Here is a 104,307-nt window from a genome sequence, read left to right on the forward strand (position 1 = left end):
GGGTGACCCGGGGGTCGCCGAGGACCTGCCGGACGTCGTGGTAGCGGGTGATCAGCCACGCGGGGGTGCCGTCCGGGAGGGTGGTGGGGTGGGGCGGCTGGGCGGGGGTGGTGGGGAGCCGGTGGAGTGGGGGGAGGGTGGTCCCGGTGTCGGCTGCGGCGGAGTCCATGGGTCCCTTCGCGGGGTTCGGAGGTCCGGCTGGTCGAGGGGAGTCAGAGCATCCAATTGTCATATGTTCATGAGGAATTGGGCGCTTGCGGAGCTTCTCCCCTTACGTCCCGATGGTATGCCCTCGGTGCCCCCAGCCGGGTGCCGGATCGACGGGCAGCAGCGGCCGGAGCGCGCCCAGCACGGCGCCGATGCAGGCGTCCCGCAGCTCGGTGCGGGAGCAGCTCTCCTCGGTCAGCCAGTCGATGACCAGCACCCGGACGAACACCAGCCAGCTGCGCAGGACCTGCGACACCGCCAGTCGCGCCCGCTCGTCCGCGAGTGGGAGGACGCCGAGCAGCCGGCCGCGCAGGGCGTCGAGCTCCTCGGTGATGATGGTCTGGATCACCTGGTCCCCGGCCAGCACGCGGTTGGCCGCGAGCACGGCGTGCCGGTTGGCGATGAAGTAGTCGAGGTGGGCGTCCATGCCCTCGACCAGCTGCTCGACCAGGGTGTCGCCCGGGTCGAACCGGCTCCTGGCGAGCAGGTCGGCGGAGGCCTCCCGGTAGACGGCGGCGAAGAGTTCGTGCTTGCTCGCGAAGTGCCGGTAGAGCAGGGCGCGGGAGACCCCGGCCCGCTCGGCGACCTCCTCCATCAGCACCCCCTCGTACGGCCGTTCGGCGAACAGCCGGGCACCGACGGAGAGCAGCTGGGCGCGTCGCTCGGCGGGGGAGAGTCGGCGGCGCCGTTCGTGGACTGGCATGCGGGCCAGGCTACTTGACACGTGTCTACTTGCCGGCGCTAGCGTGGTGGGCAACGTAGTAGACACGTGTCAACCAGACCTCTGTGAGGGGTGGACGGGCCATGGCCAAGGCGTTGCGGGTGCTCGCGTGGACGATGGGGATCGCCTGCGTGGCGATCGGCTTCCTCCACATCCTGCTGGGGAACTCCGCGATGCCCGGGATCGCGGACGCCGGCCCGACGGTCGGCAGCTTCGGCCGCTTCATGGGCGCGGTCTTCGCCGGGTACGGGGCGGCCTGGATCCACGCCGCCCGGCAGACGCCGGTGCCCGCCCGGCCGGTGCGGTGGCTGGCCGCGGTCCTCCTGCTGGGCGGCCTCGCGCGGGTGCTGTCGCTCGTCGTCGACGGCCGTCCGCACTGGTTCCAGCTGGTGCTGATGGGGATCGAACTCGGGCTCGCACCCGTGTACTTGTGGCTCGCCGACGCGGACGAGCGGGTGCACGCGGACCGGTCGACGCACGCGGAGCGGCGGTCCTGAGCTCCCCCGGTTCCGTCATCGGGGGGCCGGTCGTCAGCGGCGGCTATGCTGCTCCTGCGATCGAACGTACGTCCGCGAGGAGGGTCCGGAGTATGAGCGGCACCGTGGTGGCGGTCAGCAGCAACGCCGAGTACTCGTTCACCAAGCCGAACCGGGACGGCATCACCCTGCTCGCCGGCCTGGGCGTCGAAGGGGATGTGCACGCCGGGGTGACGGTCCGGCACCGGTCCCGGGTCGCCCAGGACCCGACCCAGCCCAACCTGCGCCAGGTCCACCTGATCCACCACGAACTGCTCACCGAACTCGGCGAGTCGGGCTTCGACGTCACGCCGGGCGCCCTCGGCGAGAACATCACCACCGAGGGCGTCGACCTGCTCGGCCTGCCGGTCGGCGCGGTGCTGCGGATCGGCCCGGAGGCCGAGGTGGAGATCACCGGCCTGCGCAACCCGTGCACCCAGATCGACGCCTACCGGCCCGGCCTGCTCAAGCAGGTCGTCGGCCGCGCCGAGGACGGCACGATCGTGCGCCGCGCCGGCATCATGGGCGTCGTCCGCACCGGCGGCCCGGTCCGGCCCGGCGACGCCGTCGCGGTCGAGCTGCCGGACGGCCCGCACCGCCCGCTCGACCGGGTCTGACCCCGCGGGCCTCAGGACGCGTCGCCGTCCCCGTTTCCATCGACGCGGCGCAGGTCGTAGAGGTACGACCGGCCGGCCTTCCAGCTGCGCCACGGCCCGGTCGGCGGGAGCTCCCGGTGCCGGTCCTCGCCCAGCAGCGGACCGGAGTTGGGCACGCCCTCGGCGTCGACGACGCACCAGCCCCGCTCCGGCGTCCACCGGCACCACAGGTCCAGGTCCCGCCGCTTGTAGGACGGGCGGCCGTTGGCGGTGCCGTTCAGGTCGAAGCGGTAGACCAGGCCGTCCAGGCGGCGGACGAACTCGATCGCGGACACGGTTGATCCCCTCCTGGAACGCCCCGGGGAGATACCCCCACCCCGTAAAGGTGACGGCTCCCGGGGGCCGTCGGAGGAGCCGTCACCGCTGGAACGGGGTCAGGACCTGACCAGGCGGGCGATGGCCTGGTTGGCCTCGCGGATCTTGGTGCCCGCCTCCTGGCCGCCCTCGGCGATGGCGTCCCGGACACAGCATTCGATGTGCTCGTCGAGGAGTTGGAGGGCGAAGGACTGGAGGGCGCGGCTGGCGGCGGACACCTGGGTGAGGACGTCGATGCAGTAGGTGTCCTCCTCGACCATGCGCTGGAGGCCACGGATCTGGCCCTCGATGCGGCGGAGCCGCTTGCGGAAGTCGTCCTTGTGCGAGCTGTAGCCGGCCATGGCCGTCTCCGGTTCCTGTGCGGTGAGGCGTGCGCTCACTCTACCGGGGGCGTGCCGAGGGGGAGTCGGCCCGGACGGGCGGGGTGGCGCCCTCCCGTCCGGGCCGATGTCGGAGGCTCAGGCCTCGACGCGGCCGACCAGCTCGTAGCCGGCCTCGTCGACGGCGGCGGCCACGTCGGAGTCGGCGAGCGGCAGGGTGCTGCCGACGGTGACCCGGCCGGTGGCGAGGTCCACGGCGACCTCCTCGACGCCGTCGAGCTTCTTCAACTCGGCGGTCACCGAGGAGACGCAGTGGCCGCAGGTCATGCCCTTCACCTGGAAGACCGAGGTCCGGCCGGACTCGGCGGCCGGGGCCGCGCCGGCGCCGGTGCCGCACGAGCCGCAGCAGGAGGTGGCCTCGGCGGCGGCGGACTCGACGGTGACGGTGGTCTCGCTCATGGGTGTGCTCCTGTCGTGGTGCCCGGCGCCGGCCGGACTGCCCGGGCGGCTGCTTCCTTTCGAACATACCATACCCCCCTAGGGTAATTGCTAGAGCTGCTGGAGCACCTTCCGCCGCCCGGACGGGGCCGTCAACGACCCGCTGTGACAGTCCTGTTGCGGGTGCCGGGGCAGGGTGGAGGAGCTCCCCCGCATCCCCGGACGACCGACCCCACCACCTGAGGTGAACCCATGGACCACACCACCCGGCGCACCCCGCGCGGCCTGCGCGACATCCTCGCGGCCGGCGAACGGACCTACTCCTTCGAGTTCTTCCCCGCCAAGGACGAGGCCGGCGAACGCGCCCTGTGGGCGGCGATCCGGCGGGTGGAGGCGGTCGCGCCGACCTTCGTCTCGGTCACCTACGGCGCCGGCGGCTCCTCGCGCGACCGCACCATCGGCACCACCGAACTGATCGCCGCCCAGACCACCTTGCGCCCGGTGGCCCACCTCACCGCCGTCGGCCACTCCACCGCCGAACTCCAGGCCGTCCTACGGCGCTACGCCGACGTCGGCATCCGCGACGTCCTCGCCCTGCGCGGCGACCCGCCGGGCAACCCCAACGGCCGCTGGGAGCCCCACCCGCAGGGCCTGCGCTACGCGGCCGAACTCGTCCGACTCGTCAAGGAGTGCGGCGCGTTCACCGTCGGCGTCGCCGCCTTCCCCGAGCGCCACCCGCGCTCGGCGGACTGGGACGACGACATCCGGCACTTCGTCGCCAAGTGCCGGGCCGGCGCCGACTACGCCGTCACCCAGATGTTCTTCGACGTCGAGCACTACCTGCGGCTGCGCGACCGGCTGGCCGCGGCCGGCTGCGCGACCCCGGTCATCCCCGAGATCATGCCCGCCACCGACGTACGCCAGATCAGCCGCTTCGCCGAACTCAGCGGCGCCTCCTTCCCCGCCGGACTGGCCCGACAACTGGAGGCGGCCCGCGGCGACCGGGCGACCGCCCACCGCATCGGCGTCGACCACGCCACCAGGATGGCCGAACGCCTCCTCCACGAGGGCGCGCCCGGCCTCCACTACATCACCCTGAACCGCTCCACCGCCGCCCTGGAGATCCACCGCAACCTCGCCCTCACCACCCCGACCCCCCGCCCCCTGACCCCCACCGCGGCCTGACCCCTGCGGTGAACGGCGAAGCCGAACCAGTCCGCCGCCGGCCTCCTCGGGTGAGGAGGCCGACGCCGGACAGGCCCGTCGGTGGCCGCGCCTACAGGAGCAGGGTGTTGAAGGACCGGCCCGGCCGGTCGAGGCTGTGGCCCCAGTGGCGGCCGGCGGTGTCGAGGATCCTGAGCAGGGTGGCGCGGTCCTCTGGGTGCTCCCGCAGCATCAGCGCCGACCGCTCGATGACGAGCAGGTAGTGGTCGGCGGGCGCCCAGGCCAGGTCGCGCAGGCAGTCCGCGAGGGCGTCCCAGTTCCAGCCGAAGTAGGCCGGGAGGCGGAGGTGGATGCTCAGCTGCTCGAAGAGCCGCTGCTCGTCGACGAGTTCGGCGCCGTCGAGGCGGGCGACGAAGGTGGTGCCGGAGGGCGGCAGGAGGCTGGGTCCGGAGGGCCGGGTGTCCGCTCCGAGGTGGTGGACCCAGGGGGCCTCGCCGGTCCAGTACACGGTCATGTCCGTCCGATTCGGCAGCAGGTTCAGCGGGTGAGCGGGACAGGGCGACGGTAGGGCTTCAGTGCTTGGAGTGCAGGACAGCTTCGGCGAGTTCCCGTACGCGGTCCATGGTGATGCCCGTGCGTTGTTCGACCGCGAGCGGGTGGTCGGTCGGCTCCAGTTCGATGAAGGGGCGCTCGCCCACGGGACGCGTGTGGACCATGGTCTTCAGGTTGATCGTCGACGGAGAGTACGGGAGCAGGTCGGTCGACAACCAGCCGAAGTACGCGGGCTCCGACTCGCGGCCGGGGGTCTCCCACAGCTCGCTCGCCCGCTCGAAGTTCTTCTCGCTGAGCGAGACCCACACGCCCCAGGAGAAGACGTCGTCCCGGCCGATGACGGGCAGCTCGATCAGTCCTCGCACGAAGAAGGCTTCGCCCTGGATCACGCACTGGTCGGACGAGAGGAGGCAGTCCCGCACCTGTTCCATGTCCGGCTGCCAGTAGGCGGGCGCAGGACTGGAGAAGTTCATGGGTGTCTCTGCGTGACGTTCGCCGCAGCAGGTGCAGGTGAATCCAAGATCGGCCGACATGCGGCAGAGACTACAGATCCGCTCCCACGCGGTGGTGGCCGGACCCGGGAGTGGTCCGACCACCAACGAGGCGTGTGCGATCAGGCCCGTGCGAGCCGGTGCCGACCTACGGTTCCCGGCAGGCGGTCAGGCGTCGGCTGTGGGCCGGGGTCAGTGTCCTGTTGCACGGAACCTCGGCAGTCTCACCGAAGCCCGAGCACTGGCTGTGCCACAGGCCGGAGGGCGCCTCGCTACGAACGGAGTCCATCATTCGCGCGTTCCGTAGCAGCCGCCGACTCGGCGAGTGCACGGACGACGAGCAATGCCGTCCCCTCGTCGTGGATCCCTGTCGATTCCCTCTGCTCCACGATCATTTCCGCTGCCATGTGCGCCGTGGCATGCGCCAGCGAGTACTCGCCCAGGACCAGATCCCGCCCGATGATCCCGATGACAGCGTCGAGAGCGGGGACGACGTCGTACAGGTTCTTTCCATCCGCCCACACGGCTTCTCGGGCCCTCGGATCCTCACTCATGAACGAGATCTTCTCAAGGACCACGGGGCCGACCGACTGTGGGCCGGCAGGCGCGCGAACCCTGTCCTCCACCGACTCCACCGTGGCCAGAGGCGTGAGCGAACCGGCTCGGCCGGGATCCCGGCCGAGCCGATCTCGGATCCGGTAGGCACAACAGGGCCCTGCTCTGCCTGCTTGACCTTCGATGAGACACGGTGTGATCCGTCAGGCCTCGGTGAGGATCGCTCAGGGTTCGTCGCAACGGGACGGTCAGCGGGTGCGGTAGGCCTCGGTGATGGTCTGGTCGAGGGTGTTGCCGTCGGTGTCGGTCAGTTCGGCGCGCAGGGAGACGGCGGTGCCGGCCGGGGGGTTGTGGACGGTGACGGCGCCGGCGTCGAGGGGGAGGCGGGTCCAGGAGGCGCCGCCGTCGGTGGAGGACGAGACGGTGAGCGAGCGGACGCGGCCGTCCGCGGCGGCGCCCTGCACGGTGACCGGGACGCGCAGCGCGCTGCCGGCCGTCGCGGTGCCGGATGGGTCGAGCTCGGGGGCGAACCGTACGACGCTGACGGGGAGTGCGGTCGGGGCGGCGGTGGTGGCGGAGGCGAAGGTCCAGGACGCGGTCACCCGGGTGGTCGCGCCGGCCGCGGCCTTGCGGGTCACGGTGGTGGCCAGGCGGTAGCCCGCCATGCCCGGGGTGACGGTGAACTCGCCGCGCCCGGCCGCGTCGGAGGCGGCGCCGACCAGCACCCCGTCGCGGTACAGCGAGGTGTAGGCGGTGTCGAACGACGGGGTCCACGGCACGTGGCCGTCGCCGTCGGCGAGCAGCGGGACGTCCGCGGTGATCCGGTCGCCGTCGCGGGAGACGGCGGGGCGGTCGGTGAGCGCGGGGCCGAAGACGGGGCCGTCGAAGGTCCGGGTGGTCGTGGCCCCGGCCCGTACGGCGACGCGGTCTTCGGTGTAGTAGGTCGGCCGGCTGCCGTCGGCGCGGGGGACGGTGACGCCGATGTCCCAGGTGCCGCGTTCGGGTGCGACGTGGAAGGTGGCGGTGCCGGGTGTGGTGACGCTCCGGGATTCGCCGATGCTCGCTCCGTCGCTGGGCTGGAGGCTGACGAGCGCGGTCCCGGCGCCGCCCGGTCCGGCGGCGCCGCGGATGTTCACGGTGGCCAGCTCCTGCGCGGAGTAGTGCTTGCTGAGCCCGGTCAGCGCGCGGGTGCCGGTGGAGGTCCGGCCGAGCAGGTAGCCGCCGCTGTCGGTGTCCCAGTTGACGTCGAACCACTGCTTGACCGCCCCGGCCTCGGTCTGCGGCCCGAGGTGGGCGACGCGCAGGTTCGGCGACCCGTTGGCGACGTTGACGGTCCTGGTGGCACCCTCGTGTGTGACCTCGACGAACATCCCGCTGTGCCGGAAGCGCGCGGACCCGTCCGGGGGCCGGACGTCGACGAGGGCGGTGGTCCGCGCGTCGACGGTGACGGTGGTGTCGTGGTCGAGGTCGAGGCGCGGCTGGACGATCCAGTCCGTCCAGATCGTCCCGCCCGGCTCCAGGCCCGAGGCCAGGTTGCTGTCCAGCACGTACCGGCCCTTGGGCAGCCGCACGGTGGTGACGCCGGAGGGGGCGTCCAGCCGGACCGAGGTGTCGGCGCCGGGGCCGGAGATCCCGGTGACGCTGGTCCGGTACGGCGCGGTCGGGTGGCCGGCGCGGTCCAGGTGCCGGACGGTGAGGGTGTACGTCTCCGGCTCGGCGGCGAAGGCCGGGCCGCCGAGGGCGGGAGTCGAGGCGCCGACCAGGGCGCCGGCGACGGCCAGGGCCCGGAGGGCGTTCCGGCGGGGAACGGAACGGGGAGCGGAAGCGGTGGTCATGTCCTGTACTGCTCGGAGGGGCACCGGAGTTCCTGTGAGCCGGGCCACATCGACGGTGGGTCGGGGCCTGTGACGCACGTCACCGGAACCCGGGTGCCGGACCGGGCAGGGCAGAGTGTGGAAGCACTCATGAGAACGCGTCTGCGCCGCGGCGACCCCGACGTCCTGGGCGAGCTCTACGACGAGCACGCCCAGGTGCTGTACCGCTACGCCCTGCGCGTGACGGGCGACTGGGCGGAGGCCGAGGACGTCGTCTCGACGACCTTCCTGGAGGCGTGGCGGGGCCGGGAGCGGCTGCACCCCGACGGCGACGGCCTGCGCCCGTGGCTGCTGGGGATCGCGACCAACGTCATGCGCCGCAACGCCCGCGCCCGGCGGCGCCGCGACCTCGCGCTCGCCCGGATCCCGGAGCGCGGCGCCGTCCCGGACTTCTCCGACGACCTGGTCGCGCACCTCGCGGACGTCGAGGAGCTGCGGGCCGCGCGCCGGGCGCTCGCCCGGCTCCGGCGGCGCGACCGGGAGGTCTTCACGCTGGTGGTGTGGGCCGGACTGGACTACGCGAGCGCGGCCGAGGCGCTCGGCACGCCGGTCGGGACCGTCCGCTCGCGGCTGTCCCGGGCGCGGGCCCGGCTGCGCGAACTCACCGAGGCCGAGGCCAGGGCGGAGGCGAAAGTGAAGGCGAAGGTGAAGGCGAAGGCCGAAGCCAGGGCCCGCGCCGCCGTCCCCGCTCCCGCTCCCGTCCCTGTCCGCGTCGCCGCTGCCGCCGCCCCCGCCCTGCCCGTACCGGGCCGCCTCCCCGCGCTCCGGCCGTCGACCCAGGAGAGCCACGGATGAACGCCACCCCACGGCGCGCCGCGCAGCGCCCGGTGTCCGAGGAGTCGGAGCGCCGTGAACTCGCCGGGCTGCTGCCCCCGCCGGCGGTGCCCGGCCTGGACGCGGACCGCCGACTGCTCTTGAGGGAAGCGCTGTTGCGCAAGGCCGCCGAGCCGCAGGGCCGCCCCGCTCCGCGAGCCCCGCTCCGGCGTCGGGCCGGGCGCCCGGTCCGGCGCCCGGCCAGGCGTTCGGCCCGGTTCCGGATCGCGGTGCCTGCGCTCGCCTGCGCCCTGGCGGTGGTCGGCGTCGTGGCGTCGGACCTCGGGGGCGCGGGGACGGCCGGGCGCGACCACGCGGCGGTGGCGGGAGGCGGTGCGACCGGCGGCTCCGAAGCCGTACGGCTGCTCGACCGCATCGCCCTCGCCGCCGCCGGATCGGAGCAACCGGCGGTCCGCGCAGACCAGTTCGTCTACATCGAGAGCAGGGTCGCCTACGCGGCGCAGAGCGCGGGCGGCGGCCCCGTGACCATGGCGCCCGCGCACACCCGGCAGGTGTGGCTGTCCGCCGACGGCAGCCGCCCCGGCCTGCTGCGCGAGGAGGGCGGGCCGGACAGCCGGCTCGGCGAGGACGGGCCGGTCCTCCACCTCGACCAGCCGGGGGCGACGGCCCGGCCCGAGGCGTTCGGCGGGGGAGGCGGTCCGTCGGTCGGCGAACCGACCCACGCCTTCGTCGCCGCGCTGCCCACCGACCCGGACGCCCTGCTGCGGCTGGTCAGGGAGCAGACCCGGGGCCAGGGCCAGGACCCGGACCAGCGGGCGTTCACGGCGATCGGCGACCTGCTGGCCGAGACCTGGGCGCCGCCGCAGGTCGGCGCCGCGCTCTACCGGGCGGCCGAGCGGATCCCCGGGGTCACGGTGGTCGGCTCGGCCGTCGACGCCGCCGGACGCGAGGGCGTCGCCGTGGCCCGTACGGCGGACGGGCGGCAGACGCAGTGGGTCTTCGACCGGAGCACGTACGGGTTCCTCGGCGAGCGCACGGTCCTCGCCGAGGACGGCGAGGCGGGCCCGGCCGGGACGGTGGTCGGCATCTCCGCGGTCCTCGCCCGGGCCGCCGCCGACCGTGTCGGCGAACTCCCGCCGCCAGCCCGGTAGTCCGGTGCCGGCCCACCCCCGCCGGGTTCCTCCACGAGGGCCCCCGGTGCGGTGGGCGCGGCCCGGCCGAGGGTCGCTCGCGGGTGAGGCGGCCGAGGGCGGCGGTCAGAACGTCACGACGATCTTCCCGGCCAGGCCGCCCTCGCGGAACCGCTCGTGCGCGGCCCGGATCTCCTGGAGCCCGTACGTGGCGTGCACCCGCGGCCGCAGGGCGCCGGCGTCGACGAGCCGGGCCAACTCGGCCAGCCCGGCGCCGTCCTCGCGCACCTGGTGGACGGTGGTGCGCACGCCCCGGGCGGAGAGGTCCGGGACGGGGCCGGCCTGGGTGGCGATCGAGGCGTAGCGGCCGCCGTCCGCGACCGCGTCGGTGACGAAGGCCCCGAAGGTGTCGAAGACCGCGTCGTAGCCGCCGCCCCGGAAGGCGGCGGGGTCGGTGGAGACGAGCCCCGCGCCGTGCTCGCGGGCGAAGCCGGCCTGTGCGTCTCGGGAGACCAGGGCGTCGACCTCGACGCCCCGCGCCCGGGCTATCTGCAGGGCGAGTCCGCCGACCGCGCCGGCGGCACCGGCGATCAGCAGCCGCTCGCCGGCGGACACCGCCAGCCAGTCCAGCGTCTGCAGGGCCGTCAGCCCGGGCAGCGGCAGCGTGGCGGCCTCGACCAGGCTGACCGCCCGCGGCGCGACGGCCACCGCCGCCGCGGGGAGGACGACCAGGTCGGCCCAGGTGCCGCGGGTGGTGCCGAGTTGGTGGGACATGGCGATGACCCGTTCCCCCACCTCCAGCGGGCTGTCGCCGCCGTCGACCACGACGCCGGCCAGGTCCCAGCCGAGCGTCGTCGGCAGCGGGGGAGTGCCCTCGCCGATGGCCCCCTCCCGGGTCTTGTCGTCGACGGGGTTGATGCCGCTCGCGACGGTCCGGACCAGCACCTCCCCGGGGCCGGGCGCGGGCCGGGGGGTCTCGACGAGGTCGAGGACCTCGGGGGTGCCGAAACGGTCGATCTGGATGGCGCGCACGGAGGGCCCTTCACGAGGCGGGTGCTGACGCCTGGTGAAACCCCGCCGGTGGACGCCGGATTCCCCGCCTTCGCGGGCTGCCTCCCGCCGCCGGGCCCCGTTCCCCGCCGCCCCGGCTCCGTTGACTAAACCCTACCCCCCTAGGGTATGTTCTCGGTCGTCCTCACCGGGGTCGTCGACCGGCACATCCACCGTGCCCGTCCTGCGAGTTGGCGATCCTCGGCGATCGCCGCGAGGCACCGCCCCCGGCCGATACCCCTCACAGACAGGGAGTAAGAGATGGCAACCGACAGCACCGGGCCCGACCCCCGGAGGTGGCGCGCACTGGCGCTGATCGCCGCCGCGCAGTTCGTGGTGATCATGGACACCTCGATCATCGGGGTGGCCCTGCCCAGGATGAAGGACGCCCTCGGCTTCGGCCAGGAGGACCTGTCCTGGGTGTTCAACGCGTACGTGGTCGCCTTCGGCGGCCTGCTCCTGCTCGGCGGACGGCTCTCCGACCTGCTCGGCGCCCGCCGCCTGTTCAGCGCCGGCTGGGCGGTCCTCGGCGCGGGCTCACTGCTCGCCGGCCTCGCCGGGAACGTGCCCACCGAGCTGGCCGGCCGCGGCGTCCAGGGCCTCGGCGCCGCCCTCATCGCCCCCTCGGCGCTCACCCTGCTGATGACGCTCTTCGGCGGGAACCCGAAGGAACTGACCAAGGCCTTCGCCCTGTACGGCGCGGCGGCCCCGGCCGGCGGCACCGCGGGCGTCTTCCTCGGCGGCCTGATCACCCAGTACGTCAGCTGGCCCTGGGTGTTCTACATCAACATCCCGGTGGCCGTGGTCGCGCTGCTCGCCACTCCCGCGCTGATGCCCTCCGCGCCCCGGCGCCGCGGCGGCATCGACCTCGTCGGCGCGCTCACCGTCACCGCCGGACTGGCCGCCGCCGTGTACGCCGTCGTCCGTGCCCCGGAGGCGGGTTGGGCCTCCGCGTCGACCCTGCTGACCCTGGCCGGCGCGGCCGTGCTGCTGGCCGCCTTCCTGGTCGTCCAGGGCAGGCGCCGCGAGCCGCTGATGCGGCTGGGCATCTTCCGGGTTCCGAACCTCGGCGCCGCCAACCTCGCCCAGTTCCTGCTGGCCGCGGCCTGGGTGCCGATGTGGTTCTTCCTGAACCTCTACCTCCAGCAGGTCCTCCACCTCGGCGCCTTCGCCAGCGGCGCGGCCCTGCTGCCGATGACCGTCGCCATCATGGGCATCATGATCACCCTGGCGCCCCGGCTGATCGCCCGCTTCGGCCCCAAGGCGCTGGTCGTCACCGGCATGCTCGCCCTCGGCGCCGGCCTGGCCGGGCTCTCGCTGGCCCGCCCGGACGGCAACTTCTGGACCGACGTGCTGCCCGCCTCCCTGCTCGCCGCGACCGGCATGGCGCTCGCCTTCATCCCCTCCCTCGGCACCGCGATCTCCAGCGCGCCCCCGGAGGACGGCGGCCTCGCCTCCGGCATCGTCAACACCGGCTACCAGGTGGGCTCGGCGCTCGGCCTGGCCGCGATGACCGCACTGGCCGGCGCCCGGACCCCGGACGCCACCGTCCAGGGTCTGACCTCGGGCTTCTCCGCTGCCTTCCTCGGCGCCGCGGCGATCGCGGTGGCCGGGGGCCTGCTCGCGGCGGCCACCCTGCGCACCCCGCGCCCCGGGCGCGCGGACGCCGCCGGGACGAAGTCCGCGACGGCCGCGTGAGGCCGCCCACCACCCCGCCCGCCCCGCCGGGGGCCGCGTCCACCGACGCGGCCCCCGACGGCCGTACCCCCACGCGAAGGAGCCCCCGATGACACACCACCCGGCCCCCGCCACACGCCCGCCCGCCCTGCTGCGCGCCGTACGCCACCCCGTCACCCGCTGCCTGATCGCCTGCCTGGCCGGCACCGTCGCGGCGGCCGTCACCGCCGACCCGACCCGTGGCACCCCCGCCCCCTGCCGCCCGGGCCGCTGACCACCCGCGCCCGCACTCGATTCTCCCCGCCTCACGTACGCTCCTCAGTCGTGGACTTCACCCCCGAAGCACTCGCCGAGCTCGCGCGGGCCGGAGACGCCGCCGCACTGCGGCAGGCTCTGCCCGTAGCCCTGCCCTGGTGCACCGTCCTGCCCGACGGGGACCTCGACACCCTGATCACCGAACTGGTCGACACGGCGCGCGGCGCGGTGGCCCCGGACGACCTCGCCCCGGTGGAGCTCCTGCTCACCCAGTGGCAGCACAGCGCCGAGGTGTACGCGGACCCGGCCCTGCTCGCCGTCCTCACCCGCGGGCCCGAGGCCGACCTCGGGCCCGTCCCGCCGCCCGGGGCGGACCGACGAGCCTCGGACTGACCTGCGGACTGACGCTCGCGGGGCTCAACGGCCGTCCTGTGGCCCGCCGTTCGCCTCCGCCACCGCTGCCGCGCGCAGCGCCGCCGCCAGGCGGCGGACCGGGTCGGTGGGCGGCTGCGGGAGGCGGGCCAGCAGCAGGCGCCGCACCTCCTGCGGGCCGCCGCGTACCGGCAGGACGCGTACGCCGGGCGGTGCGGCGGCGGCCATGGCGGGGGAGACGGTGGTCAGCCCGCCGCCGGCCGCCACCAGGTGCAGCTTGGCGAGCCAGTCGCGGGCGGTGTGGGCGATCTCGGGCCGTTCGTCCAGCCCCGGCCACACCCCCATCAGCCGGTCGGCCCCGGCGGACGGCCCGGCGATCCACCGCTGCCCGCGCAGGTCGGCCACGTCGACGTACTCCCCGCGGGCCAGCGGGTGCGCGGCGGGCACGGCCAGGCACAGGGCGCGCTCGGTGAGGGTCTGCAGCACCAGGGGCGGCGACTCGGTGTCCGGGGCGCGGAACGGCGGGGCCGAGGAGAGCAGGGCGAGGTCGATGCCGCCCGCCCGCAGCGCCCGCGCCAGCGTCGCCGTGCCGCCCTCGCGGCTGGTCACCCGCACCCCCGGGGCGCTGCGCCGCAGCGCGGCGAGGGCCTGCGGGACGAGCGTGGTGCCGGCGGTCGGCACCCAGCCGAGCCGGACCGTCCCGCCCTCCTCGGGCCTACCAGACAGTTCGCGGGCCGCCGCGTCGATCTCCTCCAGCACGACGGTCGCGTGCCGCATCACCACCCGCCCGGCGGCCGTCAGCCGGACGCCCTCGCGGCGCCGTTCCAGCAGCTCCGCGCCCGCGGCCCGTTCGATCGAGGCGATCTGCCGGGACACCGCCGACTGGGTGTACCCCAGCGCCTGCGCGGCCGCCGTGAAGGTGCCCTGCTCGGCCACGGCCCGGAACACCCGCAGCGCGGTCAGCGAGACGTCCGTGAAGTCCATGACGTCTACGCATAGCAGAGGTGCGAGAGTTTCGTTGGACTCATGGAGGCGCCGGTTCCTACCGTGGTCGGTATGAGCGATCCCCGCACCGCCCTCGTCACGGGGGCCAACCAGGGCCTCGGCCGGGCCCTCGCCGAGGGGCTGGCGGCCCGCCTGCGGCCGGCCGACCTGGTCCTGCTCACCGGCCGCAGCGAGCAGCGCGTCACCGAGGCCGCCCACCAGGTCGCCCGGTCGGCCGGCACCTGTGGCCGCGTCGAAGGACGGGTCCTGGACGTCACCGACACCGAGGCCCTCGCCCGCCTCGCCGACGAACTCCGGCAGCGGCACGGCGGCGTCGACATCGTCCTGTCCAACGCCGTCGCCCGGCTGCTCCCCGGCGAGTCGCAGTCCGAGCGCGCCGACGAGTTCATCGACGTCTCCAACACCGCCACCCACGCCGTGCTGCGCGACTTCGCCCCGGTGCTGCGCCCCGGCGGCCGACTGCTCGTGGTGGCCAGCAGCCTGGGCACCCTCGGCCACCTGGACCCCCGGCTGCGGCACCTGTTCGACGGCGCGACCCTCGACCAGGTGGAGTACGCCGTCGAGTCCTGGCGCACCGCGATCCACCACGGCACCGCCGAGGAGGCGGGCTGGCCGCGCTGGCTGAACGTGCCCTCGAAGGTGGCCCAGGTGGCCGCCGTCCGGGCGGTCGCCGCCGAGCGGCGCGAGCGCGACCTCGCCGCCGGCATCCTGATCGCCTCCGTCTGCCCGGGCATGGTCGACACCGCGACCTCGCGCCCCTGGTTCGGCGACTACCGCGAGGCGCGCCCGCCCGCGGTGGCGGCCGCGGACATCCTGGACCTGGTGTTCGCCGAGCCCGTCGACCCGGCCCTGTACGGCGAACTCGTCCGCGCGGGCCGCCCGCTCGACTGGTACGGCGGCACGCCGCCGACCGAGCAGGACCGCCTGCTCGTACCGTGAGGGCGTCGACAACACCCGTCCCCCGAAGAGGAGTTCACCGATGAACGCGATCAGCACGCCGTACGGCTTCGCGACCACCGCCGCCGAGGTCGCGCAGGGCGTCGACCTCACCGGCCGCCGCGCCGTGGTGACCGGCGCCGCCTCCGGCCTCGGCACGGAGACCGCCCGGGTGCTGGCCGGCACCGGCGCCGCCGTCACCCTGGCCGTCCGCGACGTGGCGGCCGGGCGGCGGGTCGCCGAGGAGATCACCGCGGCCACCGGCAACCGGGAGGTGCACGTCGGCCGGCTGGACCTCACCGACCTGGCCTCCGTCGCCGCGTTCGCGGAGGCCTGGCAGGGCCCGCTGCACATCCTGGTGAACAACGCCGGCGTGATGGCCTGCCCGGAGCGGTACACCGAGCAGGGCTGGGAGTGGCAGTTCGCCACCAACCACCTGGGGCACTTCGCCCTCGCCACCGGCCTGCACCGCGCGCTCGCCGCCGACGGCGCCGCCCGGATCGTCTCGGTCAGCTCCAGCGCCCACCAGCGGTCGCCGATCGTCTGGGACGACGTCCACTTCGCCTTCCGCCCGTACGACCCGTGGCTCGCCTACGCCCAGTCCAAGACCGCCAACGTCCTGTTCGCGGTCGAGGCGAGCCGCCGCTGGGCCGGCGACGGCATCACCGCCAACGCCCTGATGCCCGGCGCGATCCTCACCAACCTCCAGCGCCACACCGACGGCCAGGGCAGCGGGACCATCCCGCCCGAGCTGATGAAGACGGTCGCCCAGGGAGCGGCGACCTCCGTCCTGCTCGCCGTCTCACCCCTCTTGGACGGCGTCGGCGGCCGCTACTTCGCCGACTGCGACGAGGCCGAGGTGCTCGACCGCCGAGGCGTCCCGCTGCAAGGCGTCGCACGCTACGCGCTGGACGGCGAGAACGCCCGGAGGCTCTGGGACCTGTCGGAGGAGTCGGTGAAGTCCTCCGGCTGACCGCCGCTCGGACCGGACCGGACCGGGTCCGCTGTGAGCCCATCATGCCCGCGAGGGTATGGCGCGATAACGGGATTGGTCTTGGAAAAGGCCGGCTCGCGGGTCATAGCGTCGAGGGAGTTCGCGCACGAGTTCACAGCGAAGGGGGAGCCTCCATGGGCACCAACGGAAGCAGCAGCAGGTACCTGACGGCCAGGAGGTTTGTCGCCGCCGCGCTGGCCACGGCCGCGATCGGATTCGCCGCGGTGGGCACCGCGGACGCTGACAGCCTGCGGAAGGGGCGCGTCGAGGTGCTCGAACTCAAGGTCCAGAACGACCAGTACGAGGTGCTGGACCTCGGCGCGGCCGGGCCGAGCCTGGGCGACATGGACGTCTACTCCGGCGCCACCGTCCAGGGCGGCCACAGCGTCGGACGCGGGGGCGGATCGTGCCAGGTCGTCCAGCTCCACGGTGGGGAGGTGACGAAGCAGTGCCTCATCACCATGGAGGTCGAGGGCGGCTCCCTGACCATGCAGTCGCTCTGGACGAAGGGATCGAGTGCCCCGCTCGACATGGCCGTCACCGGCGGTACGGGCGCCTACGCCGGCGCGCACGGAATCGTCCGCTTCTGGGACATCGGCACGCCGGACGAGCGGGCGCGGGCCGAGATCCGGCGCTGACTGCCCCTGAGGGCCGGACGGGAGTGGATCGGAGGTTCCGGCCCGTCAAAGGGCAGGTGGTGTGAGGCGGGAAGGTTTGCGCGAGAAGTCGGCCTGGCCGACTTCTCGCGCAGCTGCTTTCAGGTGTTGGTGGTTGCGGACGGGTGTGAGGCCCCCGACCCGCACGAGGTCCTGAACCGGTGTTCCGCTCCTCCTCACCCTCACCGGGCCGCGGGACAAGCCCGATCCGGGCTGTGCGGCGGAGCCGCTCAGCCCTGGTGGGGGATGCCCAGTGCTCGGACGAGCTGGGCCAGTTCCTCGCGGAAGAGCTTGTCCGGGCTGGCCATCTGAGTGTGGAGGTGGCCGTAGATCTCCAGTGACACCAGGCCGTGAAGGTGTCCCCAGATGCGCAGGGCGAGTGCGACGGCGGCGGGGGGCAGCTCCGGGAAGGCCTCGCGCACCTTGTCGCGGAGCCCGGGGTCGAAGTCGGGCCACTCGAACGTGCTGTCTCGGTAGAGGTGTTCGGTGTGGGGCCAGGCAGCCGCCGCGAGTGCGGCGAGTCCTGTGCACACCCGGCGCGCGGCGTCCGGGGCGGCGCCGCCCTCCGGGGCGTGGTAGCCGGGGACAGGGTCACCGTAGACGAGGCGGAAGCCCTCGGGGTTGGCGACGGCCCAGTTCCGGAAGGCGGTGGCCCATGCCTGGATCCGGACCGCCGGGTCCTTGGCGGGGGCGGCCTCCCAGGCCGCGTCCACGGCGTCGGCCAGCGCGGTGTACACGTCGTTGATGAGCGTGGTGACCAGATCGTCGCGGGTGGCGAAGTAGCCGTAGATGGCGTTGGCGGTCATGCCCATCTCTCGGGCGATGGCCCGCAGCGTGATGGCGTCGGGGCCGCCTGAGGCCATCAGCGCCAATGCCACGCTCTTGATTTCGGCCGTCGTCTCGGCGCGCAGCCGCTCGCGTCGTCCTGTGGTCCCGGTAGCCGCCATGCGGACACTCTACAGTGTCACCAGATTGGTTGGCGTATCGAAACTTCACGCCGTATAGTTTTCGCCGCGGCGACCGACGGTCCGTCATGTCACCGTATTCGCAGGCAGGTTGAGGAGAGAACCATGCACATCGGAGTCATCGGCGCCACTGGCGGCATCGGCAGCCGGGTCGTCACCGAGGCGCTTCAGCGCGGACACCTGGTCTCGGCCTTCGGTCGGGACACTTCACAGATCAAGGAGACCCGCGAGAACATCACCTGGGCCGACGTCGACGTCCTCGACGCGGCGAGCATCGCGGCCGTGCTGCCCGGCCTGGACGTGCTGATCAGCGGATTCCAGCCGGGCAACGCCGCCAAGGACTTCGCCGACACCGTCCGTCGCTCCATCGCCGACCCCACGGTCTACGCGACTGCCGCCCGCGCGCTGCTGACGGCACTGGAGAGCCACCCCAGGACGCGCCTGATCGTGATCGGCGGTGCCGGAAGCCTGGAGGTCGAACCGGGCGTGGTGCGCGCCGACCATGACGAGCTGATCCATGAGAGCCTCGACGCGCTCGGACTGCCCCGGGAGTACGCGGCCGCCGTGCGCGGCCACCGGGACGCCCTGACCGTCCTGCGAACCTCGAATCGGCTGTGGACCTACTTCAGCCCGGCCGAGGACATCGCTCCCGGCGAGCGTACCGGCCGTTTCCGGACCGGTGGCGACCAATCCGTCCTGGACGCGGACGGACGCAGTCGCATATCGGTGGAGGACGCCGCGGTCGCCCTGGTCGACGAGGCGGAGCTGCCGCGCTTCGTCCAGCGCCGCTTCACGGTCGGGTACTGAAAGGTCGTAGTCGAGATCCACCCGGGAACCTCTCTCCTCGCCGTGCTCCGGCAAGCCGCTCCGCACTCGATCGGGTGAACAGCAGAAGGTGCCGGGCGATCCCTCCGTGGGATCGCCCGGCACCTCTCGTGCGGGCCCGCTCAGTGCTGGTGGCCGGCCGGGGCGGCGGCGCCGTCCGTCGTCACGGTGAAGGCCGCCGTGTGGACGGTGTCCTGGTGCTTGAAGTCCAGGAAGAGGCGGTAGCCGCCGGTGCTCGGGGCGGTGGTGGTGAAGCCGATCTCCGGGCCCGGGGTGCCGGTGTCCGGGTGGACGTGCAGGTAGGCGAGGTCGCCGGCGCGCAGGGCGACGAGGTGGCCGTACGCGCCGAGGTAGGGCTGGAGGTCGGTGACCGGCCGGCCGTCCTTGCTGACGCCGAGGGTGAGCGTGCCGCTGCGCCCGGGCGTGAGGTCGCCGCCGAGGGTGACGGTGTAGCCGTCGACGGTGACGGTCCGTCCGGTCTCCGGCAGCGGGGCGGGCCGCAGGTCGCCCGCGGCGTGCAGGTCGGCGCCGAGGGTGAGTCCCTCGCTGGCCCCGGCCGGGGTGAAGTCCGCGAAGACCCGGTACTCCCCGGCGGCGGGGACGGCGGTCTGGGCGCTCCAGGTGCCGTCGGCGGCGAGGGTCGGGTGCAGGTGCTGGAAGGTCGACAGGTCGCGCGGGGCGACGATCAGGTGCAGGTCCTTCTCGTGCTGCTGCTGGTAGGCGGTGACGGGCTTGCCGTCCGTGCCGAGGATGCGGAAGCGCAGGTCGGTGGGGGAGCCGGCGGTCACGAACGGGTTCTCGACGCTGAGCGTGTAGCCGCGTTCGGAGACCTGCAGTCCGCCGGGCAGGTGCTCGGCGCCGCCGTCCGCCGGTTCCGCGCCGTGCCCGGCGTGCCCGCCGTGCGCGGTGGTGGCGGGCTTGGGGGAGGGGCCGTTGCCGGTGGCGTGGCCGACGCCGAGGGCGAGGCCGAAGGAGGCGGCGAGCCCGGCGGTGAAGGCGGTGATGCGCAGCGGGGTGTTCATGGCGGCGTTTCTCCTCGTGATGCGGGACGGCGGGACGGCAGGACGGCAGGACGGAAGGGGGACGGGCCGGGCGCTCAGGCCCGCATGAGCCGGGCGATGGCCTGGGTGGCCTCGGCGACCTTGGCGTCCGCCTCGGCCCCGCCGCCCGCGATGGCGTCGTGGACGCAGTGGGCGAGGTGGGAGTCGAGCAGCTGCAGCGCCACGGACTGGAGGGCCTTGGTGGCGGCGGAGACCTGGGTAAGCGTGTCGATGCAGTAGGTGTCGGTGTCGACCATGCGCTGGAGGCCGCGGATCTGGCCCTCGACGCGGCGCAGGCGGCGCAGGAGCTGGTCCTTGTCGTTGTGGTAGCCGGCCATGGGGTCCTCCTCGGGTTCCGGCGGGGGCTCGGTGCGACGTGATGCGACTCGACGCGGCTCGACGCCGCTCGATGCCCACGAGTGAATACCCCATGGGGGTATCAAGTCAAGCAGTCTCCGCCCCTCCAAAAATACGGGCAGGGGGTATCCGTCAGGGCTTGCGGCGGATACCCCTCAGGGGTATAAATGAACCCGGCACCGCCCGATACCCCCCATGGGTACGAGGGCCCGGCCGCCGAACGTACCGCACGACGACGTCACGAGGAGCGACGATGACTACGCAGGCACCCGCCTCAGCGGAGGTGGAACTCTCGATCGGCGGCATGACGTGCGCCTCCTGCGCGGCCCGGATCGAGAAGAAGCTCAACCGGATGGACGGGGTCACGGCCAGCGTCAACTACGCCACCGAGAAGGCGAAGGTCTCCTTCGAGGGCGGGGTCGAGGTCGCCGACCTGATCGCCACCGTCGAGGCCACCGGCTACACCGCCGCGCTGCCCAAGCCCCCGGCCGCGGAAGGGGGTTCGGGCGCCGGGCAGGCCGAGCCGGCCGACGAACTGGCCCCGCTGCGCCAGCGGCTGTTCACCGCCGTGGCGCTCGCGGTGCCGGTGATCGCGATGGCGATGGTGCCGGCCCTCCAGTTCGACAACTGGCAGTGGCTCTCGCTGACCCTCGCCGCGCCGGTCGTCACCTACGCCGCCTGGCCGTTCCACCGGGCCGCGTTCACCAACGCCCGGCACGGCGCCGCGACCATGGACACCCTGGTCTCGCTCGGCACCACCGCCGCGTTCCTCTGGTCGCTGTGGGCGCTGTTCTTCGGCGACGCCGGGATGCCGGGCATGCGGCACGGCTTCGAGTTCACCATCGCCCGCGGCGACGGCTCGTCCAACATCTACCTGGAGGCGGCGGCCGGGGTCACCGCCTTCATCCTGGCCGGCCGCTACTTCGAGGCGCGCTCCAAGCGCACCGCCGGGGCCGCGCTCAAGGCGCTGCTGGAACTGGGCGCCAAGGACGTGACGGTGCTGCGCGGCGGGGCCGAGGTGCGCATCCCGATCGCCGACCTCGCCGTGGGCGACCGCTTCGTGGTCCGCCCGGGCGAGAAGATCGCCACCGACGGCACGGTGGTCGAGGGCGCCTCGGCGGTGGACGCCTCGATGCTGACCGGCGAGTCCGTCCCGGTCGAGGTCGGGGTCGGCGACAGCGTCACCGGCGCCACCGTCAACGCGGGCGGCCGGCTGGTGGTCGAGGCCACCCGGGTCGGCGCCGACACCCAGCTGTCCCGGATGGCCCGGCTGGTCGAGGAGGCGCAGAACGGCAAGGCCGCCGCCCAGCGCCTCGCGGACCGGATCTCCGCGGTCTTCGTCCCGATCGTGATCACCCTCGCGGTGGCCACCCTCGGCTACTGGCTGGGCACCGGCGAAGGCTGGACCGCCGCCTTCACCGCGGCCGTCGCCGTGCTGATCATCGCCTGCCCGTGCGCCCTCGGCCTGGCCACCCCGACCGCCCTGCTGGTCGGCACCGGCCGCGGCGCCCAGCTGGGCGTCCTGATCAAGGGCCCGGAGGTCCTGGAGTCCACCCGCAAGGTCGACACCATCGTCCTGGACAAGACCGGCACCGTCACCACCGGCCAGATGACCCTGCTCGCCGTGCACACCGCCAGCGGCGTGGACCGGGCCGAGGTGCTGCGCCTGGCCGGCGCCCTGGAGCACGCCTCCGAGCACCCGATCGCCCGGGCCATTGCCACCGCCGCCGCCAAGGCCGGCGAACTGCCCGCCGTCGAGGGCTTCGAGAACGTCCCGGGCCTGGGCGTCCAAGGCGTGGTGGACGGCCACGCCGTGGTGGCCGGCCGGGAGGCCCTGCTGAACGAGTGGTCGCAGTACCTGCCCGAGGCGCTGGCCGAGGCCAAGGCCGCCGCCGAGGCGGCCGGCCGCACCGCGATCGCGGTCGGCTGGGACGGCGAGGCCCGGGCCGTGCTGGAGGTCGCCGACGCGGTCAAGCCGACCAGCGCCGAGGCCATCGGCAGGCTGCGCGCCCTGGGCCTGACCCCGGTGCTGCTCACCGGCGACAACCGGCTGGTGGCCGAGGCCGTGGCGGCCGAGGTCGGCATCGGGCCGGAGCACGTGATCGCCGAGGTCATGCCGCAGGACAAGGTCGACACCGTCAAGCGGCTGCAGGCCGAGGGCAAGGTCGTCGCGATGGTCGGCGACGGCGTCAACGACGCGGCCGCGCTCGCCCAGGCCGACCTGGGCCTGGCGATGGGCACCGGTACGGACGCCGCCATCGAGGCCGGCGACCTCACCCTGGTCCGCGGCGACCTGCTGGCCGCGGCGTACGCCATCCGGCTCTCCCGCAAGACCCTGGCCACCATCAAGAGCAACCTGTTCTGGGCCTTCGGCTACAACGTCGCCGCCCTGCCGCTGGCCGCGGCGGGTCTGCTCAACCCGATGATCGCGGGGGCCGCGATGGCCTTCTCCTCGGTCTTCGTGGTCGGCAACAGCCTCCGGCTGCGCCGCTTCCGCTGAGCAGCCGAGCAGCCGAGCCGCTCCGCACCGCCGAGCCGCTCCCACCGCCGGGCCGAGGCCCCGGAACCCCACCAGGGTTCCGGGGCCTCGGTGCGCGCCGCCGCCGCAGACCCTGGCCGACCAGCGCCGATCGCCCGCGACTAGAGTCCGACCCATGGACGAAGACACCGCGCTCTGGCACCGGATCGCCGACCTCCTGCCCGCCGACGCCGCCCAGGGCGTCAAGGACTGCCGGGCGGTCGGGGAGCAGGAGAGCGGGCTCGGTCTGCTGGTCGAGGGCCTGCTCGCCCGCCAGATCCCGATCGGCGGTACGGACCGGGCGCAGATCTCCGTGCTCACCGAGGAGTGGGGGGAGCGCGAGCGGCTCGCACCCGGCCTGCTGCGCTGCCCGGGCGACGGCGCGCCCGCCCCGGTACGGCTGCTGGACGGCGAGCGCGACGAGGCCGAGGTGGTGACGGGCTGGAGCGAACCGGAGCTGGCCGACCTGGTCCTCGTGCCGTGGATCGGCTGCACCCGCTGCGGCCGGACTCTGCTGCGCGCCCACGCCTGGGAGCCCTGGGACGACTTCTCGTACCACGCCGAGCGCTACGTGATCAGCACGCCGGACGGCCGCCGGGCGGAACGGATCCTCCCGCGGGACGCCGCCGGAGCGGCCTTCGCCGAGCTCCTCCACGGCTGCCCGGAAGCCACGGCCTGACCCCCTCCGACGAACTGCTCCAGGGCTGCCCGGAAGCGCACCGACGCTAACCCTCCTCCGGCAGCTCCACCGCCTGCCAGCGGTACGCCGCGTCCTCCTGCCACACCTGCAACTCGCCCTCCACCACCGCCGCCAGGCACAGCCGCCAGTCGTCGCCGATGGCCAGCGCGACCCGGGTGGCCGGGCGCAGCGTGGGCCGCCACCAGCGCGGCCGGCGGGACGCGCCGCCGGCCGGCAGCCGCAGCCGTACGCCGCCCGCTCCGGCCAGTGCGACGGTCGGGCCGCCGCGGTGGCCCACCATGGCGAGGCCGAGCGAGGGCTCGCCGTCGCCGATCTCCGTTCCCGCCTCCGTACCCGCCCCGGCTGTCCCCGCCCCCGCGCCCAGCGTGTGCAGTTGGACGGAGCCGTCCGCCCGCAGCACGGCGGCCTGCGGTCCGGCGGAGGTGCGGGCCAGCGCCCCGGCGCGCAGCGGGCCGGCCGGGCCCACCGGGACGGGCGGTCGGGCGGCGCCGGGCCGCCAGCTCAGCAGCCGTTCGCGGTGCTCGACCAGCAGTAGCCAGCTGCCGGGCCGCTCCTCCTCGGCGGCGAGCACCCGGTCGGCCGGGCAGCCGGGGTGCTCCTGGCCGGTGAGGGTGCGTCCGGGCGCCCAGCGGTACGAGCGCAGCGCGCCGCCGACGGCCGCCCACACCGTCATCTCCCCGGCCGAACCGACCGCGCCCGCCAGGCCGTTGACCCCGCGCGCGGCCTCCCACCAGCCCGCGGCCGTACCGACCCACAGGGTGCCGCCGCGGTCCTCGGCGCAGACCACCAGCTCGCCCGGGTGTCCGGCCCAGCCGGCCGTCAACTCCCGTACGGCGGAGAGGCCCTGGCCTGCCGGGAGGGCCCGGCCGGGGCTGCCGGGCCCGGTCAGCGCGGTGCCGTCGGCGCCGCCGGTGACCACCAGCGGGCGCCCGGCCGGGTCGGGCAGCACGGCCAGGCCCGCGGTACGGGCCACCGGCCGGTGGGCGCGCAGCAGTTCACGGCCCCGGGCGGCCCACGGGCCGAGCGGGGCGGGGCGGCGGTCCGGGTCGCGGGCCAGCGGCTCGCAGGCCCAGCGCGCCAACTCCTCGCCGTAGCCCGCCGCCAGCAGTTCGGCGCGGGCCTGTTCGGCGGCCAGCCGGTGGTCCAGGCGGCCGTGGTCGGGCAGCAGCAGGGTGCGGGCGAGGGTGCCGACCGCGAACAGGTCCTTGGCGGTGGTCGGGAAGCCGCCGACCTGCTCGGCCTCCGGCGGGACGTGCCCGGGGGTGAACACCGCGACGGTCAGGGCGTGGTCCAGCGGGGCGAGGAAGGTCAGGTCGATCAGCTTGACCTGCCCCTGGCCGTCCACCAGGACGTTGGCGGGGGAGATATCGCGGTGCACCCAGCGCTTGCGGTGCAGCTCGTCGACGATCCGGCAGAGCCGGGCCAGCACCTCGGCCACCGCCGGCGGGCCGCCGCGCTGGCCGCGCGCCCAGGTGTGCAGCGGCACGCCCTCGACCCAGGGCGAGATCTGGTAGCCCAGCAGCGCGCCGCCGGGCGGGGTGCCGGGCCGGTGCGGGGAGGGGCCGAGCAGGAAGCTGGGCACGACCAGGTCGGTGACGCCCAGCCGGTGCGCGTTGTGCGAGACGTCGTCCCAGCGGCCGAGCCAGCGCCGCACCTCGCCCGGGTCGCGCTCCAGCATGATCTTCGCGGCGACCAGTTCCTTGCGCCCGTTGTGCCCGGTGCGGACCGCCCGCCACACCTCGGCCTCGCCGCCCCGGTGGTGGAACTCCAGGAGTTCGTACTGCTCGGGGTCGAACTCCGGCCCGAACCGGAGCCCGGGCACCCAACGCGACTCCGACACTCGACCCCCGACGGTTGACCGCTGTTGACGCGCCGGTTCAGGTACCGCCGGCGCGCTGCTGGCTGTGCTGCCGTTCCGCTCCCGACGAGCTGCTGCTGTGCTGCTGTCGTACGGCTGCCGCGCTGCCCAGGATAGTGCGCTTTCCTGTTCGGCTGTCCGATCGAGGGCCTATTCTGATGGCGCCCGAGCAACATCACGACACGACGTCAACTCATGATCTCCAGAAGCCAGTTGGTCATGGGGTGGATGGTGTCCGAACCCAGGGGGACGGTGCATGGCGCTGTTAGCGGTGCTGCTGGTCGTGGTGGCGCTGGCCGGTGCGGCGGCCGCCGTCGTGCTGGCCCGCCGCCGTCGGGCCCTGGACGCCGCGACGGTGGCGAGGGAACTGGCCGCCGCCGCCGCCCGGCTCGCCGCCGGCCGGGACGCCCAGGCCCGCCGCCGCTACGCCCGGCTGGCCCGCCGACTCGCCGACGCACCCGGGGAGTTGGGCCCGCAGCGCGGCCTCGCCCTGCTCGGCCAGGCCGAGGCCACCGTCCCCACCGGCGACCAGGAAGCCACCCTCGCCCTGCACCGCGAGGCCTACCCGCTGCTCGCCGACCCGGCCCGGCAACTGCCCCGGTGGAGCCTGCGCCTGCTCGCCGAGGAGCGGCTGCGGGCACCCGACGGCGACCTCGGCCCGCTGTTCGCCCACCTCCAGGCCACCGCCGCCGGCCCCGAGTCCGGTGCGGAGGCCGAGACCGTCGCCCGCACCGTCGACTGGCTCCAGCGCCGCTGCCGCGACGGCGCCCCCGAGCAGCGCGAGGACACCACCGCCCGCGCCCTCGCCGCCCTGCCCGGCCGGGACTGGCCGGTGCTCGCCCGGGCCGCCCTGCTGCGCGCCACCGACCGGGCCGCCGAGGCCGAGGCCCTGCTCGCCGCCGCGGCCCCCTCCGGCAGCGCCGAACTCTGGTTCCGCTGGGGCGCCCAGCTCTACACCCTGCACCGCGACGAACCCGCCGTCGCCGCCTTCGACGAGGCGCTGCGCCGCGGCCCCGGCGAACCCTCCCCGTGGGGGCGCGGCCCGGCCCTGCGTGCCGAGGGCCTGCTCTTCCGCGGGCTGGCCCGCCAGCGCCTCGGCGCCACCGAGGCGGCCTGGGCCGACCTCGCGGCCGCCGCCGGCGAGAGCCCGGCCGACCCCCGCCCCCGCTACGCCCTCGGCCGGCTCGCCCTGCTGCTCGGCGCCGACGAGCGGGCCCGGGAGCAGTTCACCGCCGCCCTGGCCGTCCGGCCCGGCTTCGCCCCGGCCCGGTTCGGCCTCGCCCTGGTGCACGAGCGCGCCGAACGCCCCGCCGAGGCCGCCGCCGACTACCGGGCCGGCCTCGGCGCGGCCCCCGACTGGCGCCCCGCCCGGGTCCGGCTCGGCGCCGCCCTGCTCGCCGCCGGGCGGGCCGAGGAGGCCGAGCCGCTCCTGCGCGCCGAGGCCGACAGCGGGGCCGCCGCCGGGGCCGAAGCCGGTACCCAGGCCGGTACCGAACCGGGCACCCGCTGGACCGCCGTCGCCGCCTTCCACCACGGCCTCGCCCTCGCCCGCACCGGCGACCCGGCCGGCGCCCTCGCCCGCTGGGAGGCGCTGGACGACGAGGACCTGCGCCCCCGCCGGGCCCTGGCCCGCGACCGGCTCGCCCGCACCCGGCTGGACACCGACCCGACGGCCGCCCGCGAACTCTGGCAGCGGGCCACCGCCGAGCACCCGGACGCCCCCGGCTACCGCGCCGCGCTGCGCGAAGCCGCCCTGCGCGAGGCCGCCCACCTGCTGGTCACCGGCCGCGACCACGCCGAACCGCGCCGCCGCGCCGCCGCCGCGCTCGCCCTCGCCGACACCCTGCCCGGCGCCCTCACCCACCGCCAAGCCCGGCTGCGCGCCGCCCTCGCCCTGGCCGAGGGCACCCCGGAGCCGGTCGCCGCCCTGCTCGACGCCGACCACGGCCCGCGCGACCGCTACCACCTGGCCGCCGTCGCCCTGCTGGCCGGCCGCCCGGCCCGGACGATCGCCCTGCTCGGCCCGCCCGACCCGGCCGGCGACCCGGCGACCGCCCGGCTGCGCGCCCTGCTCGCCGAACGGGCCGGCAACTGGGCCGCCGCCCTGGACTGGTACCGGCACTTCCTCACCTCCGGCACGGCCGCGGCGGAGCCGGCCGGCGACTGCGCGCTCTGCGACCGCCCCGCCACCGGTACCTGCGGCGGCTGCGGCCGCGAGGCCTGCCCCGACCACCAGCACGCCCCCGAGGCCGCCGCCTCGCCCCGCTGCGTCCGCTGCTCCGCCCCCGCGCTGCGCGCCGTCCTCGACTGCGCCCGCCGGGCCGGCACCCCCGAGCAGGCCGAACCGGTGCTCGCCCGCTGGGCCGTGGCGCTCGGCGACGGCGCCGCGGCCGTGCCCGTCCGGACCGACCTCGCCCTGCTGCGCGCCGAACTCGGCCGCCTGGACGAGGCCCTGGCCGGGGTGCCCGCCGAGGCCGGGGCGGCCCGCGCGGCCGTCCTGGTCCGCCGGGCCGGCGCCGCCCTCGCCGCCGGTCGGCTCGGCCAGGCCGCCGTCGACCTGCGCCAGGCGCTCCAGCCCGTCCCCGGCGACGGGGTGCCGGGGCGCGAGGTGCCGGGCCGTGAGCGGGTGGCCGGCGCGCTCGCCCTGCTCGCCGAGCACGAGGCGCACCAAGCCGTCCTCGACGGTCGCCACCGCGAGGCCTGGGAGGCCTACCGCGAGCTGCTGCTCAGGGACCCGGCCCACCCCCGGGTGCTGCACGCGCTCGGCCTGGCCGGCTACCGGCTCGCCGCCGGTGCCTCCGACGCCGCCGACACCGCCGCCGACGCAGCCGACGGTCCCGACGCCCCCGGCGAGGAGGTCTGGGCCTGGACGATCGGCAGCCTCGTCGCCGCCCTGCACCAGCCCGAGCTGTGGGCCGAGTCCGCCCGGACCACCGGCCGCACCGCCGAGCCCCAGCGGCTGGCCGCCGCCCGTACCGGACTGCTCGACCGCCTCCGCGACGACCTGCGCGCCCTGGACCGGGCCGCCGGGCGCAGCGGGGACGAGGTCACCGCCTGGACGCTGCGCCTCGGCCTGGAGACCCACTGCGCGGACGCGCTCGCCCAGGAGGACGTCCGGATCACCCTGCCCGGCCGCCCGGCCCGCCGCCTCGCGCTCGGCCCGACCCTCGACCGGCTGCTGCGCGCCGAGCCCGGAGCGGACGGCTGGGCCGAGGCCTTCGAGCAGGCCGTCCGGCCCTGGCGGCAGCGCTCGGCCGGCCCCGACGCGCCCGCTCCCACCCGGGCCCTCGGCCTGTTCGGCGAACTCGGCCCGCAGCGCTACCTGCAGCTCCAGGGCCGGCAGGCCGCCGCCGTCGCCGCCCTGGACGCGGTGCCCGAGCAGCGGCGCGGTGAGGACTGGCAGGAACTGCTCGGCGAGTCCCTGGTCAGCCAGGCCCGCGAGCACCACCGCAACCAGGACTGGCGCGAGGCCCTGGACAGCCTCTCCCGCGCCCGGGCCGTCCCCGGCGCCAGGCTGCCCGCCGACGCCGCCGCGATCGCCGCCGAGTCCGGGGTCCGGGCCGCCCGCGCGCTGCTCAAGAACAGCCTGGACGACCAGGCCGGAGCCGCCGAACTCCTGGAGAAGGCCCTGGCGTTGGCCCCCGACGACCCCGAGGTGCGGGGCGACCTCGGCGCCACCTACGCGCAGTGGGCACGCAAGATCAACAACGAGGACAAGGACTACTCCCGCGCCCTCGGGCTGCTGGAGAAGAGCCTGGAGCTGGTTCCCGGCGACCCGACCGCCCGGCACTTCCTGGAGGCCGCCCTCGGCAACCGGGCCGGCCAGCTCAGCCACCCCGACGCCACCGACGCGGAACTGGAGGAGGCCGCCGGCGCCTGGCGGGCGCTCGTCGAACTCAACCCCGACCCCGACCACCGGATCGGCCTGATCTTCGTCCTGCGCCAGCTCGCCCGCTCGGCCGCCTTCGCCGACGACCACCGGCGCGCCGTCGCGTGGATGGCCGAGGCGCTGCGCGCCGACCCGGAGTGGGAGGGCGGGGTCGAGCACGAGGCCCCGCGCCGGGTCTCGGTGCTGATCGCCAACCACGTGGTGGACGCGATGCAGGACAAGCCGTTCGCGGACCAGGCCGCGATGCTCGAGAAGGCCAGGTCCTACGACGACTCGACCGACATCCGCCGCCTGATGGTCAGCCTCTGGCGCGGCAAGGCCATCAGCCACTACGAGGCCCGCCGCTACCGGGCGGCGATCAAGCTGCTGGAGGAGGCGCTCGAACTGTCCGGCACCCAGGAGGACACCGACCAGCTGTGCCGCGAACTCGGCATCGTCTACGGCTCGTTCGCCGTCCAGCAGGCCAACGCCCGGAAACTGCGCGAGGCCAAGGAGCTGGCCCGCACGGCCGTCGAGTACAGCCCGGACGACCCTGAGCTGCACGCCATGCAGATGCGGATCAGGTCGCTCTACTGACGGCAACCGCACGGCAGTCGGGAGCGTCCTGGACCGTACGCCGCAGACCGTACGCCGCAGGCCGAGCCGTCACCCGAACCGCCGACCGAACCGCCACCGCCACCGTGAGGAGAGAGACCTCCCGCCATGCCACTGCACGAACCGTCGCCGTACGAGGTCCTGGGCATCCCGCTCACGGCCGGCGTGCGCGAGATCAACCTCGCCGTCGGACCGGCGATGCGGGCCGGCCGGTACACCCGGCAGCAGATCCAGGAGGCCGCCGCGCTGCTGCGCAACCCGGACCGGCGCCTGGAGGCGGACCTCCAGCGGCCCCTCCCGCCGGAGCCGGTCGACCAGGCCGCCGAGCTGCTCGCCCCCGCACTCGTCGAGCCGCTGCTGGTGATCGAGCGCCCGCCGCTGCCGCCCGCCGCCCTGCCCGCCCTCCACCGGGCCGAGCTGGCCGCCGACTTCACCGAGCCCGCCCCCGGCGGCGCCGACCCCGAACCGCCCGTCCCCGCCCGCTACGCGGCGGACCTGTCCGTGCTCCCGCAGATCGAGGTCCCCGAATGACCGACGCACCCACCGACGCACCCGCCGAAGCCCCGGCCGGCGGCCACCGGCCGCTGGAGATCCCGCCCGGCGTCGAGGACGTCGACCTGGAGCAGGCGTTCGGCCGGCTGCTCTTCCGGGCGTCCCTGCTGGGGAGCAAGCTGACGGAGCAGAAGCAGGAAGCCCGGGCCGAGCAGCGCGAACTGCTGGGCATCCTGGTCGAGGTGGACGACGCGCTCGCCGCCCTCGGCCTGGACCGCGAGCTGGTGGCGCTCGGGCGCGGCGCGGGCCTGGAGGCCACCCGGCGCCGGCTGCTCGGGCAGCTCGCCAAGGCCAGGGTGCGGCCGATGCGGCTGGAGGGCATGACGGCCGACCCGGACCTGACCGAGATCGTGGGCACCGAGGCCCGGTCCGGCGTGGCGCCGGAGACGGTGGTGCGGACGGTGGTGACCGGGTTCTTCTGGGGGGAAGAGGTGCTGCGCCGGGCCCAAGTGGTGGTCGCCGCACCGGAGTCGGAGCCGCACCCGGACCCGTACCCGGAGCCTGCGGTCGCCGAGCCGGAGGCGCCCGGGGCCACCGAGACCGCCGAGGCCGCCGAGACCGTCGAAGCCCTCGGGACAACGGAAGCCACCGAGGCCGTCAAGCCCGAGACACCCGAGACACCCGAGGCGGACGACGCACCCGAAGCCGCCGCGCCGGTCACCCGGGCCCAGCCCAAGGCGGCCCCGCCCCGGGCCCGCCGCCGGGCCAAGGCCGTGGCCGAGCAGGCCAGGCAGATGAAGCGCAAGAAGTAGCCAGGACCACGAGGGGCAAGAGGGGAACGACATGTACCGCACACTCGGCATCGACCTGGGCACCACCAACTCCGTGGTCGCCCACCTGCGCCGGGGCGAGCCGGAGATCATCTTCAACCGGCAGAACCAGGAGGCGACGCCCTCCGTGGTCGGCAGCGGCCGCAAGGGTGAGCTGCTGGTGGGTTCCACCGCGCGCAGCCGGATCGCCGTCGACGGCGCCAACGTGATCCGCTCGGTCAAGCGCTTCATGGGCCGCAAGTTCAAGGATCCGCAGGTCCAGGCGGCCCTGAAGGAGGTGGACTACAAGGTCACCGCGGGCACCGACGGCGACGTCAACGTCTGGTTCAACGGCCGCTCGTACACGCCGATCGAGATCTCCGCGATCATCCTGCACCGCCTCAAGGAGGATGCCGAGCAGCGCTTCGGCGAGCCCTTCCACCGCGCCGTCATCACCGTTCCCGCGTACTTCGGCGAGCGGCAGGTCGTGGCCACCCAGGAGGCGGGCCGGATGGCCGGCCTGCACGTGCTGCGGATCATCAACGAGCCGACCGCAGCCGCCCTCGCCTACGGGATCACCTCCGAGGCGGGCGAGGAGGGGAAGACCGTCCTGGTCTACGACCTCGGCGGCGGCACCTTCGACATCTCCATCCTGCTGCTGGTGCCCGGCTCGGTCTCGGTGCTCGGCATCGAGGGCGACAACCTGCTCGGCGGCGACGACTTCGACCGGGGGATCACCACCGCGCTGCTGGAGGACATCCGCGAGGAGTACGGCGCGGAGTACCAGCCCGACCTGCGCGACCGTCCGAAGATCGCCGCGACCGCCGAGACCATCAAGATCGAGCTCTCCCACCAGGAGTCCTCCGAGGTCATCCTGCCGGGCCTGGGCGCCGGACAGCTGGTGCTGGAGACGGAGTTCGAGCGGGCCCGCTTCGAGGAGCTGATCGAGGCCCGGATCGAGCGCACCATCGAGCTGACCCACAAGGCCATCATGCAGGCCAACCTGACCGTCGGGGACATCGACGAGGTGGTGCTGGTCGGCGGCTCGACCGCGATCCCGCTGGTCGCCCGCCGGCTCGGCGAGGTCTTCGGCCCCCGCCGGATCCGGCGCGGCGTCAACCCGATGCAGTGCGTGGCGCTCGGCGCGGCCGTGCAGTCCGCGCTGGTCGGCGAGGTGGAGTGCCCCGAGTGCCGGGCCCCCGGCGACCTGTCCGCCTCCAACTGCGCCAACTGCGCCGCCGGCCTGCTCGGCGGCGACCGGGTCTCCTGCCCGACCTGCCACCTCCCGGTCGACGCCGGGGCGGCCTCCTGCCCCAAGTGCGAGCAGGCGCTGGACGGTTCGGGCGTCAGCGGGACGGTCCCGCGGCAGGCCACCCGGGCCACCGCCGTGGTGCACGGCGGCAACTGCCCGCGCTGCGGCACCCCGGCCGCCCCCGGCGTCACCGCCTGCGAGCTGTGCGGCGAGCCGCTCAACTCGGCCGCCCCGGGCCACACCAGGGTGGCCACCACCGCCGCCGAGGACGTCGGCCTGCGCTGCGCCTCCTGTGGCCTGGTGAACCCGCCGGGCTGCGAGGTCTGCCCGGGCTGCGGCGAACTGGCGCAGGTCACCAACCCGTTCGACATCACCCCGAAGAACCTCGGCATCGAGCTGAACGACGGCCGCCTCGCCGTCATCATCCCCAAGAACACCAGCTACCCGACGAGTTCGCCGGTCAGCCGGGAGTTCGTGGTCTCCGGCAGCGGCCGGCAGCGGCTGGAGGTCGCGGTCTACGAGGGCGAGCACGAGATCGCCCAGCAGAACGAGCTGATCGGCCACCTCACCCTGCGGCTGCCCGAGGGCCTGGGCGGCCGCACCCCGGTGGAGGTCGCCTTCGGCCTCGACCGGGACCGCACCATCACGCTGTCGGTGCGGATCCAGGGCGGCGCCGAGAAGACCGTCAAGCTGGAGCGGGTCACCCTCGACCCGGAGCTGAAGGTGCAGGTCGAGGAGCAGCAGCGGCAGATCGAGTCCTTCACGGACCGCTGGGGCGGCGAGCTGACCGAGGCCGAGATGCGCGAGGCGCAGCGGCTGATGGACACCCTGGACGACCTGGCGGCCGGGCAGACCCGCGGCCAGTCGGTGGACGCGGCGCTGGAGCGGGCCCAGCAGCAGCTCAAGGCCCAGCGCTGGGTACGCGGCTCCGAGGCGTACCTGAGCCTGTTCATCCACTACTGCGAGAAGCTCCTCGACCCGAGCGACCTGGACCGGCTGCGGTCGGTGGCCGCCGAGCTGCGGCTGCGCCGGGAGGCCGCCGACTGGGACGGCGCGGTGCGCTCGGCCCGCAAGGCGGACGAGCTGTGCGACTCGCTCGGGCACACCATGCGGATGCTGACCATGTGCAACATCTACGTGACCCAGAGCATGGTCTCGCCCGCCCTGGCCCAGCTGATCATGGCCGAGCTGCGCGGGCTGGACGAGGCCGTGGAGGCGCCCAACATGGCGGACGTGAACACCCACATGTCGAACCTGCTGGCCCTGTACGCGCAGGCGCAGCGGGAGCTGGGCAGCGAGCCGGCCCAGGAGTCGCTCGGCCCGGTCCGGCCGGAGGAGGCGGGGCCGCGATGAGCGCCGTGGACGCCGTGTCCGTCCCGGGCGCCGGGGGCGCTGTCGCGGCCCTTGGGGCCCCGCCGGTGCCGTGTCCGCTGTGCAGGGTTCCGGCGGACCCGGTGACCCTGCGCTGCCCGTCCTGCCGGGAGGACCTGTCCGTGCTGTTCCGGCTGCGTTACGCCGGACGGATCGACTACAACCGCGCACTGGAGGCCCTGGCGGCCGGGGAGGGGCCGCTCGCCCTCGGGCTGCTGCACCGCGCGGTGGCGGCCGAGCCGGGCCTGCGTCCGGCCCGGGACCTGCTGGAATCGCTCGGCGGCGCCGGTCCCGAGGGCGGGGAGCCGGTGGGTCGGGAGGGCGACACGCCCTAGACGGGCGAATCCGGCGTGCGGAGGAGCGCATCCCTTGTGATCGTGGGCGAGGTGTGATCGTCACACTTCGACCCGCTCTGCTCACAAGGAGTGACGCAATGCGTATGCGTACCACCTTCGCCGCCACCGCCCTCGCCGCGGTGACGGTCCTCGCCGGGGCCGGCACCGCGTCCGCCGGCGACGCCACCGCCAACGGGGCCGCCATCGGTTCGCCCGGCATCCTGTCCGGCAACGTGATCCAGGTCCCGATCAACCTGGAGGCCAACGTCTGCGGGAACTCGATCGACATCATCGGGCTCCTCAACCCGGCGTTCGGCAACACCTGCGTCAACAAGTGACCCCGCGCGCTGGGGCCGTCCGTCGACCATGACGGGCGGCCCCAGCGCCGTGTCCGTACCCCCGTTCGGGGGTGGCGGCGCGGGGCCGGCGCCCGCGACCATGGACCCCGTCCCGCACCGCCGTCCCCAGGGAGCCCGCCCGTGCCGACCACGCCGACCCCCCGCAGCTACGCCTCCGGCACCTCGGACGTCCCGCTGCTCGGCGACACCATCGGGGAGAACCTCGACCGCGCGGTGCGCGCCTTCCCCGGGCGCGACGCCCTGGTCGACCGGGCCACCGCCCGCCGTTGGACGTACGCCGAACTCGCCGCCGACGTCGACGCCCTGGCGCTCGGCCTGCTGGAACTCGGGATCGCCAAGGGGGACCGGGTCGGCATCTGGGCCCCCAACTGCGCCGAGTGGACGCTCACCCAGTACGCCACCGCCAAGCTCGGCGCGATCCTGGTCACGGTCAACCCGGCCTACCGCGCCCACGAGTTGGAGTACGTGCTGAACCAGGCCGGCATCCGGCTGCTGGTCGCCGCCGAGCGCTTCAAGACCTCCGACTACGCCGGGATGATCTCTGAAGTGCGGCCCCGCTGTCCGGAGTTGGAGCACGTCCTGCTGCTCGGCGGCCCCGACTGGGACGCCGTGACCGCCGCCGGACGGCGCGCCGACCCGGCCCGACTCGCCGAACGGCAGGGCGAGTTGGCCCCCGACGACCCGATCAACATCCAGTACACCTCCGGGACGACCGGCTTCCCCAAGGGCGCGACGCTCTCCCACCACAACATCCTCAACAACGGGTACTTCGTCGGGGAGTTGCTCGCCTACACCGAGCAGGACCGGATCTGCATCCCGGTGCCGTTCTACCACTGCTTCGGCATGGTGATGGGCAATCTCGCCGCCACCTCGCACGGCGCCTGCATGGTCATCCCCGCCCCCTCCTTCGAGCCCGGCGCCACCCTGGCCGCCGTCGCCGCCGAGCGCTGCACCTCGCTGTACGGCGTGCCGACCATGTTCATCGCCGAGCTGGCCGACCCGGACTTCGACCGCTACGACCTCGGCAGCCTGCGCACCGGCATCATGGCCGGCTCGCCCTGCCCGAGCGAGGTGATGAAGGAGGTCATCGGGCGGATGGGCATGGCGCAGGTCTCCATCTGCTACGGCATGACCGAGACCTCGCCGGTCTCCACCCAGACCCGGGTCGACGACCCGGTCGAGCGGAGGGTCGCCACGGTGGGCCGGGTCGGCCCGCACCTGGAGGTCAAGGTGGTCGACCCGGCCACCGGCCGTACCGTCCCGCGCGGCGAACCCGGCGAGCTCTGCACCCGCGGCTACTCCGTCATGCTCGGCTACTGGGGCGAGCCGGAGCGCACCGCCGAGGCCGTCGACGCCGCCCGCTGGATGCACACCGGGGACCTCGCGGTGATGGACGAGGACGGCTACCTCGCCATCACCGGCCGGATCAAGGACATGGTGATCCGCGGCGGCGAGAACCTCTACCCGCGCGAGATCGAGGAGTTCCTCCACACCCACCCGGACATCCTCGACGTCCAGGTCATCGGCGTCCCCGACGCCAAGTACGGGGAGGAGCTGATGGCCTGGATCCGGATGCGGGAGGGCGCCGAGCCGCTCACCGCCGAGGCCGTCCGCGGGTACTGCGCCGGCCGGCTCGCCCACGTCAAGATCCCGCGCTACGTGCACGTGGTCGAGGAGTTCCCGATGACGGTCACCGGGAAGATCCGCAAGGTCGAGATGCGGGCGCAGGCCCAGCGGATCCTGGGGTTCTGACCGGGGCCCGCCTCCGCCCGGGCGAGTCCGGGGAGCGCGCCGGCCCGCCCGGCGGGAGAGTGTGATCATGCTCGACGTCACAGTGGAACGCCTGATCCCCCTCCCGCCCGCCACGGTCGCCGCCTACGCGATGGACTGGCGCCACGACTCCGAGTGGACCCGGGGCATCCGCAGCGCCACCCTCACCCGGGAGGCCGACACCGGCGGCTTCGGCGCGGGCGCCGAGGTCACCCGGACCGCGCACTTCCTGGGCCGGTCCTTCTCGTACGTGCTACGCGTGTCGCGCCACGACCCGCCGACGGTGCTCGACATGGTCTCCGTCGCCGGGCCGATGCCCATGCGCGTCACCTACACCTTCGAGCCCACCCGGACCGGCACCTTCGCCCGCATCCGGGTCCGCGGCGGCCTCCGCCTGGCCGGCCCGCTGATGTCCCGCCCCGTGCGGTCCGCCCTCACCGCGGACCTGCGCGCCCTGGAGTCCCGCCTCGGCCGCTGACGCCCGCCCCCCGCGCGCGAACGCGGACGGCCGGCGCGGGCTGCTGCCCGTCGCCGGCCGTCGAGGTCCGTGTCCCGGTTACCGCGCGCCCCACTCCCGGTCCGTCGGCACGATCTCGCGGCCGAGCGGCATCAGCGAGATCGGGATCATCTTCAGGTTGGCCCACCCGAAGGGGATGCCGATGATCGACAGGAACAGCGGGATGCTGGTGATCAGGTGCCCGATCGCCAGCCACCACCCGGCGAAGACCAGCCAGATCACGTTCCCGACGCACGACGCCGGCCCGGCGTCCGGCCGCTCCACCGCCGTCCGCCCGAACGGCCACAGGATGAAGCCGGCGATCCGGAAGGAGGCGATGCCGAACGGGATGGTGACGATGAGCACGCAGCAGATGATTCCCGCGAGCACGTAGGCAAGCGCCATCCAAATGCCGCAGAAAAGCAACCAGATGACGTTGAGGATGAACTTTATCGCCTTCATGGTCGGTACCTTCTCACGGCCGGTGACTTGCAGCTACGACCGTGGCATGCCCGTGGGCGGCTGTGTCCACGCCCCTAAGGGGTGGTTCTCAGGGTCCGGTCGGGGGCGTGGGGCGGTGGCCGGGTTCCCGGGGCGGGGCGGTGGGCATCCGAGAAATATTGGTATAGACCTAGTCGGCGAGCTGGCTTAGCCTCCCTGTGGTGACGAGCGGGACCATACGGGGGTATCTGCTGTGCTTGAGGTGCTGGGCATCGAACCGTCGGCGGAGGCGGTGTACCGGCTGATCGTGGAGGAGCCGGGGTTCCGGGTCGTCGACATGGCCGAGCGGTTGGGGTGGAGTGAGGAACGGGTGCGGGTCGCGTTGAACCGGTTGGCCGAGCTGGACCTGGTGAACCTGGAGGACGGCTGCCGGGACGCGGTGCCGTTCAATCCGGACGTCGGGTTCGGGTTCCTGCTCTCGCGGGCGACCGCGGACCTCAGCCGGCGCCAGCGGCAGATCGAGTCCGCCGAGCAGGCGGTGACGGCGCTGAGCGCCCGGTTCAACGCCAACCGGGCCTCGCGGTACGAGGTCATCCACCGGCTGGAGGGGCTGGACATGGTCCGCAAGCGGCTGGAGGACCTGGCCTCCACCGCTGAGCGCGAGTGCCTGTCGCTGCTGCCCGGCGGCGCCCAGCTGCCGGACACCATGGACGCCAGCGAGCCGCTGGACCGGCAGGCGCTGGAACGCGGGGTGCGGATCAGGAGCGTCTACCAGGAGAGCTTCCGCAACGACCCGGCGACGCTGGAGTACGTCCGCTGGTTCACCCGGCTCGGCGGGCAGGCCTGCACGGTGCCCTTCCTGCCGCTGCTGCTGGTGGTGGTGGACCGGGAGACCGCGCTGGTGCCGATCGACCCGCAGGACGGCCGCGCGGGCGCGCTGGAGGTGCGGACCCCGGGGGTGGTGAGCGCGCTGGCCCTGCTGTTCGAGGAGTTCTGGGCGGCGGGCACGCCGTTCGGCCAGGACCCGCGCCGCAACGAGCACGATCTGACGCCCCAGGAACGGGAGTTGCTGCTCCTGCTGAGCATCGGCTGCACCGACGAGGTGGCCTCCCGGCGGCTCGGGCTGTCGCTGCGCACGGTGCGCCGGATGAGCTCCCAGCTGATGAACCGGCTGGGCGCCCGCAGCCGGTTCGAGGCGGGGGTGCGCGCGGCGAAGGAGGGCTGGCTCTGACCGACGGGCACGGGGCCGGGGCCTGTCCCGCACGACAGGCCCCGACGGCTGGCGGGAGGTCCGGTCAGGCCGCGGTGTCCAGCCGTCGGCGCTGCTCCTCGTCGAGGACGAGGTCCAACGCGCCCAGGCTCTCCTCCAGTTGGGCGACGGAGCTGGCGCCGACCACCGGGACGGTCGGGACGGGGTGGCCGATCAGCCAGGCCAGCACCACCTGGTTGACGGTGGCGCCGGTCTCCTCGGCCACCTCCGCCAGTACGGCCAGCCGGGCCTTCGTCTCCGGCCGCTCGTACTCCGCGCGCAGCGGGCGGTCCGGGCGGCAGTACGAGCCGCCGAGCAGCGGGGAGTAGGCGAGCAGCGCCATCGACGGCCGCGCCGCGAGGTACGAGAGCAGGGCCTCGTCGGCGTGCTTCTGGACGCCGAAGTCCGCGTCGGGCCTCGGCCGCAGGTAGCTGTGGCGCTGCTGGACGCACCGGTAGCCGGGCCAACCCCGGTCGGCGGCAAGGTCGTTGGCGTCGGCCAGCTGGGCGGCGCTGTGGTTGCTGCACCCGAGGGCGGTGACCTTGCCGTCGGCGACCAGCCCGGCGAAGGCGCCCATGGTCTCCTCGACCGGTGTGGCCGGGTCGGCCACGTGCGCGTAGTACAGGTCCAGCCGGTCGGTGCCGAGGCGGCGCAGGCTGCCCTCCGCCGCCTCCCGCACCGCGCGGGCGGACAGGCCCTCGATGTGCTCGGGGAAGGGCAGTCCGGGCACCGGTCGGGCGCCGAGCTTGGTGGCGAGCACCAGGTCGTCGCGGTTGCCGCGGCGGGCCGTCCAGCGGCCGAGCAGTTCCTCGCTCTCGTAGCCGTTCGCACCGGGCGCCCAGAAGGCGTAGTTGTTCGAGGTGTCGATGAACGTCCCGCCGGCTTCCGTGAACCGGTCGAGGATCGCCGTCGAGGTCTCCTCGTCGACGGTGGTGCCGAAGGTCATCGCGCCGAGACAGAGCACGCTGGCCGACTGGCCGTCAACTCCGAGGCTGCGGTACCGCATCAGTCTTCCCTCCAGGGGGATCGGCAGTGGTGTCGCCGGGCGCGGCCGGGGCAGTGCCCCGCCGCGACCTGGTCACCAGAATCATTACCCCGGCGGTGCCCAGTTCGGCCACTGTGCAGACCAGCCGGGAGACGATCGCGGCCGCGCCGGCCGTGGAGACCGGCACGACCGTCGACAGCGACAGCACCAGGACCATCTCCCGGGCGCCCAGGCCGTCCGGGAGGACGATCGTCAGCGTGCCCGCGACGGTGGCGAGCGCGAACCCCCCGACGCAAGCCGCCAGCGAGCGGCCGGGCGGCCCGCCCAGGGCGACCACGATCAGCCACAGGTGCAGGCCGGCCGAGAACCAGGACAGCAGGGCCAGGGCGAGCGAAACCCGCACCGCGCGGGGCGAGTTGCGCCCGGACGGCGGCGGCCGGCGGAACAGCCGGGCGCCGTGCTCCACCGCCGCGCCGATCAGGCCCGGACGGACCACGAAGCAGAGCAGGACGAGGACCGGCAGGGCCAGCCACCAGGTGTTGCCGCCGAGCACGGCGGGCGCGATGCCGAGCGCGGCGAGGCAGGCGGTCAGCATGGTGATGCCCAGGCTGACCACGTAGGTGGTGACCATCCGTCCGGCCGTGGCCCCGTACTCGGCGCCCAGCTGGATGTGCGCGAGCAGCCCGAAGACCGGGGTCGGGAGGAACTTGCCGAGCAGCCCGCAGAAGAAGATCCGGGCGCTGCCGAACAGCCCGACGGGCGGCCCCAGGTCGTCCAGGACGGCCCGCCAGGACAGCAGGCCGAGCAGCAGCCCGCCGACGTTCGTCAGTACGGACAGCGCCAGCAGGGCCAGGGACCAGCCGTCCGCCATCCTGGTCACCAGGCTCCAGGCGTCGTTGCGGGCCACCGCGACCAGGCCCGCGATGCCGGCCACCAGGAGGACGGCGGTCAGCAGCCGCCGCCGGCCCCGCGGCGGGCCGGCCGACGGTGGCGCGGCTTCCGAAAGGCCCCCGGACGCGCCGTCCTTCGCGACGCCGTCCTTCGTGACACCGTCCGTCATGACGCCGGGTGCCGCGGCCGCCGGAAGCCGCGTTCGGTGAGCGCCCGCACCGCGCCCCGGGCGACGCCCGCCACCAGCGCGGTGTGCAGCAGGAAGTGGTAGCCGACGAACACCGGGTAGTACCGCAGCCCCTGGTCGCGCACCACGAACCGGGCCAGCCCCGGGTCCGCCACCGCGAACCAGGCCACGCCCAGCGCCGGGAGGACGGCCGCCTTGGGCGTGAGCAGCAGCAGCGGCAGGCTCCCCCAGGTGGCGGCGGTGGCCAGCACGCCCGGCATCCGGTTCGCCTTGAGCGCCCCGGGGCTGAAGCGGTGGGCGCCGGCGAACGCCACCAGCAGCTGCGAGCGCCGGTACTGCTCGCCGAGCAGCGCGCCCAGCCGCTCCACGTCGTCGTGCCGGCCGGTGATGCGCTCGGTCAGCAGGATCGGGTACTTCGCCGCCAGCCGCTCGCTGTACTCCACGTCCTCCGACTCCCGCAGGGTCTCGTCCAGCGGGCCGATCTCCTCGTACACCTCCCGCCGGATGGCGCACATGGCGAAGAAGACGGTGCGCACCCGGCCGGTGGCGCGCCGGCGCCACCAGTACTCGTGCAGGACGCGGTAGCGCTCGACCGGGCCGTCGTCGAACAGCGCCCGCTTGCCGACCACCCCGTGGACGCAGCCGAGGTCGGGCTGCTCCGTCAGCAGGGCCACGGCGTTCGCGACCGCGTCCGGGTCCAGCGCGATGTCGGAGTCCAGGAAGAACAGGATCTCCCCGGTGCTCTCGGCGGCCCCGCGGTTGCGGGCGACGGACACCCCGCCGTTGCGCTGGGTGATCAGCCGGACGGGGTAGCGCCGGACGATCTCCGGGGAGCGGTCCGAGCTGCCGTCGTCGACGACGAGCACCTCGTGCACGGGGTAGGTCTGGGCGAGGGCGGACTCGACGACCGCCGCGATGGTCTTCTCGTAGTTGTAGTTGGGGATGATCACCGACACGGTGGGCCGTGCGCCGGCCGTGGGTGCCTCCGGACCGGTCATGTGTGCCTCCGGATCAGCCATGTGTGCCTCCCGTTGCGGGCCCGGTGATCCAGGCGTCCTGGCGGAGATGGTCGGATGTGCCCTCGGGGCTGCTCAGCGAGTAGCGGTGGGTCCGGGAGCCGTGTGCGGTGAACGCCCAGTCGAAGCGCCACCAGTCGTGCCAGCTGCCGGCGTCCCAGGACATCGGCAGGACCGTGTCGCCCGCGTCCGCCGCGTCCTGGGTGAGGCCGCGCAGCTCGTTGAGGTCGCCCATGCCGGCGTTGGTGTTGAAGTCGCCGGCGATGAACAGGGGGTCGGGGTTGGCCCGGACGTCCCGGACCAGCCCGTCGAACTGCTGCCGGCGCTCCCGCTGCCGGCGGTGCACGTCGGCCGGGAAGTCCTGCGGGGGCATCCCGTAGGCGACCGGTACGAGCATGTGGACGTTGTAGAAGGACATCACCGAGCCGTTGACCGCGAGGTCGGTGCGCAGCACCTTGGCCCCGGCGAAGACGCGCGACCAGTCGCCCTCCCCGCGCGCCCGCAGCTCCTGGTCCGGGCCGACCGGTGGCTGCGCCACCACGGGGAACCGGGAGAGGGTCACCAACTCGCCCCGGGTGACCACCTGGTAGCCCGGGAACTCGCGCTTCAGCCGGGCGGTGTCGTCCACCTCGCGGGCGCCGTCGGCGCCGGCCGCGTCGTCCCAGTGCAGGTACTCCTGGAGCAGGTACACGTCGGCGTTCTGGGCCTTGAGGTAGGCGTAGAACCGGTCCGGGTCCACGTCGGAGCCCCAGTACTCGGTGTTCTGCGCGACGACGTGGATCGCGCCGGTCGGCACCGTCCGGTCGGCCGTCGCCGCGGCCAGCGTCAGCCCCGACTGGTCCAGCCCGACGGCGAGCGAGAGCACGCCCATGACGGCGGGCCAGCGCACCCGGCCGCGGCCGCGGCGCAGCCGGACGGCGAGCGCGGCCAGCAGCACCAGCAGCGGGACGCCGAGCAGGACCGGGGGCGGGGCGGCCCCGGGGACGACCCAGAACCAGGCCCGGCCGGTCAGGGCCTCCTGGAGCGCGCAGAACAGCAGCCACCCGGCGCTCACCGCGGCCAGCAGCCGGACCGGCCAGGTGGCGGCCCGGTCGGCGAGGAACCAGGACCGCCGGGGCCGGGGGAGCGCGAAGCGCCCGGGCTGAGGGGCCGTCACCATGACTGCACCGCCAGCAGGAGTCCGAAGCCGGTCAGCCACAGTCCGCCGACGGCGAGCATGGTCCGGTCCGTGAAGAGGGTCCGGGTCGGTTCGCCGCCGCCCTCGCTGACCAGCAGGATCTGCAGGTAGCGGGCGATCGCGAAGACCGCCAGCGGGGTGGAGAGCAGGATCCGCAGCTGGCGCATGCCGCCGGCCGCGGCGTCGCTCTGCAGGAAGGACACGTAGGCGAGCACGGTCACCGAGGCGGCGAAGGTGACCATGCTGTTCAGGAACGGGACGGAGTAGGCGCGCAGGGCCGGCCGGTGCAGCTCCGAGGGCCCGCCCTGCACCGAGGTCAGCTCGTGCCGGCGCTTGCCGAAGCCGAGCAGGATGCAGACCGAGAAGACGCAGAGCAGGAACCAGGAGGAGATCGGGACGGAGGCCGCCATCGCGCCGGCGCAGACCCGCAGCACGAAGCCGGTGGCGATGACGAAGACGTCGACCACCGAGACGTGCTTGAGGACGAAGCTGTACAGGATGTTGGTGACCGCGTAGACGAGCACGGGGACGGCGGCGGCCCCCGCGGCCGCCGAGCCGGCCAGCAGGGCGAGGTAGAGGACGGCGCCGAGCACGATCGCGACCGGGACCGGGACGGCCCCGGAGGCGATCGGGCGGTGGCGTTTGACCGGGTGGCGGCGGTCCCGCTCCCGGTCGGCGAGGTCGTTGACGACGTAGGTGGCCGAGGACGCGAGGACGAACAGGACCAGGACGGGCAGGGCGTCGGCGACGGCCGGCCACGGCGAGGCGCCGGACGCCAGCAGGGGCAGCACCAGGACGACCGCGTTCTTCGGCCACTGGAACGGTCTGACCAGCCGGAGCAGGCCGCGCACCAGCGAGCCGCGCCGGGGCTCCCCGGGCAGCCCGGACCCGCCGGGCTCCTCGGGCAGGTCGGCGGGCGGGGGGCCGGTGGCCCCGTCGGGCGGATGCACCGGCGGGCCGACGAGGCCCTTGCGGTACTCGCTCGCAGTACTCACTTCCGTTCCCTTCGCTGCTGTCAGAAGAGGACCTTGACCGTGCGCAGGGCACCCTCGCGCCAGCGGTCGGAGTGCGTCCGGCCGGTGGTGCCGGCCACGGCGGACCGGTTCGCGCGGTACCAGGTGAAGCTGCGCTCGATGGCGGTCGCGTTGGAGTGGCGGGGGGTGAAACCGAGCACCTCGCGGGCGTCGGTGATGTCGACGCAGGAGTCCCGGGTGAGCTTCTGGACGAGGCGTCCGTAGACCGGGGACAGCCGCAGCGCGGCCAGCGTCCGCAGAGCGGCCTTCGCCGGGCCGAGCGGCAGCGGGACGACCCGCTTGCCGTGGCCGGCGAGGTCCAGGACGACCTGGCAGTCCTCGCGGAACGAGCCGTACTCGGCCGCGCCGACGTTGAACTCCCGGTTGACCCGCTCGCCCGGCAGGGTCAGCACCGCGGTCACCAGGTCGCAGAGGTCCTCGACGTCCAGCATCTGGTTGAGGGTGTGGCCGCCGCCGAGGACGGGGAAGCCCCGGCCGTCGAGCGCCCAGTCGAAGAGCATCGCGAAGACGCCCAGCCGGCCCGGGCCGATGAAGGTCTTCGGGCGCAGGACGGGCACGCACATGCCCCGGTCGCGGTAGTCGGCGCACAGCCGCTCGGCCGCGATCTTCGCGGCGTTGTACGGGTCGACCGGGACCAGCGGGTGGGTCTCCGGGGTCGGCGTGCGCTCCGGCAGGCCGTACACCGCGGTGGAGGAGATGTGCAGCACCCGGTCGGTCCCGGCCCGCCGGGCGGCGTCCAGGACGGTGCGGGTGCCGTCGACGTCCACCGAGCGGATCTCCGCCGCCGGGTGGCTCGGCAGGGCGGCGGCGCCGTGCACCACCACGTCCGCCTCGGCCGCCAGCCGGCCGAGCAGGGTGCGGTCCCGGACGTCGCCGACCACCGCCTCCACGGAGGGCAGGGCGGCGAGTCCGGGCGGCAGCGGGCGGCGGTCGAGGGCGACCACCCGGTGGACGGGCGAGCTGCCGAGCCGTCGGACCAGGGCGCTGCCGAGGAAGCCGGCCGCGCCGGTGAGCAGTACGCGCTGGGGTCGGGCGGTGGGGCGGGGGCCGTCGGGCGTCACGGGGCTGTCGGTGGTCACGGGCGGCCTGCCGGCGGGGTGGTCGGGCCGGGGGCACCGGCGAGCGGCGGACGGGCGGCGCCCGCCGGCGGCTCCTGGCGCCGGTACAGCCGCCGGAACCGCGGGCTCAGCAGCCACTGGCCGGCCCCGACCGCCGCGCCCGCCGTCACCGCGGTGCCCGCCGCGAAGTGCAGGGCGGTGTACGCGACCGCCGTCGGGACCCCGCGCTCGCGGACCAGGAAGGCGTGGAAGCCGCGGTCGGCGAGCACGGCGCCGGCCGCCAGGGCGGCGGTGGCGGGCAGCGTCCGGCGGGACACCAGGGCCAGCGGCAGCGAGGCGACCGCGCCGGCCGCGGCGAGCGCGGCGACGGCCCGGGAGCGGGTCTCGAACCCGCGCATGAAGCCCCGGTGGTCCACGTAGAGCGGCACCCGCAGGCGCGCCCGGCGGAACAGCTTGCGGACCAGCCCGGACAGCTGCTCCTCGTCGTTGTGCCGCCCGACCACCGCGGAGCTGAGCTCGATCCGGTGGGTGGCCGACAGCCGTACGCCGAAGTCGATCTCCTCGGTCTGGCGCAGGGCCGGGTTGAGCCCGCCGGAGTCCAGGAACAGCGACCGGCGGATGGCCGCCAGGGCCGAGAACCAGGGGGTGACGGTGCCCTCGGAGCTGATCCGCCAGTAGTACGACTGGAGGATCCGGTAGTCCCCGACCCGGGTGGTCGGCAGCAGCGGCTCCTTGGCGGTGATGCCGCACACCGACCCGGTCTCCGGGTCGGCGGCGAGGCGCTCCACCGCGGCGGCGACCGAGGTCGGGGAGAGGCCGACGTCGGCGTCCAGGAAGAACACGATCTCGCCGCGGGCCTCCCGGGCGCCGCGGTTGCGGGTCTCGGCGGGCCCCGCGTTGCGCTCCTGGCGGACCAGTCGGCACGGGTACTTCTCCGCCACCAGGGCGGAGTCGTCGGTGCTGGCGTCGTCGACCACGACGATCTCGAGGTTGGGGTAGGTCTGGGCGGTCACCGCGTCCAGGCAGGCGGGCAGTGTGCGGGCGTCGTTGTAGAGCGGGATGACCACCGACACCAGGGGAAGGGTCATGTCTGTCCTGTTCAGGCCGCGGGGATCTCGGGCAGGTCCGGGTCATCGTCGGACGGGTTGACCCGCGCCTCGCTGATGATCTTCCGGTCGTCACTGGTCAGGCAGCGGCCGGTGGCCAGGTCGAACTCCCAGTCGTGCAGGCGGCAGGTGAGGATGCCGTCCCGGTGGGAGCCGAACCGGACCAGGTCCGCCTTGAGGTGGGGGCAGAGCCGCTGGACGACGTGGTCGCCGGCCCGGGCGCGCTCCTCGGTCTGGCTCAACTCCGCGTAGTAGCCCTCGACATAGGCCATCCGCTCGGTCGAGAGAGAGGCGAAGAAGGTGGTCACGAACTCGTTGAAGGGCCCCTTGCGGGCGGCCTTGAAGCGGCAGGACAGGAACAGCTCGTTCGCCCAGTCGGGGCAGCGCTCGGCGACCATCCGCTCCACCAGCGGCCGGGGCAGCTCGAAGCGGTAGCGGCACTCCTCGCCCGCCCAGCGGGCCACCCGGCGGTCCAGGAAGTCGAACAGGATCTGCTCGGTGGGTGCGGCCCCGGCTCCGGTCCCGCCGTCGGCCCCCTCCTCGGCTCCGGTCGCGTCCGGGGTGTCCACCACCTCGACCAGGACCCGGCCGTTGATGCCCTCGCAGGTGCGGTCGGCGTACTGCAGCAGCGGCTCCACCCACTCCCGCAGGCCGGTCAGCAGGTCGGTGCGGGTGGTCGGCCAGCCGGCCTTCTCCGCGCGGATCCGGTCGGCCCGGCGGGCCTGGTACTCGCGCAGGTAGCCGGTGCGGTCGTCGCGGATCCGGGCGACCGTCCGCTCGTCGACCTGCTCCAGCCGGCAGCTGCGGTCCGGGCCCAACTCGGCCACGGTGCCCGGCAGGAGGAGGTGGGTGTTGGTCACCCCGCGCTCGCGGAGGAAGTCGAGGAAGACCCACTGGTCGGGGAAGATGTTGGCGTCGTCGCCGTCCAGGTCGTTGAGGTGGAAGAGCTCCTCGTCCAGGAAGCAGGGCGGCCCGGCGAACGGGAAGACGTGCTCGGCGCCGTACTGCTCGACGTAGTTCAGGGCGCGGGCCATGCCGTTGCGGCGCTTGCGGCGGCCGACGGTCTGCTTCATCCGGGCGGGGAAGTCGTACACCATCGGGTACCAGATCGCCCCGGAGTACTGGAGGAAGTGCCCGGCGAGCGGCCCGAAGGACCTGATCCGGGGCTCGTCGACCGGGCGGGCGTCGTTCTGGTTGAGGATCCGGGTGCCGTTGTCGTCGATGAGGATCGCGGAGTCGCCGATCGGGCCGTCGGTCGGCGAGGTGAGCGCGTTGACCATCACCTGGACGCCGCCGTCCAGTTGCGTCGGTTCGAGGTCCCGGGTCTGGACGAAGTGGCGGAAGCCGAGGCCCTCCAGGGACGTCCGCAGGTCGCGGACCGGGTAGTCCGGCAGCAGCACCACGGTGTCCTTGGACATCCGGGTCCGCAGCCACTCGGCGTCGAAGTGGTCGTGGTGAAGGTGGGAGACGTACAGGTACTCCGCGGTGTGCAGTTGGGCGGTGTCCATCGCCTCGTTGTCGGGGAACGGGAACCACGAGGCGAAGAACGCCGGATTGAACCAGGGGTCGCAGAGGATGCGCCCGGCACTGGTCTCCACGAGCAGGCCGGCGTGGCCGACGGATGTGATGCGCATGAGTCTCCAATGGCGGTCGAGCGACTTCAGGAGGAGGCGGCCGGGGAGAGGCAACGGCCGTGGGGGGAGCCACCGTTGGGGGAGCGGCCGCGGTGCCGTCCGGGCGGGCGTCAGCGGCCGTCCGTGGGCCCTGTCGGCGGTCGTGGACGGGCGTGAGCGGCCGTGAGCGGTCGTCAGCGGCCGTCAGTGGGTGTCGCGCCGCGGGCCGGCGGGCCGGTCGAGCACGTTGAAGTCCGTGACGGCGAACCGGGCGAGCGCCGTCGGGCCGGCGACGGCCCGGTGGGCGATCGCGATGGCGCGGCCGACGGCGTCGGTCAGGTCGCAGCCGGCGAGGTAGAAGGTCAACCGGACACCCCGGGGGGTGATGTGGACGTGGAGGTGCTCGACGCCGTCGCGGGCGGACGTGACGCTGTCCAGGGCCGAGAGCACGGCCCCGACGGTCGGCCGGGTGCCCGCCGACCCGCCTGTCGCGGCGGTCAGCAGCACGCCGACGAGGTGCACCGGAAGTCCTGGGAGCTCTGGGGGGGAACCGGCCGGTCAGCCCCAGGAGAAGCCGCTGCCCACCGCGGCCGGGAAGGCCTGCGGGAGCGGGCGGAAGGGAAGCGGGGCGACCGGCGCGGTGGTGAGCCCGGTCGTCGTCCGGCGTACGGGGCCGCGGGAACGCGCGGAGGTGAACATGGGGAAGTCCTCCGAATCCTGGGGGGTTTCGGGCCGCTCTCGTTCGTCCGCGGCCTCGGTGGTCCCAAGATTCGCACGGGCCCCGGTGCGCTCACACGGGTTCAGGGTGACACCAAACGCGTGGCAGCTTCGGGCCAGGAAGGGGACGTCGCGCCGACCCCGGATGAGCTGCGCGGCAGTCGACTTGGCAGGTTTCGGTCAGGCGGAAGGTGTCAGCCCGCCGCCGTCCCGCGTTCCGCGATGCGGACAGCCGGCGGCCGCCCCCGGGAGGGAATACGTGCAGGTCCCTCGCGTGGACGGCTCGGTCTCGCGAGGGACCTGAGGGTGGGTCCGGGGCCGGAGCAGGCCGGTGCCACGGCTGGGGTAGCGTTCCTTTGCCTACCCTTGACCCGGAAGACCTGATGATCGAAGCAAGCTACTCGGCCGTCCCCGCCCTCCTGCTCGTGTTCGCCGTCCTCGGGTCGGCGCTCGCCCTCGGAACCGCCCGGTGGGCCCGCCGGAGAGGCATGGCGGTCCCGACGGCGGTGCTGTGGGGACTGAGCCTGGCGGGCGAACTGGCGGTGACGCTGACACCGACGGCCACCGGGTACTCGGGGCCGCCGAGTTGCACGATCGGGCCCGGCATGTGGGCCGACGCGACGGCGCAGCAGGGGCTGATGAACATCGCGCTCTACCTGCCGCTGGCGTTCTTCGGCGTGCTGCTCTTCCGACGGCCGGTCACCGTGCTCGCGGGCTGCGCGGTGCTGTCCGCCGTCACCGAGGTCGTCCAGACCCTGCTCGGGACCGGACGCGCCTGCGACGGTGCGGACTTCGTCGACAACGCGGCCGGCGCGCTGCTGGGGACGCTGCTCGCCGCCGGCTGGCTGTTGGCGCGGCGGCGCGGGCTGCCCAGGCTGCGCCGGGACCTCGTCCACGGGCTGGTGCTGGGCGCCGTCGGGCTGGCGGGGGCGGGGCTGGTGGTCCACTTCGGGATCCGCACGTACCGGGACTCGCCGGGCCTCTTCGCTCCGCCGTCCGACGACATCGCGACGGCGCAGCGGGTGGCGGAGGGCGTGTTCGGCCCGCGCACGCTGGTGGACACCACCACGACCACCGCCGACCCCGGGCTCACCCAGCAGATCATGGACGTCAGCACCGACCGCGGCGACCTCCGGATCGAGCAGCCCAGCGGCCGTCTGCTCGCCGTCGCCGCCGCCACGCCCTCAGCCGACGCGGCCGGCTCGCCCGCCCTCACCCCGGAGCAGGTCGTCGCCGCCGGCCGGGCCTTCGCCGACACCTGGTTCGCCGACCGGATCGCCGGCCTGACCCCGACCGTCACCCCCGCCGGCCCGAACGGCGCTGCCCGCACGCTTGGTTACCGCCGCGAGGGTACGGCCGCGGGGCAGCCGGCGGTGCGCCTCGACCTGACCGTGGGCGCCGACGGCCGCATCCTGACAGCCGCCTCGTAGTCCCTGGTCCTCGAACTCCCGTGGTCCGTCCCGGGATTCAGGCGGGGCTGGGCAGGTACGCCAGACCGTGCGCGCCCGCCTCGCCGAGCCGGGGGACCTCCAGTCGGGCCACCGGCTCCAGCGCCGCCAGGTCGATGACGTCGACGGTGGAGGAGACGGCGCAGGAGACGTAGGCGAGGCGGCCGTCGGGGGAGGAGGTGACGGTGAGCGGGAAGAGGCCCACCTCGACGGAGCCGAGCCGCTGGTGGCCGTCGGCGGCGAAGACCGTGAGACGGCCGGGGAGTTGGCGCCCCAGCGGGGAGCCGTCGGGGACGCTGCGCACCTCGCCGGCCAGCAGCCTGCCGGTCGGGGTGAGGTGGACCGGCAGGGCGGGGGAGTCCGTCGGGAGGACCTCCGTGACGGAGGCGGTCGCGACGTCGATGACGCGGATGCCGGGGGTCGGGGCGGGCGTGGTGGTGGTCGAGAGGTACGGGCCGGCGGCGTAGACCCGGGCGCCGTCGGGGGAGGCGGCCAGGCCCTCGCTGCCGGGAACCTCGACCTTGGCGGTCAGCACGCCCCGGTCGAGGTCGACGACCGAGACGAAGGGCGCCTCCTTGTTGGTGGCGAAGCCGGTCCGGCCGTCCGGGGTGATGGCGAACCAGTGCGGACCGGGCGCCTCGGTGTCGATCCGGCCGAGCGGGCGACGGGTCCCGGTGTCGATGACCACGACGCCGCCGGGCCGGTCCGGGCCGCCCTCCACGCTGACGTACAGCCGGCCGCGGGCGGTGTCCAGGGCCAGTCCGTGCGGGCCGTGTTCGGGGGCGAGGTCGACCACGTCGACGACCCGCCGGGTGTCGGCGTCGATGACGGTCACCTCGGTGCGGCGGCCGCTGTTGGCGCCGTAGTAGCCCGAGTGGTAGGCGCTGGTGCACCAGAGCAGCCGCCGGGTCGGGTCGAAGCAGAGCTCGTGCGGTTGGGCGAGGACCCGGACGGTGTCGAGGTGCCGGTCGGTGGCGGCGTCGAAGAACAGGATGTTCGAGCCGCTCTGGCTGACGACGGCGAGGACGTCGCCGGTGCGGTCGGAGCGGTCGGCACGCTCGGTGCGGTCGGTACGGGAGGGCTGCGACATGAGGACTCCTCGGGGAGGGCTTCGCGGTTTCGCGGTCGTTTCCACTGTCGTCGGCAGCCGCGGCGGGAGCCATGCAAGGATCGGCATCGGATAGTTGCCCAGAATGCAAAGACCCAGGTCAGGAGCGGACGGCCGATGGATCTCAACCTGCTGCGGGCGCTGGACGCCCTGCTCCAGGAGAACAGCGTGACCCGCGCCGCCGAGCGGCTCGGCACCTCGCCGGCGGCCGTCAGCCGGATGCTGGCCCGGCTGCGCCGCGCCGTCGAGGACCCGCTGCTGGTGCGCGCCGGGCAGGGCCTCGTCCCGACCCCGCGGGCACTCGAACTGCGGGAGGAGGTCGGCGCGTTGCTGCGCGGTTGCGACAGCGTGCTGCGCCCTGGCGCCGGCTTCGACCCCGTCCACCTCGACCGCACCTTCACGCTGCAGGCCGGCGAACTGATGCTGGTACGGACGGCGGGCGCCCTCGTCGAGCGGGTCCGGGCGGAGGCCCCGCGGGTGGACGTGGTCTTCCTGCCGGAGGCGCTGGAGGACGGGCCGGCGCTGCGGCAGGGGCTGGTGGACGTCGAGCTGGGCGTGCTCGGCCACCTGGACACGGAGGTCCGCACCCGGCAGCTCCTCCGCGTCCCCCTGGTCGGCCTCGCCCGGGCGGGCCATCCGCTGTTCGACGGCCGCCGGATCACCGCCCGCCGGTTCGCCGCCGCCGACCACATCGGCGTCTCCCGGCGCGGCAAACGGCTCGGCCCGATCGACGCCGGGCTCGCCGAACTCGGGCTCCGGCGCCGGGTGGCGGTGGTCGTGCCCAGCCACACCGGCGCGATGCTGCTCGCCCGGGACAGCGACCTGGTCACCCTCGTCCCCGAGGACTGGCTGCCGGACACCGTCGCCGCGCTGGGCCTGCGCACCTTCCCGATCCCGCTGGAACTCGCCCCGCTGGAGCTGGGGATGGCCTGGCACCCGCGCAACTCGGCCGATCCGGGGCACCGCTGGTTCCGCGAGCACGTGGCGGCCGCGGTGCTGGGGCGGGAGTAGCCCCCTGCGGGGGTGCGCCCCGGCTCGGTCCGCGGTGTGCGGTCGGGATACCCTGCCGGGGTACATGGCAGTGGCTGGGGACAGGAGGCGGAGGATGGTGCGGTCACGGCCGTTCGGTCCGCCGGTGCCGTGGGCGCCGCGCCTGCTGCTGCTCGCCGCGCTGCTGTTCGGCATCGTGACGATGCACACGCTCGGTCATCCGGGCGGCGGGCACGGTGGTTCCGGCGGGTACGGCGGACACGGTGGTTCCGGCGGGCACGAGGGAGCGGGGACGCACGCCTCGGCCGTGCACCCGGCGCACCCCGCGGCCGCCGTCCACCACGGCCCGGCCGCCGCGCCCATGGAGGCCGCCTCCGCCGTCGACCCCGCCATCTTGGCCGCCTCCGCCGTCGACCCGACCATCGCCGGCGGCATGGACCCGATGGCGGTCTGCCTCGCCGTCCTGGCGGGCTGGACCCTGGTGCTGCTCCTCGCCGGCCCGCTGCTGCGCCGCAGCGGCGACGCCGCCGCCGAGGTACGGGCCCGACTGCTGCGGGCCGTCCGCGCGCTGCCCCCGCCCGGGGGCGGGCGGATACTCCTCACCCGGCTTTCGGTGCTGCGCCAGTAGGCGCGCGCCCGCCGTCCCGTGCCCGCGCCCGCCCTGGAGCGCCCGCGCGCACGTCCACGCGCCCGCTCGCGCCCCGCAGCGCCCGCGCACGGAACGGCCGACGCGACGTCCTGCACACCCACACACCGCACGAGGTGCACTCCGCCATGCGCACACCCCCCCGTCGTACCGTCCTCGGCGCCGCGCTCGCCGCCGCCGGGACCGGCCTGCTCACCGCCTGCTCCTCCGGCTCCATGAAGGGCATGGACCACGGGTCCATGGACCACGGCCCCACGAGCGGCACGACCGGAGCCGCCGCCCCGGCCGGCTACCTCGCCCCGAACGGCCCCGAGGTCGCCGCCGCCGAGGCCCGGCGCAACCCCGGCCCGGAGCGGAAGGTCGCGCTCACCGCCACCGAGACCACCCTGGACCTCGGCGGCCGCACCGTCCGCAGCTGGGCGTACGGCGACCGCCTGCCCGGCCAGGAGGTGCGCGCCACCCTCGGCGACACGCTCGCCGTCACCCTCGCCAACCACCTGCCGCAGCCCACCACGCTGCACTGGCACGGCCTCGCGCTGCGCAACGACATGGACGGCGTGCCGGGCGTGACCCAGGCCGACGTCCGGCCCGGCGCCTCCTTCGAGTACCGCTTCGCGCTCGCCCACCCGGGCACGTACTGGTTCCACCCGCACTCCGGCGTCCAGCAGGACCGCGGCCTGTACGCCCCGCTGATCGTGGAGGACCCCAGGGAGCCGCTGGCCTACGACAAGGAGTGGGTCGTCGTCCTGGACGACTGGGTGGACGGTGTCGACGGCAGCACCCCGGACGCCGTCCTCGCCGAACTCGCCCGGGGCATGGGCGGGATGGACCACTCGGGCGGCTCCGGCCACGACATGCCGGGGATGACGGGGATGCCGGGCCACGACATGGCGGGGATGACTGGGACGGGCAGCGCCCCGGGCGGCACCCCGAACGCCGCAGGCCCGTCCCGGATGCTGATGGGCGCTCAGAGCCAGCTGCTGGGAGGCGACGCCGGTGACGTCGCGTACCCGTTCCACCTGGTCAACGGCAGGCTCGCGACCGCGCCCGAGACCTTCACCGCCAAGCCCGGCGACCGGATCCGGATCCGGCTGGTCAACGCGGGCGGCGACACCGCCTACCGGGTCGCCCTCGGCGGCCACGAGCTGACCGTCACCCACACCGACGGCTTCCCGGTCGAACCGGCCACCACCCAGGCGCTGCTGCTCGGCATGGGCGAGCGCTACGACGTGCTGGTGACCGCCAAGGACGGCGCCTTCCCGCTCACCGCGCTGGCGGAGGGCAAGAACGCCACCGCCCTGGCCGTGCTGCGCACCGGCGGCGGCGCCGCGCCCGACGCCGCCGTCCGCCCGGCCGAGCTGGACGGCCGGCTGGTCACCGCGGGGCAGCTCAGGGCCGCCCCGGACGTCCGGCTGCCGGCCAAGACGCCGGACCGCACGGTGAGGCTGGAGCTCACCGGCGGGATGGCGAAGGCCGACTGGGCGTTCAACGGCCGCCGGTACGACCCGGCGCAGCGCTACCCGGTGGCGGCGGGCGAGCGGGTGCGGCTGGAGTTCCGCAACAGCACCGCCATGTGGCACCCCGTCCACCTGCACGGTCACAGTTTCGCGCTGCCCGGGGACGGCCCGCGCAAGGACACCGCGGTGGTGCTGCCGGGCACGACCCTGGCCGTCGACTTCGACGCCGACAACCCGGGCCTGTGGATGGTGCACTGCCACAACGTCTACCACGCGGAGACGGGCATGATGACCGTCCTCGGCTACCGGGCCTGATCGCGGACTCCCCCCCCGCGCGAAAGTGCCCGGGTTCCACCCCGAAAAGACCCCGAACCGCTCCGGCGGTTCGGGGTCCCGCCGTCTCCGGCACCCGGCGCACTCCGGCGTGCCACCGGCACCGACCTGCGGCGTCATGACGATTTCTTAACGCGGCCCGGTAGCGGATCCTTAACGCCGGTCGCATAGCCTGACGCACTGCCGTCGCCCGACGGCGTTTTTACGGGGTCTTTAAACAAGAGGTGCAAGGTGGTTTCGTCGGGTTCGACGGAGACGGCGGAGTCGGACGCGCCGTCGGCGCGAATACGCCTCCGCAGCTGGCTGCTGGAGGACGTGACCGCGGAGAAGCCCGCGCGGCAGTCCGCCGACGAGGGCGCCCCGGAGGCGCCGACCGGGGGCGCGGCGGCGGGGGACTCCGCCGCGCACGGCACGCCCGCCGGCCAGCGCTGGTGGCGGGTGATGTGCCTGACCGGCCTGGACTACTTCTCGACGCTCGGCTACCAGCCGGGCATCGCCGCCCTGGCCGCGGGCGTGCTGTCGCCGATCGCCACCATCGTGCTGGTGGTGGTCACCCTGCTGGGCGCGCTGCCGGTCTACCGGCGGGTGGCCAAGGAGAGCCCGCGCGGCGAGGGCTCGATCGCGATGCTGGAGCGGCTGCTGTCGTTCTGGAAGGGCAAGCTGTTCGTCCTCGCGCTGCTCGGCTTCGCGGCGACGGACTTCCTGATCACCATCACGCTGTCCGCCGCCGACGCGAGCGCGCACCTGGTGGAGAACCCGCACCTGACCGGCTTCCTCGGCGGCAAGCAGGTGGTGATCACGCTGGTCCTGGTGGCCCTGCTCGGCGCGGTCTTCCTCAAGGGCTTCAGCGAGGCGATCGGCCTGGCGGTCTTCCTGGTCGGGACGTACCTGGTGCTGAACGTGGTCGTGGTGGCCGTCGGCCTCTGGAAGATCGTCTCGGCGCCGCACGTGGTCACCGACTGGACGGACGCGCTGACCGCCCAGCACGGCAACCCGATCGTCATGGTCGGCGTGGCCCTGGTGACCTTCCCGAAGCTGGCGCTCGGCCTGTCCGGCTTCGAGACCGGCGTCGCCGTGATGCCGCACATCAAGGGCGACCCCGACGACACCGAGGCGAACCCGGCCGGCCGGATCCGCGGCACCCGCAAGCTGCTGACCACCGCCGCCGTGATCATGAGCTGCTTCCTGATCGCCACCAGCTTCATCACCACGCTGCTCATCCCGGCCGACCAGTTCAAGGCCGGCGGCGACGCCAACGGCCGCGCCCTGGCGTACCTGGCCCACGAGTACCTCGGCGGCGCCTTCGGCAGCGTCTACGACCTCTCCACCATCGCGATCCTCTGGTTCGCCGGCGCCTCCGCCATGGCGGGCATGCTCAACCTGCTGCCCCGCTACCTGCCGCGCTACGGCATGGCCCCGCACTGGGCCCGCGCGGTGCGGCCGATGGTGATCGTGCTGACCCTGATCGGCTTCCTGGTCACCTGGATCTTCGACGCCGACGTGGACGCCCAGGGCGGCGCGTACGCGACCGGCGTGCTGGTGCTGATCAGCTCCGCCGCCATCGCGGTGACCATCGCCGCGCACAAGAAGCGCGAGCGCGGCTGGACCGTCGCCTTCGCGGTCATCGCGGCGATCTTCCTCTACACCACCGTGCTGAACTGCCTGGAGCGGCCGGACGGCCTGAAGATCGGCGCCTGCTTCATCGCCGGGATCGTCCTGGTCTCGCTGCTCTCCCGGCTGCGCCGCGCCTTCGAGCTGCGTGTCACCAGCGTCGCCCTGGACGACGTGGCGGAACGTTTCATCAGGGACTACGCCCACCGGCCGCTGCGGCTGATCGCCAACGAGCCGAACAGCCGGGACCTCGCCGAGTACCGCGACAAGATCCACCAGATCCGCGCCGACAACGACATCCCCGGCGAGGACGACCTGGTCTTCGTCGAGGTGACCGTCCGCGACGCCTCCGACTTCGAGGCCGCGCTGACCGTGCGCGGCGAGGTGCTGCACGGCCGCTACCGGGTGCTCACCCTGGAGAGCTCCAGCATCCCGAACGCGCTCGCCGCACTGGCGCTCAACATCCGGGACCGCACCGGGCAGCAGCCGCACCTCTACTTCGAGTGGACCGAGGGCAGCCCTTTCGCCCAGTTCCTGCGGTTCTTCCTGTTCGGACAGGGCGAGGTCGCCCCCGTCACCCGCGAGGTGCTGCGCGAGGCCGAGCCGGACCGCTCGCGCCGCCCGCGCGTCCACGTCGGCTGACGGCCTGCTTCCGCTGCGAGGCCCGTACGCTGCGGCCCCTACGCCCCGGTCCGTCCGCCCCGGCCCGTCCGCTCCTGGTGAGCGGACGGGCCGGCGGCGTGTCCGGGGCGGAACGACGGACCGCCGCCCGCGCCTGGGCGGGCGCGGGCGGCGGTCGGGTTCGACCGGTCCTAGGAGGGGAGTTCGAGGACCAGTCCGGGATGGATGAGGTCCGGGTCCTCGCCGACCGCGTCGCGGTTGAGCTCGTAGAGCGCCGGCCAGCCGCCGGGGACGCGCAGGGACTCGGCGAGGTCGGCGAGGGTGTCGTTCTCGCGGACCGTCCAGGTGCCGTCCTCGGACTCGACCGGGGCGGCGTGGGTGTGGGTGTGGGCGTGGGCCGGGGGCGGCGGGGCGTTGTCGCGGCCCTGGCCGTGGGTGGCGCGGGCGCCGCACACGGGCCAGGGGGAGAGGCCGCGACGTTCGGCCAGGAGCTGGGCGACGGCGATCTGCTGCTCGCGGGTGGCGAGGTCGGCGCGCGGGGCGTAGCCGAGGCCGCCGTTCTCCCGCCAGGTGGGCTGGTCGAACTGGAGGCCGCCGTAGTAGCCGTTGCCGCTGTTGATGCGCCAGTTTCCGCTGCTCTCGCAGGCCGCCACGCGGTCCCAGTCGTACGAGCCGCCGCCCTCCCTCCCGGGGTCGGACCGGCTGTCGCGGCCTGGCGGCGCGGCGTGGGCCGCGGGGGCGGCGAGGGCCACGGTGAGGGCGCAGAGCGCGGTCGGGACGATGCGGCGCAGGCGAACGGTGGGAGGCATGGGCGGCTCTCAGACTCGGGGACAAGACCGGCGCCGTCCACGGGGGCGGCGCACTCCCACCCATGCACGCCGGACGGTGCGTTCCGTGGACGACACGTCCGACGGGTCACCCGCACGGCGGTCCGGGGCCACCCCGGTGGTCGGCGGCCGACCGGCCGTACTCCTCGTCGCCTTGCCGTTTCGTCGCTTTGGTGCCTCGTCACCTCGCCGCTGGTGCGCCTGCCGCCCGCTTTCGGCACCGGCAGCCGTTGTCGCGGCCCCGGCCCGCGCGCCGCGACCTCGGGGCTCCCGCGCCGCCCGGCCGACCGGGGACAAGGTCGTGCACCGAGGGTTCCCGGCCACCCGCCGTTCGGCTGCCGTTCGCCGTCCGCACGGCTGGGCGTGACCCGGCCGTGCGGTGCGGCTGGGAGCCTCCTCGGCGTTTCCCCGAGCCCAGGAGGCGGCAGTGGCGGCACAACCCTCTCGTACTTCCCGCACATCCCGTACGTCTCGAAGGACGGTCCTTCGCACCGGTGCGGCGGCCGGTGCGCTCGCCGCACTGCCCGCGTCCACCCTGCTGTGGACCCAGCCGGCGGTGGCCGGCACGCCCGGTCCGGAGCAGCTCCACCTCCAGTGGGGCGACGAGCCCTCCCGCGAGATGACGGTCTCCTGGGCGACGGCGGCGTCCGTGAACCGTCCCCGGGTGCGGATCGGCACCCCGCGCGAGGGCGCCGGCCGGACGGTGCACGCGCGCAGCCGCAGCTACGTGGACGGCCTCAACAAGGTCGAGACCTTCACCCACCATGCCCGCCTGGACGGCCTGCGGCCCGACACCACGTACGTCTACGAGGTGCTGCACGACGGCGCCCAGCCGGTCCGCGGCACCTTCCGCACCGCCCCCGCGCCAGGCCGGGCCGCGTTCCGCTTCACCAGCTTCGGCGACCTCGGCACCGGCGACAACGTGTTCAGCAAGTCCTCCATCCACGGCGCGGCGGCGGTCCGTCAGGTCGAGGGGTTCGACCCGCTGTTCCACCTGCTCAACGGAGACCTCGCGTACGCCAACAACAACCCGCAGCGCCAGCCGCAGGCCTGGAACGCGTTCATGAACAACATGTCCGCATCGGCCGCCCACCGCCCGTGGATGCCCACGCCCGGGAACCACGAGGTCGAGGCGGGTGGCGGGGAGCTCGGCTACGCCTCCTACCTGACCCGCTTCGAGCTGCCGGACAACGGCACGCGTGACCACTGCGGCACCTGCTACGGCTTCCAGATCGGCTCGGTGCTCTTCGTCAGCCTGGACGGCAACGAGATCGCGGTCGAGGACGACGCCAGCATCGACCCCGCCACCGGGCAGTCGATCTACATCAGCGGGTACAGCGACGGTGCCCAACTCCGCTGGCTGGACCGGCTGTTGTCGCGGGCGCGGGGCGGCAGCTCGGTGGACTGGATCGTGGTCTACCTGCACCAGTTCGCGATGTCCTCCTCCGCCCAGAGCCACGGCGGCGACATGGGCATCCGGGAGAAGCTGCTGCCGCTGCTCGACCGCCACAGCGTCGACCTCGTGCTGGCCGGCCACGACCACGACTACGAGCGCACCCACCCGGTGCGCGGCACCGCCCCGGGCGGCCTGCTCACCCCGGCCGTCGCCGACGACGACCTGCGGCAGATCGACACCTCGCAGGGTACCGTCCACCTGATCCTCGGCGGCGGCGGCACCGCCGGGCACGACGACGTCTACCTGCCCGCCGACGCCGACGGCGTCCGCGAGGCCACCGTCCGCACCCAGCGCCTCACCTACAAGGCCGACCCGGACGCCAAGGAGAAGGCCCACTGGTCCGCCGTCACCGACCCGGACACCCGCTACCCCTACGGCGTCGCGGTCTTCGACGTCGACCCGGGGTCGGTGCCCGGCGGCCGGACCGCCATCACCGTCAGCTACTACCACTCCGTCCCGGCCACCGCCGCCGCCCCGCTCCCGACGCCGGTGCTGTACGACCGCTTCACCCTGTACCGCGACCGCAGCGACGGCTGGGACGACGACGACCAGGGCGAGGACTCCCAGGACCGGTCGGTCGCCGGTAGCGCGTCGGTCGCCGGCGCCCGCCGGTAGCGCGCCCGTCGTCGAGGGCCCGCCGCGCCGCCCGTGCGCGGCGGGCCCTCGCTGTCGTACCAACTCGCCTGCCGTGAACGGGAATCGAAAACACGTCCGGTGGTGCCGGACCTCTTGTCAAAGGTTAGGGAAGTTTCCTAACTTGATGTCATGTCCGAGACCGAGACCCCACGGCACTCCCGGCGCGACCTCCTCCGAGCCGGCGCGGCGGGCGGAGCTGCCCTCGCGGCCGGCGGCCTGCTGCTGCCGGGCACCGCCCTGGCGGCCCCGCGCCCGACCGCCCTCGCCACCCCGACCCTCCCCGTCACCCCGACCTCCCCCGCCGCCCCGACCGTCCCCGCGCCCCGGGGCGAGCGGACCGCCGGGTCCGCGCTGCGGCCCTTCGGCCGGCACCTCGCCTACGGGGCCGACCCGTCCCAGCAGGTCGTCGTCTCCTGGCAGGTGCCGGACGCGGTGACCGCGCCGTTCGTCCGCATCGGCGTCCAGCCCGGCGACTACGGCGCCCCGATCGCCGCCGAGGTCCGCGCCCTGGTCAGCAAGCTCTCCTGGCAGAAGCCGGTCGAGGACCAGCCCCTCGTCAAGCCCACCACCGTCACCCAGTACTACCTGCACGCGCGGCTGGACCAGCTGATCCCGGACACCACCTACTACTACGTCGTCGGCCACCAGGGCTACGACCCGGCCGGCCAGGGCGCCCGGCTCGGCGACGTGGCGAGCTTCCGCACCGCGCCCGCCCCCGGCCGCGGCGCCGGATTCACCTTCACCGCCTTCGGCGACCAGGGCATCGGGTACAACGCGGCGGCCACCGGAAACCTGATCGCCGGCCTCGACCCCGCCTTCCACCTCCACATGGGCGACCTCTCCTACGCCAACGCCGGCGGCAGCGGCAAGACCAGCGACGCGTACGACGCCCGCCTGTGGGACTCCTTCTTCGTACAGAACGAACCCGTCGCCGCGCGGACCCCGTGGATGCCGGCGATCGGCAACCACGAGATGGAGCCCTGGTACGGGACCGACGGCTACGGCGGCATGCGCGCCCGCTTCACCACGCCCGACAACGCCTGGAGCCAGTCCACCGGCATCTACTCCTGGCGCTACCAGAACGTCGGCCTGATCAGCCTCGACGGCAACGACGTCTGCTACAACACCCCCGCCAACCTCGACTACACCAAGGGCAAGCAGAAGAAGTGGCTGGAGAGCCGGCTCGCCGCGCTCCGCGCCGACACCGGCATCGACTTCATCGTCGTCTACCTGCACCAGTGCACGTACTCCACCTGCCACGACAACGGGGCCGAACTCGGCGCGCAGCAGGACTGGGCCCCGCTGTTCGACAAGTACCAGGTGGACCTGGTGCTCAGCGGCCACAACCACGTCTACGAGCGGACCGACCCCATCCGGGCCGGCAAGCCCACCCGCAAGGTCGCCTCCGGCGACACCGTCGACCCGGTCAAGGACGGCACCACCTACGTCGTCGCGGGCGGCGGTGGCGGCGGGCTCTACTCCTTCCCCGCCGCCGACACCTACCTCGGGCACGAGAGCGCCAACGACAAGCCCGTGCCGATGGTGGTCTCCGACCGGAGCGGCCACAACCAGACCGTCAAGGTCACCTGGTCCAGGGTCCGGTACACCGGCTACTGCCTGGTGGCGGTCGACGTGACCCCCGCCGTCGCGGGCAGGCCCGCCCGGATGGAGGTGCGCTCGCTCACCGAGGACGGCACCGCCGTGGACCGGGTCACCGTACAGCGCGGCTGACCCGGCGACCGGCACCCGGTCCCGTTTGAGTACCGCTACTCAGGCGGGCGGGGCCGGTGTGCCGGGACGATAGCGGTCCCACGACGCCGGAGGCCACGGAGGGCCCGCCATGCTCAGCCGGATCGCCGCCGCCCTGGTGCCCGTCCTCGGGCGCCTCTCCGTCACCTCCGAGACACCCGGCCCGGTCGCCCCGGGCAGCGTCGTCGCGGCCAACCACACCTCGGCCGCCGACCCCGGCGTGGTGCTGGCCGCGCTGCGCCGCCTGGGCACCGAGCCGGTGGTGATGGCGACCGCCGGACTGTGGCGGGTACCGGTGCTCGGCGGAGTGCTGCGCTCCGGCGGGCACATCCCCGTCCACCGCGGCACGGCCCGGGCGGCCGAAGCCCTCGACGCGGCCGCGGCGGCGCTCGCGGCCGGCCGGGTCGTCCTCATCTACGGCGAGGGCGGCCTGCCCAAGCACCGGGACTCCCGCGACGCGGAACCGGGCGCCTTCCGCACCGGCCTCGCCCGGCTCGCGGCGGCGACCGGCGCCCCCGTGGTGCCGCTCGGCCAGTGCGGCGCCCGCCGCCTCAGCTCGGGCGGCACCGCCAAACAGCTCGCCGGACTCGCCACCGCCCCCGTACGCCGCCCCGCCCTGCACGTCCACCTCGGCGCCCCGCTCCACCTGCCCGGCGACATCCCCGAGGCCACCGCCGCCGCCCGCCAGGCCGTCACCGCCGCCTGGCGCACGGCGCAGCGGCGGTGCGGCGGGCGGGGGAGGTCACGGATCACGTAATCCGTGACAACTCCCCTCCGGGCGAGGGTAGTCAGAGCACCCAGTAAATTTACTGGGTGCCCGGACCGTCCTCGCCCGGTCAGCTCCGGGGCGAGGCCTCCAGTCGGTCGGCGGACCACAGGACGGCGGTCAGCGCCACCAGCGCCGGGACGGCCAGGAGGCCGAAGCAGATCGCCCCGGCCTGGGGCGCGCCCATCCCGGCCCGGACGAGACGCCACCCGAGGCCCAGGTCGACCGCCGTCGCCAGGCTGCCGAGACCGCCGGCGGTCACCCGCAGGTGCAGTCGCCGGGACCGGGACGGGGTCGGTGCGGGTGTTTCCTGTGAGAGCATGGCAATGCCTTCCGGATCGGATAACGGATTTCGAACCCGATGAGGCATACGGGCGCCGTTCCGGCGAGGGGGCGGCGCCCATTTCATGCCCGTCTGCGGGTCCGGTGACGAGGATACCCACGCTCGGGCAGGGTGTGGACCGCCTCCTGATTCCTAAGCGACGGTCCTGTACCGGCCGTTGGCGTAGTGCAGATTGATATAAATTATTGCTGATCTCCGCAGGTCAGAGCCATGGTTTCGTCTACGGAGCACACATCTCCACCTGCGAATTCGTGAAATCGCCGCAGAAAGAAGCGCACCACATTTCTACGCCGTTCCAGCCCGCAAGTCCGAACTTTGCGGGACGGGCCGCTCTCGTGGGCACTTTTGGATGGCATGCCGACAATGCCTGCCGCCGCTGGGTGGTTGGCATCCGGTCGATCCGGAAAAAAATTCCACCGATCCTTCGACCCGGCCCCGCCCGCCGCGCCACCACCTCGCCGCAGCCCTGGAGGTCGCGCCGGACCAAGCCGCGACGTCCGAACTCCTCGACCAGTACGACCAGCTCGCCTCCGGCCGACAGCAGGCCGGGCCGTTGCCGTCCCTACACTGACGGGATCGGGCTCCAGGAGTCCAGCAGGTTCCGGAGGCGTTCGCGGTGGTCCGCGATCCACCCTTCCGGCAGGCCGATCGGAACCCGCACGGTGACCATCGAGCCCGACTCGTCCTCGACAACCACCTCGGGGCACCCGCGCTCACCGGTGAGCTGGATGAAGACGGACGGTCCGCTGTCCATCTCCATCCACTCGATGTCCTGGCCGGCATCGAGCCTGTCCAGGGCCAGGCCCCACTCCTCCAACTTCGAGGCCGACAGCACCAGGTCGATGCGCCCACTGACGAAGGGCGTCGCCACGGCGATCTCGGCGGCAAGCCCGCCGGACCATCGCGGGTGCCGACCCAGGACCGTGATGCCGACGCCGTTGCCCTCATCGTCAGCGAGAACGACAAGATCCATCGGAGCCACCTCGGCCATGACTCTCCCTCCTTCAACCGGCACGAGAGGGCATCGTGGCTCACCCGTCACGCTCGAGGCCAGCGCATTCCGGCCGGAGTGACCTCGACCGGCTCGGGGGGGCCGGGGGCAGACCCGTCGGCCCGGGTGATCCCTTCGTCGTGCCGCGAACTACGCTGGCCGGCATGGACTGGCTCGATCGGGTGGCACGGCTGAGGCGCTGGACGAAGGGCGGCGAGCGTGCGCCGCACAAGCCGCTGCTGCTGCTCTACGCGCTCGGCGGCTACCAGCGGGACGCCGGCGGCGAACTGCGGTACAGCGCGGTCGAGGAGGAGCTGAAGCGGCTGCTCGTCGAGTACGGCCCGCCGCGTCCGACGACCCCCGCTTACCCGTTCCACCACCTGGTCAGCGACGGGGTGTGGGAGGTCCGCACCGACCAGGGGCCGGGTAGCCCCGGCAGCGGGGTCGGGGTCCTCCGGGCGAGCGGGGCCGCCGGCAGGCTCGCGCCCGCGCTGCGGGCCGCGCTCGGCGAGGAGCCGGCCCTGCTGGGCCGGATGGCCCGGGTGCTGCTGGACGCCCACTTCCCGACGTCCCTGCACGCCGACCTCTGCGAGGCGGTCGGCCTCGACCTGGAGCGGGCCGAGACCGGGGCCGTGGGCGGGCCCGAGGCCGCGGCCCGGCGTCAGCGCGACCGGCGGATGCGTGAACTGATACTCACCGCCTACGAGTTCCAGTGCGCCTTCTGCGGCTACGACGGCGCCCTCGGGGCGAGCCCGGTCGGGCTGGAGGCCGCGCACGTGCGCTGGTGGTCGCACGACGGGCCGGACGAGGTCGACAACGGCCTGTGCCTGTGCTCACTGCACCACAAGCTCTTCGACAAGGGCGTGTTGGGCCTCGGTGAGGGCCATCGCATCCTGGTCTCCGACCGCTTCGTCGGCCGCAGCGAGGCCAGCCGCCGCCACGTCCTCGCACTCTCCGGCCGCCCGCTCATCGGCCCGCAACCAGGCCGCCCCCCGGTCGCCGACCGCCACCGGCAGTGGCACACGCGCCAGGTGTTCCACGGCGTCCCGCGCCAACCCGCGGAGCAGGGGGCCTTGGTCTAGTTGTACTGACCGGGAAGGTTCGCCGGATCGGCGGTTCGAGCGGTTGGATGTCCGGAGACGTCCGATGCGACCGTTGGGGGGTGTGGTGGCTGAGCCTGTCCGTGTGCGCAGGTCGACCGACCAGGAGGGAGCGGGTCAGGCCCTCACACCACACGCGATTCGGTACAGCACGTTCGGGCGCAGTGGCCCTTCGGGCGCGGTGGGGTCGTCGAAATCGTCAGCCGGGTCGCGGGTCATGCCGATCCGGCGCATCACTGCTTGGGAACGGATGTTGGTGGCGGTCGTCACTGCAAGAATCTCGGGGAGTTCAAGCGTTTCGAAGCCGAAGGCAAGACCGGCCAGGGCGGCCTCGGTGGCGTAACCCTGGCCCCAGGCCGAGCGAGCGAGCCTCCAACCGATCTCTACCCCCGTGAACGGCATGTCATCATCCACCTGGTCCAAGCCCGCGAAGCCGATGAACTCGCCCGTGGCCTGTACTTGAACCGCCCACCATCCGTAGCCTCGCCGGTCGAACTCGGCCTGGAACCGCGCCACGGAGGCATCGCTCCGTTCGCGGGTGAGCAGGTCGCCCAAGTGCTCCCGAACCTCAGGATCGGCATTCATAGCCGCCCACGGTTCAAGGTCGGAGTCTTGCCATCGACGGAGCACGAGGCGATCGGTACGCAGTTCAGCCATGCTGCCCAGCCAACGTGAGCGCCGCCCCCAAGGCAATCCATTTTCTCCGGGACCGCTACCGCCGCTCAGGAGGGGACTGCTCGGCCGGCTCCAGGACTGACGAAGCGACCACCGCCCCGGCGGGCATCCCGTTGGTCGGATCCTCGGTCACCACGAACAACCAACGGCCGGTTCAGCGGGTCGGCATGCCGCCGTGCGGACTGTTGACCACCAGCGGCAGGGAACCCTCGGCAAGGTAGAAGTGCCCGGGAAAGTAGTCGATGTGGAGGTGGCCGCCGTCCTCGGCGGAGGCCATGCCGCGAAGGTTGTCCGCGAGTACCGCCCGGCCGGCGGAGTCACCGCTGATCACGAGGAACTGCCGCTCGGAGTCCAGAAGGACAAGGACACCCGGGCCGGCGGTCCCCTTCACCTCGATCCCCGCCAGGGCGTCGGCGTCCGGTGAGGGGGTCGAGATGAGAAGCCCCTTGCCCTCGGCCACCGCGTCCGCCAGACGGTTCAGCTCCTCCGCCGACGCCGTCAGATCCACTTCGCCGTACACGGGGTCGCTGACGAGTCTCACGCGGTCGGCACTCCTTCACGATCGGAATCCCTGATGCTACTGAATCTGGGCGGGTGAGGTCGGGGAGCGCCGAGTGTGCCGGTGCCCCGGACTGTTCCGCGGGTGGCTGCCGCGCCAGGATGAGCGCATGACCGAGAGTGAGGCGGACCTGCCGGCGCTGCTGCGCGAGCTCGATGATCCGGCGTGGCTGGAGTGGCCGCAGCGCTACGACCGTCGCGGGACCGCGGTTCGCTTCGGTGCTCTGGTGGCTCGGCTCGAAGGCGACTTCGCTGCTCCCTGCCCGGCCGAGCAGGACACCCAGGACTCCAGCGAGTACGGACGCGTCGTCGTTCCCGGGGACGCGACCGTCTGCGGAACCCGGATCGTCGTCTGCGTCAGCAAGTTCGGCTCACTGGCGCTGGTCTGCGCCGACAACCCGGGCGCCTTCAGCGGAACGGAGGAAGCCCGGACCGAGGGCGAGCTGGACGGCGAGGACCTCGCCAGGGTCAATCGGGCGCTGGTCGAACTCGGCTATGTCGTGGTTGCCGAGGAACTACTGGAGAGCGACTACGACGGGCCGAGCCGACTGCCCTCGTACATCCAGCGGCCCACCTGGTCGGACCGCTTCTTCGGCTACTTCTGACGACCACGTCGACAGGGTCGGTCCGGCAATCGTCGGGCAGCCGTCGATCACCGTCGGCCGGTAGCACTCTCGAGGCTTCCTCGGTCGGAGTGTGTCTCTTGGCCGGCAGTCGGCTCGCTACCCTGCTGGGATGACGGACAGCGAGCTGGTAGTCGACCTGCGCGGTCGGCGGATCGAGACACTGAACGACTTCTGGGACGCGGTGAGCGAGCCCTGCGGGCTGCCGGAGTGGTTCGGCCGGAATCTGAACGCGTGGTCGGACACGATCGAGACCCGGGGCATCTCCGAGGTGATCGACAGCCACGACATCCTGGTCGTGCACGTCGACCGGCGGGGTTTCTTCGAAGGGCACCGGAGGGAGGCCGACGTCCTGGCTGACATATTCGACGGAGAACAGAACCGGCTCGTCGTCCACTGACCAACCCGTCGAAGAGTCAGGCTCTTGTAGTGCTTTGACCCAGGCCAAGACCAGCACTGACCTGACAAAGCACTACCGGTGCAGCACCGCGTTGATCCTGCGAGGGTCTTGATCGCCCCCGGCGGGGTTGGGGGCGCGATCGGCTGGGCGCGGTCCGGTTTCAGTCGTGGACGAGTACGGTCGTGTAGTCGGCCAGGGCGGTGTTGATCTCGGCTGGGTCGAACGCGGCGGGGTCGAACTGGTCGGCCGAGTCGAGGCCGAGCCATTCGAGTCGTTCCTCGTGTTCTTCGTGGCCGGGGTCGGTGAGAACCTCGACGAGGTACTCGTATCCCCAGATCCCGCCGCAGTCCTCGGGCGGGCCGGCCCGTCGGCCGGTGAGGCAGTGAGGGTAGGAGACACCCGGTTCGGCGTCTCCTACGGCCTCGACGAGGATGTCGTGTTCCCAGTTGTCGCCGAAGTCGTAGATGTAGCGGAACCGCGTGCCGACGCCGGGGGCGATCTGGTCGAGGCGCATCGCCGTCGCGTTGCGGATCCCCAGGTCCCGATCGGTGACGCCGTACCGTTCCCGCCCGGTCTCGAAGGCCCACATGTGGTAGTCCTCCCAGCCGAACGCGGCCTGGACCAGGTCGTGCAGCCGCCGCAGATCCGTGCCCGACGGCACCTGAAGGCGACGCCAGATCGGGGGCTTGGAGCCGGACAGGGTGACCTTGATCGTGTGGACGGACGTTCCCGGGGCGGTCCGGGAACGGGTGGGTGGCTTCACGCGCCTGGTGTTCGACATGGCCGCCATCCTGCCAGCGGCACCGGTTCCCGTACGGGCGTCGGCCGTCGGCTCACCCGCCCGCGTGACAATGCGCTGCACTGGCTGAAGACTGGCTGAAGCACGTCCGAGCGGTTGTCGTTCTCACAGCGCGAACGGTCGGTGGGCCAGGGCCAGTTCGACGACCTCGGCCGCTGTCGGCTCCGGCCCGTCGGCCGAGTAGATCAAGTCGCTGACGTAGCCGCTCGGACAGCCAAGGCCCCTGTCCAGTGCCTCCAGCGTGCGGTCGATCTCGGCGTCGTTGTAGCAGTCGCCATCCATGATCTTCTGCACCATCGCAAGGGCCGACTCACGAGTCATCACTGCTTCAGCCACCCCCTCCAGGATGAGGAGAGAGTCTAGTGAGTCACGTGATCGACCGGACAGATTCCTAGCCGGGGAAGAGCCGCCCGAGGTGGTAGCGCAGGACGGTGGTGGCGGCCTCCGCCGTTCGCTGGCCGAGGAGGACGCTGAGGCCGAGGCCGGCGGAGACGGCGAGGAGGACGACGGCCTCCTGGCGGGGGTCCAGCTGCGGGTCGGCGGTTCCGGTCTGTTGGGCGGCGGTCAGCTGGGCGGTGAGGAAGGCCTCCATCTCGTTGGGCGCGGCGAGGAACTGGGGCCCGCCGAGTGCCGGATCGGTGACGGAGAGCACCGCGTACTCGGTGTGGATGAGGTGGAAGGCCCGGCTCTCCTCGTCGGTGGGGACGGCTTCGAGCAGGACGGCTTCGATGATGCCGCGCGGGTCGGTGGCCCCGCTCGCGCGGACGCGCCGCTGGACGCGTTCGCCCATGCGGGCCGTCAGCCGGGTCATGGCGGCGAGCAGCAACTGCTCCTTGGTGTCGAAGTAGTACTGCACGAGGCGCACCGAGACGCCGGCCTCGATGGCCACCGACCGCATGGTGACGGAGTGCAGGCCGCTGTTCGCCGCCGAGCGGAGCAGGGCGTCGATGATGTGGGCCCGCCGCTCCTCGTGATCCACCAGCTTCGGCATCGGGTTCCTTCCGGATATTTTTGTGGTACAACCATACCATCAAACAGGGAGGGATCATGACCAGGACCAGCGTCGGACACTTCGTCAGCGAGCCGGCTCGGGCGAAGTTCCTTGAGGCGTACGACCGGGCGATGGAACTCTGGCCGGGCCCGCGCCGGGAACTCGACGTCGAGACCGCGTACGGAAGCGTCCACGTCCACCGCTACGGCGCGACGACCGGCGAGCCGATCGTGCTGCTGCACGGTCACGCCGGGCACCCGTCCAACTGGTACCCGCAGATCGCGGCGCTCGGCGAGCGGCACCCCGTCTACGCGATCGACACCCTGGACGACCCGGGCCGCAGCGTGCAACGCGCCGTCGCGGCCGGGTCGGAGGAGAATGCGGCCTGGCTGGGGGAGGTGCTGGCCGGCCTCGGGCTGGAGCGGGTCCACCTGGTCGGAGTGTCGTACGGCGGCTGGCTGGCGCTCAACCAGGCGATCCACGCGCCCGAGCGGCTGGCCTCGGTCACGCCGCTCGACCCGGGCGGGATCGAGAAGGTCCCCGCGCGGTTCTACGCCCACATGGTCGGCGGCCTGTTCGGCATGCTCGCCCCGCGCCCGCTCCGCCCGGCCGTCGGCCGGCTGCTGGCCAACCCGGCACTGAGCGCGCCGCGCGAGATGATCGCACCGTTGATGCTCGCCATGCGGAGCTACAAGCCGGGCGGCCGCCCGCCGGCCCGGCCGTTCACGGACGAGGAGTTGGCGTCGATCGAGCTGCCGGTGCTCGTCCTGGTGGGTAGGCGCAGTGCGCTGCTGCGGCCGCGCCAGGTGGTGGAGCGGGTCACCCGCCTGATCCCCGGCGTGCGGGCGGAGATTCTGGAACGTGCCGGGCATGGACTCAACCTGGAGCAGCCCGAGCTGGTCAACGAGCGCCTGCTGGCCTTTGTCGAGCGGGAGTAGGGGGAGGTTCAGGCCGCAGCGGCATGGCTCACGGTGGCGGCCTCCGGCGGGGAGAGCCAGATCAGCCGGGCGGTGATGCCCGGCCGTCCGGAGAAGTGGCGCACGGCCCGCTCGGGCGAGGGGAGGGTCATCCGCGTCCGCCCGTCGATGGCGATCACATGGGCCCGGCCGTCCGAGTCGGCGAGCCCCCAGGCCGCGACCCACCCGTCAGCGTCGTTGCCGCACACCTGGACGACGGCGAACAGCCGGGGTGCGGTGTCGAGCACGAGCCCGCACAGCTCCTGCTCGAAGGTCGGTTCGACCGGCGGGCGGAGCGTGGCCGGGCGGGAGTTTGGCGAGGGCGTAGCGCTCATGGAAGTCTCCTACATGTAGGGGAGTTGGACGCCGCGCTGCTGTCACCGCCGGCAGCGGGCATCCATGACGCAGAGTCAAAAGTAGCCAGTCGGTAGTATGTAGTCCACCGCCTTTGAGGAATCTGTATCACTACCACTCCCATGGGTGACGGGCGCCGACGATGGCGGTCGAGAGCGAGGAGATAGCGGATGCCGCCCAGCAAGACTCCGCCGAGCATCCGGCAGCGGCGACTCGGTGCGGAGCTGCGCCGGTTGCGCGAGCAGGCGGGACTCTCGGTCACACGAGCCGGGGAACTGCACGGCACCCCGCAGTCCCGCATCAGCAACATCGAATCCGGCGGGTACCCGGTGAGCGCGGACCGCGTACGGACCCTGGCGCGTCTCTACGGCTGCGCGGACGACGCCCTGATCGAGGCACTGACGCACATGACTGGCGGCCGCACGCGTGGCTGGTGGGAGGAGTACCGCGAGATCCTCCCGGCCGGAGCGCTCGACCTGGCGGAACTCGAACACCACACGCAGACGATGCGGATCGTCTCAGTGGTCCACATCCCTGGTCTTCTCCAGACCCCTGAACATGCTCGTGCCCTGTTCCGGGACGTAGTCCCGCCGTTGTCCCCGCCCGAAGTGGAGCACCTGGTATCCCACCGCATCAAGCGACAGGCGGTGCTCTTCGGCGACCGTCCGATGCCGCTGTCGGCCGTCGTCCATGAGACGGCCTTGCGTATGGGCTTTGGGGGCCGCAAGGTTGCCCGTGATCAGCTCGAATATCTGCTGACCATGAGTGAACACCCGCACATCGATCTTCGTGTCATCCCGTTCGGCACCGGTAGCTACCCCAGTTCCGGTGCCGGGATCGTGTACTTCGCAGCAGAGGTCGCGCGGTTGGACAGTGTCCAGGTCGATGGGGACCGATTCGAGTTCATTGACACCGAGCCGCAGCTGATCAAGTATCGAGCCGTATTGGATCGGCTGGAGGCGAGTGCGCTCAAGCCCGACGCGTCCCGCGACCTGATCCGCCGGACCGCCCAGAGCATGTGAGACGGGAAGAACCATGGCCGTTCAGAGCTGGCAGAAGTCCTCGTTCAGCGGCGACACCGCCAACTGCATCTACGTCTCAGCAGTTGCCGACGCCACTGTCCGGATTCGTGAGAGCGATGACCCCGACACCGTCCTCTCCACTTCGCCCGGCGCGCTTGGCGCACTCCTGTGCGGCGTCAAAGCGGGGGAGTTCGACCACCTGGCGACGTGACCTGCGCGGAGTGCACCCTTCTGGCCCGTGCCCCAGGCGTCCTGGGGCACGGGCCGACGTCATTCCCCCTGCGTGCGTGAGAAGTCGGCCAGGTCGACTTCTCACGCACACCATCGGGTGGGGGCGGTTGGGACCGGCTGGGGGAGGGCTGCGGACGGGGCGCTGGGCTGTTGGTATGACGTTCGGACGGTTGGGCGCGCGGGTGGATCTCCGGCCGGTTAACGTCGGCCGCAATGCGTTCGTACGCCCATATGTCCTCAGACCGGAGGTTTCAGTGCAGCGGTGGATCATCCTGACGGTACTCACCTCGGCCCTCACCGGCCTCACCGGCGCCGCCGGGGCCGCCGTACCGGCCCGGGCCGACGAGCCGGTCCCCACCACCGTCACCCTCGGCGACGCCGTCATCGACCCCAAGCTCCCCGGCCGGGTCCGGGTACAGGTCGAGTACCTCTGCTCGATCGCGGACGAGGCCCGCTCGCTCACCGTCTCCGTCGAACAGAAGGACCCGGAGGACAACACCGTCGTCGCCTTCGGCTCCAGCCGGACCGCGGAGGCGGACGTGATCTGCGACGGCACGCCGCAGACCCGGCAGGTCCTCGTCCAGTCCAAGACCACCAACTGGATCCCGGACGTCGACGCCATCCTGACCACCACCGTCTCCAACATCGGCGCCACCCCGTCGGCCGCCGCCGACTCCAAGCGGGCCAGGCTGCTCGCCACCCCCGCCTGATGCGGACCCTCCTCCGGGCCTCGGCCCTCCTGCTCGCCGCGGGCCCCGTACTGACCGGCTGCGTCAGCTCGTTCATGGTGCCGGGCCCGGAGGAGACCAGCAGTACCGTCGCGCCGCCGTCGCCATCCACGGCCCCGCCGTCGCCCAGCCCCTTCACGGGGACGGTGACGATCCGCGACTTCTCCTTCGAGCCGGCCGACTTCACCCTCAGCCCGGGCACGGCGGTCACCGTGACCAACACCGGCACCACCGCCCACACCCTCACCGCCCAGGACGGCACCTTCGACACCGGCCCGATCGCCCCGGGCGGCAGCGCGACGCTCACCGCTCCCACGCAGCCCGGTGCGTACTCGTACCTCTGTACGTTCCACCACTTCATGCGCGGGATTCTGACCGTGGCGTGAGGGGCTATTGCCCTACGCTCGTTCCCCTGCACATGGGGAGGGGACGAGGGATGGTGGACCACACTGCGAACACAGTGAACGGCCCGGTGCACGGGACGGTCGTGCAGGCCGGACACATCTACGTGGGCGGGAGTCAGCCCCCGGCGGTGCCGGAAGGGGCCGACGCGTGGGTGCGGGCCGCTGCCGAGTCACGGGCCTGGAAGCACATCCGGGAGGACCGGGACGCCGAGCCGTACCGGTGCGTGGCCCTGAAGGCCGTCGGTGAACTGGCCCGACTGCGGGACGAGACGGTGCTCGCCGAAGACCCGTGGCAGGACCCGGGGATCGCGGTGCGTTTCGCTTCACGAGTCGACTGGCTGCTCGGCGACGATCGACTCGACCTTTACCCGGCCGAGGCCGCGTTGCTGGCCGTCCTGCCGTTCCTCTACCGGGTCCGCTCGCTGCGCCTGACAGCGGTCCGGGCTTCTGTGCGTCCAACTGACCTCGCGCGCACACCTGATCCTGACCCCGACCGGGCGGCGTACGAGCAGTTCATCGAGTCCTACGACCTGCTCGTGGGCCGCACCCGAACCCGACCCGCCTCTGCCGCAACACTCGGCTGGTGGCTCTTCCATCGCTGGCTCGACCAGCACGAGGACCTCGCCGACCCCGAGGGCGTCCAGGAGATCGTCGACCAGCTGCCAATGCTCGCCGACCTCGGCGAGACCTTCGCCCTCAAGCGCGTCTGCGCCCTGCTGCACGGTCTCCGTCGAGGCCCCGACGTCGGCAACCGCGACTACCTGGCCGGCCTTAGCACCGACGACCACCTGCGGGCCCCGGGCGAACAGCACGTCCGGGAGCCGAGGTTGGCCCTGCTGCTCGCGCTGGCGTACGGGACCGCCATCGAGATGACGGCGTTACCCGAGATCGTGGCCGAACACCTCGGCATCCCGCACGAGGTCGACCTCACCGAGCTGCGTCGGACCTTGGACGAGGCCGCGTGGGGCGGCCCCTACGACCTGCCGGTGTTGCGAGCCGAGTGCCACCACGAGGCGGTGGTCGAAGGGCTGCGCGAGTACACCGCCCGCGCCGACGAACTCCTCCACGCCGTCCGCCGGGTCCTCGCGACACACCCACTTCCCACCCGCCTCACCTCGGACGAAGCCGCCCCCGCCGCCGGCGCTTTCACCGGTTGGGCGCGCTTCCGCATGGACGAACGCAGGGTCCGCAGCCTGCTGATGGGCGTTGAGCTCTACCGTGACCGGGACCTGGCCGTCCGCGAGCTCTACCAGAACGCCCTCGACGCCTGCCGCTACCGCCGCGCCCGCACGGAGTACCTGGACCGCACCAACCCCATCGCGACCTTCACCTACGACGGTCGTATCGAGTTCCGCCAGGGCGTGGACGAGAACGGCCGCGCCTACCTGGAGTGCCAGGACAACGGCGTCGGCATGGGGGAGGAGGAGCTGAGGGGCGTCTTCTCCAACGCCGGCGCCCGCTTCGCGGAGCAGCTGGACTTCAAGCTCGAACGCGCCGAGTGGCGCAAGGTCGACCCGCCCGTCGAGCTGTATCCGAACAGCCGCTTCGGCATCGGCGTTCTGAGCTACTTCATGCTCGCCGACGAGATCCGGGTCACCACCTGCCGCCTGGACGCCTCGGGTCAGTTGGGTCCGCAACTGGATGTCTCGATCTACGGCCCGAGCCACCTCTTCCGCATCGCCGAACGGGCGGAGCAGGGCCGCATGCCGGGTACTACCGTCCGGCTGTACCTGCGCGACGACATCGAGCTGGGAGAGTCGTGGTCGTGCGTCGACGTCCTCGAACGCCTCCTGGCCGTCGCGGAGTTCGCCACCTCGGCGGTGCACGACGGCGTCCGGGAATGCGCATGGGAGCCCGGTGTTCTGAAAGTGCGGCAGGCGCCGCCGGGTGAGACCTTCGGCTTCAGTGCGTGGGGTCTGACGACGTCGTGGGCCGGAGCGCCGGAAGGCGCTCAGGTGACATGGTGCGAGCAGGGCGGGGCACTGCTCGTGGACGGCCTGGTGGTCGAGCCGGAGGTCGTCCGCGGGGTCATCTCGCCGAGGGGGTTGTCCGGGGTCGTTCTGAACCTCACCGGCAGCCTGTCGCCGAGGAGGTTGTCCGTGGATCGCCGCCGTGTCATCAGTGACCTTTCGGAGACGGTCCGGGGCCTGCTGGAGCCGGCGGTCGACGAGTTCGTGAGCGGGGACTCGGTCGTGTTGAGCATGGAGTGGATCCATCAGGTAACGGAGAGGAACTACCATCTCGCCGATCTGGTGGCCGCCGAAGTCATCCGACAGGGCCGTCCATTCGAATTCCGTGGGGTCGAGTACGAAACCCGTAGCACGGGCTGCTTCCTGGCGGACGAGGGAATCCTCAGGTGGTGTGAACATCCCGACCGGTTCCTTGATGGAATGCTTCCAGGCAATCCGCCGGATCACGTCCTCCTCTGGCGGATGATGGCTCACGGGCTGGATCGGGCATTCCCGGAACTGTCCAGTCTGTGCCCGGAGTTGCTCCGGTTCCGGAATGTGCGCCCGGCGATGCCGTCCGACATCGCGGTGCTGGCTCCAAGGCACCAGGCCTTCGGGGCCAGGTTGTGGACGCTGGATCAGCCGGACGGGGAATGGGTGGTGGACCTCGGGCGGAGTCTCGGCATCACGCTCAAGCAAGCCCGCGATCGAGCTGCCGGACTCGGCGTGCTTCCCGCTCGTGACTTCGTCTTCTGTCTCGGCCCCGACCGCCCGCCCGTAGTCATCCCCCGCCAGGCTGCGGTGGCTTTGAGTGGAATTTCGGTAGCGGCGCCGGTGGATACCCGTGTCGAGGATCTGGAGATCGGCGAGCAGGAGATCGGGGAGCTGGCAGATCTGTGGCGGGGAGATCCTGTCGAGCTGACCTACGACCTGATCTTCATGGTCGGGGAACTCGGTGGGGAGTCGTTCCGTGAGGTGATCGAGCGGATCAGGGCCTGTGGGGCGGATATCCCGATCGTCCTGCCGGAGCGCCCGGTCCGGCTGGACAGGGAACTCTTCTCGCCCGATGGCGCGATGGATTGGGACGACCTTCCGTTGGGTGCCCCTGTGCCGTTCGCGCGTCTGATCGATGCGGCTCGGACGCTTCAGCTGCATGCGAGAGAGCTGGCTCGCCACTTGAGGTCCCGTGGGATCGTTCCGTCCGCCGACGACCTGCCGGCCGGGCTCACGATGGAGCAGGCGTGGGATCTTCTCGATCTCGACAGGTCAGGGTCCATCGGATCGTTGTGGATCGAGGGCATGACCTTGGCCGACCTGTTGAAGGTGTCACTGAGGACGGGGCATCCGATGGCCCGGATCATCGACTGGTACCGCGCGTGGGGCATCGACGTACCCGACCCTGCCGAGCTGATCCGCGACGCTCTCGCCCGGGTGCCCATGGCCGACCCCTCCTGAGCACCGAATCCACCCGTGAACAGGGCTGCTGCAACGTGCCTCCTTGTTCTACAGTTCTGTAGAACATTACGCACGGCGATCGGGGACGAGCATGGACAGGCCGCTTCGGCTGCCGCAGCAGGATCGGGCGGACTTCGAGACGGAGCTCGGGCGGGCGCTCTCGGCGCCGGAGGTGCGGGCGGCGTTGCGGGCGAGTGGGGAGGAGGCCCGGGGGGTGGAGCGGTTGCGGCGGACGGCGCGGGAGAACGCGGAGTTCGTGCTGGCCGCGGCGGCGCCGGAGTACGAGCGGTACGCGGCGTTGCGGGCGGACGCCGATGCGGTGGCGCGGCTGCCGGTGGACGTGCCGGCCAGGGAGCGGGCGTCGGGGTGGTGGGGGGTGCTGGGGGTGGTGGTGCCGATCATCGCGGTGGGGGCGGCGGTGGTCTTCCTGCTGCTGGGTTCCGTGCTGGGGCTGGTCGAGGACATGGAGGTGTTGGCGCACGCGCTGGTGGACGCCGGGTGGGTGTCGGCCGGGGCGGGGGCGGTGAGTCTGCTGGTGGGCGGGCTGGGGTTGCTGGGGGCGGCCCGGGCGAGGGGGCCGGAGGCCGGGGAGGCGGCGGACGGGCCGGGGGAGCTGGTGCTGGCGCGGGATGCCTGGCGGTCGGCGCTGGCGGAGCGCGGGCTGGTGCCGTACCTGGTGGCGCAGGCGAGTGCGGCGCCTGGTCAGCGGCGCTGATCGAGTCTCGCCGTGCGGGCGGCGTCGACGAGGAGCTGGGCGGCGTCCGGGGGGATGGCCAGGCGGCGGGCGATCCAGGGGGCGGGGCGGCCGGCCCGGGCGAGCATCCAGGCGGAGTACAGGTGGCCGAGCTGGGGGGCGTTCTCGGCGAGCAGTATGGGGCGGACGGCCTCCATCGGGAAGCCTTCGAGGGCGCGGGCGCTGTACTCGCGGCCGTTGGGGCCGGGTGGGGGCAGCGGGAGTGGGCGGCGGAGGTCGATCCAGCGGCTGAGCAGGACCGCGCCGACCACCAGGAGGCCGGTGCCGGAGGCGCCGATCAGGATGCCGCCGATGACGGGGCGGTCCTCCTCCTCGGCCATGCCGAGGGCGATCTCCTCCAGGACGAGCAGGCCGAGCACGGTGAGCAGCACCGCGGCTTCGGCGGGGCGCGGGTGGGTCCGGGACGTCGTCATGCGGAACCTCTTCCTCGGCGGGGCGGCCGGGGGTTTCGGGCGGGCGCGGCGATTCACCTTCCGTACAACGGGCGGTGGGCGGCCCGGGGAACGCGTCACGGTTCAGGCGGTGAAATCGCGGATGAGAATTGACGGACCGTCAAGAAGGCGATGTGGACGGCTTGTTGGCCGATCGGGAAGGGCCGGCCGGGTGGGCCGTCTGGCGGAGGCTGCGACCGCACCTCCTTCCGGTCGGGCGCACCAGGGCGGTGCGTGCGTCGACGGGGCGAGGGGCCCGACCAGGGGTGGGCTTCGGGTCAGCATAGCCTGGGCATGCCAACTTCGACAGGCTTGTCGAAGTTGCGGAACCCGGGCTCGCGATGGCGTGCCCGGAGGTGTCCGACCGGCTACTTTGAGTACGGAGCTCCGCTTCCACGGCCGGCCTTCGCGGCAGGGTTCCACAGCGCCGGGTACCACAGCCGGGTTCCGCGGCCGGGTTCCACGGCGGTAGGGGAGGTCGGGGCCGATGGGGCTCACCAACCACAAGCTGCTGGCGCTGATGGCGCTGCTCGCGGTGTTCACGGTGCTCGGCACGCTGTGGGTCTGGCCCCGGCTGGCTGTTCGGAGCTGGCCCGCGATGTTCCTGCGGCTCGGCACCATCGCCGTCACCCAGCTGGCCCTGCTGGTCACGCTGGGGCTCGCCGTCAACGACTACTTCGTGTTCTACAGCAGCTGGTCCGACCTGCTGGGGCGCGAGCACGGCGCGGGGGTGATCCGGGGGACGGGCGGCGGTACGGGGACGGGCGGCGGAACCGGTGCGGGCGCGGCCGGCGTGCAGGTGCTCGGCCCGGCGGAGATCGCCGGCGCGGGGGCGGTCGGCCGCGATCCGGCCCGGATCGGGCGGCTCGACCGGGTGCGGCTGCCCGGGGTGACCACCGGGCTGAGCTCCGACGGCTACGTCTACCTGCCGCCGCAGTACTTCCAACCCGGCGGCGAGGCACGGCACTTCCCGGCCGTGCTGGTGCTGACCGGCTTCCCCGGCGACGCCGCCAACCTGGTCACCAAGCTGCGCTACCCGGCGGCCGAACTCGACCTGCTGCGCAAGGGGTCGATGCAGCCGACCGTCCTGGTGCTGATGCGGCCCTCGCCGACCATGCCCCGGGACAGCGAGTGCGAGGACATCCCGAACGGGCCGCAGGTGCAGCGCTACTTCACCACCGACGTGCCCGCCGACCTGCGGGCCTCCTACCGAGTGCTGGACGGCACCGGCAGCCTGGGGATCGTCGGCGACTCGACCGGCGGCTACTGCGCGGTCAAGCTGGGCATGGAGCACCCGCGGACCTTCCCGGCGGCCGTCTCGCTCTCCGGCTACTTCAAGGCGGCGGAGGACGTCACGACGGGCGACCTCTTCGCGGGCGACCCGCGGCGCCGCGCCGAGGCCGACCTCGACTGGCGCCTGGCCCACCTGCCGATGCCGCCCCTGGCGGTGCTGCTCGCGGACAGCAAGGAGGACGGCAGCACCTACGCCGACTCCAGCGCCTTCGCGGCGGCGGCCCGTCCGCCGCTGGTGGTCGACCAGGAGACGGTCGACACCGGTGGCCACAACTTCACCACCTGGGGCCGGCTCATCCCGCCCGCCCTCGGCTGGCTGAGCGCCCACCTGCGCGTCCCGGAGTAGCACAAGTGGGCGTCAGCAGAAGGTCGGTGACGATCTGTCAGCGGGCCAGCAGGGGGAGTGGCGCGCCGGTGCGGGCCGGGAGTTCGAGGCGGGTGAGGAGGGCCGAGGGCGAGACCTCGACCACCCGGCAGCCGGCCCGGTGGCGGCAATGGCGGGCGACCGAGCCGTGCCGCAGGCGGTCCAGGCGGCGGCGGGTGGCGGCGCCGAGGACGAGCAGGTCCGCCGGGCCGGTGACGGCGCCGACCAGGGCGGGGCCGGGCTCGGCGTTGACCACCAGCGGGTGGATGACCAGGTCGGACGGGTAGCCGCCGTAGGCCTGGTCGAAGGCGACGTCGAGGCGTCGCCGGGCGGCGTGCTCCAGTTCGGAGAGCGGCCGTAGGCCGTCCCGCTCGTTGGCGGCCCAGGCGGCCACGGGCACCAGCACCGCCTGGTGCCGGGCCGCCTCGCCGACGGCGTGGTAGAGGGCGGCCAGACTGCTCAGTGATCCGCTCAGGCCGACGATCACTCGGGTGGTCCCGGTCATGGCCGTTCGCCTCCGTCTCTCCGGCGGCTCTCTCCATCGGGCTCCGCCGGTTCGGAACTCCTTGCTTCGGATGTCTCCAGTGAACCCCGGAACGGAGCCGTCCGTACCGCCGCTGACACCACCATGACGCGGGTCGCCCACATTTTGACAGCGCTCTGACGGGCCGGTCGGGATCCCCCGGCCGATCGCTCAGCCCAGCCCCGGGACGAACTGGACGATCAGGTCGATCGCCTTGATGCCGAGGAACGGCAGCACCAGCCCGCCCAGTCCGTACACCCGCAGGTTGCGCCGGAGCAGGTCGGTCGCGGAGGCCGGCTGGTAGCGCACGCCGCGCAGGGCGAGCGGGATCAGGGCGACGATGATCAGCGCGTTGAAGATGATCGCGGAGGCGATCGCCGAGGTGGGGCTGTGCAGCTCCATGATGTTGAGGTGGTGCAGCCCGGGGTAGGCGTTCGCGAACATCGCGGGGATGATCGCGAAGAACTTGGCCACGTCGTTGGTGATCGAGAAGGTGGTCAACGCGCCCCGGGTGATGAGGAGTTGCTTGCCCACCCGGACGATCTCTCTCAGCTTCGCCGGATTGGAGTCGAGGTCGACCATGTTGCCGGCCTCCTTGGCGGCCGGGGTGCCGGAGTTCATCGCGACGCCGACGTCGGCCTGGGCGAGGGCGGGGGCGTCGTTGGTGCCGTCGCCGGTCATCGCGACCATGTTCCCGGCGGCCTGTTCGCGCCGCAGGTGGGCGAGCTTGTCCTCCGGGGTGGCCTCGGCGAGGAAGTCGTCCACCCCGGCCTCGGCGGCGATGGCGCGCGCGGTCAGCGGGTTGTCCCCGGTGACCATGACGGTACGGATGCCCATCCGCCGCAGCTCGGCGAAGCGTTCGGCGATGCCCTCCTTCACCACGTCCTTGAGCTCGACCACGCCCAACGCCCGTGCGCCGTGCCGGTCGTGGACGGCGACCAGCAGCGGGGTGCCGCCGGCCCCGGCGATCCGGTCCACCAGCGGCTCGGCCTCCGCCGGCAGCCGCCCGCCGGAGTCCGCGACCCAGCGGGCGACGGCGTTCGCCGCGCCCTTGCGGACCAGGCAGGTGGTGCCGTCCGGCCAGGTGAGGTCGACGCCGCTCATCCGGCTGTGGGCGGTGAACGGTACGGGCTGCTGCTCGCCGAGTTCGCCGGGGGAGCGCGGCGGCACCCAGTACTGACGGTTCGTCAGTTCGACCAGTGACCGCCCCTCCGGTGTCTCGTCCGCGACGGAGGCCAACTGGGCGGCCTCGGCGAGCTGTTCGGTGGTCGCTCCGGGCAGCGGGTGGAGGGCGACGGCCCGCCGGTTGCCGTGGGTGATGGTGCCGGTCTTGTCGAGCAGCAGCACGTCCACGTCCCCGGCGGCCTCCACCGCCCGGCCGGAGAGGGCGACCACGTTGCGCTGCACCAGCCGGTCCATCCCGGCGATGCCGATCGCGGAGAGCAGCGCGCCGATCGTGGTCGGGATCAGCGCGACCATCAACGCGACCAGCACGATGGTGGTCTGGGGCGCGTGCGCGTAGACGGCCATCGGCTGGAGCGAGACCACCGAGAGCAGGAAGACGATGGTCAGCGAGGCCAGCAGGATGTTGAGCGCGATCTCGTTCGGCGTCTTCTGCCGGTCGGCGCCCTCGACCAGGGCGATCATCCGGTCCACGAAACTCTGCCCGGGGCGGGAGGTGACCCGGACGACCAGGTGGTCGGAGAGCACCCTGGTGCCGCCGGTGACGCCGGTGCGGTCGCCGCCGGACTCGCGGATGACGGGAGCCGACTCCCCGGTGATCGCCGACTCGTCGACCGTGGCGACGCCCTCGACCACCTCGCCGTCCCGCGGGACCACCTCGCCGGCCGGGACGAGCACGATGTCGTGCACCATCAACTGCCCGGCGGGGATGACCTCGTGGCGGTGGTCGCGGGTGCCGACCCGCCAGTGCAGCAGCCGCCGGGCGGTGGTGGCGGACTGGGCGCGGCGCAGCGACTCGGCCTGCGCCTTGCCGCGGCTCTCCGCGACGGCCTCGGCGAGGTTGGCGAACAGCACGGTCAGCCAGAGCCAGAAGGAGATCACCCAGGCGAAGACGCCCGGGTGGAGGACGGCGCTGATCGTGGTGAGCGCGGAGCCCGTCTCCACCACCAGCATCACCGGGTTGCGCATCATGGTGCGCGGGTGGAGCTTGCGGACGGCGGCGGGCAGCGCCTCGGCCAGCTGGCGGCGGGTGATCAGCCGGCGGCGGCCGCCCGGCGAGGTGGGCCGGTGGCTCGGCGGCGGCTCGGGCGCGGGGGCCGCGGTGCGCTCCGGGCGGCGGAACCAGTTCTGCTGGTCGGGGGTGTTGTCCGGGGTGGTGAGGGCCGAACGGCGCATCGTCTCGGGGGACCTTCCGGGCCGCCCCGGTTCGTCGGGGGCGGCGGGTTCGGGTGGGGCTGCGGGGACGGCGGACAGCCCACCACCGGAGAACCGGGGGACATGCCGCTCTTGACACAGGATTGGCGGCGAAACCCCCGTCCTTGACGGAGCTCTGACACCGCTGCCGGCCGGCCGCCGGACGGCTGTCAGGAAGGCGTCAAGGACGGGCCCCGGGCCGTACGCCCTGCGTCAAGGGCGGGTGCGGTCGGTGTGCGGAGGGTCTCCACTGGAGGGGTGCGGCCGCCCGGGCCGTCGTCTGGAGGAACCCCGCCATGACCACTGTCACCGCCGTCATCGACGTCGACGAGCCGCTGGAGCGGACGGTCCGCCTGGTGCCCGCCGCCTGGCGCCGGGACCGCCCCGAGCCGCCGGAACCGTCCCCGGCCGCCGACCGGGACCGCACCCGCCCGGCGAACTGCCGCTTCGCGATGCACTACGAGGACTGACACCCGTCAGGGCGTCCGCCGCCCACGCGCCCACCCAGAGGAGCAGCCGCCATGACCCAGCTCATCGCCCCGCCCGTCCCCACCACCCCCGGGACCGCCCCTGGAGCCGTCTCCGCCGACGTGCTCGGCGGCCCCTGGCCGGCCACGGCGCGGCCCGGCCGGGGAGCCGATCTGCTGATCGGCGGGGTCGGGCTGGCCGAGGCCGCCGAGCGGTTCGGCACCCCGCTGTACGTGCTGGACGAGGCCGAGGCCCGGGGGCGGGCCCGGGCGTACCGGCGGGCGCTGCCGCACGCCGAGGTGCTGTACGCGGCCAAGGCCTTCCTCTGCAGCGCGATGGCCGACTGGGTGGAGCAGGAGGGGCTGGGCCTGGACGTCTGCTCGTCGGGCGAGCTGTGGCTGGCGGTCTCGGCCGGCTTCCCGGCGCAGCGGATCCTGCTGCACGGCAACGCCAAGTCCCCGGAGGAACTGCGGCTGGCGCGGCGGCTGCGGGTCGGGCGGATCGTCATCGACGGCCCGGCTGAGATCGCGCGGCTGGCCGCCCTGGTGGCCGCCGACACGCCGCAGAAGGTGCTGGTCCGGATCGTCCCGGGGATCGCCGCCGGGCACCACGCGGCGGTGCGGACCGGGGTCGGCGGGCAGAAGTTCGGCTTCCCCGTCGAGGGCGGCGACGCGGCCGACGCGATCGCCCGGGTGCTCGACCAGCCGGGGCTCGAACTGGCGGGCCTGCACTGCCACCTGGGCTCGCAGATCACCTCGGTCGAGCCGTACCTGGAGGCGGTGGACGCGGTGGTGCGGCTGCTCGCCGAGACCCGGGACCGGCACGGCGTCGAACTGCCCGAACTGGACCTCGGCGGCGGCCACGGCATCAGGTACCTGCCCGGGGACGAGGAGTTGGACCTCGCCGAGTTCGCCGTCCGGGTCACCGACCGGCTGGCGGTGCGCTGCGCCGAGGCCGACCTGGACGTGCCCCGGCTGATCGTCGAACCCGGCCGCGCGATCGCCGGACCGGCCGCCGTGGCGGTCTACCGGGTGCTGTCCGTCAAGCACACGGCGGACGGCCGCTGCTTCGTCGCGGTGGACGGCGGCATGAGCGACAACCCGCGCCCGGCCCTGTACGGATCGCCGTACACGGTGCGGCTGGTCGGCCGCCGCTCGGAGGCGGGGGAGACACGGGTCGACGTGGTCGGCCGCCACTGCGAGGCCGGGGACGTGCTCGTCCGCGACGCCGCACTGCCCGCCGACCTGCGCCCCGGCGACCTGCTGGCGATGCCGGCGGCCGGCGCGTACCAGCTGTCCATGGCGTCCGGCTACAACCTGGTCGGCCGCCCGGCCGTGGTCGCGGTGAAGGACGGCCGGGCCCGCCTGCTGATCCGGCGCGAGACGGTCGAGGACTTCCGCCTGCGCGAGGTCGGCCGCTGACGGCGGACGGCGGCCGCGTGGGAAGTCGGCCCGGCCGACTTCCCACGCGGGACCGGGCGGGGGTTCGCCGTCAGCCGCTCGCGGAGGCCCCCGGGCCAGCGCCGCGCGGGACGCAGGGGGCGACGACGGTCAGGTGCAGGGTGTCCGGCGCCGTGCCGGGATCGCCCATCACGACCGAGGCGGTGAACTTGTTCGCGTCGTTGGACAAGTCCAGCCGCTTGTCGTCCCTGTGCTCGACGGACTCGATTTGTCGGAGTGATGATCCTTTTCGGGCGGGTGTTGATCGAATCCAAGCGGTCGGGGCCTTGCCGGCGAGGGCGAAAATGCAGGTGAAAGGGCTCGGCGGCCACGGATAGGGTCCGGCCGTGACGAACTGGCGTGAGATCTACGAGAACGACTGCGAACTTCCCCCGGGGCGCGGGCTGGACGAACTGACCGCGGAGTTGGCGGTGGCTCTGGGGGATCCGGACCCGGAGGTCAGGGACGGTTACCCGTACGCGGTGCTGGACGCCTGGATACGGGGCGGGGTGATCGACGGTGAGGGGTGCCTGGCGCTCGGGGACCTGATGGCGGGGCGCTTCAGCGATCCGCGGATCGAAGCCCGGACGTTCGCTCCGCTCGTCCTGAAGATGATCGTGGGTCAGGGGGTGCTCAGGCCGTCGTGGGTCGACGCGTTCGCCGGTTGGTACCGCGCGGAGGCCGACCTGCGGGGCCGTGACGACGCGCTCGGGTGGCTGCACGCGGTGGCGCACGGGGCGGACCTGCTGGGGGCCTTCGGCCTGCGGCCCGAGGTCGACCCGGAACCGCTGCTCGCGCTCGCCGCCGAGCGCCTGCTGGCCCCGACGGAGTACCTGTTCGCCGAGCGTGAGGATGACCGGCTCGCCAAGGCCGTGGCTCTCGTCCTCACCCGCCCCGACCTGACGCCGGAGCGTTCGACCGCCTGGCTGTCGCCGATCGCCGAGGCCCTCGCCCCGTACGAGCGCGGGCCGATGCCGGTCTGGGCCTCCAACACGGTGCGCACCCTACGCGCCCTGTACGTGCTGGCGGACCTCGGTGTTTCGGTTGAGCGCGGGGGCCGGCCCGTCCCGCTCGTCCACGGTGAGGTGGTCAAGGCCCGGGTGGCCGAGGTCCTGCGCCCGGTGCTCCCGTAGCGCCGCGCGGCCGGGAGCGCGAGGAGTCGGCCCGGCCGACTCCTCGCGCGGGCCCCGTTCGCGCCCGGCCCGTGCGTCGCGGGGTCGCTAGTCCGCCTCCTGGTCCCGGGACGGCATGTCGGTGGTCGCGGGCAGTCCGAGGTGCTCGCGCAGTTCACGTCTGCCCAGATCCGTGACGGCGAGGGCACGGGTGGTTCCGATCCGGGTCAGCCACCCCGCGGCCAGGGCGTGCCCGCAGACGGCGGCGCCGACGGCCCCGCCCAGGTGCGGGCGCCGTTCGGTCCAGTCCAGACAGGCGCGTACCAGCGGCCTGCGGGAGGCGTCGGGCAGTGCGATGCCCAGGTCTCCGAGCCAGGCCGCCCCCTTGACGGTGAGCGACGGATCGGCGCCCCAGTCCAGCAGGCCGCGATCGGCCATCGAGTCGGTGACGGCCAGGCCCAGTTCCCCGGCCAGATGGTCGTAGCACAGCCGGGCCCGGGCCAGGGCCCGCTGCCGCCCCGAGCCCGACAGCGAACGCGGTCCGGGGGCGCGGTGCGGCGCGAGCGCGGCGAGGCTCTCGATCAGGGCCATCACGCGCGGATCGACCATCCGCAGGTAGCGGTGGCGCCCGTGCCGTTCCTCGACGAGGAGTCCGCCGCGTACGAGCACGTTCAGATGCTCGGTCGCGGACGAGGCCGCGACACCGGCATGGCGGGCCAGTTCCTTGGCCGTCCAGGCCCGGCCGTCCAGCAGGGCCAGACAGAAGTCCGCCCTGGTGCCGTCGGCCAGCAGCCTGGCCACGACGGCCAGGTCCACACCGACGTCCCGGCTCTCGCGCTGATCGTCCATGCCTTCGATTGTCGTCGGTCTCGATTCGGGTCGGGCCGAAGCGTCCGCGCCCTATCGTCCCGTACCGGCCGAGGCCACCGCGTCCTCCGCCCGTACCTCTTCCGCCAACCGCCCTGGGAACCTCATGCCCGCCACCGACATCACCCCACCGAACCCCTGGCCCGGCATCGGCCTCACGGTCACCGATGCCCCGGAGCCCACCGACGTATCGCTCGTCTCCGATGCCCTGGACCGGTTCAACACCGACACGACCGCCATCGACGACCGCCGCCCGCTGGCCGTCCTGGTACGCGACTCCCGGACCGGCCAGGTGATCGGCGGTCTGACCGGGCGCACCTCACTCGGGCTGTTCTTCCTCGACCTGTTCTTCCTGCCGGGCGAGCTGCGCGGTGGCGGCCTGGGCAGCGAGATCCTGCGCCGGGCCGAGAACGAGGCCCGCGCACGCGGCTGCCGCACGGCGGTGCTGTACACGATCAGCTTCCAGGCGCCCGGGTTCTACGCGAAGCACGGCTGGCGACGCCTGGGCGACGTCCCGTGCGACCCGCCGGGCACCAGCAGGGTCTTCATGACGAAGGACCTCGCCCCGCCGGCGGCCCCCTGAAGCCGCCGGGCCGCACCGGGGCGGGTCATGCCGGAGCAGGACCCTCCGGCTGTTGCTCCGGTCAGTCGTGCGGCGGGCGGCGTCCTGGCTGATCGGTTGCGCGAGAAGTCGGCTGGGCCGACTTCTCGCGCGGGTGTGCTCACGTGTTGGGAAGTTCGCCGGTCTTGAGGGCGGCGAGGAAGGCGGACCACGCGTCGGCGGGGAAGACGAGCGCGGGGCCGTTGGGGTCCTTGGAGTCCCGGACGGGAACGGTGCCGGTAAAGCCGTCGGCGACCTCGATGCAGTTGCCCTGGTTGGCGCTGTACCTGCTCTTTCGCCAAGCCGCGTGCGTCAGGTTGTCCCGACTCGGGTCGATCATTCGAGTTCCTTTGCAATCTGTGTGACGAGCCGCCGCGTCGGCCCTACATCGAGGGCTGCTGTCCGAAGCCGATCGAAGGCCACATCCAGGGTTTGCCCTCGCGCGCAGGCGCCGCGAGTGCCTCCCGCTTCTCCAGGGCGGCGACTTCGTAGACGGCGGGCAGCGGACCCTGCTTGCTTATACGGAGGCAGTCAAGGCCCGCCTCGTCGAGGTGCTGAGGGTGGCGTTCCCGTTCGCTTGAGCGAGTGGGTGTGGTTGCGCGAGAAGTCGGCTGGGTCGACTTCTCGCGCGGGGGTGCTCACATGTTGGGAAGTTCGCCGGTCTTGAGGGCGGTGACGAACGCCGTCCAGGTGTCGGTGGGGAAGGCGAGGGCCGGGCCGTTCGCGTCCTTCGAGTCCCGGACCGCCATGCCGCTGCTGGCGACGAGCGTGGTCTCTACGCAGTCGTTCGCCTGGGCGCTGTAGCTGCTCTTGTACCAGCCGCGGGCGGAGATCTCCGGCATGGTCATGTGCTCACCCTCTTCTCTGATCTCGCACTCACATCCCTGTCGCGATGGCGGTGATCATATCGATCGACTGGGCCGGATTCAGGGCCGATGACCTCAGGTAGTCGAAGACAAGCCCATAGCCGTCCAGTTCCGCTTCCTGCTCCAGATAGTGGCTGCTGGTCAGGGTCTCAAGAAACACTGCCCCCGGATTCGGTGAATCGGTGAAGCCGAACATCACGAACGCTCCGCACGCTCCAGCGACTGCGCCGACATCGAGCGGGACGACCTGCAAGGTGACGTTGGGGCGTTGTGCGGCTTCTACCAGGTAGTCCAACTGTGCGCGCTGTACGTTGGTTCCACCGACCGGGCATCGGAGAGCTGGCTCCCAGATGATCGCCCAGAAGCGCGTAGGCTCTGACTTGACCAGGACGCCCTTGCGCTCCATCCGCACTTTGACGAGTTGGTCGATGCGTTCGGGGCGGACAGCCGCCGGGTTCGCTCCAAGCGAGGCGCGTGCGTAGTCCTCGGTCTGCAAGAGCCCAGGCAGAACCAGCGGTTGCCACGTCTGGATGTACCTGGCATCGCTTTCCAAGTCGAGGAAGTCCGCGTCCGGGCCGGACTGGCCCTGCTCGCGTTGGACGCCGACCAGGCTGCCGACCTCAACAGCCGGTTCGGCCCTCGGTCCGCCGGGGAGATCGGCCACCGGCTGTACCACTTCGGTGCGGTGGGGGCGGTCGCGTTCGTCGGGCCCGACCCGTTCCCGGTCTACGTGCGTCGAGTGGCCTTCGATTGACCGGATATGAATGATTCTGTCGGCGTATCGGTCATATCGCATGGGGTAGTTGATGCGAACGTGACCATTTGTGGTGATCCGCTGTTAGGCTGCGCGCCTGAATACGAACTCTCCACGATGTAAAAGGACTTGGAAGAGCGTGTGAAGCTCTTCCTCGCCGTCGCCGCCGACACCTGAGGAGCCACGTGAGACCCGAAGACGTCCCCCTGCTGTTCCAGGAGTTGGCCCGTGAGTTCGCCGACGTCACCGGCATGTCGGTGGCGGCGACCGGTTCACTCGCGCGTGGCGACCACCGCACCGGGCCGGATGGAGACGTCGTCTCCAACCTCGACCTGATCCACCTCGTGGGCGAGGACGCGTACGTGCCGGACGTCCGGGCCGTGGTGGGGCGGAGGATGCGGCGGATCTCCGACACCTTCGGGATCGAGACGACGTCCGTCATCGCCCGGCTTCCGGCGTTCCGGCTGGCCGGCCACGCCCACTACCGGATCAGCATGCGGCCCGAGTGGTTCTGTGACGGCCTCGGGCTCGGGCCGGAGGCCTTCGACCTGCCCGGCCACGAGGACGACCCGCGCGCGGCGCTGGCCTGGATGATGCAGCCCGTCCCCTACTACCTGGCGAAGGCGACCGTCCAGGATCCGCCGACCAACCTGGCCAAGGCCCGCAGGGCCGCGACGCGGCTGGCCGACCGGTTCGACCTGGCCGGGATACGCGACGACCTCGACAACCTCCCGCGGGCCCTGCGCACCCTGATCGCCGAACGGGGCCTGACCCCGCTCGAATCCACCGCCCGCTACCTCGACGCCCCCACCCACCCCGCCGTCGCGCAGCGCGTCCGCGACGCGGTCTTCGTCGAGAGCATGGGGCTGTCGTCCGCCGACTCGATGGTCGTCCTGCTGCCGTCCGCCTCGAACTGACCCCCACCGGAGAGCACCCCATGTCCACTCGGCAGCACGTGGAGATCCTGCCCCCGCACCCGTTGCGGGCCGGCTACGACCGGGCCCTGGAGCGCGGGTCCATAGCCGACGACTTCCAACGGCGCCTGGAGCCGGCCCACTTCAACCCCGGCTACCTCGGCGCCCTGACCTCGCGGGTCGAACAGGCCCTGCTCCGGGACCCGGCGGACGAGGCCATGCGGTGGCGCCTGGCGTTCCTGCTGCTCCAGAACAACGCCACCGCGGCCGCCGTCGAACGGGCCGAGGAGCTGCTCGCGGACGCCACCCTCCCGCAGGCCCGGCGCCTGGCCCAGCTGGTGGCCGGGATCCGCGGCCGGGCCGACCGGCCGCGTACGGGCCGGCGCGTGCGGCGGGTCAACTGGTCGATCAACAACCGCTGTCCGATGTCCTGCCAGGGCTGCTACAACCCGTTCGCCGCCGAGCAGATCGACCTCGCCCAGGCGGACCGGATCATCGGCAAGCTGGCCGCGCACGGGACCACCGACCTGGTCCTGGCCGGCGGCGACCCGCTGCTGTGGCCGCCGATCTTCGACGTCGTCGACCACGCCATCGCCGCCGGCCTCAAGGTCGGCCTCGACACCACCGGCTACACGCTCACCGCCGAGAAGCTCGCCCGGCTCCGGGGGCTGTCCTCGCTGCGGCTTCCGCTGGACGCCGTCACCGCGGACGTGCAGCGGGCGTTCCGCCGAAGCCCGGACAGCAACCTCCTGCGGGCGCTGCTGGAATCCCTCGCGCTGTGCGATGCCGAGGGCTTCGACCGGGTGCGGGTGCACACCGTGGCGAGTGCCGAGAACCTCCACCAACTGCCGGAGCTCGCGGCCGAGATCATGTCGCACCCCTCGGTCGCCCAGTGGGTGATCTTCCAGTGGTGGGGCCGACGGGCGTCGCCGGACACGGTCCGCCGGCTCGGGGTGGCGGTCGAGGACGTCCGCGAGGTCGTGGACGGCATCCGGCGTGACCACCCCGGCCGGGAGATCCACCTCGCGGAGAGCAGCGAGCGGGAGCTGCTCAACTGGATGATCCAGTCGAGCGGACAGGTCGTCACCTTCGGCTCGGGGGCCGAGGAGGAGTTCATCCTGGGCAACCTCCTGACCGACGAGGTCGAGGAGATCCTGACCCACCCGATCCTGGACTTCGAGGCCATGTCGCGCGGGATCCCGGTCACCCCGGGGACGCGGTTCCCCGGCGCCGACGGGGAGCCGCGGTCGGCGGAAGGCTGAGTCCGGGTGAGCGGCTGATGGGCGGCTGGGACGCGGGACGGTCGGACTCCCCGGCGGGCACCGGGCGTTCGGCGCTGCGCGGTGCCCGCCGGGGACGGTCGGATCAGGCGGCGAGCAGGTACCAGCCCCCGAGGCCGCTGCACATGCTCGCGTTGTAGGTGCCGGCGCGGAAGCCGGCCGGAACGGGCTGGTAGGGGCACATGTACTCGCCGACGCGGGCCAGTTGCTGGTACCACGAGCCGATGTTGCCGCAGCCGGAGTTCATGTGGCCGGTGAGCACGTACCCGGGCGGGATCGGTGAGCCCGCGCAGGTGTACTGGCCGTCGCGGGGCACTTCCAGGTACCAGTAGTCGATGCCGCTGCAGCCGGTGGCGTTGTGGAGGGTGATCACGTAGCCGGGGGGAATCGGCGAGGTGGCGCAGGTCCAGATGCCGTTCTGCACGGGCTGGATGTACCAGGCGCCGGCCTTGTTGCACCCGCTCGGCTGGCGCTGGGTGATCACGTAGCCGTCCGGTATGGGTGTGCCGGGACAGACCCAGCCGGGGGAGGCCTGGGCGGCGGCGACCGGTGCCGCCGCCGGTGCCGCGGTGGCCGTGCCGGCGGCCGTGCCGGTGAGGACGGCCACCAGCAGGGTGACCACCCCCACCGCGGCGGCGAGCCGGCCCCGGACCGTCGCCGTCCATGAACGACCGGGCACGTGGCGATGCTTGATGTTCACTACTCACCAGTCCAATCGACGGGTCCGCGGAGCGCCGCGCGATGGCCGTACGGCGCCGTGCCGCGAAGCTGGAGCGACCCTAGTCGGAGGGGTGGCGGGGCCGGTCGAAAGTGGATGGATGCATGACAAATCTGGCCGGAAAGCGATCCGGGATCCGTTCGCAGGGTCGGGCCACCGGCTGATAACGGAACGGTTGCGGAGCCCGTCGTTCCCCTCTCCAGGTCTTGACGGCACGGGGAGGGCGGGCGTTTGCTGTGTCCGCTCGTTGGAACCTGTTTGGTTCTGGTTTGTTTTGTGTGTTTGAACGTTCAAAACAGCAGAGCAACCCCCGCCTGCGCTCAGCACCCCCTCGCACCACCCTTCGCGCCACCCCCTTCGCACCACAGCCTTCCGGCGCCACCCCACCGAGAGGAATGCAATGTCACACCTTTCCCGACGCGACCTTCTCCGCGCCTCCGGAGCCGGCCTGCTGGCCGTCGCGGCCGGCGGCTCCCTCGCGGCCTGCGGCGGCGGCTCCGGCTCGGGAGGCGCCGCCGGCGGGGACGCCGACACCGGCACGATCACCGTCTGGTCCTGGGCCACCGCCGCCGACGCCCTGCGCGGCATCGTCCCGGCCTTCGAGAAGGACAACCCGGGGATCAAGGTCGACGTCCAGGACATCGGCGAGCCCGCCATCTGGGACAAGATCACCGTCGGACTGGCGGCCGGCGGCCAGGGCCTCGGCGACGTCCTGCACATCGGCTGTGACTACCTGCCCGGCTACCAGGAGAAGTTCCCCGGCGGCCTGGCCGACCTCTCCGCGCTCGGCGCCGACGCGTACAAGGACAGGTTCGCCAAGGGCCTGTGGCCGGTCGTCACCGGCAAGGACGGCCACGCCTACGCGCTGCCCTGGGAGGTCAACGCGCTCGGCTTCTTCTACCGCAAGGACTACTTCGACAAGGCGGGCATCGACCCCGAGACCTTCGCCACCTGGGACGACCTGCTCGCCGTCGCCGACCGCTTCAAGGCCGCCAACCCCGGCATCGCCCTGATCGGTGTCAACCGGGCCGCCAACCCCACCCCCGACCTGGACTTCCTCCAGGGCCTGATGCAGCTCCAGGGCGCCTTCTACTTCGACCTCCAGGGCAAGATCACCGTCGCCTCGGAGCCGGCCGTGCGGGCCCTGACGATCATCAAGCGGCTGGACGAGGCCGGGCTGATCGGCGACACCCCCGGCGTCCAGAGCTGGCCGCCGGTGATGAAGACCGGCAAGCTCGGGGCGGCCGCGATGCCCACCTGGGTCGCGCACTACCTGGAGAAGAAGTTCCCCGACCAGAGCGGCAACTGGCGCCTCACCAAGCCCCCGGCGGTCACCCCCGGCGGCAAGCGCACTGCCCTGGTCAACTCCACCCACCTGGCCGTCGCCGCCTCCAGCCCGCGCCGCCGCGCCGCCTGGAAGTTCGTCGAGTACGCGCTCACCCGCGCCGCCTCGGTCAACACGATGTTCAACGCGGGCGGCGTCTTCCCGGCTCTCACCGAGGCCTACACCGACCCGATGTACGCCGCCCCCAGCGCCTTCTACGGCGGCCAGCCGGTGCTCAAGACCTTCACCGACCTCGCCGTCGAGGGCGGGGACCCGACCAACTACTCCGGCGACTACGCCCGCGCCCTCAAGCTCGTCAGCGACGCCCAGACCAAGGTCTTCCTCAAGGGCGCCGACCCGGCCGCCGTCCTCCAGGACGCCGCCAAGCAGCTCGCCCAGCAGACGGGACGCGGTATCGCATGAGTGCCGCCAGCCCGCCCGCCGCCCTCGCCAAGGAGTCCGAGGGGTCCGAGGGATCGAAGGGGTCCAAGGGATCCGCGGGGCCCGGCCGCTCCGGCCGGCTCCGCCGCGCCCGCTGGCGCCGCGGCGCCGTGCCGTACCTGCTGCTCGCCCCCGCCCTGCTCACCTTCGGCGTGTTCAAGGCCTACCCGGTCATCGACTCGCTGCTGCTCTCCTTCACCACCGGCTCCGGCGCCGCCACCCGCGACGCAGGCCTCGCCAACTACCGGCGCCTGCTGGACGATCCGCTGTTCTGGACGGCCCTGCGCAACACCGGCGAGATCCTCGTCGTCCAGGTCCCGCTGATGCTCGGCCTGGCCCTGCTGATGGCCGTCGGCATCAACTCCGCGCTGGTGCGCTGGCGTACGGTATGGCGGCTCGGCGTCTTCATGCCCTCGGTCACCGGCCTGGTCGCCACCGGCGTGATGTTCGCCTACCTGCTCAAGGCCGACGACGGCGCCGTCAACTGGCTGCTGAACGCCGTCGGCCTGCCCTCCGTCGACTGGTTGGGCCAGCCCGTCTGGGCCCGGATGGCCGTCGTCGTGGTGCTCACCTGGCACTACACCGGCTACAACGCCGTCATCTACCTCGCCGGACTCCAGTCCATACCAAGGGAGTTGTACGAGGCCGCGATGGTCGACGGGGCCGGCCCGATCCGCCGCTTCACCTCGATCACCGTCCCCGCGCTGCGCCCGGTGCTGCTGTTCACCGTCGTGCTCTCGACCATCGGCACGCTCCAGCTCTTCGACGAGCCGTACGTGCTGACCGGCGGCGGGCCGGACAACGCCACCCTGACCGTCTCCATGTACCTGTACCAGAACGGCTTCCGGTACTTCGACTTCGGCTACGCCTCCGCCATCGCCTACGCGCTCACCCTGCTCGTGTCGGTGCTCGGCGCCGTCCAGATGCGCCTGATGGGGGAGAAGGACAAGTGAACCTCAAGAAACTGCGCGGCTGGCCGCTGACCTTCTTCCTGGCCGGCGTCACCGGGTTGTCGATCGCCCCCTTCTATTGGTTGGTGGTCTCCGCCACCCGCAAGGACGCCGAGGTCTTCGACTGGCCGCCGAAGCTGCTGCCCGGCGGGAGCCTCGGCGAGAACCTGAGCCACCTGGAACAGAAGATCGGCCTGCTCCGGGTGGTCGGCAACTCCCTGCTGGTGGCGGGGGTCCAGACCCTGGGCGCCCTGGTCGTGGCGCTGCTCGCGGGCTACGCCTTCGCCAAGTTCCGCTTCCGCGGCCGAACCCTGCTCTTCGCGCTGCTGCTCTCCACCCTCGTGGTGCCCGAACAGGTCGTGCTGGTACCGCTGTTCAAGATGATGACGGACTTCGGCCTGCTGGACACCTACCAGGCGCTGATCCTGCCGGGCCTGTGCGTGCCGTTCGCCATCTTCCTGATGCGGCAGTCGCTGAGCAGCCTGCCGGACGAACTCCTGGACGCCGCCCGGGTCGACGGTGCGGGCGAACTCCGGGTGCTGTTCAGCGTGGTGGTGCCGGTCATGCGGCCGGTGCTGGCGGCCTTGTCGATCTTCCTCTTCCTGGGCTCCTGGAACCAGTTCGTCTGGCCGCTGATCGCCCTGCGCAGCCCCGAGATGCACACCCTGCCGGTCGCCCTGGCGACGCTGCACGGCAACAAGTCCAACACCGACTACGGCGCGATCCTCTCCGGCACCGCGCTGTCCACCCTGCCGATGATGGTCCTCTTCCTGGTCCTCCAGCGGCAGTTCATCTCCGGCCTGCTGGCCGGCGCCACGAAGGGCTGACCATGACCGAGACGAACGACACCGGCACGACCGTGAGCACGGCCGGCGCCACGGCCGGTACGAGCGGGACGACGGCCGGCGCGGCCGCAGCCGACGTCTGGGAGCCGCACGCCCCCACCGCCGCCGGCGGCCTGCGTCCGCTGTACGCCGACGGGCTGGACCTGCGGGTGAGCGGCACGGGCACGGCCCGGGGCGTCGCCGACGGCGTGGTGGAGGTGACGGCCGAGGGCCCGGGCGAGGTCCGGATCGAGTGGCGGGTGCCCTGCGTCGACGCCACCGCCCTCTGGACCCCCGAGCCGCGCGGCACCGGCTGGCTGCCCGCCGCCTGGAGCGCCCCGCGCCGCACCTCGCTGGCCAACGGCGCGCCGATCGCCGCGCTGGTCGGCACCGGCGACGTCGCCCTGAGCGCCTTCGCGGCCGACCGCCCGGACGTGCTGGCCGGGGCCGGAGTGGTCGAGGAGACCGGCGAGTTCCGGTTCTGGGCCCAGGCCACCGACCGGCTCACCGTCCGGATCGACACCTCGCGCCGGCACTTCGGGCGCGCCCTGGCCGACCTGGCCGCCTGGTGGGGCGAGGGCCGTACGGCCGACATCCCGGAGGCCGCCCGCCGTCCCGCGTACTCCACCTGGTACTCGATGCACCAGGACATCACCCCCAAGGGCGTCGAGACCCAGGCCGCGCTCGGCAAGGAGCTGGGCCTGGACGTGATCATCGTGGACGACGGCTGGATGACCGCCGACCGCACCCGCGGCTACGCCCACTGCGGTGACTGGGAGCCGGTGTCGCTGCCCGACACCGCCGCCCACGTCCGGCGGGTGCACGAGCTCGGGGTGCGCTACATGCTCTGGTACGCGCTGCCGTTCATCGGCAAGGACAGCGCCGCGTACCGGGAGATCGGCCACCTCGCGCTGGCCGACGCCGCCCACATGGGCGCGATCGTCGCGGACCCGCGCCACCCCGAGGTCCGGGCCTTCCTCACCGACCGGCTCGTCCGGGCCGTCGAGGAGTGGGGCATGGACGGCCTCAAGGTGGACTTCGTCGACTGGTTCGCCCGGGCCGCGGAGCGCGACGACGCCCCGGCGGCCCGCCCCGGCGCGGACTGCGCGAGCGTGGACGAGGGCGTGGAGCGGCTGCTCGCCGCGATCCGCGGCCGCATCACCGCCGCGAACCCGGAGGCGATGATCGAGCACCGCCAGCCGTACGTCAGCCCCGGCCTGTGGCCGTACGCCACCATGATCCGCGCCACCGACTGCCCGCTCAGCCCGCAGGAGAACCGGCAGCGGACCATCGACGTGCGGCTGGCCGCCGGGCCCGTCCCGGTCCACGCCGACATGCTGATGTGGCACCGGGAGGAACCGGCCGAGCAGGTCGCCTGCCACCTGATCAACGTGCTGTTCTCGGTGCCGCAGATCTCCGTCGACCTCGCCGCCCAGAGCGAGGAGCAGCGCGAGGCGATCGCCTTCTGGCTCGGCGTCTTCCGCGAGCACGCCGACACCCTCCAGCTCGGCGAGCTGCTCCCGGCCCGCCCGGACCTCGGCTACCCGATGGTCACCGCGCGCGGCACCGGCGGCGGGACCGGCGCCGGTACCGACACCGGCACGGTGGCCGTGGCCCGGTACGCCGCGCTGCCGGTGGACGCCTCCGGCGACGACTGGCGCACCCTGCTGGTGGCCAACGCCGACGCCGACCCGGACGTCCGGCTCACCGGCGGCCGCGGGCAGGTGGCGGTGACGGTGCAGGACGCCCGGGGGCGTATCGTCCGGCAGGGCGAGGTCGAGCTGGACCGGGCGGACGTGATCCCGGTGCCGCGCGGCGGGCTGCTGACCCTGCGTCGCTGACCGCCCCCGGGGCCGCCGGCCGGCCCCGGGCCCCGGCCCGCTCCGCGCACCGACCACGTCTGGAGAACCGCATGCCCGAGGGACCGCACCGGCCGCGCCGCGGCGCCACCACGATCGAGGAGGTCGCCCGGGCGGCCGGGGTCTCCCGGCAGACCGTCTCCAACGCGCTCAACGCGCCGCGGCGGGTCCGCCCGGAGACGCTGGACCGGGTGAACGCGGCGATCCGCGAACTCGGGTACCAGCCCGACCAGTCGGCCCGCTCGCTGCGCAGCGGCGCCCGGCGCACCCTCGGCTACCTCGCCCCGGTGGACGACCCGCTCGACCCCAACCCGCTGATGGCCGGCTTCCTGGAGGCCCTGGTCGACGCGGCCGGGGCGGCGGGGCAGCGGGTGCTGCTGTTCCGACCGGGGCAGGGCGCGGCCGACCCGGTGGCCGCCATCGACGAACTGGTGGCGGCCCGTCAGGTGGACGGACTGGTGCTGGCGGACGTCCTGCACGAGGACGTCCGGATCGCCCACGCGGCCCGGCTCGGCGTCCCGTTCGCCAGCTTCGGCCGGACCGGGCCCGGCGAGCCCCAGCGCTGGGTGGACATCGGCAACGAGGCGGCGATGGCCGAGGTGGTGCGGCACCTCGCGGCGCTCGGCCACCGCCGGATCGGCTACCTCGGGGACGCCGAGGAGCTGCCCTGGATGGCGGCGCGGCGGGCCGGATTCCTGGCCGAGGCACGCCGGTTGGGCCTGTCCGCGGTGGCGGTGGGGGCTTCCGGGGCGGGGAGTTCCGGTACGGCCGCCGCGGGTTCCGTGGTGGCCTCCGTACGGGCGCTGCTGCGCGGGCCCGACCGGCCCACCGCCTTCGCGGCCGGCAGCGACCTGCTGGCGCTGGACGTGTACGAGGCGGTCCGGGCGGAGGGGCTGGTGGTCGGGCCCGGCGGGGTGGCCGTCACCGGGTTCCACGACACGCCGCTCTGCCGCCACCTCCACCCCGCGCTGACCTCGGTCCGGCTGCCGCTGCGGGCGATCGCCACGGCGCTGGTCGGCCGGCTGCTGGACCAGGTGCGCGGGGAGACGGCGGCGGGGGAGGGGCTGGAAATGCCCACCGAGCTGGTGGTGCGGGGGAGTTCGGGCCGGCCCGGCTGAATCCTTCGGATCCGTCAGCCGGTTCGGCCCGTGTGGTCCGCCGTCGCGGCCACGATCAGCTCGCCGACCAGTCTGGCGGCGGCCGCCCGCTGCTCGGCGGGCAGGGCGTCGTCGGTGACCAGGACGTCCAGCTGGTCCAGGTCGGCGAAGGAGGCCAGGCCGACCGCGTTCCACTTGGTGTGGTCGGCCACCACGACCACCCGGCGGGCCGAGCGGAGGAAGGCGCGGTTGGTCTCCGCCTCGGCCAGGTTCGGGGTGGTCAGCCCGGCCTCGGGGGAGAGGCCGTGGCAGCCCAGGACCAGCAGGTTGACGTGCAGGGAGCGGATCGCCTGGTCGGCCACCGGCCCGACCAGCGCGTCCGAGGGGGTCCGCACACCGCCGGTGCGGATCACCGTGGCGGTGGACGGGGTGCCGTCCTCGGCGGGCTGTTCCAGCAGCTCGGCGATCCGCAGCGAGTTGGTCACCACGGTGAGGCCCTCGACCGCGCGCAGCCGCCGGGCGACCGCGTAGGTGGTCGTCCCGCCGGCCAGCCCGACCGCCGAGCCCGGCGGTACGAGTGCGGCGGCGGCCCGGGCGATCGCCTCCTTGGCGGGCAGCTCCCAGTGCGCCTTGGCCTCGAACCCGGGCTCGCCGGTGGCCGGCGCCTCGACCCGGACCGCGCCGCCGTGCACCTTGTGCACCAGGCCGCGGCGGGCCAGCGCGTCCAGGTCGCGCCGGACCGTCATGTCCGAGACCCCGAGGTCGCGGACCAGTTCGGTGACCCGGACCCCGCCGCGCGCGCGGATCCGCTCCAGGATCAGCACGCGGCGCTGTCCGGCGAGCGGTTGGGCGCTGTCAGCCATCGGGAGGCCTCCTTCGACCACGTCTGGTGCGTGGTCCTGGTGGATAATGTTTGAGATTGTAGCTTTCTGTTGATTCCGGTGTTCCACTCAGAGCTCAGAGGAAGAAGGGCCATGCCCGGGACGTCCCTGACCCAGCCCACCGTCAGGACCGTGACCACCCTCGCGGACGGTCGGCAACTGATCTACTACGACAGCGGCGCGGCCTGCGACGCCGCCTGTGACGGCGGCGCGGCCTGCGACGCCGCCTGTGACGGCGGTGCGGCCTGCGCTGGTGGCACGGCCTGCGAGGGCGGCACGGCCGCCCGCCGCGACGCCGTGGACGAACGGCCGCTCGACCCGCAGGCCCCCGGCTCCGAGGTCCGGCTCGACCCGGCCACCGGCGACTGGGTCACCATCGCGGCCCACCGCCAGGCGCGCACCTACCAGCCGCCGCCCGAGGAGTGCCCGCTCTGCCCGTCCCGGGACGGGCGGCACAGCGAGATCCCGGCCGCGGACTACCAGGTGGCCGTCTTCGAGAACCGCTTCCCCTCGCTGGCCGGCCCGCCCGCGGAGCCCGTCCGGGCCGCCGAGGGCCTGTGGACCAGCGGCCCCGGCGCCGGGCGCTGCGAGGTGGTCTGCTTCACCGCCGACCACGAGGCCTCCTTCGCCGACCTCACCCCCGAGCGGGCCCGGCTGGTCCTGGACGCCTGGACCGACCGCACCGCCGAACTCTCCGCCCTGCCCGGCGTGCGGCAGGTCTACTGCTTCGAGAACCGGGGCGCCGAGATCGGCGTCACCCTCGCCCACCCGCACGGCCAGATCTACGCCCTGCCCTTCACCGCGCCGCGCACCGCCCGGATGGCCGCCCGCGCCGCCGAGCACCGCGCCACCGCCGGCCGCAACCTCTTCGACGACCTGCTCGCCGCCGAACGCGCCCACGGCGAGCGCGTCGTCCTCGCCGGGACGCACTGGACGGCCTTCGTCCCCTTCGCCGCCCGCTGGCCGTACGAGGTGCACCTGTACCCGCACCGCCGGGTGCCCGACCTGACCGCGCTGGACGCCGACCAGCGGGACGAATTCCCCACCCTCTACCTGGAGTTGCTGCGCCGCTTCGACCGGCTCTTCGGCACCGGCCGCACCCCGTACATCTCCGCCTGGCACCAGGCCCCCGCCGATCAGCGGGACGAACTCGCCCTGCACCTGGAGCTGTTCACCATCCGCCGCACCGCCGACAAGCTCAAGTACCTGGCCGGGGTGGAGTCCGGCATGGACGCCTTCGTCAACGACGTCACCCCCGAGCACGCGGCCCGCCGGCTGCGGGAGGCCACCGCATGAACGACTTCGCGCAGCTGTACGGCCGTCCGTCCGAGGGGGAGTGGGCCGCCCCCGGCCGGGTGAACCTGATCGGCGAACACACCGACTACAACCTCGGGTTCGTCCTCCCGATCGCCCTGCCGCAGACCGTCCGCGCCCAGGCCGCCCGCAGCGGGGACGGACTGCTGCGGCTCTGGTCCGCCCAGGGCCGGGAACTCGTCGCGCTCCCGGTCGACGACCTCGCGCCGGGCTCCGTGCCCGGCTGGGCCGGCTACCCGGCCGGGGTGGTCTGGGCGCTGCGCGAGGCCGGGCACCCGGTCGGCGGGGCGGACCTCCGGCTGGACAGCGACGTGCCCAGCGGCGCCGGGCTGTCCTCCTCCGCCGCACTGGAGTGCGTCGTCGCCGCCGCCTACAACGACCTGTACGGGCTGGGCCTTTCGGCCGCCGAACTGGCGGTGCTCGCACAGCGGGCCGAGAACGCCTTCGTCGGCGTGCCCTGCGGGATCATGGACCAGATGGCCTCCATGTGCTGCCGCCCCGGGGCCGCGCTGTTCCTGGACAGCCGGGATCTGACGATGCGTCAGGTGCCCGTCGACCTGGCGGGCGCGGGCCTCGCCCTGCTGGTCCTGGACACCCGGGTGAAGCACGACCTCGGCGACGGCGCCTACGCCGCGCTGCGGGCCGGCTGCGAACGGGCCGCCGCCCTGCTCGGGCTGCCCGCGCTGCGCTCGCTCCAGCCGTCCGGGCTGGCCGACGCACTCGCCCAACTCCCGCCGGATCTGGTCCCGTTGGTGCGGCACGTGGTCACCGAGAACGCCCGGGTGGAGGCCGCCGTCGCCCTTCTGGACGCCGGCGACCCCGCCGCGCTCGGCCCGATCCTCACCGCCGGACACGCCTCGCTGCGCGACGACTACCGGGTCTCCTGCCCGGAGACCGACCTCGCCGTCGAGGCCGCCGTGGCCGCCGGCGCCCACGGCGCGCGGATGACCGGCGGCGGCTTCGGCGGCTCGGTCATCGCCCTGGTGGACGCGGACGCGGCCGGACACGTCGCCGCCGAGGTCACCGCCGCGTTCCGCGCGGCCGGGTACGCGGAGCCGCGCACCCTCACCGCCGTCCCGGCGGAGGGGGCGCGCCGGCTCCGGTGAACTGCCGGCTCCGCCTCCTTCGGCGGGGTCAGGCCTTGTGGGCCGCCGGGCGCTCCGGAGACGCCTCCGCGAGCGCCCGGGTGACCGCCTCGACACCGGCGCGCAGCCCGTACACCGGGGTGGCCGGCTGCTGGCGCCAGGACTCGTCGATGCCGCCCGCGTCCACGGTGTCGAAGCCCAACTCGTCGACCAGCGCCCGGACCACCCGCTTGGCCGCCTCGTCGTCCGAGGCGACCGGCACGGCCAGCCGCTCCGGGTCGCCCGCCGGGCGCGGACGCTCCAGCAGGTCCTGGGCGTAGGTGCCGTTGAACACCTTCACCACCCGGTGCCCGATGTGCTGCTCCGTCCACCGGCTCTCGGTGAGCCCGCCGTCCTCGATCGCGTCGATCCGGCCGTCGCGCTCCTTCGGGTAGTAGTTGCCGGTGTCGATCACCGCGACGCCCTCGGCGGCGCCGTCCAGCAGCCCGGCGGGCAGGTCCGGCACGTTCTTCAGCGGCACCGTCACCACCACCACCTGTGCCCCGCGGGCGGCCTCGGGGACCGTCACCGCCGTCGCCCCGGTCTCGTCGACCAGCGCCTTGAGCGTCTCCGGGCCGCGGGAGTTCGCCACCGCCACCTCATGCCCCAGCGCGGTCAGCCGCCGCGTCAGGTTGCCGCCGATGTTGCCCGCGCCGATGATGCCGATCTTCATGGGAAGTCCTTCTTCGCGAGTGCCGTAGTGGACCGTCGCCTTGGCCCAACCACCCGGTGATCTCTCCGATTCCCGGTCGGGAGGGCGGTTTTCCGGAGCCGTTCTTCAGAGGTGTCTTTCGGAGGGTGGTCCTCCGGGACCCACGGTCGGACCGGGCCTGGTGCCGGCCCGGCGCCGGTCACGAGGGTGGACGCCATGAACAACATCTCCTCCGACGCCACCACCCCCGCCGTCCTCGTCACCGGCGGCACCAGCGGCATGGGCTTCGCCACCGCCCGCCACCTCCTCGGCACCGGCGCCCGGGTCGTCGTCACCGGCCGCGACGAGGACCGGCTCGCCCGCGCCGCGGCCCGCCTCGACGCCGGCGACCGGCTGCTCACCGTCCACGCCGACGCCTCCGTACCCGCCGACCTCGCCCGGCTGGCCGACACCGTGAGTGAGCGGTACGGCCGCCTCGACGGGGTCTTCGCCAACGCGGGCGTGGCCGGCTTCCAACCGGTCGGCGAGGTCGCGGAGGCCGAGTTCGACCGGATCGTCGCCACCAACCTCAAGGGCGTGTTCTTCACCGTCCAGCACGCCCTGCCGCTGCTGGACGCCGCCGGCGGCGGATCGGTCGTCCTCAACGCCTCTTGGACCCCCCACCGCGGCCTGCCCGGCGCCGCCGTCTACGCCGCCAGCAAGGCCGCCGTCCTCAGCCTCGCCCGCACCCTCGCGAGCGAACTGGCCGGGCGCGGCATCCGGGTCAACTCGGTCAGCCCCGGCTACATCGTCACCGAGATGTTCCACGCGGCCGTCCCCGACCCGGCCGACCACGAGCCGATCCGCCGCCACGTCCCGCTCGGCCGGCTGGGCACCGCCGAGGACGTCGCGGAGACGGTCGCCTTCCTGCTCTCCGAGCGCTCCTCGTACATCACCGGTCAGGACGTCGTGATCGACGGCGGGCTCGTCCCGGCGTTCCCGTCGCTGACCGGCTGAGTGCCTCTTCGTGCCTGGTCCTGGCAGGACCAGGCACGGCGGCACCCGTCCGGGTGAGAATCCAGGACGTGAACCCGAGCAGCGCCCTGAGCGAATTCCTCCGCACCCGCCGAGCCGGCCTGCGCCCCGAGGACGTCGACCTCCCCGACTACGGCGGCCGCCGCCGCGTCGCCGGCTTGCGCCGCGAGGAACTCGCCCACCTCGCCGGCGTCAGCGTCGACTACTACACCCGCCTCGAACAGGGCCGCGTCGGCAACCCGTCCGACGCCGTCCTCGACGCCGTCGCCCGCGCCCTGCGCCTCGCCCCCGACGAGTCCGGCCACCTCCACCGCCTCGCCCGTCCCACGCCCAGGCCGCGCCGCCGCCCCGCCGTCCGCCAGCAGCCGCGCCCCTCCCTGCTGCACCTGCTGGAACAGCTCCACCACACCCCCGCCGTGGTGATGGGCCACCGGATGGACATCCTGGCCTGGAACCGCGCCGCCGTCGCCCTGTTCGGCGACTACGGCGCCCTGCCCGTCGAGGACCGCAACATCGCCCGCATCACCTTCCTCGACCCCGCCTCCCGCGAGCTCTACGCCGACTGGGCGGGCTGCGCACGCGAGAACGTCGCCTTCCTCCACCTCGAAGCCGGCCGCCGCCCCGACGACCCCCTGCTCGCCGAACTGGTCGGTCAACTCTGCCTCGGCAGCGAGGAGTTCCGCCAGATGTGGGCCGACCACCCGGTCGCCGACAAGACCTCCGGCCGGAAGTCCTTCCGCCACCCCCTCGCCGGGACGCTCGACCTCGCCTACGACACGCTGCGGCCCGCCGACGACTCCGGACAGGCGCTGGTCACCTACACCGCCGACCCGGGCTCGGCCTCGGACGACGGGCTGCGGGTGCTGCTGTCGTGGGCGGCCTCGGGCTGAGGATGTTGGGCGACCAGGAGCATGTTCTTCCTCGCCAGCATGGTGTCTGGATGGTCCGGTCCAAGAATACGGTCGAGACCCTCTACTGCCTGGCGGAGCATTGTCGTCGCTTGATCCAGGCGTCCAGCACGCCAATAGACAATGCCAAGGTTATTGCTCGTCATCAGGGTATGGGGATGGCCGGTGCCGAGGACGCGTTGGCGGTCGGCGAGGACCTGTTCCTGGAGCCTGACAGCGTTGTCGATGTGTCCAGTATCCAGATAGCTGGCGGCGAGGTTATTGATCGCCATGAGGGTGTAAGGGTGGTCGGTGCCAAGGACGAATAGGAGGTCGGTAAGAACCTGTTCCTGGAGGCTGATGGCGTCCTCGATGCGTCCGGCGCCGGAGTACGTGGCGGCGAGGTTGTTGCGGGCCAGAACGACGGCGGGGTGGTGAGAGTCGTAGTGGCGCTGGAGGTCGGTAAGAACCTGCTCTTGAAGGCTCATCGCCTCGTCGGTGCGTCCGGCCTCCCAACAGGACTGTGCGAGGTTGCCGCGGGCACTGAGAGTGTCACGGTGATTGATGCCCAGGAATCGCTCGCCTGCGGCAGAGAGATTGCCCCAGTACTCCATGCTTGTGGCGTACAAACCCGCATTGACGAGGCTGGTGCCGCAGCGGAACAGAAGCATGTGAATCCCCTGCGGCCGTTGAATCAGGTTGATGGTCTGGTGTCCGGCGAGCACGTCGGTGTTGGCACGGAGCGTTGCGGCCAGGCCTTGCAGGCCGTAATCCTCACTTGGCCACAGTTCGACCAGGGCATCGGCGAGCGCGAGGCCTGCTTGTGCTGCATCAGGACCGGTATCGAGGGCGGCCCGGGCGGTCAGCGCGTGGAGGGTCACCTCGCGGTTCGGGGTATCCGTCAGAGTGACCAGGCTGTAGTTGTGCAACACCGCGAGCGCGTCCAACGCGTCGTTGGCCGTGACTGGCCTGCCGTGAATGGCACTGAGGTGGTGGAGCACTGCCTCGGTGTTCCACAGTTGTTCCGGATGGCCGGCCGGGTCCAGTAGTGCGGTCAGGTGGAGGACGGGCCCGGCGAGGCCGATCGGTTGCTCCAGCGTGGCCGCGTCCAGGGCCAGGAGTAGCGCCGCCGTCACCGGGCCCCGGTAGCCGTCGGCGCCGGTGCGGGCTGGGAGGACGGCGTCCAGATTGCGCGATCGGTCGCGGAAGAGTTCGAGGTAACGGCCGCAGCTGCGGCGGGTGTTGACCATGTAGGCGGCGGCGTGGGCCAGAGCGAGCGGCAGGTGGCCCAGTTCCTCGGCCAGCTCCTCCGCATGCGCGTCGAGGAATCGGGTGCACTTCGCCCGCTCCAGCCGCTCACCCAGGTAGGCGGCCGACTCGGCGGGGGAGTAGGTGCTGACGTCGATGAGCGTCCGGTCGCCGCCGGTGCTGGCGGCGCCCCGGTGGCGGGTGGTGGCGATGACCCGGCCCCGTCCGCCCCGGCTGGTGACGGGCCACAGCTGTTCGGGGGTGTGCTCGGTGGTGTTGTCGAGGACGATCAGCCAGCCGCGCTCGGTGGCGGCGAGCCAGGCCAGGAAGCGCTCGGCGTCCTGTTCGGCCTCGCCGTTCGCTCCGGGTACGCGCAGTTCCACGGCGGCTCGGGCGTACAGGTCGGTGACGGCGGAGGGCTCGGCGGCGTCGGCCCACAGCACCAGGTCGGTGCCGGTCTCGACGGCCTCGCGTGCGTAGTGCGCCGCGAGTTGGGACTTCCCGACGCCCCCGCCGCCTGCCAGCACCTGGCTGAGCACGACCGTCCCGTACTGCCCCCGAGCCGCGTCGATCTCCCGTCGCAACTCCTCGCGGGGCTGGAAGGCCGTCGCCTTCGGCGGGATCCGCCCGATCACCACCGGCCACTCCACCGGGGCGGCCGGCGCCGCGTACTGGTGGAAGGTCATCTGCCGGGCCTGCTGCACGCTGCCGTGCACGGTGGCGCTGCCGTAGATGCCGTTCCTGACCTGCCCGTCCTGCACGTGCCCGCCCCCGCCGCCCGACCCGCTGAACCGGCCTCCATTATGGGAGCCGGAAACGGCGCTGCCGTGGCGCCCCGGGGGCGGGGGGGGCCCCCCCGGGGGGGCGGGGGGGGGCGGGGCGCGGGGCGGGGGGGGGCGGCCCCCCGGGGGGGCCACTGGGTGGGTACCCCCGTGGTGTTTAAA

The 104,307-nt window shown here is 73.3% G+C and carries 105 protein-coding genes (1 of these 105 only partly in view); 57 read left to right on the plus strand and 48 right to left on the minus strand.

Annotated features, from left to right (window positions below):
• Together ACFY4B_RS07865 and ACFY4B_RS07870 are read right to left on the minus strand one after the other, a co-directional pair.
• Positions 1 to 169, minus strand: partial view of a cytochrome P450 gene (locus ACFY4B_RS07865; RefSeq protein ID WP_387966832.1) — the start only. 1,091 nt of this gene lie to the left of the window's left edge; only the first 169 of its 1,260 coding nucleotides appear in the window; its start codon is at positions 167 to 169; its stop codon lies beyond the left edge, outside the window.
• 102 nt (positions 170 to 271) lie between these two features.
• Positions 272 to 910 (minus strand): TetR/AcrR family transcriptional regulator, encoded by a 639-nt coding sequence (locus ACFY4B_RS07870; protein WP_387966834.1) that lies wholly within the window; start codon positions 908 to 910, stop codon positions 272 to 274.
• 101 nt (positions 911 to 1,011) lie between these two features.
• On the opposite strand from ACFY4B_RS07870, the gene ACFY4B_RS07875 reads away from it, so the two are divergent.
• Both ACFY4B_RS07875 and ACFY4B_RS07880 read left to right on the plus strand, forming a co-directional pair.
• Positions 1,012 to 1,425 (plus strand): DUF4345 domain-containing protein, encoded by a 414-nt coding sequence (locus ACFY4B_RS07875; protein WP_387966835.1) that lies wholly within the window; start codon positions 1,012 to 1,014, stop codon positions 1,423 to 1,425.
• 92 nt (positions 1,426 to 1,517) lie between these two features.
• Positions 1,518 to 2,060 carry an MOSC domain-containing protein gene (locus ACFY4B_RS07880; RefSeq protein WP_387966836.1) on the plus strand — a complete coding sequence of 181 codons (543 nt, stop codon included), beginning with the start codon at positions 1,518 to 1,520 and terminating at the stop codon, positions 2,058 to 2,060.
• Positions 2,061 to 2,071: 11 nt separating this feature from the next.
• Here the strand turns inward: ACFY4B_RS07880 and ACFY4B_RS07885 are convergent, their stop codons facing one another.
• The 3 genes from ACFY4B_RS07885 to ACFY4B_RS07895 form a co-directional block, all read right to left on the minus strand.
• A complete protein-coding gene (locus tag ACFY4B_RS07885; RefSeq protein ID WP_387823154.1) occupies positions 2,072 to 2,374 on the minus strand; it encodes a hypothetical protein in 303 nt (100 codons plus the stop codon).
• Between the two features lie 99 nt (positions 2,375 to 2,473).
• Entirely contained in the window at positions 2,474 to 2,755 is a 282-nt protein-coding gene (locus ACFY4B_RS07890) for a metal-sensitive transcriptional regulator (RefSeq protein ID WP_375875564.1), read from the minus strand.
• Between the two features lie 117 nt (positions 2,756 to 2,872).
• The gene (locus ACFY4B_RS07895) at positions 2,873 to 3,193 is read right to left on the minus strand and encodes a heavy-metal-associated domain-containing protein (RefSeq protein ID WP_049656141.1); all 321 of its coding nucleotides are present in this window, start codon (positions 3,191 to 3,193) and stop codon (positions 2,873 to 2,875) included.
• 231 nt (positions 3,194 to 3,424) lie between these two features.
• On the opposite strand from ACFY4B_RS07895, the gene metF reads away from it, so the two are divergent.
• Entirely contained in the window at positions 3,425 to 4,357 is a 933-nt protein-coding gene (metF, locus tag ACFY4B_RS07900; protein ID WP_380745142.1) for a methylenetetrahydrofolate reductase [NAD(P)H], read from the plus strand.
• Between the two features lie 91 nt (positions 4,358 to 4,448).
• On the opposite strand, the gene ACFY4B_RS07905 is transcribed toward metF, so the two are convergent.
• The 4 genes from ACFY4B_RS07905 to ACFY4B_RS07920 form a co-directional block, all read right to left on the minus strand.
• Positions 4,449 to 4,850 (minus strand): barstar family protein, encoded by a 402-nt coding sequence (locus ACFY4B_RS07905; RefSeq protein ID WP_387966837.1) that lies wholly within the window; start codon positions 4,848 to 4,850, stop codon positions 4,449 to 4,451.
• 58 nt (positions 4,851 to 4,908) lie between these two features.
• The gene (locus ACFY4B_RS07910; RefSeq protein WP_387966838.1) at positions 4,909 to 5,421 is read right to left on the minus strand and encodes a DUF2199 domain-containing protein; all 513 of its coding nucleotides are present in this window, start codon (positions 5,419 to 5,421) and stop codon (positions 4,909 to 4,911) included.
• A 230-nt stretch (positions 5,422 to 5,651) separates the two neighbouring features.
• Positions 5,652 to 6,005: a hypothetical protein gene (locus ACFY4B_RS07915; RefSeq protein WP_387823162.1), complete on the minus strand. Its 354-nt coding sequence runs from the start codon at positions 6,003 to 6,005 to the stop codon at positions 5,652 to 5,654.
• A gap of 177 nt (positions 6,006 to 6,182) precedes the next feature.
• Positions 6,183 to 7,769 (minus strand): serine protease, encoded by a 1,587-nt coding sequence (locus ACFY4B_RS07920; protein WP_387966839.1) that lies wholly within the window; start codon positions 7,767 to 7,769, stop codon positions 6,183 to 6,185.
• Between the two features lie 129 nt (positions 7,770 to 7,898).
• On the opposite strand from ACFY4B_RS07920, the gene ACFY4B_RS07925 reads away from it, so the two are divergent.
• Positions 7,899 to 8,603, plus strand: coding sequence for an RNA polymerase sigma factor (locus ACFY4B_RS07925; RefSeq protein ID WP_387966840.1), 705 nt, complete (start codon positions 7,899 to 7,901; stop codon positions 8,601 to 8,603).
• Complete coding sequence (locus ACFY4B_RS07930) at positions 8,600 to 9,733, plus strand: CU044_5270 family protein (RefSeq protein ID WP_387966841.1); 1,134 nt, start codon at positions 8,600 to 8,602, stop codon at positions 9,731 to 9,733. The genes ACFY4B_RS07925 and ACFY4B_RS07930 overlap by 4 nt, the downstream gene beginning before the upstream one ends.
• A gap of 105 nt (positions 9,734 to 9,838) precedes the next feature.
• Here ACFY4B_RS07930 and ACFY4B_RS07935 read toward each other — a convergent pair whose 3' ends face one another.
• Positions 9,839 to 10,744, minus strand: a complete 906-nt coding sequence (locus ACFY4B_RS07935) for an NADP-dependent oxidoreductase (protein WP_387966843.1) — start codon at positions 10,742 to 10,744, stop codon at positions 9,839 to 9,841.
• Positions 10,745 to 11,023: 279 nt separating this feature from the next.
• Here ACFY4B_RS07935 and ACFY4B_RS07940 point away from each other — a divergent pair, with 279 nt between their 5' ends.
• The 3 genes from ACFY4B_RS07940 to ACFY4B_RS07950 all read left to right on the plus strand — a co-directional run bounded on the left by ACFY4B_RS07940 (position 11,024) and on the right by ACFY4B_RS07950 (position 13,087).
• On the plus strand, positions 11,024 to 12,460 hold the full coding sequence (locus ACFY4B_RS07940; protein WP_380745131.1) for an MFS transporter: 1,437 nt from the start codon (positions 11,024 to 11,026) through the stop codon (positions 12,458 to 12,460).
• 88 nt (positions 12,461 to 12,548) lie between these two features.
• The gene (locus ACFY4B_RS07945) at positions 12,549 to 12,713 is read left to right on the plus strand and encodes a hypothetical protein (protein WP_375877145.1); all 165 of its coding nucleotides are present in this window, start codon (positions 12,549 to 12,551) and stop codon (positions 12,711 to 12,713) included.
• Positions 12,714 to 12,763: 50 nt separating this feature from the next.
• Complete coding sequence (locus ACFY4B_RS07950; protein WP_387966844.1) at positions 12,764 to 13,087, plus strand: hypothetical protein; 324 nt, start codon at positions 12,764 to 12,766, stop codon at positions 13,085 to 13,087.
• A 24-nt stretch (positions 13,088 to 13,111) separates the two neighbouring features.
• On the opposite strand, the gene ACFY4B_RS07955 is transcribed toward ACFY4B_RS07950, so the two are convergent.
• On the minus strand, positions 13,112 to 14,050 hold the full coding sequence (locus ACFY4B_RS07955) for a LysR family transcriptional regulator (RefSeq protein ID WP_387966845.1): 939 nt from the start codon (positions 14,048 to 14,050) through the stop codon (positions 13,112 to 13,114).
• A gap of 72 nt (positions 14,051 to 14,122) precedes the next feature.
• Here ACFY4B_RS07955 and ACFY4B_RS07960 point away from each other — a divergent pair, with 72 nt between their 5' ends.
• The 3 genes from ACFY4B_RS07960 to ACFY4B_RS07970 all read left to right on the plus strand — a co-directional run bounded on the left by ACFY4B_RS07960 (position 14,123) and on the right by ACFY4B_RS07970 (position 16,639).
• The gene (locus tag ACFY4B_RS07960) at positions 14,123 to 15,010 is read left to right on the plus strand and encodes an SDR family NAD(P)-dependent oxidoreductase (protein ID WP_387966847.1); all 888 of its coding nucleotides are present in this window, start codon (positions 14,123 to 14,125) and stop codon (positions 15,008 to 15,010) included.
• 40 nt (positions 15,011 to 15,050) lie between these two features.
• Positions 15,051 to 15,980, plus strand: a complete 930-nt coding sequence (locus ACFY4B_RS07965) for an SDR family NAD(P)-dependent oxidoreductase (RefSeq protein ID WP_387966848.1) — start codon at positions 15,051 to 15,053, stop codon at positions 15,978 to 15,980.
• 155 nt (positions 15,981 to 16,135) lie between these two features.
• Positions 16,136 to 16,639, plus strand: a complete 504-nt coding sequence (locus ACFY4B_RS07970) for a hypothetical protein (RefSeq protein ID WP_387966849.1) — start codon at positions 16,136 to 16,138, stop codon at positions 16,637 to 16,639.
• 248 nt (positions 16,640 to 16,887) lie between these two features.
• On the opposite strand, the gene ACFY4B_RS07975 is transcribed toward ACFY4B_RS07970, so the two are convergent.
• Positions 16,888 to 17,604, minus strand: a complete 717-nt coding sequence (locus tag ACFY4B_RS07975; protein ID WP_049651127.1) for a TetR/AcrR family transcriptional regulator — start codon at positions 17,602 to 17,604, stop codon at positions 16,888 to 16,890.
• 123 nt (positions 17,605 to 17,727) lie between these two features.
• Between ACFY4B_RS07975 and ACFY4B_RS07980 the strand changes: the two genes are divergently transcribed.
• Positions 17,728 to 18,429: an NAD(P)-dependent oxidoreductase gene (locus tag ACFY4B_RS07980; protein WP_049651128.1), complete on the plus strand. Its 702-nt coding sequence runs from the start codon at positions 17,728 to 17,730 to the stop codon at positions 18,427 to 18,429.
• 140 nt (positions 18,430 to 18,569) lie between these two features.
• Here ACFY4B_RS07980 and ACFY4B_RS07985 read toward each other — a convergent pair whose 3' ends face one another.
• Both ACFY4B_RS07985 and ACFY4B_RS07990 read right to left on the minus strand, forming a co-directional pair.
• Positions 18,570 to 19,469 carry a hypothetical protein gene (locus ACFY4B_RS07985; RefSeq protein ID WP_387966850.1) on the minus strand — a complete coding sequence of 300 codons (900 nt, stop codon included), beginning with the start codon at positions 19,467 to 19,469 and terminating at the stop codon, positions 18,570 to 18,572.
• A gap of 74 nt (positions 19,470 to 19,543) precedes the next feature.
• Positions 19,544 to 19,825, minus strand: coding sequence for a metal-sensitive transcriptional regulator (locus ACFY4B_RS07990; RefSeq protein WP_049651130.1), 282 nt, complete (start codon positions 19,823 to 19,825; stop codon positions 19,544 to 19,546).
• Between the two features lie 272 nt (positions 19,826 to 20,097).
• Between ACFY4B_RS07990 and ACFY4B_RS07995 the strand changes: the two genes are divergently transcribed.
• Both ACFY4B_RS07995 and ACFY4B_RS08000 read left to right on the plus strand, forming a co-directional pair.
• Positions 20,098 to 22,344 carry a heavy metal translocating P-type ATPase gene (locus ACFY4B_RS07995; protein ID WP_387966851.1) on the plus strand — a complete coding sequence of 749 codons (2,247 nt, stop codon included), beginning with the start codon at positions 20,098 to 20,100 and terminating at the stop codon, positions 22,342 to 22,344.
• A gap of 154 nt (positions 22,345 to 22,498) precedes the next feature.
• The gene (locus tag ACFY4B_RS08000) at positions 22,499 to 23,041 is read left to right on the plus strand and encodes a hypothetical protein (RefSeq protein WP_387966852.1); all 543 of its coding nucleotides are present in this window, start codon (positions 22,499 to 22,501) and stop codon (positions 23,039 to 23,041) included.
• A gap of 46 nt (positions 23,042 to 23,087) precedes the next feature.
• Here the strand turns inward: ACFY4B_RS08000 and ACFY4B_RS08005 are convergent, their stop codons facing one another.
• On the minus strand, positions 23,088 to 24,884 hold the full coding sequence (locus ACFY4B_RS08005) for a protein kinase (protein ID WP_074002477.1): 1,797 nt from the start codon (positions 24,882 to 24,884) through the stop codon (positions 23,088 to 23,090).
• A 292-nt stretch (positions 24,885 to 25,176) separates the two neighbouring features.
• On the opposite strand from ACFY4B_RS08005, the gene ACFY4B_RS08010 reads away from it, so the two are divergent.
• From ACFY4B_RS08010 to ACFY4B_RS08045, 8 genes are all read left to right on the plus strand, one after another.
• Positions 25,177 to 29,385 carry a hypothetical protein gene (locus ACFY4B_RS08010; RefSeq protein ID WP_387966853.1) on the plus strand — a complete coding sequence of 1,403 codons (4,209 nt, stop codon included), beginning with the start codon at positions 25,177 to 25,179 and terminating at the stop codon, positions 29,383 to 29,385.
• Positions 29,386 to 29,511: 126 nt separating this feature from the next.
• On the plus strand, positions 29,512 to 29,934 hold the full coding sequence (locus ACFY4B_RS08015; protein ID WP_049656716.1) for a hypothetical protein: 423 nt from the start codon (positions 29,512 to 29,514) through the stop codon (positions 29,932 to 29,934).
• Positions 29,931 to 30,707: a nucleotide exchange factor GrpE gene (locus ACFY4B_RS08020; protein ID WP_387966854.1), complete on the plus strand. Its 777-nt coding sequence runs from the start codon at positions 29,931 to 29,933 to the stop codon at positions 30,705 to 30,707. Before ACFY4B_RS08015 ends, ACFY4B_RS08020 begins: the two co-directional genes overlap by 4 nt.
• Before the next feature lie 31 nt (positions 30,708 to 30,738).
• On the plus strand, positions 30,739 to 33,309 hold the full coding sequence (locus ACFY4B_RS08025) for an Hsp70 family protein (protein WP_387966855.1): 2,571 nt from the start codon (positions 30,739 to 30,741) through the stop codon (positions 33,307 to 33,309).
• A 101-nt stretch (positions 33,310 to 33,410) separates the two neighbouring features.
• The gene (locus ACFY4B_RS08030) at positions 33,411 to 33,662 is read left to right on the plus strand and encodes a hypothetical protein (protein ID WP_387966857.1); all 252 of its coding nucleotides are present in this window, start codon (positions 33,411 to 33,413) and stop codon (positions 33,660 to 33,662) included.
• Between the two features lie 98 nt (positions 33,663 to 33,760).
• Positions 33,761 to 34,000 (plus strand): chaplin, encoded by a 240-nt coding sequence (locus ACFY4B_RS08035; RefSeq protein WP_387966858.1) that lies wholly within the window; start codon positions 33,761 to 33,763, stop codon positions 33,998 to 34,000.
• Between the two features lie 141 nt (positions 34,001 to 34,141).
• On the plus strand, positions 34,142 to 35,773 hold the full coding sequence (locus ACFY4B_RS08040) for an AMP-binding protein (protein WP_387966859.1): 1,632 nt from the start codon (positions 34,142 to 34,144) through the stop codon (positions 35,771 to 35,773).
• A 64-nt stretch (positions 35,774 to 35,837) separates the two neighbouring features.
• The gene (locus ACFY4B_RS08045; RefSeq protein ID WP_049656735.1) at positions 35,838 to 36,269 is read left to right on the plus strand and encodes an SRPBCC family protein; all 432 of its coding nucleotides are present in this window, start codon (positions 35,838 to 35,840) and stop codon (positions 36,267 to 36,269) included.
• 78 nt (positions 36,270 to 36,347) lie between these two features.
• Here the strand turns inward: ACFY4B_RS08045 and ACFY4B_RS08050 are convergent, their stop codons facing one another.
• Positions 36,348 to 36,749, minus strand: coding sequence for a YccF domain-containing protein (locus tag ACFY4B_RS08050; protein WP_387966860.1), 402 nt, complete (start codon positions 36,747 to 36,749; stop codon positions 36,348 to 36,350).
• Positions 36,750 to 36,981: 232 nt separating this feature from the next.
• On the opposite strand from ACFY4B_RS08050, the gene ACFY4B_RS08055 reads away from it, so the two are divergent.
• The gene (locus tag ACFY4B_RS08055) at positions 36,982 to 37,959 is read left to right on the plus strand and encodes a helix-turn-helix transcriptional regulator (RefSeq protein WP_049656999.1); all 978 of its coding nucleotides are present in this window, start codon (positions 36,982 to 36,984) and stop codon (positions 37,957 to 37,959) included.
• Between the two features lie 64 nt (positions 37,960 to 38,023).
• Here the strand turns inward: ACFY4B_RS08055 and ACFY4B_RS08060 are convergent, their stop codons facing one another.
• From ACFY4B_RS08060 to ACFY4B_RS08105, 10 genes are all read right to left on the minus strand, one after another.
• Entirely contained in the window at positions 38,024 to 38,983 is a 960-nt protein-coding gene (locus tag ACFY4B_RS08060; protein WP_387966861.1) for an aldo/keto reductase, read from the minus strand.
• Positions 38,958 to 40,022, minus strand: a complete 1,065-nt coding sequence (locus ACFY4B_RS08065; protein WP_387966862.1) for a YbhN family protein — start codon at positions 40,020 to 40,022, stop codon at positions 38,958 to 38,960. Before ACFY4B_RS08065 ends, ACFY4B_RS08060 begins: the two co-directional genes overlap by 26 nt.
• Positions 40,019 to 41,059, minus strand: coding sequence for a glycosyltransferase family 2 protein (locus ACFY4B_RS08070; RefSeq protein ID WP_387966864.1), 1,041 nt, complete (start codon positions 41,057 to 41,059; stop codon positions 40,019 to 40,021). Before ACFY4B_RS08070 ends, ACFY4B_RS08065 begins: the two co-directional genes overlap by 4 nt.
• On the minus strand, positions 41,052 to 42,215 hold the full coding sequence (locus tag ACFY4B_RS08075) for an endonuclease/exonuclease/phosphatase family protein (protein WP_387966865.1): 1,164 nt from the start codon (positions 42,213 to 42,215) through the stop codon (positions 41,052 to 41,054). The genes ACFY4B_RS08070 and ACFY4B_RS08075 overlap by 8 nt, the downstream gene beginning before the upstream one ends.
• Positions 42,209 to 43,228, minus strand: a complete 1,020-nt coding sequence (locus tag ACFY4B_RS08080) for a decaprenyl-phosphate phosphoribosyltransferase (RefSeq protein ID WP_375877123.1) — start codon at positions 43,226 to 43,228, stop codon at positions 42,209 to 42,211. The genes ACFY4B_RS08075 and ACFY4B_RS08080 overlap by 7 nt, the downstream gene beginning before the upstream one ends.
• A 20-nt stretch (positions 43,229 to 43,248) precedes the next feature.
• Positions 43,249 to 44,346, minus strand: coding sequence for an NAD(P)-dependent oxidoreductase (locus ACFY4B_RS08085; RefSeq protein ID WP_241852879.1), 1,098 nt, complete (start codon positions 44,344 to 44,346; stop codon positions 43,249 to 43,251).
• Complete coding sequence (locus ACFY4B_RS08090; RefSeq protein WP_387966867.1) at positions 44,343 to 45,413, minus strand: glycosyltransferase family 2 protein; 1,071 nt, start codon at positions 45,411 to 45,413, stop codon at positions 44,343 to 44,345. Before ACFY4B_RS08090 ends, ACFY4B_RS08085 begins: the two co-directional genes overlap by 4 nt.
• 11 nt (positions 45,414 to 45,424) lie before the next feature.
• The gene (locus ACFY4B_RS08095) at positions 45,425 to 47,065 is read right to left on the minus strand and encodes a Rieske 2Fe-2S domain-containing protein (protein ID WP_387966868.1); all 1,641 of its coding nucleotides are present in this window, start codon (positions 47,063 to 47,065) and stop codon (positions 45,425 to 45,427) included.
• Positions 47,066 to 47,248: 183 nt separating this feature from the next.
• Positions 47,249 to 47,566 (minus strand): hypothetical protein, encoded by a 318-nt coding sequence (locus tag ACFY4B_RS08100; protein ID WP_387966869.1) that lies wholly within the window; start codon positions 47,564 to 47,566, stop codon positions 47,249 to 47,251.
• A 36-nt stretch (positions 47,567 to 47,602) separates the two neighbouring features.
• Complete coding sequence (locus ACFY4B_RS08105; protein ID WP_158077701.1) at positions 47,603 to 47,743, minus strand: hypothetical protein; 141 nt, start codon at positions 47,741 to 47,743, stop codon at positions 47,603 to 47,605.
• A 401-nt stretch (positions 47,744 to 48,144) separates the two neighbouring features.
• Here ACFY4B_RS08105 and ACFY4B_RS08110 point away from each other — a divergent pair, with 401 nt between their 5' ends.
• On the plus strand, positions 48,145 to 49,191 hold the full coding sequence (locus ACFY4B_RS08110; RefSeq protein WP_375877120.1) for a VanZ family protein: 1,047 nt from the start codon (positions 48,145 to 48,147) through the stop codon (positions 49,189 to 49,191).
• A gap of 37 nt (positions 49,192 to 49,228) precedes the next feature.
• Here the strand turns inward: ACFY4B_RS08110 and ACFY4B_RS08115 are convergent, their stop codons facing one another.
• Complete coding sequence (locus ACFY4B_RS08115; protein ID WP_387966870.1) at positions 49,229 to 50,299, minus strand: YncE family protein; 1,071 nt, start codon at positions 50,297 to 50,299, stop codon at positions 49,229 to 49,231.
• A gap of 135 nt (positions 50,300 to 50,434) precedes the next feature.
• Between ACFY4B_RS08115 and ACFY4B_RS08120 the strand changes: the two genes are divergently transcribed.
• The 4 genes from ACFY4B_RS08120 (at position 50,435) to ACFY4B_RS08135 (ending at position 55,996) form a co-directional block, all read left to right on the plus strand.
• Entirely contained in the window at positions 50,435 to 51,328 is an 894-nt protein-coding gene (locus ACFY4B_RS08120; protein ID WP_049657470.1) for a LysR family transcriptional regulator, read from the plus strand.
• A 94-nt stretch (positions 51,329 to 51,422) separates the two neighbouring features.
• On the plus strand, positions 51,423 to 51,935 hold the full coding sequence (locus ACFY4B_RS08125; RefSeq protein ID WP_387823228.1) for a hypothetical protein: 513 nt from the start codon (positions 51,423 to 51,425) through the stop codon (positions 51,933 to 51,935).
• A 146-nt stretch (positions 51,936 to 52,081) separates the two neighbouring features.
• Positions 52,082 to 53,725, plus strand: coding sequence for a multicopper oxidase family protein (locus tag ACFY4B_RS08130; RefSeq protein WP_387966871.1), 1,644 nt, complete (start codon positions 52,082 to 52,084; stop codon positions 53,723 to 53,725).
• A gap of 249 nt (positions 53,726 to 53,974) precedes the next feature.
• On the plus strand, positions 53,975 to 55,996 hold the full coding sequence (locus ACFY4B_RS08135) for an amino acid transporter (protein WP_375877115.1): 2,022 nt from the start codon (positions 53,975 to 53,977) through the stop codon (positions 55,994 to 55,996).
• 170 nt (positions 55,997 to 56,166) lie between these two features.
• Here ACFY4B_RS08135 and ACFY4B_RS08140 read toward each other — a convergent pair whose 3' ends face one another.
• Positions 56,167 to 56,784, minus strand: coding sequence for a transglycosylase family protein (locus tag ACFY4B_RS08140; protein WP_117487051.1), 618 nt, complete (start codon positions 56,782 to 56,784; stop codon positions 56,167 to 56,169).
• A gap of 574 nt (positions 56,785 to 57,358) precedes the next feature.
• Between ACFY4B_RS08140 and ACFY4B_RS08145 the strand changes: the two genes are divergently transcribed.
• The 3 genes from ACFY4B_RS08145 (at position 57,359) to ACFY4B_RS08155 (ending at position 61,400) form a co-directional block, all read left to right on the plus strand.
• The gene (locus ACFY4B_RS08145) at positions 57,359 to 58,873 is read left to right on the plus strand and encodes a purple acid phosphatase family protein (RefSeq protein ID WP_387966872.1); all 1,515 of its coding nucleotides are present in this window, start codon (positions 57,359 to 57,361) and stop codon (positions 58,871 to 58,873) included.
• 150 nt (positions 58,874 to 59,023) lie between these two features.
• Positions 59,024 to 60,625, plus strand: a complete 1,602-nt coding sequence (locus ACFY4B_RS08150; protein ID WP_380742918.1) for a purple acid phosphatase family protein — start codon at positions 59,024 to 59,026, stop codon at positions 60,623 to 60,625.
• Between the two features lie 109 nt (positions 60,626 to 60,734).
• Positions 60,735 to 61,400 (plus strand): lysophospholipid acyltransferase family protein, encoded by a 666-nt coding sequence (locus ACFY4B_RS08155; RefSeq protein ID WP_387966873.1) that lies wholly within the window; start codon positions 60,735 to 60,737, stop codon positions 61,398 to 61,400.
• 79 nt (positions 61,401 to 61,479) lie between these two features.
• Here the strand turns inward: ACFY4B_RS08155 and ACFY4B_RS08160 are convergent, their stop codons facing one another.
• The gene (locus tag ACFY4B_RS08160; protein ID WP_375874798.1) at positions 61,480 to 61,731 is read right to left on the minus strand and encodes a hypothetical protein; all 252 of its coding nucleotides are present in this window, start codon (positions 61,729 to 61,731) and stop codon (positions 61,480 to 61,482) included.
• A 583-nt stretch (positions 61,732 to 62,314) separates the two neighbouring features.
• Positions 62,315 to 62,743, minus strand: coding sequence for a DUF5959 family protein (locus tag ACFY4B_RS08165; RefSeq protein WP_387966874.1), 429 nt, complete (start codon positions 62,741 to 62,743; stop codon positions 62,315 to 62,317).
• A gap of 164 nt (positions 62,744 to 62,907) precedes the next feature.
• Between ACFY4B_RS08165 and ACFY4B_RS08170 the strand changes: the two genes are divergently transcribed.
• Positions 62,908 to 63,825: a phosphorothioated DNA-binding restriction endonuclease gene (locus ACFY4B_RS08170; protein WP_074002505.1), complete on the plus strand. Its 918-nt coding sequence runs from the start codon at positions 62,908 to 62,910 to the stop codon at positions 63,823 to 63,825.
• Positions 63,826 to 63,960: 135 nt separating this feature from the next.
• Here the strand turns inward: ACFY4B_RS08170 and ACFY4B_RS08175 are convergent, their stop codons facing one another.
• The gene (locus ACFY4B_RS08175; protein WP_387966875.1) at positions 63,961 to 64,500 is read right to left on the minus strand and encodes a GNAT family N-acetyltransferase; all 540 of its coding nucleotides are present in this window, start codon (positions 64,498 to 64,500) and stop codon (positions 63,961 to 63,963) included.
• A 172-nt stretch (positions 64,501 to 64,672) separates the two neighbouring features.
• On the minus strand, positions 64,673 to 65,059 hold the full coding sequence (locus ACFY4B_RS08180) for a hypothetical protein (RefSeq protein ID WP_387966876.1): 387 nt from the start codon (positions 65,057 to 65,059) through the stop codon (positions 64,673 to 64,675).
• A 127-nt stretch (positions 65,060 to 65,186) separates the two neighbouring features.
• Here ACFY4B_RS08180 and ACFY4B_RS08185 point away from each other — a divergent pair, with 127 nt between their 5' ends.
• The gene (locus ACFY4B_RS08185) at positions 65,187 to 65,681 is read left to right on the plus strand and encodes a hypothetical protein (RefSeq protein ID WP_387966877.1); all 495 of its coding nucleotides are present in this window, start codon (positions 65,187 to 65,189) and stop codon (positions 65,679 to 65,681) included.
• A gap of 130 nt (positions 65,682 to 65,811) precedes the next feature.
• Complete coding sequence (locus ACFY4B_RS08190; RefSeq protein WP_387966878.1) at positions 65,812 to 66,099, plus strand: barstar family protein; 288 nt, start codon at positions 65,812 to 65,814, stop codon at positions 66,097 to 66,099.
• Between the two features lie 160 nt (positions 66,100 to 66,259).
• Here ACFY4B_RS08190 and ACFY4B_RS08195 read toward each other — a convergent pair whose 3' ends face one another.
• From ACFY4B_RS08195 to ACFY4B_RS08205, 3 genes are all read right to left on the minus strand, one after another.
• Positions 66,260 to 66,880 carry a plasmid pRiA4b ORF-3 family protein gene (locus ACFY4B_RS08195; RefSeq protein ID WP_387966879.1) on the minus strand — a complete coding sequence of 207 codons (621 nt, stop codon included), beginning with the start codon at positions 66,878 to 66,880 and terminating at the stop codon, positions 66,260 to 66,262.
• Positions 66,881 to 67,003: 123 nt separating this feature from the next.
• A complete protein-coding gene (locus ACFY4B_RS08200; protein ID WP_310593110.1) occupies positions 67,004 to 67,234 on the minus strand; it encodes an e9imm peptide in 231 nt (76 codons plus the stop codon).
• Positions 67,235 to 67,289: 55 nt separating this feature from the next.
• Positions 67,290 to 67,889, minus strand: coding sequence for a TetR/AcrR family transcriptional regulator (locus ACFY4B_RS08205; RefSeq protein WP_375874805.1), 600 nt, complete (start codon positions 67,887 to 67,889; stop codon positions 67,290 to 67,292).
• Positions 67,890 to 67,945: 56 nt separating this feature from the next.
• On the opposite strand from ACFY4B_RS08205, the gene ACFY4B_RS08210 reads away from it, so the two are divergent.
• On the plus strand, positions 67,946 to 68,827 hold the full coding sequence (locus tag ACFY4B_RS08210; protein ID WP_375874806.1) for an alpha/beta fold hydrolase: 882 nt from the start codon (positions 67,946 to 67,948) through the stop codon (positions 68,825 to 68,827).
• Between the two features lie 8 nt (positions 68,828 to 68,835).
• Here ACFY4B_RS08210 and ACFY4B_RS08215 read toward each other — a convergent pair whose 3' ends face one another.
• Positions 68,836 to 69,180 carry a hypothetical protein gene (locus ACFY4B_RS08215; RefSeq protein ID WP_387966880.1) on the minus strand — a complete coding sequence of 115 codons (345 nt, stop codon included), beginning with the start codon at positions 69,178 to 69,180 and terminating at the stop codon, positions 68,836 to 68,838.
• 189 nt (positions 69,181 to 69,369) lie between these two features.
• On the opposite strand from ACFY4B_RS08215, the gene ACFY4B_RS08220 reads away from it, so the two are divergent.
• The 6 genes from ACFY4B_RS08220 to ACFY4B_RS08245 all read left to right on the plus strand — a co-directional run bounded on the left by ACFY4B_RS08220 (position 69,370) and on the right by ACFY4B_RS08245 (position 75,703).
• On the plus strand, positions 69,370 to 70,221 hold the full coding sequence (locus ACFY4B_RS08220) for a helix-turn-helix domain-containing protein (protein ID WP_380742942.1): 852 nt from the start codon (positions 69,370 to 69,372) through the stop codon (positions 70,219 to 70,221).
• 13 nt (positions 70,222 to 70,234) lie between these two features.
• On the plus strand, positions 70,235 to 70,432 hold the full coding sequence (locus ACFY4B_RS08225; protein ID WP_387966881.1) for a DUF397 domain-containing protein: 198 nt from the start codon (positions 70,235 to 70,237) through the stop codon (positions 70,430 to 70,432).
• A 274-nt stretch (positions 70,433 to 70,706) separates the two neighbouring features.
• The gene (locus tag ACFY4B_RS08230; protein WP_049650061.1) at positions 70,707 to 71,162 is read left to right on the plus strand and encodes a hypothetical protein; all 456 of its coding nucleotides are present in this window, start codon (positions 70,707 to 70,709) and stop codon (positions 71,160 to 71,162) included.
• The gene (locus ACFY4B_RS08235) at positions 71,162 to 71,566 is read left to right on the plus strand and encodes a cupredoxin domain-containing protein (protein WP_387966882.1); all 405 of its coding nucleotides are present in this window, start codon (positions 71,162 to 71,164) and stop codon (positions 71,564 to 71,566) included. The genes ACFY4B_RS08230 and ACFY4B_RS08235 overlap by 1 nt, the downstream gene beginning before the upstream one ends.
• Before the next feature lie 50 nt (positions 71,567 to 71,616).
• A complete protein-coding gene (locus ACFY4B_RS08240) occupies positions 71,617 to 74,988 on the plus strand; it encodes a hypothetical protein (protein ID WP_387966883.1) in 3,372 nt (1,123 codons plus the stop codon).
• A 91-nt stretch (positions 74,989 to 75,079) separates the two neighbouring features.
• Positions 75,080 to 75,703 (plus strand): hypothetical protein, encoded by a 624-nt coding sequence (locus tag ACFY4B_RS08245; RefSeq protein ID WP_117487038.1) that lies wholly within the window; start codon positions 75,080 to 75,082, stop codon positions 75,701 to 75,703.
• Here ACFY4B_RS08245 and ACFY4B_RS08250 read toward each other — a convergent pair.
• Positions 75,691 to 76,155 carry a hypothetical protein gene (locus ACFY4B_RS08250; protein ID WP_117487037.1) on the minus strand — a complete coding sequence of 155 codons (465 nt, stop codon included), beginning with the start codon at positions 76,153 to 76,155 and terminating at the stop codon, positions 75,691 to 75,693. The two genes, ACFY4B_RS08245 and ACFY4B_RS08250, sit on opposite strands and share 13 nt — an antisense overlap.
• Positions 76,156 to 76,660: 505 nt before the next feature.
• On the opposite strand from ACFY4B_RS08250, the gene ACFY4B_RS08255 reads away from it, so the two are divergent.
• On the plus strand, positions 76,661 to 77,812 hold the full coding sequence (locus ACFY4B_RS08255; RefSeq protein ID WP_387966884.1) for an alpha/beta hydrolase: 1,152 nt from the start codon (positions 76,661 to 76,663) through the stop codon (positions 77,810 to 77,812).
• 37 nt (positions 77,813 to 77,849) lie between these two features.
• On the opposite strand, the gene ACFY4B_RS08260 is transcribed toward ACFY4B_RS08255, so the two are convergent.
• Together ACFY4B_RS08260 and kdpB are read right to left on the minus strand one after the other, a co-directional pair.
• A complete protein-coding gene (locus ACFY4B_RS08260) occupies positions 77,850 to 78,335 on the minus strand; it encodes a universal stress protein (RefSeq protein WP_049650056.1) in 486 nt (161 codons plus the stop codon).
• A 189-nt stretch (positions 78,336 to 78,524) separates the two neighbouring features.
• A complete protein-coding gene (kdpB, locus tag ACFY4B_RS08265; RefSeq protein WP_387966885.1) occupies positions 78,525 to 80,711 on the minus strand; it encodes a potassium-transporting ATPase subunit KdpB in 2,187 nt (728 codons plus the stop codon).
• Between the two features lie 314 nt (positions 80,712 to 81,025).
• Here kdpB and ACFY4B_RS08270 point away from each other — a divergent pair, with 314 nt between their 5' ends.
• Together ACFY4B_RS08270 and lysA are read left to right on the plus strand one after the other, a co-directional pair.
• Complete coding sequence (locus ACFY4B_RS08270; protein ID WP_375874815.1) at positions 81,026 to 81,199, plus strand: hypothetical protein; 174 nt, start codon at positions 81,026 to 81,028, stop codon at positions 81,197 to 81,199.
• A gap of 51 nt (positions 81,200 to 81,250) precedes the next feature.
• Complete coding sequence (gene lysA, locus ACFY4B_RS08275) at positions 81,251 to 82,618, plus strand: diaminopimelate decarboxylase (protein ID WP_387966886.1); 1,368 nt, start codon at positions 81,251 to 81,253, stop codon at positions 82,616 to 82,618.
• A 70-nt stretch (positions 82,619 to 82,688) separates the two neighbouring features.
• Here lysA and ACFY4B_RS08280 read toward each other — a convergent pair whose 3' ends face one another.
• Positions 82,689 to 82,826: a hypothetical protein gene (locus ACFY4B_RS08280; RefSeq protein ID WP_387966887.1), complete on the minus strand. Its 138-nt coding sequence runs from the start codon at positions 82,824 to 82,826 to the stop codon at positions 82,689 to 82,691.
• 157 nt (positions 82,827 to 82,983) lie between these two features.
• Between ACFY4B_RS08280 and ACFY4B_RS08285 the strand changes: the two genes are divergently transcribed.
• Positions 82,984 to 83,769: a DUF2785 domain-containing protein gene (locus ACFY4B_RS08285; protein WP_387966888.1), complete on the plus strand. Its 786-nt coding sequence runs from the start codon at positions 82,984 to 82,986 to the stop codon at positions 83,767 to 83,769.
• Positions 83,770 to 83,856: 87 nt separating this feature from the next.
• On the opposite strand, the gene ACFY4B_RS08290 is transcribed toward ACFY4B_RS08285, so the two are convergent.
• Positions 83,857 to 84,597 (minus strand): ArsR/SmtB family transcription factor, encoded by a 741-nt coding sequence (locus tag ACFY4B_RS08290; RefSeq protein WP_387966889.1) that lies wholly within the window; start codon positions 84,595 to 84,597, stop codon positions 83,857 to 83,859.
• 124 nt (positions 84,598 to 84,721) lie between these two features.
• Between ACFY4B_RS08290 and ACFY4B_RS08295 the strand changes: the two genes are divergently transcribed.
• A complete protein-coding gene (locus tag ACFY4B_RS08295) occupies positions 84,722 to 85,198 on the plus strand; it encodes a GNAT family N-acetyltransferase (RefSeq protein WP_387966890.1) in 477 nt (158 codons plus the stop codon).
• A 139-nt stretch (positions 85,199 to 85,337) separates the two neighbouring features.
• On the opposite strand, the gene ACFY4B_RS08300 is transcribed toward ACFY4B_RS08295, so the two are convergent.
• From ACFY4B_RS08300 to ACFY4B_RS08310, 3 genes are all read right to left on the minus strand, one after another.
• Complete coding sequence (locus ACFY4B_RS08300; protein ID WP_380743767.1) at positions 85,338 to 85,556, minus strand: DUF397 domain-containing protein; 219 nt, start codon at positions 85,554 to 85,556, stop codon at positions 85,338 to 85,340.
• A gap of 298 nt (positions 85,557 to 85,854) precedes the next feature.
• On the minus strand, positions 85,855 to 86,064 hold the full coding sequence (locus ACFY4B_RS08305; RefSeq protein ID WP_387966892.1) for a DUF397 domain-containing protein: 210 nt from the start codon (positions 86,062 to 86,064) through the stop codon (positions 85,855 to 85,857).
• A 28-nt stretch (positions 86,065 to 86,092) separates the two neighbouring features.
• The gene (locus tag ACFY4B_RS08310; RefSeq protein WP_387966893.1) at positions 86,093 to 86,878 is read right to left on the minus strand and encodes a DUF5753 domain-containing protein; all 786 of its coding nucleotides are present in this window, start codon (positions 86,876 to 86,878) and stop codon (positions 86,093 to 86,095) included.
• A 143-nt stretch (positions 86,879 to 87,021) separates the two neighbouring features.
• Between ACFY4B_RS08310 and ACFY4B_RS08315 the strand changes: the two genes are divergently transcribed.
• Together ACFY4B_RS08315 and ACFY4B_RS08320 are read left to right on the plus strand one after the other, a co-directional pair.
• Complete coding sequence (locus ACFY4B_RS08315) at positions 87,022 to 87,753, plus strand: hypothetical protein (RefSeq protein ID WP_387966894.1); 732 nt, start codon at positions 87,022 to 87,024, stop codon at positions 87,751 to 87,753.
• Positions 87,754 to 87,773: 20 nt separating this feature from the next.
• On the plus strand, positions 87,774 to 89,012 hold the full coding sequence (locus tag ACFY4B_RS08320) for a radical SAM protein (protein ID WP_387966895.1): 1,239 nt from the start codon (positions 87,774 to 87,776) through the stop codon (positions 89,010 to 89,012).
• Between the two features lie 103 nt (positions 89,013 to 89,115).
• Here the strand turns inward: ACFY4B_RS08320 and ACFY4B_RS08325 are convergent, their stop codons facing one another.
• The gene (locus ACFY4B_RS08325; protein WP_049650074.1) at positions 89,116 to 89,709 is read right to left on the minus strand and encodes a hypothetical protein; all 594 of its coding nucleotides are present in this window, start codon (positions 89,707 to 89,709) and stop codon (positions 89,116 to 89,118) included.
• Between the two features lie 439 nt (positions 89,710 to 90,148).
• On the opposite strand from ACFY4B_RS08325, the gene ACFY4B_RS08330 reads away from it, so the two are divergent.
• The 5 genes from ACFY4B_RS08330 to ACFY4B_RS08350 all read left to right on the plus strand — a co-directional run bounded on the left by ACFY4B_RS08330 (position 90,149) and on the right by ACFY4B_RS08350 (position 96,264).
• Entirely contained in the window at positions 90,149 to 91,495 is a 1,347-nt protein-coding gene (locus tag ACFY4B_RS08330) for an extracellular solute-binding protein (RefSeq protein WP_074002528.1), read from the plus strand.
• Positions 91,492 to 92,466 carry a carbohydrate ABC transporter permease gene (locus ACFY4B_RS08335; RefSeq protein ID WP_082345322.1) on the plus strand — a complete coding sequence of 325 codons (975 nt, stop codon included), beginning with the start codon at positions 91,492 to 91,494 and terminating at the stop codon, positions 92,464 to 92,466. Before ACFY4B_RS08330 ends, ACFY4B_RS08335 begins: the two co-directional genes overlap by 4 nt.
• Positions 92,463 to 93,290 (plus strand): carbohydrate ABC transporter permease, encoded by an 828-nt coding sequence (locus ACFY4B_RS08340; RefSeq protein ID WP_387966896.1) that lies wholly within the window; start codon positions 92,463 to 92,465, stop codon positions 93,288 to 93,290. The genes ACFY4B_RS08335 and ACFY4B_RS08340 overlap by 4 nt, the downstream gene beginning before the upstream one ends.
• A gap of 2 nt (positions 93,291 to 93,292) precedes the next feature.
• Positions 93,293 to 95,128 carry a glycoside hydrolase family 36 protein gene (locus tag ACFY4B_RS08345; protein WP_387966897.1) on the plus strand — a complete coding sequence of 612 codons (1,836 nt, stop codon included), beginning with the start codon at positions 93,293 to 93,295 and terminating at the stop codon, positions 95,126 to 95,128.
• A gap of 71 nt (positions 95,129 to 95,199) precedes the next feature.
• Positions 95,200 to 96,264, plus strand: a complete 1,065-nt coding sequence (locus tag ACFY4B_RS08350) for a LacI family DNA-binding transcriptional regulator (RefSeq protein WP_387966898.1) — start codon at positions 95,200 to 95,202, stop codon at positions 96,262 to 96,264.
• A gap of 14 nt (positions 96,265 to 96,278) precedes the next feature.
• Here the strand turns inward: ACFY4B_RS08350 and ACFY4B_RS08355 are convergent, their stop codons facing one another.
• The gene (locus ACFY4B_RS08355; RefSeq protein WP_387966899.1) at positions 96,279 to 97,106 is read right to left on the minus strand and encodes a DeoR/GlpR family DNA-binding transcription regulator; all 828 of its coding nucleotides are present in this window, start codon (positions 97,104 to 97,106) and stop codon (positions 96,279 to 96,281) included.
• 111 nt (positions 97,107 to 97,217) lie between these two features.
• Between ACFY4B_RS08355 and galT the strand changes: the two genes are divergently transcribed.
• Both galT and galK read left to right on the plus strand, forming a co-directional pair.
• Positions 97,218 to 98,420 carry a galactose-1-phosphate uridylyltransferase gene (gene galT, locus ACFY4B_RS08360; protein WP_387966900.1) on the plus strand — a complete coding sequence of 401 codons (1,203 nt, stop codon included), beginning with the start codon at positions 97,218 to 97,220 and terminating at the stop codon, positions 98,418 to 98,420.
• Entirely contained in the window at positions 98,417 to 99,544 is a 1,128-nt protein-coding gene (gene galK, locus ACFY4B_RS08365; RefSeq protein WP_387966901.1) for a galactokinase, read from the plus strand. The genes galT and galK overlap by 4 nt, the downstream gene beginning before the upstream one ends.
• 28 nt (positions 99,545 to 99,572) lie before the next feature.
• On the opposite strand, the gene ACFY4B_RS08370 is transcribed toward galK, so the two are convergent.
• On the minus strand, positions 99,573 to 100,235 hold the full coding sequence (locus ACFY4B_RS08370; RefSeq protein WP_049650753.1) for an NADPH-dependent F420 reductase: 663 nt from the start codon (positions 100,233 to 100,235) through the stop codon (positions 99,573 to 99,575).
• A gap of 195 nt (positions 100,236 to 100,430) precedes the next feature.
• Between ACFY4B_RS08370 and ACFY4B_RS08375 the strand changes: the two genes are divergently transcribed.
• Both ACFY4B_RS08375 and ACFY4B_RS08380 read left to right on the plus strand, forming a co-directional pair.
• Positions 100,431 to 101,210 (plus strand): SDR family NAD(P)-dependent oxidoreductase, encoded by a 780-nt coding sequence (locus ACFY4B_RS08375; protein WP_387966902.1) that lies wholly within the window; start codon positions 100,431 to 100,433, stop codon positions 101,208 to 101,210.
• Between the two features lie 68 nt (positions 101,211 to 101,278).
• A complete protein-coding gene (locus tag ACFY4B_RS08380; RefSeq protein ID WP_234348310.1) occupies positions 101,279 to 102,118 on the plus strand; it encodes a helix-turn-helix domain-containing protein in 840 nt (279 codons plus the stop codon).
• Here ACFY4B_RS08380 and ACFY4B_RS08385 read toward each other — a convergent pair.
• The gene (locus ACFY4B_RS08385; RefSeq protein ID WP_387966903.1) at positions 102,046 to 104,124 is read right to left on the minus strand and encodes a tetratricopeptide repeat protein; all 2,079 of its coding nucleotides are present in this window, start codon (positions 104,122 to 104,124) and stop codon (positions 102,046 to 102,048) included. The genes ACFY4B_RS08380 and ACFY4B_RS08385 overlap by 73 nt on opposite strands.
• Positions 104,125 to 104,307 lie beyond the last annotated feature (183 nt).

The sequence above is a fragment of the Kitasatospora sp. NPDC001261 genome (assembly GCF_042896795.1).
Classification (GTDB): Bacteria; Actinomycetota; Actinomycetes; order Streptomycetales; family Streptomycetaceae; genus Kitasatospora.

What these genes read in the sequence shown, in the direction of transcription:
- ACFY4B_RS08155 (WP_387966873.1), top strand. Translation starts at nt 60,735, where the DNA reads ATGCTCAGCCGGATCGCCGCCGCCCTGGTGCCCGTCCTCGGGCGCCTC.
- ACFY4B_RS08175 (WP_387966875.1), bottom strand. Translation starts at nt 64,500, where the DNA reads ATGGCTGAACTGCGTACCGATCGCCTCGTGCTCCGTCGATGGCAAGAC.
- ACFY4B_RS08205 (WP_375874805.1), bottom strand. Translation starts at nt 67,889, where the DNA reads ATGCCGAAGCTGGTGGATCACGAGGAGCGGCGGGCCCACATCATCGAC.
- ACFY4B_RS08150 (WP_380742918.1), top strand. Translation starts at nt 59,024, where the DNA reads ATGTCCGAGACCGAGACCCCACGGCACTCCCGGCGCGACCTCCTCCGA.
- ACFY4B_RS08140 (WP_117487051.1), bottom strand. Translation starts at nt 56,784, where the DNA reads ATGCCTCCCACCGTTCGCCTGCGCCGCATCGTCCCGACCGCGCTCTGC.
- ACFY4B_RS07985 (WP_387966850.1), bottom strand. Translation starts at nt 19,469, where the DNA reads ATGAACACCCCGCTGCGCATCACCGCCTTCACCGCCGGGCTCGCCGCC.
- ACFY4B_RS08310 (WP_387966893.1), bottom strand. Translation starts at nt 86,878, where the DNA reads ATGCGATATGACCGATACGCCGACAGAATCATTCATATCCGGTCAATC.
- ACFY4B_RS08065 (WP_387966862.1), bottom strand. Translation starts at nt 40,022, where the DNA reads ATGACGGACGGTGTCACGAAGGACGGCGTCGCGAAGGACGGCGCGTCC.
- ACFY4B_RS07925 (WP_387966840.1), top strand. Translation starts at nt 7,899, where the DNA reads ATGAGAACGCGTCTGCGCCGCGGCGACCCCGACGTCCTGGGCGAGCTC.
- ACFY4B_RS08250 (WP_117487037.1), bottom strand. Translation starts at nt 76,155, where the DNA reads ATGACGACGTCCCGGACCCACCCGCGCCCCGCCGAAGCCGCGGTGCTG.
- ACFY4B_RS08075 (WP_387966865.1), bottom strand. Translation starts at nt 42,215, where the DNA reads ATGGTGACGGCCCCTCAGCCCGGGCGCTTCGCGCTCCCCCGGCCCCGG.
- ACFY4B_RS08130 (WP_387966871.1), top strand. Translation starts at nt 52,082, where the DNA reads ATGCGCACACCCCCCCGTCGTACCGTCCTCGGCGCCGCGCTCGCCGCC.
- ACFY4B_RS07995 (WP_387966851.1), top strand. Translation starts at nt 20,098, where the DNA reads ATGACTACGCAGGCACCCGCCTCAGCGGAGGTGGAACTCTCGATCGGC.
- ACFY4B_RS08240 (WP_387966883.1), top strand. Translation starts at nt 71,617, where the DNA reads ATGGTGGACCACACTGCGAACACAGTGAACGGCCCGGTGCACGGGACG.
- ACFY4B_RS08185 (WP_387966877.1), top strand. Translation starts at nt 65,187, where the DNA reads ATGACCGAGAGTGAGGCGGACCTGCCGGCGCTGCTGCGCGAGCTCGAT.
- ACFY4B_RS08170 (WP_074002505.1), top strand. Translation starts at nt 62,908, where the DNA reads ATGGACTGGCTCGATCGGGTGGCACGGCTGAGGCGCTGGACGAAGGGC.
- ACFY4B_RS08350 (WP_387966898.1), top strand. Translation starts at nt 95,200, where the DNA reads ATGCCCGAGGGACCGCACCGGCCGCGCCGCGGCGCCACCACGATCGAG.
- ACFY4B_RS08070 (WP_387966864.1), bottom strand. Translation starts at nt 41,059, where the DNA reads ATGGCTGATCCGGAGGCACACATGACCGGTCCGGAGGCACCCACGGCC.
- ACFY4B_RS08255 (WP_387966884.1), top strand. Translation starts at nt 76,661, where the DNA reads ATGGGGCTCACCAACCACAAGCTGCTGGCGCTGATGGCGCTGCTCGCG.
- ACFY4B_RS08220 (WP_380742942.1), top strand. Translation starts at nt 69,370, where the DNA reads ATGCCGCCCAGCAAGACTCCGCCGAGCATCCGGCAGCGGCGACTCGGT.
- metF (WP_380745142.1), top strand. Translation starts at nt 3,425, where the DNA reads ATGGACCACACCACCCGGCGCACCCCGCGCGGCCTGCGCGACATCCTC.
- ACFY4B_RS07990 (WP_049651130.1), bottom strand. Translation starts at nt 19,825, where the DNA reads ATGGCCGGCTACCACAACGACAAGGACCAGCTCCTGCGCCGCCTGCGC.
- ACFY4B_RS08000 (WP_387966852.1), top strand. Translation starts at nt 22,499, where the DNA reads ATGGACGAAGACACCGCGCTCTGGCACCGGATCGCCGACCTCCTGCCC.
- ACFY4B_RS08335 (WP_082345322.1), top strand. Translation starts at nt 91,492, where the DNA reads ATGAGTGCCGCCAGCCCGCCCGCCGCCCTCGCCAAGGAGTCCGAGGGG.
- ACFY4B_RS08290 (WP_387966889.1), bottom strand. Translation starts at nt 84,597, where the DNA reads ATGGACGATCAGCGCGAGAGCCGGGACGTCGGTGTGGACCTGGCCGTC.
- ACFY4B_RS08270 (WP_375874815.1), top strand. Translation starts at nt 81,026, where the DNA reads ATGACCACTGTCACCGCCGTCATCGACGTCGACGAGCCGCTGGAGCGG.
- ACFY4B_RS08090 (WP_387966867.1), bottom strand. Translation starts at nt 45,413, where the DNA reads ATGACCCTTCCCCTGGTGTCGGTGGTCATCCCGCTCTACAACGACGCC.
- ACFY4B_RS07910 (WP_387966838.1), bottom strand. Translation starts at nt 5,421, where the DNA reads ATGTCGGCCGATCTTGGATTCACCTGCACCTGCTGCGGCGAACGTCAC.
- ACFY4B_RS08355 (WP_387966899.1), bottom strand. Translation starts at nt 97,106, where the DNA reads ATGGCTGACAGCGCCCAACCGCTCGCCGGACAGCGCCGCGTGCTGATC.
- ACFY4B_RS08120 (WP_049657470.1), top strand. Translation starts at nt 50,435, where the DNA reads ATGGATCTCAACCTGCTGCGGGCGCTGGACGCCCTGCTCCAGGAGAAC.
- ACFY4B_RS08160 (WP_375874798.1), bottom strand. Translation starts at nt 61,731, where the DNA reads ATGCTCTCACAGGAAACACCCGCACCGACCCCGTCCCGGTCCCGGCGA.
- ACFY4B_RS08300 (WP_380743767.1), bottom strand. Translation starts at nt 85,556, where the DNA reads ATGATCGACCCGAGTCGGGACAACCTGACGCACGCGGCTTGGCGAAAG.
- ACFY4B_RS08060 (WP_387966861.1), bottom strand. Translation starts at nt 38,983, where the DNA reads ATGCGGTACCGCAGCCTCGGAGTTGACGGCCAGTCGGCCAGCGTGCTC.
- ACFY4B_RS08050 (WP_387966860.1), bottom strand. Translation starts at nt 36,749, where the DNA reads ATGAAGGCGATAAAGTTCATCCTCAACGTCATCTGGTTGCTTTTCTGC.
- ACFY4B_RS08320 (WP_387966895.1), top strand. Translation starts at nt 87,774, where the DNA reads ATGTCCACTCGGCAGCACGTGGAGATCCTGCCCCCGCACCCGTTGCGG.
- ACFY4B_RS08035 (WP_387966858.1), top strand. Translation starts at nt 33,761, where the DNA reads ATGCGTATGCGTACCACCTTCGCCGCCACCGCCCTCGCCGCGGTGACG.
- ACFY4B_RS08105 (WP_158077701.1), bottom strand. Translation starts at nt 47,743, where the DNA reads ATGTTCACCTCCGCGCGTTCCCGCGGCCCCGTACGCCGGACGACGACC.
- ACFY4B_RS08225 (WP_387966881.1), top strand. Translation starts at nt 70,235, where the DNA reads ATGGCCGTTCAGAGCTGGCAGAAGTCCTCGTTCAGCGGCGACACCGCC.
- ACFY4B_RS07875 (WP_387966835.1), top strand. Translation starts at nt 1,012, where the DNA reads ATGGCCAAGGCGTTGCGGGTGCTCGCGTGGACGATGGGGATCGCCTGC.
- ACFY4B_RS07880 (WP_387966836.1), top strand. Translation starts at nt 1,518, where the DNA reads ATGAGCGGCACCGTGGTGGCGGTCAGCAGCAACGCCGAGTACTCGTTC.
- ACFY4B_RS08165 (WP_387966874.1), bottom strand. Translation starts at nt 62,743, where the DNA reads ATGGCCGAGGTGGCTCCGATGGATCTTGTCGTTCTCGCTGACGATGAG.
- ACFY4B_RS07920 (WP_387966839.1), bottom strand. Translation starts at nt 7,769, where the DNA reads ATGACCACCGCTTCCGCTCCCCGTTCCGTTCCCCGCCGGAACGCCCTC.
- ACFY4B_RS08370 (WP_049650753.1), bottom strand. Translation starts at nt 100,235, where the DNA reads ATGAAGATCGGCATCATCGGCGCGGGCAACATCGGCGGCAACCTGACG.
- ACFY4B_RS08115 (WP_387966870.1), bottom strand. Translation starts at nt 50,299, where the DNA reads ATGTCGCAGCCCTCCCGTACCGACCGCACCGAGCGTGCCGACCGCTCC.
- ACFY4B_RS07870 (WP_387966834.1), bottom strand. Translation starts at nt 910, where the DNA reads ATGCCAGTCCACGAACGGCGCCGCCGACTCTCCCCCGCCGAGCGACGC.
- ACFY4B_RS07975 (WP_049651127.1), bottom strand. Translation starts at nt 17,604, where the DNA reads ATGGCGGCTACCGGGACCACAGGACGACGCGAGCGGCTGCGCGCCGAG.
- ACFY4B_RS08190 (WP_387966878.1), top strand. Translation starts at nt 65,812, where the DNA reads ATGACGGACAGCGAGCTGGTAGTCGACCTGCGCGGTCGGCGGATCGAG.
- ACFY4B_RS07890 (WP_375875564.1), bottom strand. Translation starts at nt 2,755, where the DNA reads ATGGCCGGCTACAGCTCGCACAAGGACGACTTCCGCAAGCGGCTCCGC.
- galT (WP_387966900.1), top strand. Translation starts at nt 97,218, where the DNA reads ATGCCCGGGACGTCCCTGACCCAGCCCACCGTCAGGACCGTGACCACC.
- ACFY4B_RS08015 (WP_049656716.1), top strand. Translation starts at nt 29,512, where the DNA reads ATGCCACTGCACGAACCGTCGCCGTACGAGGTCCTGGGCATCCCGCTC.
- ACFY4B_RS07970 (WP_387966849.1), top strand. Translation starts at nt 16,136, where the DNA reads ATGGGCACCAACGGAAGCAGCAGCAGGTACCTGACGGCCAGGAGGTTT.
- ACFY4B_RS07960 (WP_387966847.1), top strand. Translation starts at nt 14,123, where the DNA reads ATGAGCGATCCCCGCACCGCCCTCGTCACGGGGGCCAACCAGGGCCTC.
- ACFY4B_RS08095 (WP_387966868.1), bottom strand. Translation starts at nt 47,065, where the DNA reads ATGCGCATCACATCCGTCGGCCACGCCGGCCTGCTCGTGGAGACCAGT.
- ACFY4B_RS07955 (WP_387966845.1), bottom strand. Translation starts at nt 14,050, where the DNA reads ATGGACTTCACGGACGTCTCGCTGACCGCGCTGCGGGTGTTCCGGGCC.
- ACFY4B_RS08210 (WP_375874806.1), top strand. Translation starts at nt 67,946, where the DNA reads ATGACCAGGACCAGCGTCGGACACTTCGTCAGCGAGCCGGCTCGGGCG.
- ACFY4B_RS08215 (WP_387966880.1), bottom strand. Translation starts at nt 69,180, where the DNA reads ATGAGCGCTACGCCCTCGCCAAACTCCCGCCCGGCCACGCTCCGCCCG.
- ACFY4B_RS07905 (WP_387966837.1), bottom strand. Translation starts at nt 4,850, where the DNA reads ATGACCGTGTACTGGACCGGCGAGGCCCCCTGGGTCCACCACCTCGGA.
- ACFY4B_RS07965 (WP_387966848.1), top strand. Translation starts at nt 15,051, where the DNA reads ATGAACGCGATCAGCACGCCGTACGGCTTCGCGACCACCGCCGCCGAG.
- ACFY4B_RS08345 (WP_387966897.1), top strand. Translation starts at nt 93,293, where the DNA reads ATGACCGAGACGAACGACACCGGCACGACCGTGAGCACGGCCGGCGCC.
- ACFY4B_RS08330 (WP_074002528.1), top strand. Translation starts at nt 90,149, where the DNA reads ATGTCACACCTTTCCCGACGCGACCTTCTCCGCGCCTCCGGAGCCGGC.
- ACFY4B_RS08235 (WP_387966882.1), top strand. Translation starts at nt 71,162, where the DNA reads ATGCGGACCCTCCTCCGGGCCTCGGCCCTCCTGCTCGCCGCGGGCCCC.
- ACFY4B_RS07930 (WP_387966841.1), top strand. Translation starts at nt 8,600, where the DNA reads ATGAACGCCACCCCACGGCGCGCCGCGCAGCGCCCGGTGTCCGAGGAG.
- ACFY4B_RS07980 (WP_049651128.1), top strand. Translation starts at nt 17,728, where the DNA reads ATGCACATCGGAGTCATCGGCGCCACTGGCGGCATCGGCAGCCGGGTC.
- ACFY4B_RS08110 (WP_375877120.1), top strand. Translation starts at nt 48,145, where the DNA reads ATGATCGAAGCAAGCTACTCGGCCGTCCCCGCCCTCCTGCTCGTGTTC.
- kdpB (WP_387966885.1), bottom strand. Translation starts at nt 80,711, where the DNA reads ATGCGCCGTTCGGCCCTCACCACCCCGGACAACACCCCCGACCAGCAG.
- ACFY4B_RS08245 (WP_117487038.1), top strand. Translation starts at nt 75,080, where the DNA reads ATGGACAGGCCGCTTCGGCTGCCGCAGCAGGATCGGGCGGACTTCGAG.
- ACFY4B_RS08125 (WP_387823228.1), top strand. Translation starts at nt 51,423, where the DNA reads ATGGTGCGGTCACGGCCGTTCGGTCCGCCGGTGCCGTGGGCGCCGCGC.
- ACFY4B_RS08195 (WP_387966879.1), bottom strand. Translation starts at nt 66,880, where the DNA reads ATGTCGAACACCAGGCGCGTGAAGCCACCCACCCGTTCCCGGACCGCC.
- ACFY4B_RS08010 (WP_387966853.1), top strand. Translation starts at nt 25,177, where the DNA reads ATGGCGCTGTTAGCGGTGCTGCTGGTCGTGGTGGCGCTGGCCGGTGCG.
- ACFY4B_RS07895 (WP_049656141.1), bottom strand. Translation starts at nt 3,193, where the DNA reads ATGAGCGAGACCACCGTCACCGTCGAGTCCGCCGCCGCCGAGGCCACC.
- ACFY4B_RS07945 (WP_375877145.1), top strand. Translation starts at nt 12,549, where the DNA reads ATGACACACCACCCGGCCCCCGCCACACGCCCGCCCGCCCTGCTGCGC.
- ACFY4B_RS07940 (WP_380745131.1), top strand. Translation starts at nt 11,024, where the DNA reads ATGGCAACCGACAGCACCGGGCCCGACCCCCGGAGGTGGCGCGCACTG.
- galK (WP_387966901.1), top strand. Translation starts at nt 98,417, where the DNA reads ATGAACGACTTCGCGCAGCTGTACGGCCGTCCGTCCGAGGGGGAGTGG.
- ACFY4B_RS08020 (WP_387966854.1), top strand. Translation starts at nt 29,931, where the DNA reads ATGACCGACGCACCCACCGACGCACCCGCCGAAGCCCCGGCCGGCGGC.
- ACFY4B_RS08260 (WP_049650056.1), bottom strand. Translation starts at nt 78,335, where the DNA reads ATGACCGGGACCACCCGAGTGATCGTCGGCCTGAGCGGATCACTGAGC.
- ACFY4B_RS08375 (WP_387966902.1), top strand. Translation starts at nt 100,431, where the DNA reads ATGAACAACATCTCCTCCGACGCCACCACCCCCGCCGTCCTCGTCACC.
- ACFY4B_RS08305 (WP_387966892.1), bottom strand. Translation starts at nt 86,064, where the DNA reads ATGACCATGCCGGAGATCTCCGCCCGCGGCTGGTACAAGAGCAGCTAC.
- ACFY4B_RS08025 (WP_387966855.1), top strand. Translation starts at nt 30,739, where the DNA reads ATGTACCGCACACTCGGCATCGACCTGGGCACCACCAACTCCGTGGTC.
- ACFY4B_RS08295 (WP_387966890.1), top strand. Translation starts at nt 84,722, where the DNA reads ATGCCCGCCACCGACATCACCCCACCGAACCCCTGGCCCGGCATCGGC.
- lysA (WP_387966886.1), top strand. Translation starts at nt 81,251, where the DNA reads ATGACCCAGCTCATCGCCCCGCCCGTCCCCACCACCCCCGGGACCGCC.